This is a genomic window from Escherichia sp. WS1450 (genome assembly GCF_046487395.1).
Classification (GTDB): Bacteria; Pseudomonadota; Gammaproteobacteria; order Enterobacterales; family Enterobacteriaceae; genus Escherichia; species Escherichia coli.
On the sequence record NZ_JBJQJO010000002.1, the window covers coordinates 57,672 to 171,146 of the forward strand.

111 protein-coding genes, 5 tRNA genes, 3 pseudogenes and 2 CRISPR repeat arrays (2 of these 121 running past the window's edge) are annotated in these 113,475 nt (G+C 52.2%); of the genes and pseudogenes, 52 read left to right on the plus strand and 67 right to left on the minus strand.

Translation table 11 applies throughout. The annotated features are described in order from the left end of the window. From gabD to csiR, 4 genes are all read left to right on the plus strand, one after another. Positions 1-884 carry the 3' portion of an NADP-dependent succinate-semialdehyde dehydrogenase gene (gabD, locus tag ACJHYR_RS02525; protein WP_000772878.1) on the plus strand. Its footprint begins 565 nt before the window's first position, so the window shows 884 of its 1,449 coding nt (coding positions 566-1,449); its start codon lies beyond the left edge, outside the window; it ends in the stop codon at positions 882-884. A 13-nt stretch (positions 885-897) separates the two neighbouring features. Then, positions 898-2,178 carry a 4-aminobutyrate--2-oxoglutarate transaminase gene (gabT, locus tag ACJHYR_RS02530; RefSeq protein ID WP_001587337.1) on the plus strand — a complete coding sequence of 427 codons (1,281 nt, stop codon included), beginning with the start codon at positions 898-900 and terminating at the stop codon, positions 2,176-2,178. 263 nt (positions 2,179-2,441) lie between these two features. Then, positions 2,442-3,842 carry a GABA permease gene (gene gabP / locus ACJHYR_RS02535; protein WP_001295173.1) on the plus strand — a complete coding sequence of 467 codons (1,401 nt, stop codon included), beginning with the start codon at positions 2,442-2,444 and terminating at the stop codon, positions 3,840-3,842. A 20-nt stretch (positions 3,843-3,862) separates the two neighbouring features. Next, positions 3,863-4,525 carry a DNA-binding transcriptional regulator CsiR gene (csiR, locus tag ACJHYR_RS02540; RefSeq protein WP_072837439.1) on the plus strand — a complete coding sequence of 221 codons (663 nt, stop codon included), beginning with the start codon at positions 3,863-3,865 and terminating at the stop codon, positions 4,523-4,525. Here csiR and kbp read toward each other — a convergent pair whose 3' ends face one another. Both kbp and ACJHYR_RS02550 read right to left on the minus strand, forming a co-directional pair. Beyond that, positions 4,526-4,975, minus strand: coding sequence for a potassium binding protein Kbp (gene kbp / locus ACJHYR_RS02545; protein ID WP_000522413.1), 450 nt, complete (start codon positions 4,973-4,975; stop codon positions 4,526-4,528). It abuts the gene before it with no gap. An 83-nt stretch (positions 4,976-5,058) separates the two neighbouring features. Then, positions 5,059-5,217 carry a YqaE/Pmp3 family membrane protein gene (locus ACJHYR_RS02550; RefSeq protein ID WP_000508177.1) on the minus strand — a complete coding sequence of 53 codons (159 nt, stop codon included), beginning with the start codon at positions 5,215-5,217 and terminating at the stop codon, positions 5,059-5,061. A gap of 182 nt (positions 5,218-5,399) precedes the next feature. Here ACJHYR_RS02550 and ACJHYR_RS02555 point away from each other — a divergent pair, with 182 nt between their 5' ends. Then, positions 5,400-5,699, plus strand: coding sequence for an ArsR/SmtB family transcription factor (locus tag ACJHYR_RS02555; protein ID WP_000137280.1), 300 nt, complete (start codon positions 5,400-5,402; stop codon positions 5,697-5,699). A 9-nt stretch (positions 5,700-5,708) separates the two neighbouring features. Next, entirely contained in the window at positions 5,709-6,233 is a 525-nt protein-coding gene (ygaP, locus tag ACJHYR_RS02560) for a thiosulfate sulfurtransferase YgaP (protein WP_001551532.1), read from the plus strand. 46 nt (positions 6,234-6,279) lie between these two features. On the opposite strand, the gene stpA is transcribed toward ygaP, so the two are convergent. Further along, on the minus strand, positions 6,280-6,684 hold the full coding sequence (stpA, locus tag ACJHYR_RS02565) for a DNA-binding protein StpA (protein ID WP_000115383.1): 405 nt from the start codon (positions 6,682-6,684) through the stop codon (positions 6,280-6,282). A 667-nt stretch (positions 6,685-7,351) separates the two neighbouring features. Between stpA and alaE the strand changes: the two genes are divergently transcribed. Continuing rightward, the gene (gene alaE, locus ACJHYR_RS02570; protein ID WP_000492658.1) at positions 7,352-7,801 is read left to right on the plus strand and encodes an L-alanine exporter AlaE; all 450 of its coding nucleotides are present in this window, start codon (positions 7,352-7,354) and stop codon (positions 7,799-7,801) included. 36 nt (positions 7,802-7,837) lie between these two features. Here the strand turns inward: alaE and ACJHYR_RS02575 are convergent, their stop codons facing one another. Beyond that, a complete protein-coding gene (locus tag ACJHYR_RS02575) occupies positions 7,838-8,182 on the minus strand; it encodes a DUF2002 family protein (RefSeq protein ID WP_000281320.1) in 345 nt (114 codons plus the stop codon). Between the two features lie 151 nt (positions 8,183-8,333). Between ACJHYR_RS02575 and ACJHYR_RS02580 the strand changes: the two genes are divergently transcribed. From ACJHYR_RS02580 to emrB, 14 genes are all read left to right on the plus strand, one after another. Continuing rightward, complete coding sequence (locus tag ACJHYR_RS02580) at positions 8,334-8,663, plus strand: DUF883 domain-containing protein (RefSeq protein ID WP_001295174.1); 330 nt, start codon at positions 8,334-8,336, stop codon at positions 8,661-8,663. A 246-nt stretch (positions 8,664-8,909) separates the two neighbouring features. Next, the gene (gene nrdH / locus ACJHYR_RS02585; protein ID WP_059327686.1) at positions 8,910-9,155 is read left to right on the plus strand and encodes a glutaredoxin-like protein NrdH; all 246 of its coding nucleotides are present in this window, start codon (positions 8,910-8,912) and stop codon (positions 9,153-9,155) included. Continuing rightward, on the plus strand, positions 9,152-9,553 hold the full coding sequence (nrdI, locus tag ACJHYR_RS02590; protein WP_000080954.1) for a class Ib ribonucleoside-diphosphate reductase assembly flavoprotein NrdI: 402 nt from the start codon (positions 9,152-9,154) through the stop codon (positions 9,551-9,553). The genes nrdH and nrdI overlap by 4 nt, the downstream gene beginning before the upstream one ends. Next, positions 9,535-11,679: a class 1b ribonucleoside-diphosphate reductase subunit alpha gene (gene nrdE / locus ACJHYR_RS02595; RefSeq protein ID WP_059327685.1), complete on the plus strand. Its 2,145-nt coding sequence runs from the start codon at positions 9,535-9,537 to the stop codon at positions 11,677-11,679. Before nrdI ends, nrdE begins: the two co-directional genes overlap by 19 nt. Positions 11,680-11,688: 9 nt before the next feature. Beyond that, a complete protein-coding gene (gene nrdF, locus ACJHYR_RS02600) occupies positions 11,689-12,648 on the plus strand; it encodes a class 1b ribonucleoside-diphosphate reductase subunit beta (RefSeq protein WP_000777951.1) in 960 nt (319 codons plus the stop codon). 356 nt (positions 12,649-13,004) lie between these two features. Next, positions 13,005-14,207, plus strand: coding sequence for a glycine betaine/L-proline ABC transporter ATP-binding protein ProV (gene proV / locus ACJHYR_RS02605; protein ID WP_000985490.1), 1,203 nt, complete (start codon positions 13,005-13,007; stop codon positions 14,205-14,207). Further along, complete coding sequence (gene proW / locus ACJHYR_RS02610) at positions 14,200-15,264, plus strand: glycine betaine/L-proline ABC transporter permease ProW (RefSeq protein WP_000774978.1); 1,065 nt, start codon at positions 14,200-14,202, stop codon at positions 15,262-15,264. The genes proV and proW overlap by 8 nt, the downstream gene beginning before the upstream one ends. Before the next feature lie 57 nt (positions 15,265-15,321). Beyond that, complete coding sequence (proX, locus tag ACJHYR_RS02615) at positions 15,322-16,314, plus strand: glycine betaine/L-proline ABC transporter substrate-binding protein ProX (RefSeq protein ID WP_001216531.1); 993 nt, start codon at positions 15,322-15,324, stop codon at positions 16,312-16,314. Positions 16,315-16,766: 452 nt separating this feature from the next. Next, entirely contained in the window at positions 16,767-17,951 is a 1,185-nt protein-coding gene (locus ACJHYR_RS02620) for an MFS transporter (RefSeq protein ID WP_059327684.1), read from the plus strand. Between the two features lie 123 nt (positions 17,952-18,074). Then, the gene (gene ygaZ / locus ACJHYR_RS02625) at positions 18,075-18,812 is read left to right on the plus strand and encodes an L-valine exporter subunit YgaZ (RefSeq protein ID WP_000445658.1); all 738 of its coding nucleotides are present in this window, start codon (positions 18,075-18,077) and stop codon (positions 18,810-18,812) included. After that, positions 18,802-19,137 carry an L-valine transporter subunit YgaH gene (gene ygaH, locus ACJHYR_RS02630; RefSeq protein WP_000119745.1) on the plus strand — a complete coding sequence of 112 codons (336 nt, stop codon included), beginning with the start codon at positions 18,802-18,804 and terminating at the stop codon, positions 19,135-19,137. Before ygaZ ends, ygaH begins: the two co-directional genes overlap by 11 nt. A 90-nt stretch (positions 19,138-19,227) precedes the next feature. Continuing rightward, positions 19,228-19,758 carry a multidrug efflux transporter EmrAB transcriptional repressor EmrR gene (gene emrR, locus ACJHYR_RS02635; RefSeq protein WP_000378442.1) on the plus strand — a complete coding sequence of 177 codons (531 nt, stop codon included), beginning with the start codon at positions 19,228-19,230 and terminating at the stop codon, positions 19,756-19,758. Between the two features lie 126 nt (positions 19,759-19,884). Beyond that, the gene (emrA, locus tag ACJHYR_RS02640) at positions 19,885-21,057 is read left to right on the plus strand and encodes a multidrug efflux MFS transporter periplasmic adaptor subunit EmrA (protein ID WP_001295175.1); all 1,173 of its coding nucleotides are present in this window, start codon (positions 19,885-19,887) and stop codon (positions 21,055-21,057) included. A 16-nt stretch (positions 21,058-21,073) separates the two neighbouring features. Beyond that, complete coding sequence (emrB, locus tag ACJHYR_RS02645) at positions 21,074-22,612, plus strand: multidrug efflux MFS transporter permease subunit EmrB (protein WP_001295176.1); 1,539 nt, start codon at positions 21,074-21,076, stop codon at positions 22,610-22,612. Between the two features lie 63 nt (positions 22,613-22,675). Here the strand turns inward: emrB and luxS are convergent, their stop codons facing one another. From luxS to mltB, 15 genes and pseudogenes are all read right to left on the minus strand, one after another. Next, the gene (luxS, locus tag ACJHYR_RS02650; RefSeq protein ID WP_001130211.1) at positions 22,676-23,191 is read right to left on the minus strand and encodes an S-ribosylhomocysteine lyase; all 516 of its coding nucleotides are present in this window, start codon (positions 23,189-23,191) and stop codon (positions 22,676-22,678) included. Positions 23,192-23,340: 149 nt separating this feature from the next. Further along, positions 23,341-24,897, minus strand: a complete 1,557-nt coding sequence (gene gshA / locus ACJHYR_RS02655; RefSeq protein WP_001521120.1) for a glutamate--cysteine ligase — start codon at positions 24,895-24,897, stop codon at positions 23,341-23,343. A 72-nt stretch (positions 24,898-24,969) separates the two neighbouring features. Beyond that, positions 24,970-25,398 (minus strand): annotated as a pseudogene (locus tag ACJHYR_RS02660) (YqaA family protein). Then, a complete protein-coding gene (gene yqaB, locus ACJHYR_RS02665; protein ID WP_001521122.1) occupies positions 25,395-25,961 on the minus strand; it encodes a fructose-1-phosphate/6-phosphogluconate phosphatase in 567 nt (188 codons plus the stop codon). Before yqaB ends, ACJHYR_RS02660 begins: the two are co-directional and overlap by 4 nt. A gap of 280 nt (positions 25,962-26,241) precedes the next feature. Then, positions 26,242-26,318 (minus strand) — tRNA-Arg (locus ACJHYR_RS02670). 198 nt (positions 26,319-26,516) lie between these two features. Further along, a tRNA-Arg gene (locus ACJHYR_RS02675) sits at positions 26,517-26,593 on the minus strand. Between the two features lie 62 nt (positions 26,594-26,655). Beyond that, positions 26,656-26,732, minus strand: a tRNA-Arg gene (locus tag ACJHYR_RS02680). A 198-nt stretch (positions 26,733-26,930) separates the two neighbouring features. Continuing rightward, positions 26,931-27,007, minus strand: a tRNA-Arg gene (locus tag ACJHYR_RS02685). Positions 27,008-27,010: 3 nt separating this feature from the next. Then, positions 27,011-27,103, minus strand: a tRNA-Ser gene (locus ACJHYR_RS02690). Positions 27,104-27,418: 315 nt separating this feature from the next. Then, complete coding sequence (gene csrA / locus ACJHYR_RS02695; RefSeq protein ID WP_000906486.1) at positions 27,419-27,604, minus strand: carbon storage regulator CsrA; 186 nt, start codon at positions 27,602-27,604, stop codon at positions 27,419-27,421. Positions 27,605-27,838: 234 nt separating this feature from the next. Then, positions 27,839-30,469, minus strand: coding sequence for an alanine--tRNA ligase (gene alaS, locus ACJHYR_RS02700; RefSeq protein WP_000047199.1), 2,631 nt, complete (start codon positions 30,467-30,469; stop codon positions 27,839-27,841). 127 nt (positions 30,470-30,596) lie between these two features. After that, positions 30,597-31,097, minus strand: coding sequence for a recombination regulator RecX (gene recX / locus ACJHYR_RS02705; protein WP_000140506.1), 501 nt, complete (start codon positions 31,095-31,097; stop codon positions 30,597-30,599). A 68-nt stretch (positions 31,098-31,165) separates the two neighbouring features. Then, a complete protein-coding gene (gene recA / locus ACJHYR_RS02710; RefSeq protein WP_000963143.1) occupies positions 31,166-32,227 on the minus strand; it encodes a recombinase RecA in 1,062 nt (353 codons plus the stop codon). Positions 32,228-32,306: 79 nt separating this feature from the next. Beyond that, positions 32,307-32,804: a nicotinamide-nucleotide amidase gene (gene pncC, locus ACJHYR_RS02715; protein WP_000132231.1), complete on the minus strand. Its 498-nt coding sequence runs from the start codon at positions 32,802-32,804 to the stop codon at positions 32,307-32,309. 144 nt (positions 32,805-32,948) lie between these two features. Further along, positions 32,949-34,034 (minus strand): lytic murein transglycosylase B, encoded by a 1,086-nt coding sequence (gene mltB, locus ACJHYR_RS02720; RefSeq protein ID WP_000476837.1) that lies wholly within the window; start codon positions 34,032-34,034, stop codon positions 32,949-32,951. A gap of 255 nt (positions 34,035-34,289) precedes the next feature. Here mltB and srlA point away from each other — a divergent pair, with 255 nt between their 5' ends. The 7 genes from srlA (at position 34,290) to gutQ (ending at position 39,237) form a co-directional block, all read left to right on the plus strand. Then, positions 34,290-34,853 (plus strand): PTS glucitol/sorbitol transporter subunit IIC, encoded by a 564-nt coding sequence (srlA, locus tag ACJHYR_RS02725; protein ID WP_000573321.1) that lies wholly within the window; start codon positions 34,290-34,292, stop codon positions 34,851-34,853. Then, the gene (gene srlE / locus ACJHYR_RS02730) at positions 34,850-35,809 is read left to right on the plus strand and encodes a PTS glucitol/sorbitol transporter subunit IIB (RefSeq protein WP_000196934.1); all 960 of its coding nucleotides are present in this window, start codon (positions 34,850-34,852) and stop codon (positions 35,807-35,809) included. The genes srlA and srlE overlap by 4 nt, the downstream gene beginning before the upstream one ends. A gap of 10 nt (positions 35,810-35,819) precedes the next feature. Further along, positions 35,820-36,191: a PTS glucitol/sorbitol transporter subunit IIA gene (gene srlB, locus ACJHYR_RS02735; protein WP_000216201.1), complete on the plus strand. Its 372-nt coding sequence runs from the start codon at positions 35,820-35,822 to the stop codon at positions 36,189-36,191. Positions 36,192-36,194: 3 nt separating this feature from the next. After that, the gene (gene srlD, locus ACJHYR_RS02740) at positions 36,195-36,974 is read left to right on the plus strand and encodes a sorbitol-6-phosphate dehydrogenase (protein ID WP_001077342.1); all 780 of its coding nucleotides are present in this window, start codon (positions 36,195-36,197) and stop codon (positions 36,972-36,974) included. Between the two features lie 105 nt (positions 36,975-37,079). After that, positions 37,080-37,439, plus strand: coding sequence for a transcriptional regulator GutM (gene gutM, locus ACJHYR_RS02745; protein WP_000252917.1), 360 nt, complete (start codon positions 37,080-37,082; stop codon positions 37,437-37,439). A 66-nt stretch (positions 37,440-37,505) separates the two neighbouring features. After that, a complete protein-coding gene (gene srlR / locus ACJHYR_RS02750; RefSeq protein ID WP_000804552.1) occupies positions 37,506-38,279 on the plus strand; it encodes a glucitol operon DNA-binding transcriptional repressor SrlR in 774 nt (257 codons plus the stop codon). After that, positions 38,272-39,237, plus strand: coding sequence for an arabinose-5-phosphate isomerase GutQ (gutQ, locus tag ACJHYR_RS02755; RefSeq protein ID WP_072837438.1), 966 nt, complete (start codon positions 38,272-38,274; stop codon positions 39,235-39,237). Before srlR ends, gutQ begins: the two co-directional genes overlap by 8 nt. On the opposite strand, the gene norR is transcribed toward gutQ, so the two are convergent. Then, positions 39,234-40,748, minus strand: coding sequence for a nitric oxide reductase transcriptional regulator NorR (norR, locus tag ACJHYR_RS02760; protein WP_000010730.1), 1,515 nt, complete (start codon positions 40,746-40,748; stop codon positions 39,234-39,236). The two genes, gutQ and norR, sit on opposite strands and share 4 nt — an antisense overlap. A 186-nt stretch (positions 40,749-40,934) precedes the next feature. Between norR and norV the strand changes: the two genes are divergently transcribed. Then, positions 40,935-42,374 (plus strand): anaerobic nitric oxide reductase flavorubredoxin, encoded by a 1,440-nt coding sequence (gene norV, locus ACJHYR_RS02765; protein WP_000029622.1) that lies wholly within the window; start codon positions 40,935-40,937, stop codon positions 42,372-42,374. After that, positions 42,371-43,504 (plus strand): NADH:flavorubredoxin reductase NorW, encoded by a 1,134-nt coding sequence (norW, locus tag ACJHYR_RS02770; protein ID WP_059327681.1) that lies wholly within the window; start codon positions 42,371-42,373, stop codon positions 43,502-43,504. The genes norV and norW overlap by 4 nt, the downstream gene beginning before the upstream one ends. A gap of 77 nt (positions 43,505-43,581) precedes the next feature. Here norW and hypF read toward each other — a convergent pair whose 3' ends face one another. The 3 genes from hypF to ascG form a co-directional block, all read right to left on the minus strand. Next, positions 43,582-45,822: a carbamoyltransferase HypF gene (hypF, locus tag ACJHYR_RS02775; RefSeq protein WP_059327703.1), complete on the minus strand. Its 2,241-nt coding sequence runs from the start codon at positions 45,820-45,822 to the stop codon at positions 43,582-43,584. A 152-nt stretch (positions 45,823-45,974) separates the two neighbouring features. Then, positions 45,975-46,502: an electron transport protein HydN gene (gene hydN, locus ACJHYR_RS02780; RefSeq protein ID WP_001078777.1), complete on the minus strand. Its 528-nt coding sequence runs from the start codon at positions 46,500-46,502 to the stop codon at positions 45,975-45,977. 148 nt (positions 46,503-46,650) lie between these two features. After that, positions 46,651-47,661: a DNA-binding transcriptional regulator AscG gene (gene ascG / locus ACJHYR_RS02785; protein ID WP_059327680.1), complete on the minus strand. Its 1,011-nt coding sequence runs from the start codon at positions 47,659-47,661 to the stop codon at positions 46,651-46,653. A 259-nt stretch (positions 47,662-47,920) separates the two neighbouring features. Here ascG and ascF point away from each other — a divergent pair, with 259 nt between their 5' ends. Next, positions 47,921-49,375 (plus strand): PTS cellobiose/arbutin/salicin transporter subunit IIBC, encoded by a 1,455-nt coding sequence (ascF, locus tag ACJHYR_RS02790; RefSeq protein ID WP_059327679.1) that lies wholly within the window; start codon positions 47,921-47,923, stop codon positions 49,373-49,375. Positions 49,376-49,383: 8 nt separating this feature from the next. Then, the gene (gene ascB / locus ACJHYR_RS02795; RefSeq protein WP_000110329.1) at positions 49,384-50,808 is read left to right on the plus strand and encodes a 6-phospho-beta-glucosidase AscB; all 1,425 of its coding nucleotides are present in this window, start codon (positions 49,384-49,386) and stop codon (positions 50,806-50,808) included. A 157-nt stretch (positions 50,809-50,965) separates the two neighbouring features. On the opposite strand, the gene hycI is transcribed toward ascB, so the two are convergent. The 9 genes from hycI to hycA all read right to left on the minus strand — a co-directional run bounded on the left by hycI (position 50,966) and on the right by hycA (position 58,828). Then, positions 50,966-51,436, minus strand: a complete 471-nt coding sequence (gene hycI, locus ACJHYR_RS02800; protein WP_000132961.1) for a hydrogenase maturation peptidase HycI — start codon at positions 51,434-51,436, stop codon at positions 50,966-50,968. Continuing rightward, positions 51,429-51,839, minus strand: coding sequence for a formate hydrogenlyase assembly protein HycH (gene hycH, locus ACJHYR_RS02805; protein ID WP_001291922.1), 411 nt, complete (start codon positions 51,837-51,839; stop codon positions 51,429-51,431). Before hycH ends, hycI begins: the two co-directional genes overlap by 8 nt. After that, positions 51,836-52,603 (minus strand): formate hydrogenlyase subunit HycG, encoded by a 768-nt coding sequence (gene hycG, locus ACJHYR_RS02810; protein ID WP_000067399.1) that lies wholly within the window; start codon positions 52,601-52,603, stop codon positions 51,836-51,838. Before hycG ends, hycH begins: the two co-directional genes overlap by 4 nt. After that, positions 52,603-53,145 carry a formate hydrogenlyase subunit HycF gene (hycF, locus tag ACJHYR_RS02815; protein ID WP_000493782.1) on the minus strand — a complete coding sequence of 181 codons (543 nt, stop codon included), beginning with the start codon at positions 53,143-53,145 and terminating at the stop codon, positions 52,603-52,605. The genes hycG and hycF overlap by 1 nt, the downstream gene beginning before the upstream one ends. 9 nt (positions 53,146-53,154) lie before the next feature. Then, entirely contained in the window at positions 53,155-54,864 is a 1,710-nt protein-coding gene (hycE, locus tag ACJHYR_RS02820; RefSeq protein ID WP_001288122.1) for a formate hydrogenlyase subunit HycE, read from the minus strand. A 17-nt stretch (positions 54,865-54,881) separates the two neighbouring features. Then, the gene (gene hycD / locus ACJHYR_RS02825; RefSeq protein ID WP_000115226.1) at positions 54,882-55,805 is read right to left on the minus strand and encodes a formate hydrogenlyase subunit HycD; all 924 of its coding nucleotides are present in this window, start codon (positions 55,803-55,805) and stop codon (positions 54,882-54,884) included. 2 nt (positions 55,806-55,807) lie between these two features. Continuing rightward, entirely contained in the window at positions 55,808-57,634 is a 1,827-nt protein-coding gene (hycC, locus tag ACJHYR_RS02830; protein WP_001274370.1) for a formate hydrogenlyase subunit 3, read from the minus strand. Next, entirely contained in the window at positions 57,631-58,242 is a 612-nt protein-coding gene (gene hycB / locus ACJHYR_RS02835; RefSeq protein ID WP_001079186.1) for a formate hydrogenlyase subunit HycB, read from the minus strand. Before hycB ends, hycC begins: the two co-directional genes overlap by 4 nt. A 124-nt stretch (positions 58,243-58,366) precedes the next feature. Continuing rightward, positions 58,367-58,828, minus strand: a complete 462-nt coding sequence (hycA, locus tag ACJHYR_RS02840; protein ID WP_000158056.1) for a formate hydrogenlyase regulator HycA — start codon at positions 58,826-58,828, stop codon at positions 58,367-58,369. Between the two features lie 211 nt (positions 58,829-59,039). Between hycA and hypA the strand changes: the two genes are divergently transcribed. From hypA to ACJHYR_RS02875, 7 genes are all read left to right on the plus strand, one after another. Beyond that, positions 59,040-59,390, plus strand: a complete 351-nt coding sequence (hypA, locus tag ACJHYR_RS02845) for a hydrogenase maturation nickel metallochaperone HypA (protein ID WP_001299100.1) — start codon at positions 59,040-59,042, stop codon at positions 59,388-59,390. 3 nt (positions 59,391-59,393) lie between these two features. Beyond that, the gene (gene hypB, locus ACJHYR_RS02850; protein WP_059327678.1) at positions 59,394-60,266 is read left to right on the plus strand and encodes a hydrogenase nickel incorporation protein HypB; all 873 of its coding nucleotides are present in this window, start codon (positions 59,394-59,396) and stop codon (positions 60,264-60,266) included. Further along, positions 60,257-60,529: a hydrogenase 3 maturation protein HypC gene (gene hypC, locus ACJHYR_RS02855; protein WP_000334881.1), complete on the plus strand. Its 273-nt coding sequence runs from the start codon at positions 60,257-60,259 to the stop codon at positions 60,527-60,529. Before hypB ends, hypC begins: the two co-directional genes overlap by 10 nt. Beyond that, complete coding sequence (gene hypD, locus ACJHYR_RS02860; protein WP_001212973.1) at positions 60,529-61,650, plus strand: hydrogenase formation protein HypD; 1,122 nt, start codon at positions 60,529-60,531, stop codon at positions 61,648-61,650. Before hypC ends, hypD begins: the two co-directional genes overlap by 1 nt. After that, positions 61,647-62,657 (plus strand): hydrogenase maturation carbamoyl dehydratase HypE, encoded by a 1,011-nt coding sequence (gene hypE, locus ACJHYR_RS02865; protein ID WP_001059912.1) that lies wholly within the window; start codon positions 61,647-61,649, stop codon positions 62,655-62,657. Before hypD ends, hypE begins: the two co-directional genes overlap by 4 nt. 73 nt (positions 62,658-62,730) lie before the next feature. Then, positions 62,731-64,809 (plus strand): formate hydrogenlyase transcriptional activator FlhA, encoded by a 2,079-nt coding sequence (gene flhA / locus ACJHYR_RS02870; RefSeq protein ID WP_001301446.1) that lies wholly within the window; start codon positions 62,731-62,733, stop codon positions 64,807-64,809. Between the two features lie 44 nt (positions 64,810-64,853). Beyond that, positions 64,854-65,282, plus strand: coding sequence for a molybdopterin-binding protein (locus tag ACJHYR_RS02875; protein WP_072837437.1), 429 nt, complete (start codon positions 64,854-64,856; stop codon positions 65,280-65,282). Between the two features lie 38 nt (positions 65,283-65,320). Here ACJHYR_RS02875 and ACJHYR_RS02880 read toward each other — a convergent pair whose 3' ends face one another. Together ACJHYR_RS02880 and ACJHYR_RS02885 are read right to left on the minus strand one after the other, a co-directional pair. Next, the gene (locus tag ACJHYR_RS02880; protein ID WP_000015479.1) at positions 65,321-65,665 is read right to left on the minus strand and encodes a nitrous oxide-stimulated promoter family protein; all 345 of its coding nucleotides are present in this window, start codon (positions 65,663-65,665) and stop codon (positions 65,321-65,323) included. 76 nt (positions 65,666-65,741) lie between these two features. Further along, entirely contained in the window at positions 65,742-65,876 is a 135-nt protein-coding gene (locus ACJHYR_RS02885) for a hypothetical protein (protein ID WP_000611937.1), read from the minus strand. 75 nt (positions 65,877-65,951) lie between these two features. Between ACJHYR_RS02885 and mutS the strand changes: the two genes are divergently transcribed. The 3 genes from mutS to pphB all read left to right on the plus strand — a co-directional run bounded on the left by mutS (position 65,952) and on the right by pphB (position 70,162). Then, positions 65,952-68,513: a DNA mismatch repair protein MutS gene (gene mutS, locus ACJHYR_RS02890; RefSeq protein WP_001272891.1), complete on the plus strand. Its 2,562-nt coding sequence runs from the start codon at positions 65,952-65,954 to the stop codon at positions 68,511-68,513. A 104-nt stretch (positions 68,514-68,617) separates the two neighbouring features. Continuing rightward, positions 68,618-69,481 (plus strand): tetratricopeptide repeat protein, encoded by an 864-nt coding sequence (locus ACJHYR_RS02895; protein ID WP_001223107.1) that lies wholly within the window; start codon positions 68,618-68,620, stop codon positions 69,479-69,481. Between the two features lie 24 nt (positions 69,482-69,505). Next, entirely contained in the window at positions 69,506-70,162 is a 657-nt protein-coding gene (pphB, locus tag ACJHYR_RS02900) for a protein-serine/threonine phosphatase (protein WP_001139308.1), read from the plus strand. A 41-nt stretch (positions 70,163-70,203) separates the two neighbouring features. Here the strand turns inward: pphB and ACJHYR_RS02905 are convergent, their stop codons facing one another. The 3 genes from ACJHYR_RS02905 to ACJHYR_RS02915 are packed head-to-tail and all read right to left on the minus strand — an operon-like array spanning position 70,204 to position 72,471. Then, positions 70,204-70,440: a non-oxidative hydroxyarylic acid decarboxylases subunit D gene (locus ACJHYR_RS02905; RefSeq protein WP_000562983.1), complete on the minus strand. Its 237-nt coding sequence runs from the start codon at positions 70,438-70,440 to the stop codon at positions 70,204-70,206. Between the two features lie 10 nt (positions 70,441-70,450). Continuing rightward, entirely contained in the window at positions 70,451-71,878 is a 1,428-nt protein-coding gene (locus tag ACJHYR_RS02910) for a non-oxidative hydroxyarylic acid decarboxylases subunit C (RefSeq protein ID WP_000863186.1), read from the minus strand. After that, complete coding sequence (locus ACJHYR_RS02915) at positions 71,878-72,471, minus strand: non-oxidative hydroxyarylic acid decarboxylases subunit B (protein ID WP_001237176.1); 594 nt, start codon at positions 72,469-72,471, stop codon at positions 71,878-71,880. The genes ACJHYR_RS02910 and ACJHYR_RS02915 overlap by 1 nt, the downstream gene beginning before the upstream one ends. Positions 72,472-72,617: 146 nt before the next feature. On the opposite strand from ACJHYR_RS02915, the gene ACJHYR_RS02920 reads away from it, so the two are divergent. Continuing rightward, positions 72,618-73,025 (plus strand): MarR family winged helix-turn-helix transcriptional regulator, encoded by a 408-nt coding sequence (locus ACJHYR_RS02920; protein WP_001208065.1) that lies wholly within the window; start codon positions 72,618-72,620, stop codon positions 73,023-73,025. 120 nt (positions 73,026-73,145) lie between these two features. Here ACJHYR_RS02920 and rpoS read toward each other — a convergent pair whose 3' ends face one another. The 12 genes from rpoS to cysD all read right to left on the minus strand — a co-directional run bounded on the left by rpoS (position 73,146) and on the right by cysD (position 82,916). Beyond that, entirely contained in the window at positions 73,146-74,138 is a 993-nt protein-coding gene (gene rpoS, locus ACJHYR_RS02925) for an RNA polymerase sigma factor RpoS (protein WP_000081550.1), read from the minus strand. 62 nt (positions 74,139-74,200) lie between these two features. Further along, positions 74,201-75,340: a murein hydrolase activator NlpD gene (gene nlpD, locus ACJHYR_RS02930; protein ID WP_001272592.1), complete on the minus strand. Its 1,140-nt coding sequence runs from the start codon at positions 75,338-75,340 to the stop codon at positions 74,201-74,203. A gap of 139 nt (positions 75,341-75,479) precedes the next feature. Continuing rightward, a complete protein-coding gene (gene pcm, locus ACJHYR_RS02935) occupies positions 75,480-76,106 on the minus strand; it encodes a protein-L-isoaspartate O-methyltransferase (protein ID WP_000254708.1) in 627 nt (208 codons plus the stop codon). Beyond that, on the minus strand, positions 76,100-76,861 hold the full coding sequence (gene surE / locus ACJHYR_RS02940) for a 5'/3'-nucleotidase SurE (RefSeq protein WP_001305779.1): 762 nt from the start codon (positions 76,859-76,861) through the stop codon (positions 76,100-76,102). The genes pcm and surE overlap by 7 nt, the downstream gene beginning before the upstream one ends. After that, positions 76,842-77,891, minus strand: coding sequence for a tRNA pseudouridine(13) synthase TruD (truD, locus tag ACJHYR_RS02945; RefSeq protein WP_000568953.1), 1,050 nt, complete (start codon positions 77,889-77,891; stop codon positions 76,842-76,844). The genes surE and truD overlap by 20 nt, the downstream gene beginning before the upstream one ends. Further along, positions 77,888-78,367 (minus strand): 2-C-methyl-D-erythritol 2,4-cyclodiphosphate synthase, encoded by a 480-nt coding sequence (gene ispF / locus ACJHYR_RS02950; protein WP_001219242.1) that lies wholly within the window; start codon positions 78,365-78,367, stop codon positions 77,888-77,890. The genes truD and ispF overlap by 4 nt, the downstream gene beginning before the upstream one ends. After that, positions 78,367-79,077, minus strand: coding sequence for a 2-C-methyl-D-erythritol 4-phosphate cytidylyltransferase (gene ispD, locus ACJHYR_RS02955; protein WP_000246141.1), 711 nt, complete (start codon positions 79,075-79,077; stop codon positions 78,367-78,369). Before ispD ends, ispF begins: the two co-directional genes overlap by 1 nt. An 18-nt stretch (positions 79,078-79,095) precedes the next feature. After that, positions 79,096-79,407 (minus strand): cell division protein FtsB, encoded by a 312-nt coding sequence (gene ftsB / locus ACJHYR_RS02960; protein WP_000517476.1) that lies wholly within the window; start codon positions 79,405-79,407, stop codon positions 79,096-79,098. 193 nt (positions 79,408-79,600) lie between these two features. Next, the gene (locus tag ACJHYR_RS02965) at positions 79,601-79,924 is read right to left on the minus strand and encodes a DUF3561 family protein (protein WP_001246103.1); all 324 of its coding nucleotides are present in this window, start codon (positions 79,922-79,924) and stop codon (positions 79,601-79,603) included. 49 nt (positions 79,925-79,973) lie between these two features. Then, positions 79,974-80,579: an adenylyl-sulfate kinase gene (gene cysC, locus ACJHYR_RS02970; RefSeq protein ID WP_001173673.1), complete on the minus strand. Its 606-nt coding sequence runs from the start codon at positions 80,577-80,579 to the stop codon at positions 79,974-79,976. Further along, entirely contained in the window at positions 80,579-82,006 is a 1,428-nt protein-coding gene (gene cysN, locus ACJHYR_RS02975) for a sulfate adenylyltransferase subunit CysN (protein ID WP_001090392.1), read from the minus strand. The genes cysC and cysN overlap by 1 nt, the downstream gene beginning before the upstream one ends. Position 82,007: 1 nt before the next feature. Further along, positions 82,008-82,916 carry a sulfate adenylyltransferase subunit CysD gene (gene cysD, locus ACJHYR_RS02980; protein WP_000372392.1) on the minus strand — a complete coding sequence of 303 codons (909 nt, stop codon included), beginning with the start codon at positions 82,914-82,916 and terminating at the stop codon, positions 82,008-82,010. 251 nt (positions 82,917-83,167) lie between these two features. Between cysD and iap the strand changes: the two genes are divergently transcribed. Then, entirely contained in the window at positions 83,168-84,205 is a 1,038-nt protein-coding gene (gene iap, locus ACJHYR_RS02985) for an alkaline phosphatase isozyme conversion aminopeptidase (protein ID WP_000490448.1), read from the plus strand. 81 nt (positions 84,206-84,286) lie between these two features. Next, positions 84,287-85,352: direct repeats of the CRISPR family, unit length 29 nt; unit sequence CGGTTTATCCCCGCTGACGCGGGGAACAC. A gap of 96 nt (positions 85,353-85,448) precedes the next feature. On the opposite strand, the gene cas2e is transcribed toward iap, so the two are convergent. The 12 genes from cas2e to cysJ all read right to left on the minus strand — a co-directional run bounded on the left by cas2e (position 85,449) and on the right by cysJ (position 99,293). Continuing rightward, positions 85,449-85,742 carry a type I-E CRISPR-associated endoribonuclease Cas2e gene (cas2e, locus tag ACJHYR_RS02990; protein WP_000063172.1) on the minus strand — a complete coding sequence of 98 codons (294 nt, stop codon included), beginning with the start codon at positions 85,740-85,742 and terminating at the stop codon, positions 85,449-85,451. Next, the gene (gene cas1e / locus ACJHYR_RS02995; RefSeq protein ID WP_000144858.1) at positions 85,739-86,662 is read right to left on the minus strand and encodes a type I-E CRISPR-associated endonuclease Cas1e; all 924 of its coding nucleotides are present in this window, start codon (positions 86,660-86,662) and stop codon (positions 85,739-85,741) included. Before cas1e ends, cas2e begins: the two co-directional genes overlap by 4 nt. Then, positions 86,659-87,309, minus strand: coding sequence for a type I-E CRISPR-associated protein Cas6/Cse3/CasE (gene cas6e, locus ACJHYR_RS03000; protein ID WP_033870599.1), 651 nt, complete (start codon positions 87,307-87,309; stop codon positions 86,659-86,661). The genes cas1e and cas6e overlap by 4 nt, the downstream gene beginning before the upstream one ends. Beyond that, positions 87,291-88,037, minus strand: coding sequence for a type I-E CRISPR-associated protein Cas5/CasD (cas5e, locus tag ACJHYR_RS03005; protein ID WP_001521156.1), 747 nt, complete (start codon positions 88,035-88,037; stop codon positions 87,291-87,293). Before cas5e ends, cas6e begins: the two co-directional genes overlap by 19 nt. Positions 88,038-88,047: 10 nt before the next feature. Next, the gene (cas7e, locus tag ACJHYR_RS03010; RefSeq protein ID WP_000206445.1) at positions 88,048-89,103 is read right to left on the minus strand and encodes a type I-E CRISPR-associated protein Cas7/Cse4/CasC; all 1,056 of its coding nucleotides are present in this window, start codon (positions 89,101-89,103) and stop codon (positions 88,048-88,050) included. Positions 89,104-89,117: 14 nt separating this feature from the next. Next, a complete protein-coding gene (gene casB / locus ACJHYR_RS03015; protein ID WP_059327676.1) occupies positions 89,118-89,654 on the minus strand; it encodes a type I-E CRISPR-associated protein Cse2/CasB in 537 nt (178 codons plus the stop codon). After that, positions 89,651-91,213 (minus strand): type I-E CRISPR-associated protein Cse1/CasA, encoded by a 1,563-nt coding sequence (gene casA, locus ACJHYR_RS03020; protein WP_072837444.1) that lies wholly within the window; start codon positions 91,211-91,213, stop codon positions 89,651-89,653. The genes casB and casA overlap by 4 nt, the downstream gene beginning before the upstream one ends. A gap of 449 nt (positions 91,214-91,662) precedes the next feature. Next, the gene (locus tag ACJHYR_RS03025) at positions 91,663-94,362 is read right to left on the minus strand and encodes a CRISPR-associated helicase/endonuclease Cas3 (protein WP_059327675.1); all 2,700 of its coding nucleotides are present in this window, start codon (positions 94,360-94,362) and stop codon (positions 91,663-91,665) included. A gap of 194 nt (positions 94,363-94,556) precedes the next feature. After that, entirely contained in the window at positions 94,557-94,709 is a 153-nt protein-coding gene (locus ACJHYR_RS03030; protein ID WP_000956458.1) for a Hok/Gef family protein, read from the minus strand. 264 nt (positions 94,710-94,973) lie between these two features. Beyond that, entirely contained in the window at positions 94,974-95,708 is a 735-nt protein-coding gene (cysH, locus tag ACJHYR_RS03035; protein WP_059327674.1) for a phosphoadenosine phosphosulfate reductase, read from the minus strand. A 73-nt stretch (positions 95,709-95,781) separates the two neighbouring features. Continuing rightward, positions 95,782-97,494 (minus strand): assimilatory sulfite reductase (NADPH) hemoprotein subunit, encoded by a 1,713-nt coding sequence (gene cysI, locus ACJHYR_RS03040; protein WP_410233060.1) that lies wholly within the window; start codon positions 97,492-97,494, stop codon positions 95,782-95,784. Then, entirely contained in the window at positions 97,494-99,293 is a 1,800-nt protein-coding gene (gene cysJ, locus ACJHYR_RS03045) for an NADPH-dependent assimilatory sulfite reductase flavoprotein subunit (RefSeq protein WP_059327672.1), read from the minus strand. Before cysJ ends, cysI begins: the two co-directional genes overlap by 1 nt. Positions 99,294-99,611: 318 nt before the next feature. Here cysJ and queD point away from each other — a divergent pair, with 318 nt between their 5' ends. The 4 genes from queD to ACJHYR_RS03065 all read left to right on the plus strand — a co-directional run bounded on the left by queD (position 99,612) and on the right by ACJHYR_RS03065 (position 102,166). Next, a complete protein-coding gene (queD, locus tag ACJHYR_RS03050; protein WP_000108294.1) occupies positions 99,612-99,974 on the plus strand; it encodes a 6-carboxytetrahydropterin synthase QueD in 363 nt (120 codons plus the stop codon). Positions 99,975-100,051: 77 nt separating this feature from the next. Beyond that, entirely contained in the window at positions 100,052-101,323 is a 1,272-nt protein-coding gene (locus tag ACJHYR_RS03055; protein WP_001305786.1) for an FAD-dependent oxidoreductase, read from the plus strand. Further along, positions 101,314-101,574, plus strand: coding sequence for a ferredoxin family protein (locus ACJHYR_RS03060; protein WP_000109508.1), 261 nt, complete (start codon positions 101,314-101,316; stop codon positions 101,572-101,574). Before ACJHYR_RS03055 ends, ACJHYR_RS03060 begins: the two co-directional genes overlap by 10 nt. Before the next feature lie 16 nt (positions 101,575-101,590). Next, positions 101,591-102,166 carry a glycerol-3-phosphate responsive antiterminator gene (locus tag ACJHYR_RS03065; RefSeq protein WP_001130266.1) on the plus strand — a complete coding sequence of 192 codons (576 nt, stop codon included), beginning with the start codon at positions 101,591-101,593 and terminating at the stop codon, positions 102,164-102,166. A 146-nt stretch (positions 102,167-102,312) separates the two neighbouring features. Here the strand turns inward: ACJHYR_RS03065 and ACJHYR_RS03070 are convergent. The 5 genes and pseudogenes from ACJHYR_RS03070 to ACJHYR_RS03090 all read right to left on the minus strand — a co-directional run bounded on the left by ACJHYR_RS03070 (position 102,313) and on the right by ACJHYR_RS03090 (position 107,629). Beyond that, a pseudogene (locus ACJHYR_RS03070) lies at positions 102,313-103,135 on the minus strand (electron transfer flavoprotein subunit alpha/FixB family protein). Continuing rightward, positions 103,132-103,911: an electron transfer flavoprotein subunit beta/FixA family protein gene (locus ACJHYR_RS03075; protein ID WP_059327671.1), complete on the minus strand. Its 780-nt coding sequence runs from the start codon at positions 103,909-103,911 to the stop codon at positions 103,132-103,134. The pseudogene ACJHYR_RS03070 and the gene ACJHYR_RS03075 overlap by 4 nt, the downstream one beginning before the upstream one ends. After that, a complete protein-coding gene (locus tag ACJHYR_RS03080) occupies positions 103,889-105,298 on the minus strand; it encodes an MFS transporter (RefSeq protein ID WP_014639277.1) in 1,410 nt (469 codons plus the stop codon). The genes ACJHYR_RS03075 and ACJHYR_RS03080 overlap by 23 nt, the downstream gene beginning before the upstream one ends. A 21-nt stretch (positions 105,299-105,319) precedes the next feature. Then, a complete protein-coding gene (locus ACJHYR_RS03085) occupies positions 105,320-106,774 on the minus strand; it encodes an FAD-binding oxidoreductase (RefSeq protein ID WP_000059300.1) in 1,455 nt (484 codons plus the stop codon). A gap of 69 nt (positions 106,775-106,843) precedes the next feature. Further along, positions 106,844-107,629, minus strand: coding sequence for an SDR family oxidoreductase (locus ACJHYR_RS03090; protein WP_000021337.1), 786 nt, complete (start codon positions 107,627-107,629; stop codon positions 106,844-106,846). Between the two features lie 318 nt (positions 107,630-107,947). Between ACJHYR_RS03090 and ACJHYR_RS03095 the strand changes: the two genes are divergently transcribed. Beyond that, positions 107,948-109,225: an MFS transporter gene (locus tag ACJHYR_RS03095; protein WP_001164554.1), complete on the plus strand. Its 1,278-nt coding sequence runs from the start codon at positions 107,948-107,950 to the stop codon at positions 109,223-109,225. Positions 109,226-109,251: 26 nt separating this feature from the next. Further along, on the plus strand, positions 109,252-110,730 hold the full coding sequence (locus ACJHYR_RS03100; protein ID WP_000039725.1) for an FGGY-family carbohydrate kinase: 1,479 nt from the start codon (positions 109,252-109,254) through the stop codon (positions 110,728-110,730). 636 nt (positions 110,731-111,366) lie between these two features. Further along, positions 111,367-111,761: a CRISPR direct-repeat array (repeat unit 29 nt; unit sequence CGGTTTATCCCCGCTGGCGCGGGGAACTC). A 338-nt stretch (positions 111,762-112,099) separates the two neighbouring features. Here ACJHYR_RS03100 and queE read toward each other — a convergent pair. Next, positions 112,100-112,771, minus strand: coding sequence for a 7-carboxy-7-deazaguanine synthase QueE (gene queE / locus ACJHYR_RS03105; protein WP_001199974.1), 672 nt, complete (start codon positions 112,769-112,771; stop codon positions 112,100-112,102). Between the two features lie 138 nt (positions 112,772-112,909). Between queE and ACJHYR_RS03110 the strand changes: the two are divergent. Continuing rightward, a pseudogene (locus ACJHYR_RS03110) lies at positions 112,910-113,051 on the plus strand (hypothetical protein). 13 nt (positions 113,052-113,064) lie between these two features. Further along, positions 113,065-113,475, plus strand: the start of a protein-coding gene (locus ACJHYR_RS03115; RefSeq protein WP_001578882.1) for a TPM domain-containing protein. Its footprint extends 462 nt past the window's final position; only the first 411 of its 873 coding nucleotides appear in the window; the start codon lies at positions 113,065-113,067; its stop codon lies off the right edge, out of view.

Consider the following 113,475-nt stretch of genomic DNA (forward strand, 5'->3'; position numbering starts at 1 on the left):
CGCTGGCGCTGGCGGAGCTGGCGATTCGCGCAGGCGTTCCGGCTGGCGTATTTAACGTGGTCACCGGTTCGGCGGGCGCGGTCGGTAACGAACTGACCAGCAATCCGCTGGTGCGCAAGCTGTCGTTTACCGGCTCGACCGAAATTGGCCGCCAGTTAATGGAACAGTGCGCGAAAGACATCAAGAAAGTGTCGCTGGAGCTGGGCGGCAACGCGCCGTTTATCGTCTTTGACGATGCCGACCTCGACAAAGCCGTGGAAGGCGCACTGGCCTCGAAATTCCGCAACGCCGGGCAAACCTGCGTCTGCGCCAACCGTTTATACGTGCAGGACGGCGTGTATGACCGCTTTGCCGAAAAATTACAGCAGGCGGTGAGCAAACTGCACATCGGCGACGGGCTGGAGAATGGCGTCACCATCGGGCCGCTGATTGATGAAAAAGCGGTAGCAAAAGTGGAAGAGCATATTGCCGATGCACTGGAGAAAGGTGCGCGTGTGGTTTGCGGCGGTAAAGCGGATGAACGCGGCGGCAACTTCTTCCAGCCGACCATTCTGGTGGACGTTCCGGCCAACGCCAAAGTGTCGAAAGAAGAGACGTTCGGCCCCCTTGCCCCGCTATTCCGCTTTAAAGATGAAGCCGATGTGATTGCGCAGGCCAATGACACCGAGTTTGGCCTTGCCGCCTATTTCTACGCCCGTGATTTAAGCCGCGTCTTTCGCGTGGGCGAGGCGCTGGAGTACGGCATCGTCGGCATTAATACTGGCATTATTTCCAATGAAGTGGCCCCGTTCGGCGGCATTAAAGCCTCGGGTCTGGGTCGTGAAGGTTCGAAGTATGGCATCGAAGATTACTTAGAAATCAAATATATGTGCATCGGTCTTTAACTGGAGAACGCGAATGAGCAGCAATAAAGAGTTAATGCAGCGCCGTAGTCAGGCAGTTCCTCGTGGCGTTGGGCAAATTCACCCCATTTTCGCTGACCGCGCGGAAAACTGCCGGGTGTGGGACGTTGAAGGCCGTGAGTATCTTGATTTCGCGGGCGGCATTGCGGTGCTCAATACCGGGCACCTGCATCCGAAAGTGGTTGCGGCGGTGGAAGCGCAGTTGAAAAAGCTGTCGCACACCTGCTTCCAGGTGCTGGCTTACGAACCGTATCTGGAGCTGTGCGAGATTATGAATCAGAAGGTGCCGGGAGATTTCGCCAAAAAAACGCTGCTGGTAACGACCGGTTCTGAAGCGGTGGAGAACGCGGTGAAAATCGCCCGCGCCGCCACCAAACGCAGCGGGACCATCGCCTTTAGCGGTGCATATCACGGGCGTACGCACTACACGCTGGCGCTGACCGGCAAGGTAAATCCGTACTCTGCGGGTATGGGGCTGATGCCAGGCCATGTTTATCGCGCGCTTTATCCTTGCCCGCTGCACGGCATCAGTGAAGATGACGCTATCGCCAGCATCCACCGGATCTTTAAAAATGACGCCGCGCCGGAAGATATCGCAGCCATCGTGATTGAGCCCGTTCAGGGCGAAGGCGGTTTCTACGCCGCGACGCCAGCCTTTATGCAGCGTTTACGCGCTCTGTGTGACGAGCACGGGATCATGCTTATTGCCGATGAAGTGCAGAGCGGCGCGGGGCGTACCGGCACGCTGTTTGCGATGGAGCAGATGGGCGTGGCACCAGATCTCACCACCTTTGCGAAATCGATCGCGGGCGGTTTCCCGCTGGCGGGCGTCACCGGGCGCGCGGAAGTGATGGATGCCGTCGCTCCAGGCGGTCTGGGCGGCACCTATGCCGGTAACCCGATTGCCTGCGTAGCGGCGCTGGAAGTGTTAAAAGTGTTTGAGCAGGAAAATCTGCTGCAAAAAGCCAACGATCTGGGGCAGAAGTTGAAAGACGGATTGCTGGCGATAGCCGAAAAACACCCGGAGATCGGCGACGTACGCGGGCTGGGAGCGATGATCGCCATCGAGCTGTTTGAAGATGGCGATCACAGCAATCCGGACGCAAAACTCACCGCCGAGATCGTGGCGCGCGCCCGCGATAAGGGCCTGATTCTTCTCTCCTGCGGCCCGTATTACAACGTGCTGCGCATCCTTGTACCGCTCACCATTGAAGACGCTCAGATCCGTCAGGGTCTGGAGATCATCAGCCAGTGTTTTGATGAGGCGAAGCAGTAGCACCGCACCCATGCCGGAGGCGACGCTGCGCGTCTTGTCCGGCCCACGAAAATGTAGGTCGGATAAGGCGTTTACGCCGCATCCGACATTCGGCGCACCATGCCGGAGGCGACGCTTTGCGTCTTGTCCGGCCTACGAGAATCCAGGTCGGGTAAGGCGGAGCCGCTCTCCGGCAAAAAGAATCAATAACAATTAAACGCGTGACCCGACGCGGGAAATGTCGGGGCGCTCTCCCAAGTGACACACTTTCGAGAGGATTCAGGATGGGGCAATCATCGCAACCACATGAGTTAGGCGGCGGGCTGAAGTCACGCCACGTCACCATGTTGTCTATTGCCGGTGTTATCGGCGCAAGTCTGTTTGTCGGTTCCAGCGTCGCCATCGCCGAAGCGGGCCCGGCGGTATTACTGGCCTATTTGTTCGCCGGATTACTGGTGGTTATGATCATGCGGATGCTGGCGGAAATGGCGGTTGCCACGCCCGACACGGGTTCGTTTTCCACCTATGCCGATAAAGCTATTGGCCGTTGGGCGGGTTATACCATCGGCTGGCTGTACTGGTGGTTTTGGGTACTGGTTATCCCACTGGAAGCCAACATCGCCGCCATGATCCTGCACTCGTGGGTTCCAGGCATTCCCATCTGGTTATTTTCCCTCGTCATTACCCTCGCCTTAACTGGCAGTAATTTATTAAGCGTTAAAAACTACGGCGAATTTGAGTTCTGGCTGGCGCTGTGCAAAGTCATCGCTATCCTGGCCTTTATTTTCCTTGGTGCAGTCGCAATTAGCGGTTTTTACCCTTATGCCGAAGTGAGCGGGATCTCAAGATTGTGGGATAGCGGCGGCTTTATGCCCAACGGCTTCGGCGCGGTATTAAGCGCGATGTTGATCACCATGTTCTCGTTTATGGGCGCAGAAATTGTCACCATTGCCGCCGCGGAATCTGACACGCCGGAAAAACATATTGTCCGCGCCACCAACTCGGTTATCTGGCGTATTTCTATCTTCTATTTATGCTCTATTTTTGTCGTCGTGGCATTAATACCGTGGAATATGCCGGGGCTGAAAGCCGTTGGATCTTATCGCTCGGTTCTGGAGTTGCTCAATATTCCCCATGCGAAATTAATCATGGACTGCGTGATATTACTTTCCGTAACCAGTTGCCTGAACTCGGCGCTGTATACCGCTTCCAGAATGCTCTACTCCTTAAGCCGTCGCGGTGATGCTCCCGCGGTAATGGGTAAAATCAACCGCAGTAAAACCCCGTATGTGGCGGTATTACTCTCGACCGGAGCGGCATTTTTAACGGTGGTGGTGAATTATTACGCGCCTGCGAAAGTGTTTAAATTCCTGATCGACAGCTCCGGCGCTATCGCCCTGCTGGTTTATTTAGTCATCGCCGTTTCACAATTGCGGATGCGCAAAATTCTGCGAGCAGAAGGAAGCGAAATTCGCCTGCGGATGTGGCTTTATCCGTGGCTCACCTGGCTGGTAATCGGCTTTATTACCTTTGTGTTGGTAGTGATGCTATTCCGCCCGGCGCAACAGTTAGAAGTGATCTCCACCGGCTTATTAGCGATAGGGATTATCTGTACCGTGCCAATTATGGCTCGCTGGAAAAAGCTGGTATTGTGGCAAAAAACACCCGTTCATAATACGCGCTGATAATGATCAGGAGTCACACCATGACCATTACGTCTCTGGATGGCTATCGCTGGCTGAAGAACGATATTATTCGCGGTAATTTTCAACCGGATGAAAAATTACGGATGAGTTTGCTGACATCGCGTTATGCACTTGGCGTTGGGCCGTTACGGGAAGCTCTTTCGCAACTGGTGGCGGAACGGATGGTCACGGTGGTGAATCAAAAAGGGTATCGGGTGGCGTCTATGTCAGAGCAGGAGCTGCTCGATATTTTCGACGCCCGCGCCAATATGGAAGCGATGCTGGTCAGTCTGGCGATTGCCCGCGGTGGCGATGAATGGGAGGCAGACGTTCTCGCAAAAGCGCATCTGCTCAGTAAGCTGGAGGCCTGTGACGCCAGTGAGAAAATGCTTGATGAGTGGGATCTGCGTCATCAGGCGTTTCATACGGCAATTGTGGCGGGCTGTGGTTCTCACTATTTGCTGCAAATGCGTGAACGGTTGTTTGATCTGGCGGCGCGCTATCGATTTATCTGGCTGCGGCGAACAGTGCTTTCGGTGGAGATGCTGGAGGATAAACACGATCAGCACCAGACCCTGACTGCGGCGGTACTGGCGCGAGATACCGCGCGCGCCAGTGAGTTAATGCGCCAGCATTTACTGACGCCAATTCCCATTATCCAGCAGGCGATGGCTGGCAATTAACTACTCTTCAGGAATACGCAACACTTGCCCCGGGTAAATTTTATCCGGGCTTTTCAGCATCGGTTTATTCGCTTCGAAGATTTTATTGTACAGATTGGCGTTACCGTAGACCTGTTTAGAAATGGCGCTAAGAGTGTCGCCAGACTTAACGGTATAAAACTGGCTGGCAGCGGCTGGTGTCGCCGTTTTCACCTGATCATCGACACTGGCAATACCGGAAATATTCCCCACCGCAACAAGGATTTTCTCCTTCGCCTCCTGACTTAAGCCGTCACCCGTGACCGTCGCTTTGCCGTCGGCGATTTGAATGTTCACTTTATCGGCATCAGGTATACCGGTTTTGTTCAGATGCTCCTGCACCTTCTTCGCCTGATCGTCTTTATCGTGCTGACCTGTAACCGCGTCCCAGAGTTTTTCTCCGGCATCTTTCACAAAATTGAACAGACCCATAGCTACCTCATTCGTTAACGGAAACACTCAGAAAGTGTAGCAGAGGAACGCGGCGCGTTAACGCCGCGGGGGTGAACACAGGTTTAATCGCGGGTTTGCACCCAGAAAGCGTGAATCAAACCGGGGATATACCCAAGCAGTGTCAGCAGAATATTAATAATGAACGCCCAACCGAACCCTTTACCGAGCAGCACGCCGAGCGGCGGCAGAATGATGGTGATGACGATTCTCCAGAAACCCATATGTACTCCCTATAAGAAAATTACTCATTGTTTAAAAAGAGATTTTATCTCTTAAGCGTAGTAATTTTAGCGGAGCCTGCCAGTTTCAGCTTACGCTTTTACTCTCATTTACGCTGCTGATGCTGGCATATGTTATATTTTTAGTTTAGAGTTTACTTAATTTAGAAAATGCTTAAATAACTATGACTGAACTCGCGCAATTACAGGCCAGTGCCGAACAGGCAGCGGCCTTATTGAAAGCAATGAGCCACCCTAAACGGTTGCTGATTCTGTGCATGCTTAGCGGTTCTCCCGGCACCAGTGCGGGAGAGCTGACGCGCATTACCGGACTAAGTGCCTCTGCAACATCACAGCATCTCGCTCGTATGCGGGACGAAGGGCTTATCGACAGCCAACGGGATGCCCAACGCATTCTATATTCCATTAAAAATGAGGCGGTAAATGCCATTATCGCCACCCTGAAAAATGTCTATTGTCCGTAAGGAGTCACTATGGCTTTGACAACCATTTCGCCGCATGATGCACAAGAATTAATCGCACGCGGCGCAAAGTTAATCGATATTCGTGACGCTGATGAATATCTTCGTGAGCATATTCCTGAAGCAGATCTGGCTCCATTATCCGTGCTGGAACAGTCAGGTCTTCCGGCTAAATTACGTCACGAGCAAATTATATTCCACTGCCAGGCAGGTAAACGCACCAGTAATAACGCCGATAAATTAGCAGCGATTGCCGCCCCCGCAGAAATCTTTTTACTCGAAGATGGGATTGATGGCTGGAAAAAAGCAGGATTACCAGTAGCGGTAAATAAATCTCAACCCTTGCCGTTAATGCGCCAGGTGCAGATCGCTGCGGGTGGTTTAATATTAATCGGCGTTATACTCGGTTATACCGTAAATAGCGGTTTCTTCTTATTAAGCGGCTTTGTTGGTGCCGGGTTACTGTTTGCAGGAATTAGCGGTTTTTGTGGGATGGCAAGGTTGTTAGATAAGATGCCGTGGAACCAACGAGCTTGAGAAGCGACGCCGGACGCGCCATAGCGGCGGCATCCGGCCTCAGTAATTAGATCAGGAAATCGTCGAGAGATTTACCTTCTGCCAGCGCCTGAGCGATTGGCTTCGGTGTACGGCCCTGACCGGTCCAGGTTTTAGTTTCACCGTTAACATCGGTGAATTTATATTTCGCCGGACGCGGCTGGCGTTTTTTACCAGCGCGTGGGGCGGCCGCGGAGCTATTACCCAATAACTCTTCCGGGTTAATTCCGTCAGCTTTCATCAGCTCCAGCCAGGTGCTAATTTTTTCCTGGCGCTCTGCCAGTTCACGCTGCTGCTGTTCTTCTTCTTCACGTCTTTCTTTAGTGACAACCCTGAATTTTTCGAGCATTTCTTCAAGAACGTCAATGGAGAATTCGCGAGCCATCGCACGGAGGGTGCGAATGTTATTTAAACTTTGTAACATTACGGACATAATAAAGAAAACCTTTTAACGCCAAAACAAAAAAGTATTTCGTCGCGTAGTGTAAGCGATCACTTATTATATTTCCACAAAATTTAATCTATTTACAGTCCTGCGCGAGATTATTTCAGCTGTTATTTTCTGAAACTCTCAGAATAATTTCAAGATTATATATTAGCCATTTTGATGAGTAATTTCGGTTATTTGTGAGCAGAGCGGCGCTCTCTGCTCGCTAATTCCGCAAGCCTGACAAAACAAAAATGAATAAAAATGCAATTTAACCGAATAAATGGAAACACCCCTCACTGGTGCTTTCTGCTGTCAATGTACATTTTCTGGCATAAAAAATGCTGAAAATGACCCGGTCACGACATACACCGAATTCTCTACGCTTATAGCGTTACCTCACCCCCAAACCTTCATGAGTGATAATAAAGGTAAACACATATCCAATTGATTTAATTAAAAATAAATCATATCGGCATGTAAAAATCCACAATGTACAAAAAACGCGCTGTTACGGAATATTTTATCTACAAAAACAGATTAAATAAAAATTTTTAACTAATTGATTAGTCATAGCCAGCGATATACGCTATGCGAAAATGCAGATGACAATGAGATCCACTGCTTTCATCTCCATTAACATCCCATTACGCTTTTATTAAGGAGCATTAGCATGTTCTCACCGCAGTCACGCTTGCGTCATGCAGTTGCAGATACGTTCGCGATGGTTGTTTACTGTTCTGTCGTGAACATGTGTATTGAAGTTTTCCTCTCCGGAATGAGCTTCGAACAATCTTTTTATTCCAGATTGGTAGCGATTCCGGTGAACATCTTAATTGCATGGCCATACGGTATGTACCGCGATCTGTTTATGCGCGCAGCACGCAAAGTTAGCCCGTCGGGCTGGATAAAAAATCTGGCGGATATCATGGCTTATGTGACGTTCCAGTCACCGGTGTATGTGGCGATCTTGTTAGTGGTGGGCGCAGACTGGCATCAGATTATGGCGGCGGTCAGTTCAAACATCGTTGTTTCGATGTTGATGGGGGCGGTTTATGGCTACTTCCTCGATTATTGCCGCCGACTGTTTAAAGTCAGCCGTTACCAGCAGGTAAAAGCCTGACCCTTCTTTTCGCGACTGGCATCGCCAGTCGCGTCTTTAACTGGCTTCGCCAAATAAACCATTCAAATAACGTTCAAGCGCAACACGCGAACTAAAGCCATGCGGGATACCGTAATGCTCATGACGTTCACCCGCTAAATAGAGCGGAAATTGCTGGTAATGATCGCAAGTTTTAATATCGGAAGCGGGTTCAGCCAGTGTTGAACTGCGTTCTTTTAATGTTGGATGAATCACCAGGGCGGTACGTCCCATTCGCGCTTCGCGATTAACATAGACATAATTTTCCCCACGGCGGTAACCATACGCTTTCTGGGTTACCACATCGACAGTAAAACCGACTTTTTCAAGTACGCGCGCCACCTCGTCTGGTCGTAAATACATATTTGATCCTCGTTATTATCAACCGCGGGCCTACCTTACCTGATTGCGCATTCACAACGCTTTCAGAAAAGTCCATAAAGCCGCGATGAACCTCAGTTAAGAAAATTATGGTCTACACTGAAAATTACATCGAATTCTAATGGGGGATCATATGTTTAACCGACCGAACCGCAACGACGTTGATGATGGCGTGCAGGATATCCAGAATGATGTCAATCAATTAGCTGATAGCCTCGAATCTGTATTGAAGTCCTGGGGCAGCGACGCTAAAGGGGAAGCTGAAGCCGCACGCAGTAAAGCGCAGGCTCTACTGAAAGAAACCAGGGCGCGAATGCATGGTCGTACTCGCGTCCAGCAAGCCGCGCGCGATGCCGTTGGCTGCGCGGATTCTTTTGTTCGTGAAAGACCCTGGTGTAGCGTGGGTACAGCAGCTGCGGTAGGTATTTTTATCGGCGCACTGTTAAGCATGCGCAAATCGTAGTGCAACATGATAATAAATACGCGTCTTTAACCCCGAAGCCTGGCTTCGGGGTTTCTTTTTGCCTGGTGAATCACAAAAATCCCCCTACCCCGTCACGCTCATACCCAGGGTAATTTCGACCACTATTTGCTATATATTGTGTGGTTGAATCTTTTTTCAACTACATCTAGTATCTCTGTATCAACAGAGAGACAACCCGACGCGTATCATCGCGCCGTATCTTCATTTTAAACGGAAATACGAATCATGCGCATTACTATTTACACTCGTAACGATTGCGTTCAGTGCCACGCCACCAAACGGGCGATGGAAACCCGGGGCTTTGACTTTGAAATGATTAATGTCGATCGCGTTCCTGAAGCGGCGGAAGTGCTGCGTGCTCAGGGCTTTCGTCAGTTGCCGGTAGTGATTGCTGGCGATCTTAGCTGGTCTGGTTTCCGCCCGGACATGATCAACCGTCTGCATCCAGCACCACACGCGGCCAGTGCATGAGCCAGCTCGTCTACTTCTCCAGTAGCTCCGAAAATACGCAGCGTTTTATCGAACGTTTAGGACTGCCCGCGGTGCGCATCCCGCTCAATGAGCGGGAACGGATTCAGGTAGACGAGCCTTACATCCTGATCGTGCCCTCTTACGGCGGCGGCGGTACGGCTGGCGCAGTGCCACGACAGGTCATTCGCTTTTTAAACGACGAGCACAACCGGGTGTTGCTGCGCGGCGTTATTGCTTCGGGTAATCGCAACTTTGGTGAGGCGTATGGCCGCGCCGGAGATGTGATAGCCCGGAAATGCGGCGTGCCGTGGCTGTACCGCTTTGAACTCATGGGTACGCAAAGCGATATCGAAAACGTTCGTAAAGGAGTAACCGAATTTTGGCAACGACAACCGTAGAACGCCTGACGCAGGAAACGATGGATTATCACGCTCTGAATGCGATGCTTAACCTTTACGATAGCGCAGGTCGCATTCAGTTCGATAAAGACCGCCAGGCCGTTGACGCCTTTATTGCGACGCATGTGCGTCCGAACAGTGTGGCCTTCAGTAGCCAGCAGCAGCGCCTGAACTGGCTGGTTAACGAAGGTTACTATGATGAAAGTGTCCTTAATCGCTACTCTCGCGATTTTGTCATTACGCTGTTTGCCCACGCGCACGCCAGCGGGTTTCGTTTCCAGACATTCCTCGGAGCATGGAAGTTTTACACCAGCTATACGTTGAAGACATTCGACGGTAAGCGTTATCTGGAAGATTTTGCCGATCGCGTCACGATGGTGGCGCTGACGCTGGCACAAGGCGATGAAACACTGGCGGCGCAGCTCACTGATGAGATGCTGTCAGGACGCTTTCAGCCAGCCACGCCGACATTCCTCAACTGCGGTAAGCAGCAGCGCGGCGAACTGGTTTCCTGTTTTCTACTGCGTATTGAAGACAATATGGAGTCGATTGGCCGGGCGGTAAATTCCGCACTGCAACTGTCGAAACGCGGCGGCGGCGTGGCATTTTTGCTGTCGAATCTGCGGGAAGCGGGCGCGCCAATTAAACGTATTGAAAATCAATCTTCTGGCGTGATTCCGGTGATGAAAATGCTGGAAGACGCATTTTCCTATGCCAACCAGCTCGGCGCGCGTCAGGGTGCTGGCGCAGTCTATTTACATGCCCATCATCCCGATATTCTGCGTTTTCTCGATACGAAACGGGAAAATGCCGACGAGAAAATCCGCATTAAAACACTGTCGCTGGGCGTGGTGATCCCGGATATCACTTTCCATCTGGCAAAAGAGAATGCGCAGATGGCACTGTTTTCGCCTTATGACGTTGAGCGGGTTTATGGCAAGCCGTTTGCTGATATCGCCATCAGTGAACACTATGCCGAACTGGTTGCCAATGAACGCATCCGCAAAAAATACCTCAACGCCCGTGATTTCTTCCAGCGACTGGCAGAAATCCAGTTTGAGTCCGGCTATCCCTACATCATGTATGAAGACACGGTTAACCGTGCTAACCCTATCGCCGGGCGCATAAATATGAGCAATCTCTGCTCAGAAATTTTGCAGGTTAACAGCGCCTCAGAGTATGACGAGAATCTCGACTATGCCCGCACAGGCCATGATATTTCCTGCAATTTAGGTTCGTTGAATATTGCCCACACCATGGATTCCCCCGACTTTGCCCGCACGGTAGAGACTGCCGTGCGCGGTTTAACGGCGGTGTCAGATATGAGTCATATCCGCAGCGTGCCGTCCATCGAAGCCGGAAATGCCGCCTCACACGCCATCGGACTGGGGCAGATGAATTTACACGGCTATCTGGCGCGAGAAGGCATCGCTTATGGGTCGCCGGAAGCACTGGATTTCACCAATCTCTATTTCTATACCATCACCTGGCACGCACTGCGTACCTCGATGTTGCTGGCGCGCGAACGCGGTGAAACCTTCGCCGGGTTCAAACAGTCACGCTATGCCAGTGGTGAATATTTTAGCCAATATCTGCAAGGGAACTGGCAGCCGAAAACGGCGAAAGTTGGCGAACTGTTTACCCGTAGCGGTATTACGTTACCTACCCGTGAGATGTGGGCGCAGCTGCGCGACGACGTGATGCGCTACGGCATTTACAACCAGAATCTTCAGGCGGTGCCGCCAACCGGTTCTATCTCTTATATCAACCATGCTACGTCGAGTATTCATCCGATTGTGGCGAAAGTAGAGATACGCAAAGAGGGCAAAACAGGACGCGTTTACTACCCTGCCCCGTTTATGACTAACGAAAATCTGGCGCTGTATCAGGACGCTTACGAAATCGGCGCAGAAAAGATCATCGACACCTACGCGGAAGCGACTCGCCATGTCGATCAGGGGCTGTCGCTGACGCTGTTTTTCCCCGATACCGCCACCACTCGCGATATCAACAAAGCGCAGATTTACGCCTGGCGCAAGGGTATCAAAACGCTCTACTACATCCGCCTGCGTCAGATGGCGCTGGAAGGCACTGAAATTGAAGGCTGCGTCTCCTGTGCACTTTAAGGAATATCTATGAAACTCTCACGTATCAGCGCCATCAACTGGAACAAGATATCTGACGATAAAGATCTGGAGGTGTGGAATCGCCTGACCAGCAATTTCTGGCTACCAGAAAAGGTGCCGCTGTCGAACGATATTCCTGCATGGCAGACATTAAGTGTCGTAGAACAACAACTGACGATGCGCGTTTTTACTGGCCTGACGCTGCTCGACACGCTGCAAAATGTTATCGGCGCGCCTTCGCTGATGCCCGATGCGCTCACGCCTCATGAAGAGGCGGTATTATCGAATATCAGCTTTATGGAAGCGGTTCATGCCCGCTCTTACAGTTCGATTTTCTCGACGCTGTGCCAGACCAAAGATGTCGATGCCGCCTACGCCTGGAGTGAAGAAAACGCGCCGTTGCAGCGAAAAGCTCAGATTATTCAGCAACATTATCGCGGTGATAATCCGCTGAAAAAGAAAATCGCCAGTGTGTTTCTTGAATCTTTTTTGTTCTATTCCGGTTTCTGGCTACCGATGTATTTTTCCAGCCGCGGAAAGCTGACCAATACCGCAGACCTGATCCGTCTGATTATCCGCGATGAAGCAGTCCACGGTTACTACATCGGCTATAAATATCAGAAAAGCCAGGAAAAGATCTCCCAGGCACAACGTGAAGAGTTGAAGAGTTTCGCCTTCGATTTGTTGCTGGAACTTTATGACAACGAGTTGCAATACACCGATGAGCTGTACGCCGAAACCCCGTGGGCTGACGATGTGAAAGCGTTTCTCTGTTACAACGCCAATAAGGCGTTGATGAATCTGGGCTACGAACCGTTATTTCCCGCAGAAATGGCAGAAGTGAATCCGGCAATCCTCGCCGCGCTTTCGCCGAATGCCGATGAAAATCACGATTTCTTTTCCGGTTCAGGGTCTTCATATGTGATGGGAAAAGCGGTCGAAACAGAAGATGAAGACTGGAATTTCTGAGGGTGTTATTTTTCAAAAATATCACTACCCGCAGCAGGGAAATAATTCCCGCCAAATAGCTTTTTATCACGCAAATATTTTGTGGTGATCTACACTGACACTCTGTTGCATTATTCGCCTGAAACCACAATATTCAGGCGTTTTTTTGCTATCTTTGACAAAAAATATCAACTTTTCTCGATTTGCTCTCAGCCCTTATATCATGGGAAATTCCGGCGATTTGCTCACATCAATATTCATGCCACATTTGCCATCAGGGGTTGCCTCAGATTCTCAGTATGTTAGGGTAGAAAAAAGTGACTATTTCCATTGGGTAATGTATCGACATAAACAAATAACAGGAATCTTTCTATTGCATGGCAATTAAATTAGAAATTAAAAATCTTTATAAAATATTTGGTGAGCATCCACAGCGAGCTTTCAAATATATCGAACAAGGACTTTCAAAAGAACAAATTCTGGAAAAAACTGGGCTATCGCTTGGCGTAAAAGACGCCAGTCTGGCCATTGAAGAAGGCGAGATATTTGTCATCATGGGATTATCCGGTTCGGGTAAATCCACAATGGTACGCCTTCTCAATCGCCTGATTGAACCCACCCGCGGGCAAGTGCTGATTGATGGTGTGGATATTGCCAAAATATCCGACGCCGAACTCCGTGAGGTGCGCAGAAAAAAGATTGCGATGGTCTTCCAGTCCTTTGCCTTAATGCCGCATATGACCGTGCTGGACAATACTGCGTTCGGTATGGAATTGGCCGGAATTAATGCCGAAGAACGCCGGGAAAAAGCCCTTGATGCACTGCGTCAGGTCGGGCTGGAAAATTATGCCCACAGCTACCCGGATGAACTCTCTGGCGGGATGCGTCAACGTGTGGGATTAGCCCGCGCGTTAGCGATTAATCCGGATATATTATTAATGGACGAAGCCTTCTCAGCACTCGATCCATTAATTCGCACCGAGATGCAGGATGAGCTGGTAAAATTACAGGCGAAACATCAGCGCACCATTGTCTTTATTTCCCACGATCTCGATGAAGCTATGCGTATTGGTGACCGAATTGCCATTATGCAAAATGGTGAAGTGGTGCAGGTTGGTACACCGGATGAAATTCTTAATAATCCGGCGAATGATTATGTCCGTACCTTCTTCCGTGGCGTCGATATTAGCCAGGTGTTCAGTGCGAAAGATATTGCCCGTCGTACACCGAACGGCTTAATTCGTAAAACCCCCGGCTTCGGCCCGCGTTCGGCACTGAAATTATTGCAGGATGAAGATCGCGAATATGGCTACGTCATCGAACGCGGTAATAAGTTTGTCGGCGCTGTGTCTATCGATTCGCTTAAAGCCGCGTTAACGCAGCAGCAAGGTCTTGATGCGGCGCTGATTGATGCGCCGTTAGCGGTCGATGCACAAACGCCTCTTAGCGAGTTGCTCTCTCATGTCGGACAGGCACCCTGTGCGGTGCCCGTGGTCGACGAGGACCAACAGTATGTCGGCATCATTTCGAAAGGAATGCTGCTGCGCGCTTTAGATCGTGAGGGGGTAAATAATGGCTGATCAAAATAATCCGTGGGATACCACGCCAGCGGCGGACAGTGCTGCACAATCCGCAGACGCCTGGGGTACACCGGCGACTGCACCGACTGACGGCGGTGGCGCTGACTGGCTGACCAGTACGCCTGCGCCAAACGTCGAGCATTTTAACATTCTCGATCCGTTCCATAAGACACTGATCCCACTCGACAGTTGGGTCACTGAAGGGATCGACTGGGTCGTTACCCATTTCCGTCCCGTCTTCCAGGGCGTACGCGTTCCGGTCGATTACATCCTCAACGGTTTCCAGCAACTGCTGCTGGGTATGCCCGCGCCGGTGGCGATTATCGTTTTCGCTCTCATCGCCTGGCAGATTTCCGGGGTCGGAATGGGCGTGGCGACGCTGGTTTCGCTGATTGCCATCGGCGCAATCGGTGCCTGGTCGCAGGCCATGGTTACCCTGGCGCTGGTGTTAACCGCCCTGCTGTTCTGTATCGTCATCGGTTTGCCGTTGGGGATCTGGCTGGCGAGAAGTCCGCGAGCGGCGAAAATTATTCGTCCACTGCTTGATGCCATGCAGACCACGCCTGCGTTTGTTTATCTGGTACCAATCGTCATGCTGTTTGGTATCGGTAACGTGCCGGGCGTGGTGGTGACGATCATCTTTGCGCTGCCGCCGATTATCCGTCTGACGATTCTGGGAATTAACCAGGTTCCGGCGGATCTGATTGAAGCCTCGCGCTCATTCGGTGCCAGCCCGCGCCAGATGCTGTTCAAAGTTCAGTTACCGCTGGCGATGCCAACCATTATGGCGGGCGTTAACCAGACGCTTATGCTGGCCCTTTCTATGGTGGTCATCGCCTCGATGATTGCCGTCGGCGGGCTGGGTCAGATGGTACTTCGCGGTATCGGTCGTCTGGATATGGGGCTTGCCACCGTTGGCGGCGTCGGGATTGTGATCCTCGCCATTATCCTCGACCGCCTGACGCAGGCCGTTGGGCGCGACTCACGCAGTCGCGGCAACCGTCGCTGGTACACCACTGGCCCTGTCGGTCTGCTGACCCGCCCATTCATTAAGTAACTCTGCACTTGCCCGGTGACGCCGGGCATTATCACCCTGCCAAAAAAAGGAATAACAATGCGACATAGCGTACTTTTTGCGACAGCGTTTGCCACGCTTATCTCTACACAAACTTTTGCTGCCGACCTGCCGGGCAAAGGCATTACTGTTAATCCGGTTCAGAGCACCATCACCGAAGAAACTTTCCAGACGCTGCTGGTCAGCCGCGCGCTGGAGAAATTAGGTTATACCGTCAATAAACCCAGCGAAGTGGATTACAACGTTGGCTACACCTCGCTTGCTTCCGGCGATGCAACCTTCACCGCAGTGAACTGGACGCCACTGCATGACAACATGTACGAAGCTGCCGGTGGCGATAAGAAATTTTATCGTGAAGGAGTATTTGTTAACGGCGCGGCACAGGGTTACCTGATCGATAAGAAAACTGCCGACCAGTATAAAATTACCAACATCGCGCAACTTAAAGATCCGAAGATCGCCAAACTGTTCGATACCAACGGCGACGGTAAAGCGGATTTAACCGGCTGTAACCCAGGCTGGGGCTGCGAAGGTGCGATCAACCACCAGCTTGCCGCGTATGGACTGACCAATACCGTGACGCATAATCAGGGGAACTACGCAGCGATGATGGCTGACACCATCAGTCGTTACAAAGAGGGTAAGCCGGTGTTTTACTACACCTGGACGCCGTACTGGGTGAGTAACGAACTGAAACCGGGGAAAGATGTGGTCTGGTTGCAGGTGCCGTTCTCCGCACTGCCGGGCGATAAAAATGCCGATACCAAACTGCCGAATGGCGCGAATTACGGCTTCCCGGTCAGTACCATGCATATCGTTGCCAACAAAGCCTGGGCCGAGAAAAACCCGGCAGCAGCGAAACTGTTTGCCATTATGCAGTTACCAGTGGCAGATATTAACGCCCAGAACGCCATTATGCATGACGGCAAAGCCTCAGAAGGCGATATTCAGGGCCACGTTGATGGCTGGATCAAAGCCCACCAGCAGCAGTTCGATGGCTGGGTGAATGAGGCGCTGGCAGCGCAGAAGTAAATATTGATAACCGCGCAGATAATGCTCATGTGAGTAAAACAATTGCAGCGATGGTTTTAATCCGGCTGAAAATCGATGAGACGTTTTCTGAAGGCCGGGGCGACGCGCAGGGATGCGCGGCGAGGGCGCGTCTTACAGGGATGTTACCTCGCGCCCGTACCCGATAGCCGTAAGAAATAAGTCGAATGTACCGCGTAGCGGCGATTTTGTGCCAAAAGCCTGGGTCGCCAGGGTGGTGGCGACTGAGCCACCCTGGCACGTTCACCAGCAAAATAGTGACAAAGTAGCTATAGTCTGGAAGTGAACGTAACATTTGCCTTAGTGGCATATTTCACCTTCAAATACCCTCTCCCCATTACCCGCACATTTTAACAATCTATCTTTCGCCCCATATTCATCAACATCCGCTATTATTGATTTCCAGCTTAATCATCACCTGATGAACAAAAATAATGACTAAAACAAACCATGAGCTTAGCCCGGCGCTGATCGTGCTGATGTCTATCGCCACCGGTCTGGCGGTAGCCAGTAACTATTACGCCCAGCCATTACTCGACACCATCGCGCGTAACTTTTCCCTTTCCGCCAGTTCGGCGGGCTTTATTGTTACCGCCGCGCAGTTGGGCTATGCCGCAGGTCTGCTGTTTATTGTTCCCCTCGGTGATATGTTTGAACGCCGCCGCCTGATTGTCTCGATGACCTTACTGGCAGCGGGCGGTATGTTGATTACCGCCAGCAGTCAGTCACTGGCGATGATGATCCTCGGTACGGCATTAACCGGTTTATTCTCAGTCGTGGCACAAATTCTGGTTCCGCTGGCAGCGACGCTGGCTTCACCAGACAAACGCGGCAAAGTGGTCGGCACCATTATGAGCGGGCTGCTGTTGGGGATCTTGCTGGCACGAACCGTTGCCGGGTTGCTGGCAAACCTCGGCGGCTGGCGCACCGTCTTTTGGGTTGCCTCGGTGTTAATGGCACTGATGGCGCTGGCATTATGGCGTGGTCTGCCACAAATGAAATCAGAAACCCACCTCAACTACCCACAGTTGCTTGGTTCCGTTTTCAGCATGTTTATCAGCGATAAAATTCTGCGCACCCGCGCGTTGCTGGGCTGCCTGACCTTTGCCAACTTCAGCATTCTCTGGACCTCAATGGCCTTTTTGCTTGCCGCTCCACCTTTTAACTACAGCGATGGTGTAATTGGTCTGTTTGGACTTGCGGGAGCTGCCGGAGCGTTGGGTGCTCGTCCGGCGGGCGGTTTTGCCGATAAGGGTAAATCGCACCACACCACTACTTTCGGTCTGCTGCTGCTATTACTTTCATGGCTGGCGATCTGGTTTGGCCACACTTCCGTACTGGCCTTGATTATCGGCATCCTGGTGCTGGATCTCACCGTGCAGGGCGTGCATATCACTAACCAGACGGTAATTTATCGAATACATCCTGATGCGCGTAATCGCCTGACCGCAGGTTACATGACCAGCTACTTTATTGGCGGTGCCGCCGGTTCGCTAATTTCAGCCTCAGCCTGGCAACATGGCGGTTGGGCTGGCGTTTGTCTGGCTGGCGCGACGATTGCCCTGGTTAACTTACTGGTCTGGTGGCGAGGTTTTCATCGTCAGGAAGCCGCAAATTAAGCAATCAGCAACCGTTTTCGTGGCTTTACACTTATAAGGGTGTTAAGAAGCCCATCAGTCTGATAAGGTTAAGATATTCATTCAGTCTATTTATAATATTAACAATCGTTAAGCGTACACTCTATGGAAAGCCCTACTCCACAGCCTGCTCCTGGTTCGGCGACCTTCATGGAAGGATGCAAAGACAGTTTACCGATTGTTATTAGTTATATTCCGGTGGCCTTTGCGTTCGGTCTGAATGCGACCCGTCTGGGATTCTCTCCTCTCGAAAGCGTTTTTTTCTCCTGCATCATTTATGCAGGCGCGAGCCAGTTCGTCATTACCGCGATGCTGGCAGCCGGGAGTAGTTTGTGGGTTGCTGCACTGACCGTCATGGCAATGGATGTTCGCCATGTTTTGTATGGCCCGTCACTGCGTAGCCGTATTATTCAGCGTCTGCAAAAATCGAAAACCGCCCTGTGGGCATTTGGCCTGACGGATGAGGTTTTTGCCGCCGCAACCGCAAAACTGGTACGCAATAATCGCCGCTGGAGCGAGAACTGGATGATCGGCATTGCCTTCAGTTCATGGTCATCGTGGGTATTTGGTACGGTAATAGGGGCATTCTCCGGCAGCGGCTTGCTGCAAGGATATCCCGCCGTTGAAGCAGCATTAGGTTTTATGCTTCCGGCACTCTTTATGAGTTTCCTGCTCGCCTCTTTCCAGCGCAAACAATCTCTTTGCGTTACCGCAGCGTTAGTTGGTGCCCTTGCAGGCGTAACGCTATTTTCTATTCCCGTCGCCATTCTGGCAGGCATTGTCTGTGGCTGCCTCACTGCGTTAATCCAGGCATTCTGGCAAGGAGCGCCCGATGAGCTATGAGGTTCTGCTGCTTGGGTTACTGGTTGGCGCGGCGAATTATTGCTTCCGCTATTTGCCGCTGCGCCTGCGTGTGGGTAATGCCCGCCCAACCAAACGTGGCGCGATAGGCATATTGCTCGACACCATTGGCATCGCCTCGATATGCGCTCTGCTGGTTGTCTCTACCGCACCAGAAGTGATGCACGATACACGCCGTTTCGTGCCCACGCTGGTCGGCTTCGCGGTACTGGGTGCCAGTTTCTATAAAACACGCAGCATTATCATCCCAACACTGCTTAGTGCGCTGGCCTACGGGCTCGCCTGGAAAGTGATGGCGATTATATAACCCACAAGAATCATTTTTCTAAAACAATACATTTACTTTATTTGTCACTGTCGTTACTATATCGGCTGAAATTAATGAGGTCATACCCAAATGGATAGTTCGTTTACGCCCATTGAACAAATGCTAAAATTTCGCGCCAGCCGCCACGAAGATTTTCCTTATCAGGAGATCCTTCTGACTCGTCTTTGCATGCACATGCAAAGCAAGCTGCTGGAGAACCGCAATAAAATGCTGAAGGCTCAGGGGATTAACGAGACGTTGTTTATGGCGTTGATTACGCTGGAGTCTCAGGAAAACCACAGTATTCAGCCTTCTGAATTGAGTTGTGCTCTTGGATCATCCCGTACCAACGCGACGCGTATTGCCGATGAACTGGAAAAACGCGGTTGGATCGAACGTCGTGAAAGCGATAACGATCGCCGCTGCCTGCATCTGCAATTAACGGAAAAAGGTCACGAGTTTTTGCGCGAGGTTTTACCACCGCAGCATAACTGCCTGCATCAACTCTGGTCCGCGCTCAGCACAACAGAAAAAGATCAGCTCGAGCAAATCACCCGCAAATTGCTCTCCCGTCTCGACCAGATGGAACAAGACGGTGTGGTTCTCGAAGCGATGAGCTAACGCGTCATCTCGCTCAAAAATCCAGATTTATAAAAGAAAAAATGACTGGCCAGCATCGCAACATGCTGGCCTTTTTGGCAAGCAGGTCGGCTCAGCCGATGAGTTAAGAAGATCGTGGAGAACAATATGAGCGCAAATGCGGAGACTCAAACCCCGCAGCAACCGGTAAAGAAGAGCGGCAAACGTAAGCGTCTGCTCCTCCTTCTCACCTTGCTCTTTATAATTATTGCCGTAGCGATAGGGATTTATTGGTTTTTGGTACTGCGTCATTTCGAAGAAACCGATGACGCATACGTGGCAGGGAATCAGATTCAAATTATGTCTCAGGTGTCTGGCAGCGTGACGAAAGTCTGGGCCGATAACACCGACTTTGTAAAAGAAGGCGATGTGCTGGTCACCCTCGACCCGACAGATGCTCGCCAGGCGTTTGAAAAAGCCAAAACTGCACTGGCTTCCAGCGTTCGCCAAACCCACCAGCTGATGATTAACAGCAAACAGTTGCAGGCGAATATTGAGGTGCAAAAAATCGCACTCGCGAAAGCACAAAGCGACTACAACCGCCGTGTGCCGCTGGGCAATGCCAACCTGATTGGTCGCGAAGAGCTGCAACACGCCCGCGACGCCGTTACCAGTGCCCAGGCACAACTGGACGTCGCGATTCAACAATACAATGCCAATCAGGCGATGATTCTGGGGACTAAACTGGAAGATCAGCCTGCCGTGCAACAGGCTGCCACCGAAGTACGTAACGCCTGGCTGGCGCTGGAGCGTACTCGTATTGTCAGTCCGATGACCGGTTATGTCTCCCGCCGCGCGGTACAGCCTGGGGCACAAATTAGCCCAACGACGCCGCTGATGGCGGTCGTTCCAGCCACCAATATGTGGGTGGATGCCAACTTTAAAGAGACGCAGATTGCCAATATGCGCATCGGTCAGCCGGTCACCATCACCACCGATATTTACGGCGATGATGTGAAATACACCGGTAAAGTGGTTGGTCTGGATATGGGGACAGGTAGCGCGTTCTCACTGCTTCCGGCGCAAAATGCGACTGGTAACTGGATCAAAGTCGTTCAGCGTCTGCCTGTTCGTATTGAACTGGACCAGAAACAGCTCGAGCAATACCCGCTGCGTATCGGTTTGTCCACGCTGGTGAGCGTCAATACCACTAACCGTGACGGTCAGGTACTAGCAAATAAAGTACGTTCCACACCGGTAGCGGTAAGCACCGCGCGTGAAATCAGCCTGGCACCTGTCAATAAACTGATCGACGATATCGTAAAAGCTAACGCTGGCTAATCCAGAGGTGCGTGTGATGCAACAGCAAAAACCGCTGGAAGGCGCGCAACTGGTCATTATGACGATTGCGCTGTCACTGGCGACATTCATGCAGGTGCTGGACTCCACCATTGCTAACGTGGCGATCCCCACTATCGCCGGGAATCTGGGCTCATCGCTCAGCCAGGGAACGTGGGTAATCACTTCCTTCGGGGTAGCGAATGCCATCTCGATCCCGCTTACCGGCTGGCTGGCAAAGCGCGTCGGGGAAGTGAAACTGTTCCTCTGGTCAACCATCGCCTTTGCTATTGCGTCGTGGGCGTGTGGTGTCTCCAGCAGCCTGAATATGCTGATCTTCTTCCGCGTGATTCAGGGGATTGTCGCCGGACCGTTGATCCCGCTTTCGCAAAGTCTATTGCTGAATAACTACCCGCCAGCCAAACGCTCGATCGCGCTGGCGTTGTGGTCAATGACGGTGATTGTCGCGCCAATTTGCGGCCCGATCCTCGGCGGTTATATCAGCGATAATTACCACTGGGGCTGGATATTCTTCATCAACGTGCCAATTGGCGTGGCGGTGGTGTTGATGACACTGCAAACCCTGCGCGGACGCGAAACCCGCACCGAACGGCGGCGGATTGATGCCGTGGGGCTGGCACTGCTGGTTATTGGTATAGGCAGCCTGCAGATTATGCTCGACCGCGGTAAAGAGCTGGACTGGTTCTCATCACAGGAAATTATCATCCTTACCGTGGTGGCAGTGGTGGCTATCTGCTTCCTGATTGTCTGGGAGCTGACCGACGATAACCCGATAGTCGATCTGTCGTTGTTTAAGTCGCGCAACTTCACCATCGGCTGCTTGTGTATCAGCCTCGCGTATATGCTCTACTTCGGCGCGATTGTTCTGCTGCCGCAGTTGTTGCAGGAGGTCTACGGTTACACGGCAACGTGGGCAGGTCTAGCCTCTGCGCCGGTAGGAATTATTCCGGTGATCCTGTCGCCGATTATCGGCCGCTTCGCGCATAAACTGGATATGCGGCGGCTGGTAACCTTCAGCTTTATTATGTATGCCGTCTGCTTCTACTGGCGTGCCTATACCTTTGAACCAGGTATGGATTTTGGCGCGTCGGCCTGGCCGCAGTTTATCCAGGGTTTTGCGGTGGCCTGCTTCTTTATGCCGCTGACCACCATTACGCTGTCTGGTTTGCCACCGGAACGACTGGCGGCAGCATCGAGCCTCTCCAACTTTACGCGAACGCTGGCGGGGTCTATCGGCACGTCGATAACCACAACCATGTGGACCAACCGCGAGTCGATGCACCATGCGCAGTTGACTGAGTCGGTAAACCCGTTCAACCCGAATGCCCAGGCGATGTACAGTCAACTGGAAGGGCTTGGGATGACGCAACAGCAGGCATCAGGCTGGATTGCCCAGCAGATCACCAATCAGGGGCTGATTATTTCCGCCAATGAGATCTTCTGGATGTCAGCCGGGATATTCCTCGTCTTGCTGGGGCTGGTGTGGTTTGCTAAACCGCCATTTGGCGCAGGTGGCGGCGGAGGTGGTGCGCACTAAGTACAACTAAGCCAGTTCATTTGAACTGGCTTTTTTCAATTAATTGTGAAGATAGTTTACTGACTAGATGTGCAGTTCCTGCAACTTCTCTTTCGGCAGCGCCAGTTCTTCGTTGCTGTTGATGCGTACGTCACGTTCCAGAATGCTACGCGCAATATCCTGTGCTTCCTGCAACGAGTGCATCTGGTAAGTGCCACACTGGTAGACGTTCAGTTCCGGGATCTGATTCTGATCCTGCACTTTCAGCACGTCTTCCATTGCCGCTTTCCAGGCATCAGCGACACGCTGCTCATCTGGCGTACCAATCAGACTCATATAAAAACCGGTGCGGCAGCCCATTGGCGAGATATCGATAATCTCTACACCATTACCGTTAAGATGGTTACGCATAAAACCAGCAAACAGGTGCTCCAGGGTATGGATCCCTCTTTCTGGCATCACTTCTTTGTTCGGCACGCAGAAGCGCAGATCGAACACGGTGATTGCGTCGCCATGCGGGGTGTTCATTGTTTTCGCCACCCGAACTGCAGGCGCTTCCATCCGGGTATGATCGACTGTGAAGCTATCTAACAACGGCATTTAGCCACCTCCGGTAATTTTTTTAAAAATTTTCTGAACTCTTTCTTCCCAGGCGAGTCTGAGTATATGAAAGACGCGCATTTGTTATCATCATCCCTGAATTCAGAGATGAAATTTTGGCCACTCACGAGTGGCCTTTTTCTTTTCTGTCAGGCGTGTTTTTCCAGCCACACCGCAAACGGTTCGGTATCAGCGGCTTCCATTTCCTGCTGACGGCGTTCAGACGCCTCGCGCTCGGCTACAAAATCCTCTTCGCGCAGAATTTCCAACGGCTCTTCACGCAGCAGATTACGGTACGCTTCAGCAAACGCTTTGCCTGTTCCGCCAATACCAGTATCAATCATAGACCTTAAGATACGGGCAGAGAAAGTCAGATCGGGATTATCGAAGCAGGCGACCAGTTCATCACACACTTTCTGATACGCTTCGCCGCCGTTAATGCTATCCAGCGTTTGCGCAACGCGTTTCAGATCGCGGAACAGATCTTTACCCACCTGCGGTAACGGGAACTGCGCGGTTTCGCAGCCGATACCCAGCGTCAGGCCCGGTTTGCGACCTTCGAGGATCACCCGGTTCCAGTTAACGCGTGTACAGGCAAGTTCGCGACTGCTCATTTCCGGTGCATCAGCCAGCGCACACCAGACCATAAACAGGTCGAGGAATCGCACCTGCTGTTCATCTACACCAATCGGCGAGAATGGGTTGATGTCCAGCGAACGCACTTCAATATATTCAATGCCGCCACGTAACAGCGCATCAGAAGGCGACTCACCACTGCGGGTAACGCGTTTTGGACGAATCGGCGCGTACAGTTCGTTTTCAATCTGCAGCACATTGCTGTTGATTTGCAGCCGCTTACCGTCTTTCTCAATACCAATCTTCGCGTACTCTTCCGATGGCGTTTTGATTGCCTGTTTAAGGCCCGCTACGTACTCGTAAAGATCGTTGAAGGTAATACCAAGATTGCTTTGCGATTTGTTGGTATAGCCAAGATCGCTCAAACGAAGAGAGGTCGCATACGGCAGGTAATACATACCGCACTCGGTTTTCTCAAACGGCAGCGACGTTGGTTTTCCTTGCAGGAAAGAAGAACAAATCGCCGGAGACGCGCCAAACAGATAAGGAATGACCCAACCGAAACGATAGTAATTGCGGATAACGCGGAAATAGCCCGCAGAAATTTTCTCTTTGGCATCAGCGCCCGCGATATCACCACACTTCGCTTGCCAGAATGCCATTGGCAAAGAGAAATTGTAGTGCACGCCGGAAATGGTTTGCATCAGCGCGCCGTAGCGATTTTTCAGCCCTTCACGGTACAGCGTTTTAAAGCGTCCGGTGTTAGAAGTGCCGTACTGTGCCAGTTCGATGTCCTGACCTTCTGCGATGTAGCATGGCATACTTAACGGCCACATCCGCTCATCGCCCATATTGCGCGCCGTATAACGATGCAGATCGCGCATAAAGGTCAGCATATGTTCAATATCACCATCCACTGGTGTAATGAATTCCAGTAATGCTTCCGCAAAATCGGTAGTAATCCATTTGTGCGTCAGTGCGGAACCTAATGCTTCAGGATGACCTGTTGTTGCCAGTCTGCCATCAGCATTAACACGCAAAGTTTCGCGCTCCAGCCCACGCTGTATCCCCTTTAACGCCTGAGGATGTTTTTCCAGCCAGGCCAGCGCCTGTGATACGTCCGGGATCAAATTGACCTCCCGCCTGTCAAAATCGTTTTAATTAGCATAACTGTAATGGTGACCATATGTGCAGGCCTACAATTAGTGCCACCACATCATGCCCTGAACGGTCGCTGCTGCAACTGCAACATAGCGTAACGCTTTACCAAGGCACAAAAAAAAGATTACCGGCCCCCAGGAGATGCGCATCCATCCCGCTAACAGACACAGTAAATCGCCAACCACGGGCATCCAGCTTAATAATAGCGTGACTGCACCATAGCGTTTCAGCCAGCCGGTAGCTTTCTCTTACCAGCGCGATGTTTTACGCAATGGAAAGAAACGCCCAAGGATAACGTTAGTTAACCCTCCAAGGCTATTACCCATTGTTGCTGTTAAAACTAAAACCCAGGGATGACTGATCCCGGAAAGCAACATTGCCACCAGCACGACTTCGGAGTTGCCGGGTAATAGTGTAGCGCTGAGAAAACTACTGGCAAACAACGAGAAAAGCGATAACGCTTCACTCACAGCAAGCGAACATCCACAGCGTCCATGCCTGCTGCACGGGCCGCCAGAATACCGAAATCGGCATCTTCAAAGACCACACACTGTGTCGGTTGCACGCCCATACGCTGCGCGCACAACAAAAATGTGTCTGGCGCGGGTTTATGGTGTTTGACGTGATCAGCAGCGACGACGGCGTCAAAATAACGGCGTAATCCCAGGTGCGCCAGCAATGCCTCAGCGATGGCGCTTTCACTCCCCGTTCCTACAGCCATTGGGCGACGACCATGCCAGCTTTTCACCACTTCAACAAGAGGAAGCGGCTCGACACTATCCAGCAGCATACTTCTTACTGCTTCTGTTTTTTCACGCGCTAACGCATGCGGGTCGAGATCGGCCTGATTCAGCTCAATAATCGCCTGAGCAATACGCCAGGTGGGCGAGCCATTAAGCGCAATCATCGCCTGAACATCGTACTGAAGACCGTAGTGCCCTAATACTTCGCGCCACGCTTTACGGTGCGTAGGCTCGGTATCCAGGATGGTGCCATCCATATCAAAAATTAAACCTGCATAACGCTCGTACATGGTCTTCTCGCAAGTCGAAAAATATGACGCTACTTTAGCGTAATTGCTTGATTTTGTCGCTGATGGCGAAGGAGAAGAAAATTCAGGAAATGGATAAAGTAGTTATTTAGAAATGAGATATTTTTGAAGGAAATTTTTTGGAGATGATGGTGCATCCGGGAGGATGACTCACTGGCGTTCGCCCTTCGGGCCGTTGCTGGCGCAACGTTATCCTCCCTGGTGCCTGCGGTTAATACCGCTACCTCTTCGATACCTTCATTGCTGAAGATTACGGAGAATATGGTGCATCCGGGAGGATTCGAACCTCCGACCGCTCGGTTCGTAGCCGAGTACTCTATCCAGCTGAGCTACGGATGCATCGGGAAAACTTATTTTACTGCTGATATTGATATCGCTACTAAAGCCATATCAAGTAAGAGATGGTGCATCCGGGAGGATTACTCGCCTTGCGGCTCGCCCTTCGGGCCGTTGCTAAAGCAACGTTATCCTTCCTGGTGCCTGCGGTTAATTCCGCTACCTCTTCGATATCTTCATTGCTGAAGATTTCGGAGAATATGGTGCATCCGGGAGGATTCGAACCTCCGACCGCTCGGTTCGTAGCCGAGTACTCTATCCAGCTGAGCTACGGATGCATCGGGAAATTTATTTTACTGCTGATATTGATATCGCTACTAAAACCATATCAAGTAAGAGATGGTGCATCCGGGAGGATTCGAACCTCCGACCGCTCGGTTCGTAGCCGAGTACTCTATCCAGCTGAGCTACGGATGCATCGGGAAACTTACTTTACTGCAGATTTTTTGATACCGCTACTAAAGCCGTATCAAGTAAGAGATGGTGCATCCGGGAGGATTACTCGCCTTGCGGCTCGCCCTTCGGGCCGTTGCTAAAGCAACGTTATCCTCCCTGGTGCCTGCGGTTATTACCGCCACCTCTTCTATACCTTCATCGCTGAAAGTACGTAGAATATGGTGCATCCGGGAGGATTCGAACCTCCGACCGCTCGGTTCGTAGCCGAGTACTCTATCCAGCTGAGCTACGGATGCAAATGGCGGTGAGGCGGGGATTCGAACCCCGGATGCAGCTTTTGACCGCATACTCCCTTAGCAGGGGAGCGCCTTCAGCCTCTCGGCCACCTCACCACACGCCTCTTACGAGTGCTTCGAAGAACTTGTTTATCGCTCATCGTCGCTGCGTGGCGCACATATTACTTTCTGAGACTTATAAGTCAAACAATTTTTCCCACACTTTTATCGTTTGCACACTTCACGCTCAATTAGTCTGTAAAAACGTCAAAAAGAGTGTTTTATCAACAAAAAAACGGAGGTCTGTCAGATAGCAGTAATGCAAAAAAATGGAGACTTAAGTTGAATGAACGGGAGTAAAGCGAAAAGACAATGGAGTGAAGAAGAAATTTTGAGGGTGCGTCTCACCGATAAAGATGAGACGCGAAAAGATTAGTAACTGGACTGCTGGGATTTTTCAGCCTGGATACGCTGGTAGATCTCTTCACGGTGAACAGAAACTTCCTTCGGGGCATTTACGCCAATACGTACCTGGTTGCCCTTTACCCCTAAAACTGTCACGGTGACCTCATCCCCAATCATGAGGGTCTCACCAACTCGACGAGTCAGAATCAGCATTCTTTGCTCCTTGAAAGATTAAAAGAGTCGGGTCTCTCTGTATCCCGGCATTATCCATCATATAACGCCAAAAAGTAAGCAATGACAAACACATTACATGTAAGCAGTCATGGCATTACATTCTGTTAAACCTAAGTTTAGCCGATATACACAACTTCAACCTGACTTTATCGTTGTCGATAGCGTTAATGCGAATGCCGTGAAGCGAGTCCACGGCATTGCCTGACGCTTATATTATTGCAATTTCGCGCTGACCCAGCCTTTCACACTGGCTAACGCTGCAGGTAAGGCCGCAGCATCCGTACCACCGGCTTGCGCCATGTCAGGACGTCCACCACCCTTGCCGCCCACCTGCTGAGCGACCATACCAATCAGTTCCCCTGCTTTCACACGATCTGTGACGTCCTTAGATACGCCTGCAATCAGAGAAACCTTACCTTCGACTACCGTTGCCAGCACGATAATTGTCGACCCCAGCTGATTTTTTAAATCGTCAACCATGGTACGCAACATTTTCGGCTCAACACCGCTAAGCTCGCTAACCAACAGCTTAACACCATTAACATCAATTGCCTTACTGGAAAGATTTGCGCTCTCCTGTGCGGCAGCTTGTTCTTTAAGCTGTTGTAACTCTTTTTCCAGCTGACGCGTACGTTCCAGTACTGAGCGCACTTTATCAGCCAGATTATTGCTATCGCCTTTCAGCAGATGCGCGACTTCGCTTAAGCGATCGCTGTCTGCATGAACGGTGGCGATAGCGCCTTCTCCGGTTACCGCTTCGATACGACGAACGCCTGCAGCAGTACCCGATTCAGAGATGATGCGGAACAGACCAATATCACCGGTGCGGCTTGCGTGAGTACCGCCACACAGCTCGGTGGAGAAATCGCCCATGCTCAGCACGCGTACGCGCTCATCATACTTCTCGCCGAACAGCGCCATCGCACCTTTCGCTTTCGCCGCTTCGAGATCCATGATGTTGGTTTCGATCGGCAAGTTACGGCGAATCTGTGCGTTCACCAGGTCTTCGACCGCACGAATCTCTTCTGGTTTCATCGCTTCGTTGTGTGAGAAGTCGAAGCGCAGCACTTTGTCGTTAACCAGTGAACCTTTCTGCGATACATGAGTACCCAGAACCTGGCGCAGCGCAGCGTGCATCAGGTGCGTTGCGGAGTGATTCAGACGAATACGGGCGCGACGAGCTTCATCAACATCAGCCTGCACCGCGTCGCCCACTTTCAGAGAACCCGCAGCAAGTTTACCGATGTGACCAATCGCCTGGCCGTATTTCTGCGTATCTTCCACCGCAAAGGAGAAGTTAGTGCCTTTCAGTTCGCCTTTATCACCAACCTGACCGCCGGATTCCGCATAGAATGGCGTTTGATCCAGCACGACCACAGCTTCCTGGCCTGCATTGATGGCATCAACCGCTTTACCATCAACAAACAGCGCGGTCACTTTGCCGTTCAGTTCCAGATGGTCATAGCCTTTAAATTCAGATGCACTGTCAACACGGATCATTGCGTTGTAATCGGCACCAAAGCCGCTGGCTTCGCGCGCGCGACGACGCTGCTCTTCCATTGCTGCTTCGAAACCAGCTTCGTCAACTTTGATGTTGCGCTCACGACAAACATCAGCCGTCAGGTCAACCGGGAAGCCATAGGTGTCGTACAGACGGAAAGCCGTTTCACCATCCAGCGTATCACCAGAAAGTTTTGCCAGCTCTTCATCCAGCAGCGCCAGACCGCGCTCCAGAGTACGGGCAAACTGCTCTTCTTCAGTCTTCAGCACCTGCTCAACCTGCGCCTGCTGGCGTTTCAGGTCTTCACCCGCAGAGCCCATTACGTCGATCAGCGGACCAACCAGTTTGTAGAAGAAGGTTTCTTTCGCGCCCAGCATATTGCCGTGACGCACTGCGCGACGAATGATACGACGCAGTACATAACCACGGTTTTCATTGGACGGCATTACGCCATCCGCGATCAGGAACGCACAAGAACGAATGTGGTCAGCGATTACGCGCAGCGATTTATTGCTCAGATCGGTCGCGCCAGTGACTTTCGCTACCGCCTGGATCAGCGTGCGGAACAGGTCGATGTCATAGTTAGAGTTAACGTGTTGCAGCACCGCAGCAATACGCTCCAGACCCATACCGGTATCTACAGACGGCTTCGGCAGCGGTTCCATCGTGCCATCTGCCTGGCGGTTGAACTGCATGAAGACGATGTTCCAGATCTCAATGTAGCGATCGCCGTCTTCTTCCGGACTTCCCGGAGGGCCACCCCAAATGTGGTCGCCGTGATCGTAGAAGATTTCGGTGCACGGGCCGCACGGACCAGTGTCACCCATCTGCCAGAAGTTGTCAGATGCGTATGGCGCACCTTTGTTATCGCCGATGCGAATAATACGTTCGCGCGGGATCCCTACTTCTTTTTCCCAGATTTCGTAGGCTTCGTCGTCGCTTTCATAGACGGTAACCCACAGACGCTCTTTCGGCAGGGCAAACCATTTTTCGCTGGTCAGCAGTTCCCATGCAAACTGAATGGCATCGTGTTTGAAATAGTCGCCGAAGCTGAAGTTGCCCAGCATTTCGAAGAAGGTATGGTGACGCGCGGTGTAACCGACGTTTTCCAGGTCGTTGTGTTTACCACCCGCACGCACGCAGCGTTGGGAAGTGGTAGCGCGGGAATAATTACGCTTGTCGAGCCCAAGGAACACATCCTTGAACTGGTTCATCCCGGCGTTGGTAAACAACAAAGTTGGGTCGTTATGGGGTACCAGGGAGCTGCTGGCAACTACCTGATGTCCCTTACTATGGAAAAAGTCGAGAAACGCCTGACGGATCTCAGCGGTGCTCTTGCTCATAATTATCCTGAAATCAAGCTAACGAAATATCGCCACCAGCTCCAGCGTGTCTTAACCGCCGGGCTGGTAACTGAAAAGTGGGAATAAGATAAGTTTTCTTGACTGGGAAGTAAAATACCGTATGCGTTCAGTCGGCAAAATTTCGCCAAATATCCTGGATATCTTCCATCAGATAGCCACGATAGAGCAGAAAACGCTGGATCTTAACTTTTTCTGAAAAGACAGTTGGCAAAGGTTCGCCATATTTTCGCGTCGCCTGATCGCGCGCCAGTGCGCACCAGTCGATGTCACATTCACGCATCGCTTTTTCTGTCGCTTCGCGGGAAATACCTTTCTGATTCAGTTCCTGACGAATACGCGCAGGTCCATAACCTTTGCGGCTACGGCTGGCGATAAAGCGCGCCACAAATCGGCTGTCATCGAGATAGCCATGTTCATGGCACCAGGCAATAACGCGCTCGTAATCTTCTGCCGTGGCATCAATCTCTTCCGGGCCATTTTTGCCCATAATCGGTGCCGCGAGTTTACGTCGCAGTTCTTGCTCACTGTGATCGCGCACCGCCAGAATGCGTACCGCACGATCCAACAGGCGAGCATATGCCGGGCGACGGGACGTTGATTCTGTCATGGCATATCCTTACAACTTAAAAAAGCAAAAGGGCCGCAGATGCGACCCTTGTGTATCAAACAAGACGATTAAAAATCTTCGTTAGTTTCTGCTACGCCTTCGCTGTCATCTACAGAGAAATCCGGCGTTGAGTTCGGGTTGCTCAGCAGCAACTCACGTACTTTCTTCTCGATCTCTTTCGCGGTTTCCGGGTTATCTTTCAGCCAGGCAGTCGCATTCGCTTTACCCTGACCGATCTTCTCACCTTTGTAGCTGTACCACGCACCTGCTTTCTCGATCAGCTTCTCTTTCACGCCCAGATCAACCAGTTCGCCATAGAAGTTGATACCTTCGCCGTAGAGGATCTGGAATTCAGCCTGTTTAAACGGCGCAGCGATTTTGTTCTTCACCACTTTCACACGGGTTTCGCTACCCACCACGTTTTCGCCCTCTTTCACCGCGCCGATACGACGGATGTCGAGACGAACAGAGGCGTAGAATTTCAGCGCGTTACCACCGGTAGTGGTTTCCGGGTTACCGAACATCACACCAATTTTCATACGGATCTGGTTGATGAAGATCAGCAGCGTGTTGGACTGCTTCAGGTTACCCGCCAGCTTACGCATCGCCTGGCTCATCATACGTGCCGCAAGGCCCATGTGAGAGTCGCCGATTTCGCCTTCGATTTCCGCTTTCGGCGTCAGTGCCGCCACGGAGTCAACGACGATAACGTCTACTGCGCCAGAACGCGCCAGGGCGTCACAGATTTCCAGTGCCTGCTCGCCAGTGTCCGGCTGGGAGCACAGCAGGTTGTCGATATCGACGCCCAGTTTACGTGCATAGATTGGGTCCAGCGCGTGTTCAGCATCGATAAACGCACAGGTTTTACCTTCACGCTGCGCTGCGGCGATCACCTGCAACGTCAGCGTGGTTTTACCGGAAGATTCCGGTCCGTAGATTTCGACGATACGGCCCATCGGCAGACCACCTGCCCCAAGCGCGATATCCAGTGAAAGCGAACCGGTAGAGATGGTTTCCACATCCATGGAACGGTCTTCACCCAGGCGCATGATGGAGCCTTTACCAAATTGTTTCTCAATCTGGCCCAGTGCTGCCGCCAACGCTTTCTGTTTGTTTTCGTCGATAGCCATTTTTACTCCTGTCATGCCGGGTAATACCGGATAGTCAATATGTTCTGTTGAAGCAATTATACTGTATGCTCATACAGTATCAAGTGTTTTGTAGAAATTGTTGCCACAAGGTCTGCAATGCATACGCAGTAGCCTGACGACGTACCGCATCACGGTCACCGCTGAAGCATTCCCGCCGGGTAATGCCTTCACCACGGGCAGTGGCAAAAGCAAACCAGACGGTGCCGACAGGCTTCTCTTCACTGCCGCCATCCGGCCCGGCGATACCACTAATAGACACAGCATAATCAGCACGAGCCGCTTTCAGTGCGCCTATCGCCATTTCCACCACGACAGGCTCGCTCACCGCGCCATGCTGCGCCAGCGTCTCTTCACGTACGCCGATCATTTGCGCTTTGGCTTCGTTACTGTAGGTGACAAATCCGCGTTCAAACCAGGCGGAACTGCCGGCAATATCGGTAATCACTTTCGCTACCCAACCGCCGGTACAAGACTCAGCAGTTGTTACGGTTGCGCCACGGGCTTTCAGCGCCTGCCCAACCTGTTCGCTTAACTGCATCAGTTCACTGTCAGTCATCACAACCTCTGTCAGTCAAAAATTTATGCCGGACAAGATAGCACTTTCGTCAGGAAGATGGTGTTGGCGTTGCAATTTTACGAGGAGGATTCAGAAACAAGCTGATTAGCCAGAGGGAAGCTCACGCTCCCCTCTTGCAAATAGTTACTGCACGCGCGCCAGCGCCACGGCTTGTCCTAACTGCCAGACCGCCATTGCGTAATGGGTACTGTGGTTGTAACGGGTGATGGTGTAGAAGTTCGGCAGACCGTACCAGTACTGGTAACCGGTACCGACATCCAGACGCAGCAGGCTGGCTTGTTGATGGTTGCCCAGCGGCTGCTGTGGCGTTAAACCTGCCGCGGCAAGCTGCGAAATGCTGTACCTGGTTTTGAAGCCATTTGGCAAGCCTGGAGCCTGACCGTTTGCCATCACCGCAACCTGATCACCTTTCACCCAGCCGTGCGCTTTGAAATAGTTCGCCACGCTACCGATCGCATCAACCGGATCCCACAGGTTGATATGCCCGTCGCCGCTGAAATCTACCGCATATTGTTTGTAAGACGACGGCATAAACTGTCCGTAGCCCATCGCCCCGGCAAAGGAACCTTTCAGATTGAGCGGATCGTCCTGCTCATCGCGCGCCATCAGCAGGAAAGTTTCCAGCTCGCCAGAGAAATACTCCGCGCGGCGTGGGTAGTTAAATGACAGCGTTGCCAGCGCATCGAGGATACGGGTTTTCCCCATCACGCGCCCCCAGCGGGTTTCAACGCCGATAATCCCGACGATAATTTCCGGCGGTACACCATACACCTGCCACGCGCGATTCAACGCATCTTCATACTGATTCCAGAAAACCACACCGTTCTGCACGTTGTCCGGCGTAATAAATTTTTTGCGATAACGCAGCCATGCGCCGTTCGGACCTGATGGCGGTTTCACCGATGTGGTTGGTGCCTGGTTATCCATCAGCCGCAGTACCGAATCCAGACGTTTCGCCTGGGAGAGAATTTCCTGCAACTGCTGACGATCGAAACCGTGTTTGTTCACCATTTTGTCGATGAACTGCTGGGCATTCGGGTTATTAGCGAAATCGCCGCCCATCTGCATCACATTGTGCTGCGGCTCAAGCAGGAAGCCGCCAGACGGCGTTCCGGTGGTCGTTTCAGTCTCAGTAGGTTTTGGCTTGCTGCTACAGGCGGCAAGCAACACAAAAAGGGGAAGCAATGTTACATAACGACGCTTGAACATGAGGGGTCCATTTAACAGATTCAACCAGGGGCAAGTATGGTAAAGCATCACGCCCCGCACAAGGAAGCGGTAGTCACTGCCCGATACGGACTTTACATAACTCAACTCATTCTCCTCGCTATCCTTTTATTGAAACTTTCAAGTTAAAATATTTATCTTTCATTTTGCGATCAAAATAACACTTTTAAATCTTTCAATCTGATTAGATTAGGTTGCCGTTTGGTAATAAAACAATAAATCCTGAAGGAGAGAACAATGATAGAAACCATTACTCATGGTGCAGAGTGGTTTATCGGGCTGTTCCAAAAGGGCGGAGAGGTGTTTACCGGGATGGTGACCGGCATTCTTCCGCTGTTGATTAGCCTGCTGGTTATCATGAACGCACTGATTAATTTTATCGGTCAGCATCGTATTGAACGTTTTGCTCAACGTTGCGCCGGTAACCCTGTTTCCCGTTACCTGCTGTTACCGTGCATTGGCACGTTTGTCTTTTGCAATCCGATGACCTTAAGCCTGGGTCGCTTTATGCCGGAAAAGTACAAACCCAGCTACTACGCGGCCGCCTCTTATAGCTGCCACTCAATGAATGGCCTCTTCCCCCATATCAACCCAGGCGAACTGTTTGTTTATCTTGGCATTGCCAGCGGTCTGACAACACTGAACCTGCCACTTGGCCCACTGGCGGTGAGTTATCTGCTGGTTGGTCTTGTCACCAACTTCTTCCGCGGCTGGGTGACCGATCTGACCACCGCCATTTTTGAGAAAAAGATGGGCATTCAACTTGAACAAAAAGTTCATCTGGCAGGAGCAACATCATGACGCGTATTCGGATCGAAAAAGGAACGGGTGGCTGGGGCGGCCCGCTTGAGCTGGAAGCCACGCCGGGCAAAAAAATCGTCTATATCACCGCCGGTACCCGGCCTGCGATTGTTGACAAACTGGCACAGCTTACTGGCTGGCAAGCTATCGACGGATTTAAAGAAGGTGAACCCGCGGAGGCGGAAATTGGTGTCGCGGTAATCGACTGTGGCGGCACATTACGCTGCGGCATTTATCCGAAACGGCGTATTCCCACCATTAATATCCACTCGACGGGCAAGTCCGGTCCACTGGCGCAGTACATTGTAGAAGATATTTATGTCTCTGGCGTAAAAGAAGAAAACATCACTGTAGTGGGTGATGCGACACCACAACCCTCTTCCGTGGGCCGTGACTATGACACCAGCAAGAAAATCACCGAACAAAGCGATGGTTTACTGGCGAAGGTGGGAATGGGTATGGGTTCTGCCGTTGCCGTGTTGTTTCAATCTGGTCGTGACACCATCGACACTGTATTAAAAACCATTCTGCCGTTTATGGCGTTCGTCTCGGCGCTTATCGGCATCATTATGGCTTCCGGTCTTGGCGACTGGATTGCCCACGGTCTTGCTCCGCTGGCGAGCCATCCTCTGGGGCTGGTCATGCTGGCGCTCATCTGCTCCTTCCCGCTGCTTTCACCTTTCCTCGGCCCAGGCGCAGTTATCGCACAGGTTATCGGCGTATTGATTGGCGTGCAGATTGGTCTCGGCAATATTCCGCCGCATCTGGCTTTACCTGCACTGTTTGCCATCAACGCGCAGGCGGCCTGCGACTTCATCCCGGTCGGTTTGTCGCTGGCGGAAGCCCGTCAGGACACGGTTCGCGTCGGTGTCCCTTCTGTACTGGTGAGCCGCTTTTTAACCGGCGCGCCGACTGTACTGATCGCCTGGTTTGTCTCCGGTTTTATCTATCAATAGAGGCTGAAACATGACCGTTATTTATCAGACCACCATCACCCGTATTGGCGCGAGTGCCACTGACGCCCTCAGCGACCAGATGCTCATCACCTTTCGTGAAGGCGCGCCTGCGGATCTCGAAGAGTATTGCTTCATTCATTGCCACGGCGAGTTGAAAGGTGCACTCCATCCCGGTTTGCAATTTTCACTCGGGCAGCATCGCTATCCGGTGACCGCCGTTGGCAGCGTGGCGGAAGACAACCTTCGCGAACTGGGTCATGTCACCCTGCGCTTCGATGGTTTAAACGAAGCGGAATTCCCGGGCACTGTCCATGTGGCAGGCCCTGTACCCGACGATATCGCGCCGGGATCGGTTTTGAAGTTTGAATCTGTTAAGGAGTAAAAAATGAATCAGGTTGCCGTTGTCATCGGTGGTGGGCAAACCTTAGGCGCGTTCCTGTGCCACGGTCTGGCTGCCGAGGGGTATCGCGTCGCGGTTGTCGATATTCAGAGCGACAAAGCCGCAAATGTGGCACAAGAAATTAACGCCGAATATGGTGAAGGTATGGCGTATGGTTTTGGTGCTGACGCCACCAGCGAGCAAAGCGTTCTGGCGCTCTCTCGTGGGGTAGATGAAATCTTTGGTCGCGTGGATTTGCTGGTCTACAGCGCCGGAATTGCAAAAGCAGCCTTTATCAGCGACTTCCAGCTCGGCGATTTTGACCGTTCGCTACAAGTGAATCTGGTGGGTTATTTCCTGTGTGCCCGTGAATTTTCGCGTTTGATGATCCGCGACGGGATTCAGGGGCGCATTATTCAGATCAACTCGAAATCCGGCAAAGTGGGCAGCAAACACAACTCTGGTTATAGCGCCGCGAAATTTGGTGGCGTCGGGCTGACTCAATCACTGGCGCTGGATCTGGCGGAGTACGGCATTACGGTGCATTCACTGATGCTCGGTAATCTGCTGAAATCGCCGATGTTTCAGTCGCTATTGCCACAATATGCGACCAAGCTGGGTATCAAACCGGATCAAGTCGAGCAGTATTACATCGACAAAGTACCGCTCAAACGCGGCTGCGATTATCAGGATGTGCTGAATATGCTGCTGTTCTACGCCAGTCCTAAGGCGTCGTACTGCACCGGACAGTCGATCAATGTCACCGGCGGTCAGGTGATGTTCTGATTAACAGCGGAGATCCGTTAAGGATCTCCGCGAGACTAATAAAATGCCTGATGCGCTACGCTCATCAGGCATACAGGACTTCCGCCACTACATTAAGGAAAAGTTATGGTATCCGCACTCATCACCGTCGCCGTTATCGCCTGGTGTGCGCAACTGGCCTTAGGCGGTTGGCAAATTTCTCGTTTTAACCGTGCCTTCGACACACTATGCCAGCAAGGGCGGGTTGGCGTGGGCCGTTCCAGCGGGCGCTTTAAACCGCGGGTCGTGGTCGTCATCGCCCTGGACGATCAGCAACGCATCGTCGACACCTTGTTTATGAAAGGACTGACCGTCTTCGCCCGACCGCAAAAAATTCCCGCAATTACCGGTATGTATGCGGGTGATTTACAGCCCGATGTGATCTTTCCCCATGATCCACTATCACAGAATGCTCTATCATTGGCGCTTAAACTGAAACGTGGATAATTTCGTTGTGAATGTTACTTGCTTGCGAAGTTATCATTTTGAAACCTAAATCAGGTAATCACGCCCATGAAACCTCGTCAGCGTCAGGCCGCCATTCTGGAGTATCTGCAAAAGCAGGGTAAATGCTCGGTTGAAGAATTGGCGCAATACTTTGACACCACAGGCACAACCATTCGCAAAGATCTGGTCATTCTGGAACATGCCGGAACCGTCATTCGTACTTATGGCGGAGTGGTGTTGAATAAAGAGGAATCCGATCCGCCTATCGATCATAAAACACTCATCAACACCCACAAGAAAGAGCTGATTGCAGAAGCTGCCGTTAGTTTTATCCATGATGGCGATTCGATCATTCTTGATGCTGGCAGTACCGTTTTGCAGATGGTCCCCCTGCTCTCGCGCTTTAATAACATCACAGTGATGACCAACAGCCTGCATATCGTCAATGCGCTATCCGAACTGGATAACGAACAAACTATCCTGATGCCAGGCGGAACATTTCGTAAAAAATCGGCCTCATTTCACGGGCAACTGGCAGAGAATGCCTTCGAGCATTTCACCTTCGATAAATTGTTTATGGGCACCGACGGCATCGATCTCAATGCGGGCGTAACCACGTTCAACGAGGTTTATACCGTCAGTAAGGCAATGTGCAATGCCGCGCGCGAAGTGATTTTGATGGCAGACTCATCAAAGTTTGGCCGTAAAAGCCCCAACGTAGTTTGCAGTCTTGAAAGCGTCGATAAGCTAATTACCGACGCAGGTATCGATCCAGCGTTTCGTCAGGCGCTGGAAAAGAAAGGGATCGATGTGATCATAACCGGAGAGAGCAATGAGTGAAGCACTACTGAACGCGGGACGTCAGACTTTAATGCTGGAGTTGCAGGAAGCAAGCCGTTTACCGGAACGTCTGGGCGATGATTTTGTTCGCGCCGCCAATATCATCCTGCACTGCGAAGGCAAAGTGGTGGTTTCGGGAATTGGCAAATCGGGCCACATTGGTAAGAAAATCGCCGCAACGCTTGCCAGTACCGGCACACCGGCTTTTTTTGTCCATCCGGCAGAGGCACTGCACGGCGATCTGGGGATGATCGAAAGCCGCGATGTGATGCTGTTTATCTCTTACTCCGGTGGCGCGAAGGAACTGGATCTGATTATTCCGCGTCTGGAAGATAAATCTATCGCACTGCTGGCGATGACCGGCAAACCGACGTCACCGCTGGGCCTGGCGGCGAAAGCGGTGCTGGATATCTCCGTAGAACGCGAAGCCTGTCCGATGCACCTTGCGCCGACCTCCAGCACCGTGAATACCCTGATGATGGGTGACGCGCTGGCGATGGCGGTCATGCAGGCGCGCGGATTTAATGAAGAAGATTTTGCCCGCTCCCACCCTGCTGGAGCATTGGGTGCTCGCTTGCTGAATAAAGTGCATCATCTGATGCGCCGTGATGACGCTATCCCGCAGGTAGCGTTAACCGCCAGCGTGATGGATGCGATGCTGGAACTCAGCCGCACTGGTCTGGGGCTGGTGGTGGCATGTGACGCTCAACAACAGGTACAAGGCGTCTTTACCGACGGCGATTTACGTCGCTGGCTGGTTGGCGGCGGCGCACTCACCACGCCAGTTAATGAAGCGATGACGACAGGCGGCACCACATTACAGGCGCAAAGCCGTGCCATCGACGCCAAAGAGATCCTGATGAAGCGCAAAATCACTGCCGCACCGGTGGTGGATGAAAACGGCAAACTCACCGGCGCAATTAACTTGCAGGATTTCTATCAGGCCGGGATTATTTAATCCTTCAATCCCAGACGTTTCGCCAGCCGATGCAGGTTGGCGACGTCGGTTTCCAGCATCCGCGCACAGGCAGCCCAGTTGTGATGATTTTGTGCCAGTGCCTGACGAATAGTTTCACGCTGGAACGCTTCTGTCGCTTCACGCAGGTTTTGCTTAACAACGGGCACCGCCGCCGCTTCTGGCGGCGGCAACGTCACCTCAGGAAAAGCAAAATGTTGCGCCTCAAGAATCACTTCATCGCCGCTGCGAGTGGCTCTCGACAGTACTACCGCCCGATGAATAGCATGTTCCAGTTCGCGCACGTTTCCCGGAAAACTGTAGTGTTGCAGTAAATTTCGCGCCCCGGCACTTAATACCACGCGGGAGAGCCCCAGCCGCAAACGACACTGCTCGCAGAAATACCCCGCCAGCAGAATGACATCATCGCCCCGCTCACGCAGCGGCGGCACCGAAAGTGGAAACACGCTCAGGCGATGAAACAAATCGGCGCGGAATCGCCCTGCCAGCACCTCTTCGCGTAAATCGCGGTTAGTCGCCGCCAGCACGCGCACATCGACCCGCAAACTGCGGTCATCGCCAACGCGCTGAATATCGCCATACTGCAACACCCTCAGCAGCTTGGCCTGCAATGCCAACGACAACTCGCCGATCTCATCGAGAAACAGTGTGCCGTTATCCGCCATTTCAAACTTCCCGCTGCGGTTACTGATAGCACCAGTAAACGCCCCTTTCACATGCCCGAACAGTTCACTTTCCGCCACACTTTCCGGCAGTGCGGCACAGTTGAGATAGACCAGCGGATTCACCGCCCTTGGCGAGGCTTCATGAATCGCTTTCGCCACCAGCTCCTTACCGGTTCCCGTCTCACCGCTGATTAAGACGTTGAGATCGGACGCCGCCACAATCTCAATCTCTTTTTTTAATTGCGTCATACCTGGCGACAGACCGATCATCTGCGTCTGTTTCACCGCTTCAAACGGCGCGGCATCGCCCGGCAGCATATTCTGGCTTTCCAGTTGCTCAATCAGCAACGCATTGCTTAACGCTCCCGCCGCCAGCGCGGCAATCAGGCGTAACTCTTCGTCGCTGAAAACATCGAACTGATCGGGCTGCATCCCGTCGAGCGTCAATGCGCCGATCAAGTTTTGCCCGGCAAACAATGGCAGACCAACGCAGGCGTGAACCTTCAGACTCTCCTGCCCGGGAATCAAACCGTCATAAGGATCGGGCAATTCGCTGTCTGCGGGAAAGCGCACCACGTCCCCGGCGCGGGCAATCGCTTCCAGCCGTGGATGCCCTTCCAGCGCAAAGCGTCTACCGAGTACATCCTTTGCCAGCCCGTCGATGGCAAGCGGAATAAACTGCCGCGAGTCGTAACGCAGCAATGCAGACGCATCGCACTCCAGCACCTGACGCAGCGTGGTGATCAGGCGCTGAAAACGATCCTGATGACCAATCCCACGCTGCAATTCGATGGCGATATTCGCCAGCACATCAACGGAAAAACTCATCTTTGCCTCACTGTCAATTTGACTATAGATATTGTCATATCGACCATTTTATTGATAGTCATTTTGACTACTCATTAATGAGCATGAATTAATTTATACATAAAAATCAATTAGATAAAAAACTGGCACGCAATCTGCAATTAGCAAGACATCTTTTTAGAACACGCTGAATAAATTGAGGTTGCTATGTCTATTGTGGTGAAAAATAACATTCATTGGGTTGGTCAACGTGACTGGGAAGTGCGTGATTTTCACGGCACAGAATATAAAACGCTGCGCGGCAGCAGCTACAACAGCTACCTCATCCGCGAAGAAAAAAACGTGCTGATCGACACCGTCGACCATAAATTCAGCCGCGAATTTGTGCAGAACCTGCGTAATGAAATCGATCTGGCGGATATCGATTACATCGTGATTAACCATGCTGAAGAGGACCACGCCGGGGCGCTGACCGAACTGATGGCGCAAATTCCCGATACGCCGATCTACTGTACTGCTAACGCTATCGACTCGATAAATGGTCATCACCATCATCCGGAGTGGAATTTTAATGTGGTGAAAACTGGCGACACGCTGGATATCGGCAACGGCAAACAGCTCATTTTTGTCGAAACGCCAATGCTGCACTGGCCGGACAGCATGATGACTTACCTGACAGGCGACGCGGTGCTATTCAGTAACGATGCTTTCGGTCAGCACTACTGCGACGAGCATCTGTTCAACGATGAAGTGGATCAGACGGAGCTTTTCGAGCAGTGCCAGCGTTACTACGCCAATATCCTGACGCCGTTCAGCCGCCTGGTAACGCCGAAAATTACCGAGATCCTGGGCTTTAACTTACCAGTCGATATGATAGCGACCTCTCACGGCGTGGTATGGCGCGATAACCCGACGCAAATTGTCGAGCTGTACCTGAAATGGGCGGCGGATTATCAGGAAGACAGAATCACCATTTTCTACGACACCATGTCGAATAATACCCGCATGATGGCCGATGCTATCGCCCAGGGTATTGCGGAAACCGACCCACGCGTGGCGGTGAAAATTTTCAACGTCGCCCGAAGCGATAAAAACGAAATCCTGACCAATGTCTTCCGCTCAAAAGGCGTGCTGGTCGGCACTTCTACGATGAATAATGTGATGATGCCGAAAATCGCCGGGCTGGTGGAGGAGATGACTGGTTTACGCTTCCGTAACAAACGCGCCAGTGCTTTCGGCTCTCACGGCTGGAGCGGCGGTGCGGTGGATCGTCTTTCCACACGCCTGCAGGATGCAGGTTTCGAAATGTCGCTTAGCCTGAAAGCCAAATGGCGACCGGACCAGGACGCTCTGGAGCTATGCCGTGAACACGGTCGCGAAATCGCCCGTCAGTGGGCGCTCGCGCCGCTGCCGCAGAGCACGGTGAATACGGTAGTTAAAGAAGAAACCTCTGCCACCACGACGGCTGACCTCGGCCCACGGATGCAGTGCAGCGTCTGCCAGTGGATTTACGATCCGGCAAAAGGCGAGCCAATGCAGGACGTTGCGCCAGGAACGCCGTGGAGTGAAGTCCCGGATAACTTCCTGTGCCCGGAATGCTCTCTCGGCAAAGACGTCTTTGACGAACTGGCATCGGAGGCAAAATGAGCAACGGCATTGTGATCATTGGTTCGGGCTTCGCCGCCCGCCAACTGGTGAAAAATATTCGCAAACAGGACGCCAGTATTCCATTAACTCTGATTGCCGCCGACAGCATGGATGAGTACAACAAACCGGATCTCAGCCATGTTATCAGCCAGGGGCAACGTGCCGATGACCTTACCCGCCAGACGGCGGGTGAATTTGCCGAGCAGTTTAATCTGCACCTGTTTCCGCACACCTGGGTGACGGATATCGATGCCGAAGCCCATGTGGTGAAAAGCCAGAATAATCAGTGGCAATACGACAAGCTGGTGCTGGCAACTGGTGCCAGTGCCTTTGTCCCGCCAGTGCCTGGGCGTGAGTTAATGCTGACGTTAAATAGTCAGCAAGAGTATCGCGCCTGTGAAACGCAACTGCGGGATGCCCGACGCGTGTTGATTGTTGGCGGTGGCTTGATTGGTAGCGAACTGGCGATGGATTTTTGTCGTGCAGGCAAAGCGGTCACGCTAATCGACAACGCTGCCAGTATTCTGGCGTCGTTAATGCCACCGGAAGTAAGCAGCCGCTTGCAGCATCGGTTGACGGAGATGGGCGTTCATCTGCTGTTGAAATCTCAGTTGCAGGGGCTGGAAAAAACGGATTCTGGCATTCTGGCAACGCTGGACCGCCAGCGCAGCATCGAAGTGGATGCGGTAATTGCCGCCACCGGGCTGCGCCCGGAAACCGCCCTGGCACGACGCGCCGGGCTGACGATTAATCGCGGCGTTTGCGTCGATAGTTATCTGCAAACCAGTAATGCCGATATTTATGCGCTGGGCGATTGCGCGGAAATTAACGGTCAGGTATTGCCGTTCCTCCAGCCGATTCAACTTAGCGCGATGGTGCTGGCAAAAAATCTTCTCGGCAATAACACGCCGCTGAAACTCCCTGCGATGCTGGTGAAAATCAAAACGCCGGAATTACCTCTGCATCTGGCAGGCGAAACCCAGCGTCAGGATTTACGCTGGCAAATTAATACCGAACGCCAGGGAATGGTGGCGCGCGGTGTTGATGATGCCGACCAGCTTCGCGCCTTTGTGGTCAGTGAGGATCGGATGAAAGAGGCGTTTGGATTGTTGAAAACGTTGCCGATGTAGGCATGGTTTTCTCCCTCGCCCAAAGGGCGAGGGGACTGTCCGCGCTCTTTTTACGCTTAGTTACGCCACATCCACCACTATGCAGCATGCAGGATGCGCGCCGCAGCAATAACCCCCTGCCCCAGAGACAAGCCGCCATCACCCGCCGGTAAACTCTGTGGAAAGAGCAATGTGAAATCAGCGAGATAATGCGCCAGGCGTGTACGCAGCAATCGGTTATGAATAACCCCACCGCTAAATACCAGCGTAGTGATACCGCGCATCGTGGCCTGCTCACGCATCAACGCGGCAAAACCCTGCGCCAGCGCATCATGAAACGCCCACGCGCGTTGATTAACCGGTGCCTGCCAGTTCAGCCACTGCTGCCAGAAAGTGGCGAGATCCAGTTGATTGTCCACCAGCGGTATCGTCACCGGATGCGTCACTCCGTCACATGAGGCTGCGAGCGCCTCCAGAGCACAAGCCGCTTCACCTTCATAACTTAACGTGGCTGGCGCACAGCCCAGTCCCGCCGCCACAGCATCGAACAAACGCCCACACGATGAGGCCAGCGGCGCGTTAATTCCACGCTCAATGGCCCGCGCCAGCACGCTCCAGTTTTGCTGTTGCACACTTGCCGTTTCAGGGTAATTCTGCCACTCCGGCACAAAGCGCAGGCACTGCGCCAGCAGGTTACGCCACGGCTGCTTCGCCGCCAAATCGCCCCCCGGAAGCGCCACTACAGGCAAGCCGCCCAGGTGCTGGCATTCGCGATAGTTCACCCGCAGGCACTCGCCGCCCCACAAAGCGCCGTTCTCCCCCATACCGATACCGTCGAGCGTCAACGCAATGACATCACCGCCCTCCAGTGGCCAGTGATGTTCTGCCAGACACGCCGCCGCGTGGGCATGATGATGCAGCACCGTTTGCGTCGGCAGATTCATTTCGCGCGCCCACTGGCTGGAGACATAGCCCGGATGCGCGTCATGCACAACGTATTGCGGGGTAAAATCGTAGATGTTTTGCATCAGGCGTAACGCTTCGCGCCACTGCATCTGGATGCCATCGTCACTTAAATCGCCCAGATGCTGACTCAACACCGCTTGTTCACCGCGCACCAAGCAGAAGGTATTTTTCAGATCCGCGCCGAGACACAGCACAGGCGGAACATTTTTAAAGCCCGGAGGCAAAGCCAGCGCATCCGGCACATACCCCCGCGAACGGCGCAGCATTTCGCCGCTTTCGCGCACCACCGAATCATCCATCCGCTGCACGATGTCGCGGTTATGTAGCAAGAATCCGTCGGCAATGCCCTGCAAATCCGCCAGCGCCTGTTCGTTGCTGATAGCCGGTGGTTTACCGCTCAGGTTGCCGGAGGTCATCACCAGCGGACATTGCAGTTCCTGTAACAGCAAATGCTGAAGCGGATTCGCAGGCAACATCACCCCAACTTCGTTAAGGCCAGGGGCGATATCATCACAAAGCTCAGGAACGTATTTTTTATCCACCAGCACAATCGGCGCGGCGGGTGTGGTAAGCAACTGACGGGCAGCGTCTGGTAAACCTTCTGCCACTGGCAACATAACCGCCAGCGGTTTCGCCGGGCGATGTTTGCGCGCCCGCAGTGTCGCCACCGCGTTACTGTTACGCGCATCGCAGGCGAGATGAAATCCGCCAATCCCTTTGATGGCGACAATGTTGCCCATTTTTAACTGTGCGATAGCTGCCTGTAATGCCGCCTCTTGTTCTGCATGTTCACCATGACTTATCCATTCAAGATGTGGGCCACACTCCGGGCAGGCCACCGGCTGGGCGTGGAAGCGACGATCGAGCGGGTCGCGATATTCTTTGTCACAGGCCGGACACAGCGGAAACGCCGCCATCACGGTAAACGGGCGATCGTAAGGCATCGCGCGAATAATGGTGAAACGCGGGCCACAGTGGGTACAGTTGATAAACGGATAACGCCAGCGTCGTTCGCCTGGGGTATTCATTTCGGCAAGGCAAGCAGGACAAGTGGCGGCATCGGGAACAATTTGCGTATTCATGACGCCGCCTGTGCTCTGACGGATAGTGAACTCGGTGGGCAGTTGTGACCAGATAAACGGCTCACGCTCGACGCTATCAATACGCGCCAGCGGCGGGCAGTGCTGATGCAACTGCACAAGAAACGTTTCCGGATCTTCCAGCAGCCGGACTTCTACGCCATCGCCGTCATTACAGACATCGCCGTGAAGATTTAATTGCTGTGCCAGTTGCCAGACAAACGGACGAAAACCGACGCCCTGCACTTTGCCACGAATACGCAGTTGGACACCGCAAGATGTGTTTTTTGCCATTGAGTTATTCCCGCCATCATGAATTGCGTAACCCGCCCAGCCGGACACGAGCGCGTCGCATCCGGCAGTCACAGGTCGGCGATACTGCCCGCTTCGTATTCTACGAATATTTCCGGGAATTCCTTTGATGCCAGAACAGTTCAGTAAGATTTTTAGAACATCAGCGCCGTACGGCGACGTTTTTCTGCGCTCAGTTGTTCAAGTTTATTACGATCTACACAAATCAGCGCATGGGTCGGGCAAGCCGCCATACACGCCGGGCCGTCTTCACGGTGGTTACAGAGGTCGCATTTATTGGCTTCGGCTTTGTCAGCCCGTACATTCAGCCCCGCGCCGCTGTTGCGAATCACCGGACGTACCACCACTTCCATCGCGCCATACGGGCAAGCCACAACGCAGGTTTTGCAACCAATGCAACGTTCCTGCATCACATGAACAAACCCTTTATCACGGCTGATAGCACCATTCGGGCAGACGTTAGCGCACGGTGCATCTTCACACTGACGGCAGACGGTCGCCGTAGAAATGTTCACACCTTTAATGACATGGATTCGCGGTAAAAAAGTTTCCGGGGTCAGCGATGCACAGTCCTGATTCTCCTGATGAGAAACCACGCACGCCACTTCACAGGTACGGCAACCAATACATTTACTCGCGTCAGCAATGATGAAACGGTTCATCAAATTCTCCAGCAATGACAGTTAATGCGCCGATACATTCACAAATCATGCCAGTTTTTAATTTACTGTTATTTAAAGAAATTAAATTCTGCAATGCAGGAAAAACGATGTCATCGACACTAGTGACGATGACATGTGATGACAATGTTTATTGCGAAAGAGCAATGAGGGAGCCGCGGCGGATCAGTTTTCCGCTGAAGGTTTTCGGCGGTGAGAAATCCCCGCCATCGAGCATAAAAATCAGCCGTCCAATAATTTCCTGAATCATCTCAGTCACCGGAATTTTTACGCTGGAGAGCGCCGGAACGGTGTAGGGGGCAATTGCGATATCATCGAATCCGATAACTGACACCTGCTCTGGCACCGCTACGCCGCGCTCGTGCAACGCTTTCATCGCACCTATCGCCATATCGTCGTTACTGGCAACTAACGCGCTAAATTTAGCCCCACGTTCGAGCAACGTTTCTACCCCTTCGGCCCCGCTGGCGGGCGTCCATTTACCGTTAGCGATAAGTTTTTCATTGAGCGCAATACCATGCTGCGACAGCGCGTCTTTATACCCGGCAAGACGTTCAATGCTGGTGGGGGAATCCATCGAGCCGGTAAGGAAAGCAATCTCCTGATGCCCGGCGTTTATCAACTCTGCCACGGCGTTAAAGCTGGTCTGTTTATGATCGCACCAGACGCTATGGCTGCTGTTTTTGCGCAGGCGGCGATTAAGCACCATTATCGGCTGACTGTGTGCGTCAATGATGTCATCAATCTCATCCACACTTAAAAAACGCGGGTAAATCATAATGGCGTCGCAGCGCAAATCCAGCAGATACTGAATCGCCTGGCGCTCTTCTTCGGCGCTGTGTTTACCATCTGCCAATAGCAACTGCCGCCCTTTCTCTTCCGCCATTCGCGCGGCATGAAACAGTAATTCACTAAAATAAATGCCGTGGTAAAGTGTGTTGGTCACGACCAGCCCCAGCGTCTGAGTACTCTTCGCCGACAGATTGCGGGCCAGCAAATTTGGGCGATAACCGCTCTCTTCTACCGCCTGAAACACGCGATCTTTAGTCTCCTGGCTGACGTAGCCATTACCTGAAAGCACGCGGGAAACGGTCGCTTTTGAAACCCCGGCGCGCTTTGCCACTTCCAGCATCGTCGTCATTATTTTCATCCCTTTACACGCAATCAACGCAGTGTACTGCACCGTTTGCCGATTGTCCTTGCGCAATCGGCGGGAAAAATATTCAGGTGACCGGTTTCACAAATATAAAAAATGAACAATTAACTCTCTTGCTTATTTAGTGACAACTATTCATGATTTTGTGAAACCGGTTTCTTAATTCCGTTTCAGCATCGGCATTTTTCCGTCACGTCGACTGATAACAACTACATCTACCCTACTGATAACAGGATAAAATCCGATGGCCAAAAATTATGCGGCGCTGGCACGCTCGGTGATAGCGGCACTGGGCGGCGTTGATAACATCTCGGCAGTCACGCACTGTATGACGCGTTTGCGCTTTGTTATCAAAGATGACCAGCTTATCGACAGTCCGACGTTGAAAACCATCTCCGGCGTGCTCGGCGTGGTACGTAGTGACAACCAGTGTCAGGTGATTATCGGCAATACCGTTTCACAAGCCTTTCAGGAAGTCGTCAGCCTGCTGCCGGGAGATATGCAGCCCGCACAGCCCGTGGGTAAACCCAAACTTACGCTACGTCGCATTGGTGCGGGGATCCTCGATGCGCTGATCGGTACCATGTCACCGCTGTTCCCGGCGATTATCGGCGGATCGATGGTCAAACTGCTGGCGATGATCCTCGAGATGAGCGGCGTGCTGACAAAAGGATCGCCGACTTTAACCATTCTAAATGTGATTGGTGACGGTGCTTTCTTCTTCCTGCCGCTAATGGTCGCGGCATCTGCCGCCATCAAATTTAAAACCAATATGTCGCTGGCGATTGCCATCGCGGGTGTGCTGGTACATCCGAGTTTTATTGAATTAATGGCGAAAGCGGCCCAGGGTGAACATGTAGAATTTGCCCTGATCCCGGTCACCGCGGTGAAATACACCTACACGGTGATCCCGGCGCTGGTGATGACCTGGTGCCTGTCATATATCGAACGCTGGGTGGATCGCATTACACCGGCGGTGACTAAAAACTTCCTCAAGCCAATGCTGATTGTGTTGATTGCCGCACCGCTGGCAATTCTGCTGATTGGCCCGATTGGTATCTGGATCGGTAGCGCCATTTCGGCGCTGGTTTACACCATTCATGGTTATCTGGGCTGGCTTTCAGTCGCCATTATGGGCGCGCTGTGGCCTCTGCTGGTAATGACCGGGATGCACCGCGTCTTTACGCCAACCATCATTCAGACCATTGCCGAAACCGGCAAAGAAGGGATGGTCATGCCGTCAGAGATCGGCGCTAACCTGTCGCTGGGCGGTTCATCACTGGCGGTGGCGTGGAAAACGAAAAACCCGGAACTGCGCCAGACGGCGCTGGCTGCGGCGGCATCAGCCATTATGGCGGGGATTTCCGAACCGGCGTTATATGGCGTGGCGATCCGCCTGAAACGTCCGCTTATCGCCAGTCTTATCAGCGGTTTTATTTGCGGCGCGGTTGCCGGTATGGCGGGGCTTGCCAGCCACTCGGCAGCGCCGGGGCTATTTACCAGCGTGCAGTTCTTCGATCCGGCGAATCCAATGAGCATCGTCTGGGTGTTCGCGGTCATGGCGCTGGCGGTCGTGCTGTCGTTTATCCTCACACTGTTGCTCGGCTTTGAGGATATTCCTGTTGAGGAAGCGGCTGCCCAGGCGCGAAAGCATCAGAGCGTACAACCGACCATCGCCAAAGAAGTAAGTCTTAATTGAGGATGAAAATGTCAGTATTTCCAGAAGGTTTTTTATGGGGCGGCGCGCTTGCCGCCAACCAGTCTGAAGGTGCGTTCCGCGAAGGCGGCAAAGGACTGACCACGGTCGATATGATCCCGCACGGCGAGCATCGAATGGCGGTGAAACTGGGGCTGGAAAAACGTTTTCAGTTGCGCGATGACGAGTTTTATCCCAGCCATGAGGCGACGGATTTTTATCATCGTTATAAAGAAGATATCGCCCTGATGGCAGAGATGGGATTCAAAGTGTTCCGTACCTCAATTGCCTGGAGCCGCCTCTTCCCGCAGGGCGATGAACTGACGCCCAACCAGCAGGGCATTGCTTTTTACCGTTCTGTCTTTGAAGAGTGTAAAAAGTACGGTATCGAACCGCTGGTCACGTTGTGCCACTTCGATGTGCCGATGCATCTGGTCACCGAATATGGCTCCTGGCGTAACCGCAAGCTGGTGGAGTTTTTCAGCCGCTACGCCCGGACCTGCTTTGAAGCATTTGATGGCCTAGTGAAATACTGGCTCACCTTCAATGAAATCAACATTATGTTGCATAGCCCGTTCTCCGGCGCGGGTCTGGTGTTTGAAGAAGGCGAAAATCAGGATCAGGTGAAATATCAGGCTGCGCATCACCAACTGATTGCCAGTGCATTAGCCACCAAAATCGCCCATGAGGTTAACCCGCAAAATCAGGTGGGCTGTATGCTGGCTGGCGGTAACTTCTACCCTTACAGTTGCAAGCCGGAAGATGTCTGGGCGGCGCTGGAGAAAGACCGGGAAAACCTGTTTTTTATCGATGTGCAGGCGCGGGGCGCGTATCCGGCTTACTCTGCGCGCGTATTCCGCGAAAAAGGGGTAACCATAGATAAAGCGCCTGGCGATGATGAGATCCTGAAAAGCACCGTCGATTTTGTCTCCTTCAGCTATTACGCCTCGCGCTGCGCCTCGGCGGAGATGAACGCCAACAACAGCAGTGCGGCGAACGTGGTGAAATCGCTGCGTAACCCATATCTACAGGTAAGCGACTGGGGCTGGGGTATTGATCCACTCGGTCTGCGTATCACCATGAATATGATGTACGACCGTTATCAGAAGCCGCTGTTTCTGGTGGAAAACGGCCTCGGCGCAAAAGATGAATTTGCTGCCAATGGTGAGATTAACGACGACTATCGCATCAGCTATTTACGCGAACATATCCGCGCAATGGGCGAAGCGATTGCAGACGGCATTCCGCTGATGGGCTACACCACCTGGGGCTGTATTGATTTAGTTTCCGCCTCAACGGGTGAAATGAGCAAACGCTACGGTTTTGTCTACGTAGACCGTGACGACGCAGGCAACGGTACGCTGGCGCGCACGCGTAAGAAATCATTCTGGTGGTATAAAAAAGTGATTGCCAGTAACGGTGAAGATTTAGAGTAAGTAACAGTGCCGGATGCGGCGTGAACGCCTTATCCGGCCTACATGTCGCACGAACCAGGTAGGCCCGATAAGCGCAGCGCATCGGGCAATCTGGCGTTTGCTATCAGTTCTGATTCCCTCATCAAGAACATCCCTGTCCTGATTCCTTACTGAAAAACTACTCTTCTTCCACCGCTAACTGTGCGAAGCCGCCATTCCCTTCCCAGCCTTCCAGCCGTTGATAAACGGTTTCTACGGCGTCTTTAATCGGCTGGGTCATCGGGTAGTAAAAGCCGACGATATCCGGCTGGATGCCGAGGAAAATCACTTCGCCAATATCTTCTTTTAACTGGTCGATAAGGTAGTTCAGCGGCATGTTATGGGTAGTCATCATAAACATCTCGGCGATGTCATCCGGGTCGATGATGCGGATCTCGCCGGGGTTTAGCCCCATATCCGTGGCGTCGACAATCAGCAGTCGTGTCGGGCGCAGTTCGCGGATAGCGACAATGTCGTTTTCCGGTGCGCTACCGCCGTCAATCACCACCCAGTTACCTTTCGGCGCGGCGGCGCACTTTTCCGCCAGCAGCGGGCCTGCGCCATCATCGCCCATCATGCTATTGCCAACACAGAGTAAAACGTCAGTCACGCAATCTCCTCACCATCAAATAGATGGCGTTTTCCTGATGAATATCATGCAGCATACTTAACAGCATTGTACTCCATTCTTTCTGCTGCGAAGTTTGCGTTGCCCGGGCTTTATCGAATGCGTTGGCCAGCATCGGCACATGGTTAATGTCGATGACGATCTCACCATATTTCGGCACGCCTTCCATTTTGCGGCGGGCTTCGCTGCCCGCCTCCAGAGTGGCAATCCATGCCAGATATTCATCCCACGGGCAGGTGAGCGCCGCTTCCAGGCAATCGATAACCCCAAGGTGGTGACCAATCGCCAGGCTGTAATAGACCACCTGCTGCGCCTCGGCGGGCGTGGCATCGTTCTCATCAATAAATTTACGGCTCAGTTGACTGAACACCACCTTTTCACTCATCGGATACGCGCCTCTTCAACAACATGATTCAGATGGCTGACAATCTCGTTCAGACGCGGATCGTTTTCCGCTTCCAGCCAGCGTGCAACCTGCTCTTCGCCCTGCCCTAACTGTGTCAGGAAGTCATCGGCAATCTGGCGACCGTAACGGTAACCCGCCAGGCGGCGTGCTTCGCGATCTACTTTCACACGCAGCGGCTGCACCATATCGCCATGCAGGATCTCCGCCGGTTGTTCATCCTGCTCACCCGGCCCACGGGCGTGAATTTTCTGCTCCAGCAGGCCGAGCGCCATTGCAAAGCCGTATAGCGTAGCGGCAGGCGTTGGCGGGCAGCCCGGAATGTAGACATCCACCGGGACGATTTTATCCGTACCGCCCCACACGCAGTAGAGATCGTGGAAAATGCCACCGCTGTTACCGCAGGCACCGTAGGAGATACAGATTTTCGGGTCCGGCGCGGACTGCCACGCACGCAGCGCAGGGGATCGCATTGCACGGGTGACCGCGCCGGTAAACAGTAAAATATCCGCATGACGCGGTGAAGGAACGACTTTAATGCCGAAGCGTTCTGCATCGAACAGCGGCGACAAAGTGGCGAAAATTTCGATTTCGCAGCCGTTGCAGCCGCCGCAGTCCACGCGGTAAACGTAGGCAGAACGTTTGATTTTTTTCAGTAACGACGCCTTCATGCTGGCGATGGATTCATCCACCGTCATCGGGACCGGAATGCCGTTGGCGTCACGGGGGCCTAATAAATTGCTCATCAGATGGCCTCTTTCATATGGCGAGTCAGTTCAATACGGTCGGACGGCACCAGGCATTTCTGGCGCTTACATTCCGGGCAAGTCTCAAAGCTTTCGCGGTGGTTTTCCGCGCGACTGTCACCATTGTGCTTAAGCAGTGCAATGGCGTAGTCGATCTCTTTCTGGACGGCGAAAGGACGATTACAGATGCGGCAGTTACACAGCGCGAAACGGGACTGTTGCAGGAAGTCTTCTTTCTTCCACACCGCCAGTTCGTACTCTTGCGACAGTTTGATCGCCGCCGTCGGGCAGACTTCTTCGCAGCGTCCACAGAAGATGCAGCGTCCAAGATTGAACTCCCAGGCAAGCTCTCCTGTGGCGAGGTCGGTTTCAACCGTTAAGGCGTTTGACGGGCAGGCATTGACGCAGGCCGCGCAGCCGATGCACTGCTGCGGGTTCTGCTCTGGCTTACCACGGAAGTTTTTATCAACCGCAATCGGCTCCAGCGGATAAGACGAGGTCGCCGTGCCGGTTTTGATGACTTTTTTGATAAAGGTAAACATGGCGATTCCTTATTTCAGCGGCGAGTTTTTACGCTCAATGCTGTAACGCTCGAGTTCTTTGTACGGCACCACTTTGCTCTTCTTCTTACGTACATCGACCACGGTCATGCGGTCGGTACAGGAGTAGCAAGGGTCCAGGCTACCGATAATCAGCGGCGCATCGGAAACAGTGTTGCCACGCAGCATGTAGCGCAGGGTCGGCCAGTTCGCGTAGGTCGCGGCACGGCAGCGCCAGCGGTACAGCTTCTGGTTGTCGCCGGTCATGCTCCAGTGGATATCGTCGCCGCGCGGCGCTTCGGCAAAGCCCAGCGCAAAACGGTGCGGAATATAGGTAAAGCCTTCCACCATCAGCGGACCGCCCGGCAGGTTATCCAGACCGTAGTCGATCATGTTCAGCGCGGTATAGACTTCGTTGATACGAACTTTCAGACGGGAAATAACGTCGCAGCCCTGCTCGCTGTGGACTTCCATTGGCAGTAGGCCATAACCAACAAACGGGTGATCGGCACGGGTATCGCGGGCGTGACCGCTGGCGCGGACCATCGGGCCAACGTTACTGAAATCGCGGGCGATTTCCGGGTCCAGACGACCAATGCCGACAGTACGCTGTTCCATATTCGGTGTGCTCAGCAGCACATCCACCAGCTCCTGCACTTCACGACGCATCTGTTGCGCCAGCTGGCGGGTCTGGATCATGTCATCTTTCAGCAGATCGCGACGAATCCCGCCGATCAGGTTCAGGCCGTAGGTTTTACGCGCACCGGTGAGGATCTCTGCCATTTTCATGGAGGTTTCACGCACGCGGAAGAACTGCATAAAGCCGGAGTCGAAACCGGTAAAGTGACAGGCGAGGCCGAGGTTGAGCAGATGCGAGTGCAGGCGTTCTACCTCCAGCAGAATGGCGCGGATCATCTGCGCACGTTCTGGCACCTGAATACCCATCGCGTTTTCCACCGACGTGGTGTAGGCGGTGCTGTGAGCAAAGCCGCAGATCCCGCACACACGGTCAGAGAGGAAGGTCACTTCGTTGTAACCCATGCGGGTTTCCGCCAGTTTTTCCATGCCGCGATGGACATAGAACAGGCGGTAGTCGGCGTCGATAATGTTTTCGCCATCGACGAACAGACGGAAGTGGCCCGGTTCGTCAGAAGTGACGTGCAGCGGACCAATCGGCACGACGTTGTTTTTCTTGTCGCCCAGTTCGTTGATAAACTCGTAGGTTTCAGCATCGGTAGTCGGTGCCGGACGCTGACGATAATCCATGCTGTCTTTACGCAGCGGATAAAGTTCATCCGGCCAGTCATCCGGCAGCACCAGACGACGTTCATCCGGAAGCCCTACCGGAATCAAACCGTACATATCGCGCACTTCACGCTCGCCCCACACCGCCGCCGGAACGCGCGGCGTCACGGACGGATACTCCGGTTTGTTGGCGTCAACTTCAACGCGCACGGTTATCCAGCATTTGGTGCCCTTCTCCATCGACAGCACGTAGTAAACGGCGTAATGACCATTCAGTTTGCGTTCGTCGTTACCAAACAGCACCGACAGCCAGCCCCCCTGCTTGTAGTAGAGAAACTCCACCACTTCCGGCAGGTAGTTCACCTTCACGGTCACGGTCAGCTGATCTTTGGTCTGCCAGGCGTGGTCCAGCACGACGCCCGGAAATGCCTCATTCAGCGCGGCGAGATAATGTTGACCTAATTTTTCTTCAGACATGCTCAAACTCTCTTTAATCACGCCGCCAGCAAGGAGACGAACGCTAAAAATGCAAAGCCAAACCCAGCCCAGGTAATGCGCGGAGTAATATCAAGACGCAGACGGGCCATGCTGTTTTCGAACAGCGCGATAACCAGGACGCCAACCACCAGTTTGACGATGGCAATCACCAACGCCAGCAGCAGCCCACCGACGGTGAAGGTTTCCATTTGTCCCCACGGAATAAACACCCCGACGAACATCTGCAGCACCACCAACTGTTTCAGGCTGATACCCCATTTCATGACGCCAAAGCCGCTGCCGCTGTACTCAGAGAGCGGACCTTCCTGCAACTCCTGCTCGGCTTCCGCCAGGTCGAACGGCAGTTTGCCCATTTCGATAAAAGTGGCGAACGCACAGGCACAAAGCGCCAGCACCAGCGGGATGCTCTGGCTCAGCGGCCAGTGATAAACGGTGTCGGTGATGTTGCTGATGTTGGTGGAACCGGCAACCTGTGCGGCAACCCACAGACCAAGCAGCAACATCGGTTCGACCAGCACGCCAAGCATCGCTTCACGGCTCGCGCCGATAGCGGTAAACGGGCTACCGGTATCCAGACCAGAAATAGCAAAGAAGAAACGCGCGATGGCAAAGAGATACAGTAAAGTGATCAAATCGCCCAGCTGCGGCAGCGGAGAACCAACGGTCACCACCGGCAGCGCAGTAGCGATAGTCAGCATGACGCCCACCATCACATACGGCGTCAGGCGGAACACCCAGCCGGAGGCATCCGGGCCAACGCTCTGGCGACCCAGCAGTTTGATAATGTCGCGATACTCCTGCAACACGCCCGGCCCGCGACGGTTATGCAAGCGGGCACGCGCCACGCGGGTTATACCGGAGAGCAGCGGCGCAACGGCAAATAACACCAGCGCCTGAATTAACGGATATAAAACACTCATTCTCAGGCTCCTCGTGAAACAATAATCACCACCAGTACCGCCAGTTCAACCAGCGCCATCCGGCGGAACAGCAACGCACTCCCCTCGCACTGCCAGCCCGGCACCAGCGACACCGGATTCAGCCATTTGCGCAGTTTCAGCACTGGCGCAAACGCCTGTTTCACCGGCATGGCAAAACCGTGAGCAGTAATCACCATTGATTTTTCATGGTCGTAGCCGCACACCCAGGCCGCGCCGCGGGAACGCGACGGCAAACGATCGCCTTTGCAAATCGCCATAATGATGAATGGCAGCAGCGGGCAGGCAATCAGCAGCAACGTGATCATGGGTTGAGAAACGGTGGTGTTAGCAGGCTCCAGCGGCAGAGGTACAGCAGCAGAGAGCATCGGCAGCAGCCACGGCGCAGCAACACCGCCAATGACGCAGCAAATCGCCAGTGCCACCACGCTTACGCTCATCAGGAGCGGCGCACAGGTGGCGTTTTCGGCTTCTTTGGTACGCGGCGCGCCGAGGAACGTGACGCCATAGACTTTCGCCATACACATCACCGCCAGCGCACCGGTAATTGCCAGACCCACAGCGAGCAGCGGCCCCAGCAGACGGGCAACAAACGCGCCACTATTGCTCAGCTTGAAGAAGGATTGATAGATAACCCATTCCCCGGCAAACCCGTTCAGCGGCGGCAGCGCAGCCATTGCCATCAGCCCGACTAACATGGCGATGGAGATAACCGGCATTTTCTTGCCAATACCACCGAGTTTTTCGATATCGCGATGACCGGTACGGAACCAGACGCTCCCCGCCCCGAGGAACAGTACGCTTTTGAACAGGCTATGGTTAAGCAGATGGTACAGACCACCGACCAGGCCAAGAGCAATCAGCGCCGGTTGTTCGAGCGCGATACCCGTTACGCCAGCGCCCAGCCCCAGCAGGATAATGCCGATATTCTCCAGGGTGTGGTAAGCCAGCAGGCGCTGGATGTTGTGTTCCATCAACGCATACAGACCACCGACGAACGCGGTGATCATGCCGAGCACCAGCAGCGCGATCCCCCACCACAGCGGTGCATTACCGCCCAGCAGCGACAGGGTTAAAATGCCCAGCAGGCCAATTTTCATGACTACCGTAGAAAACAACGCGGCAGCTGGCGCAGAGGCGTTAGCATGTGCCTGCGGCACCCAGCCGTGCAGCGGAATAATCCCGGCCAGCAGGCCAAAGCCAATCACACCGAGCAGCCAGATATCGGAACCGAGCGGCAGCTGTTGCATACGCATATCCAGCAGGCGCAGATCCAGCGTGCCGTAACGCTGCCACAGCAGCCAGCAGGCAATCGCCAGCAGCAGAGTGCCAAGACGCCCCAGCGCAAACCACAGTTTGCCCTCTTTGCTGTTGCTGGTGAGGAACACCGCACACAGGGCCATGATTTCGGCCATTACCACGAACATGCCGAGGTTGCTGGCGATGACGGCACAGACGGCGGCAGCCATCAACATATTGATCTGCAAGCCGTTGCATTTCACCTGCGCGTGGCGATGCCAGTCAATGTTGTAGAGGCTGACAAACAGACCGCACAGGCCGAGCGTAATCAGCCAAATCGCGTTAAGCGGAGAGATTTGCACATCGTAGCTTACCAGCGACAGCGCACCGCTCACGCCAACCGCACCAGTCAGCACAGTGAAGCCCGCGGCTGCCGTATACAGGCTACCCACCGCGCCGCCAATTCCGGCTATCCAGCCACTCAGCGCCTTTTGAAAAGAAAAGAGAAATGCCAGAACAGCGGCGGCGGCAAACCACGCCACGCCACTATTGATCAGGGAAATTGCGCTCATTTAGCCTCTCCACTTTGAGCCTGCTGAAACAAGGTGAGATCGCCAAAGTCCGTGTTAAAAGTCAGCTCACGCTTACGTTTGCTGACGCGGGCGATATCGGTGTTATCCACCAGATGCAGGGCTTTAGTCGGGCACATCCGCACGCAGGCCGGACCTTGTTCATCAAAACTACAAAGGTCACATTTGACGGCGATCGCGCGAATACCTGGCACCCAGTCAAGCAATGTGCTGACACGCGCCGGAGCAGGCGGTGCCGGTGGCGCTTTCGGGGTATTGGCATTTGCCGGAATATCCAGCGGACGGCTGCCGGAAAATTCAATTGCGCCAAACGGGCAGGCGATGCCGCACAGTTTGCAGCTTACGCACAGACTTTCATTCAACTGCACGGCCCCATCAACGCGGGTGATGGCGTTAACCGGGCAGACCACCGCACAGGGCGCATCTTCACAGTGGTGACAGAGCTGCGGCGCAGATTCTTTTTCATTCAGCATCACTCTCAGGCGCGGCATTGATTGCAGGCCGTGCTGGCGATGCGTCTCTGAACAGGCGGCCTCACAAGTGTGGCAGCCGATACAGAGCGTGGAGTCAGCAATTACAAAACGATTCACCAGGCATTCCTCAGGTGATTGTCATTTTTGACGAAAACATGCCGATGAAATGTCATTTTCGACACTCATCGACACGCCCATCCCCAAACAGGCGTAACGCCTGCAAAACGGGCAAAGCCTCAGCTCATGCTGCCGGGCTTTGTCCCTTTACCAGTTGGCTTAAATTCACCGGCACATTGTTTTCAATGGCGGTATATAAGCTGTCGTAAACGCCAGCGATTTTTTCGAGATAGTGTTCCAGAACCTGTTCGCGATCGCGGATGTTGACCTTGCCATCAATCATGCCGTCAATGCTCAGTTGCGCCTGCGCAATCCGCTGTTTGTCTTCACCATCTTTTGTTTCGACGTAATACTCGATGGTGTGGCTGTTAAAGCCATCCGCCAGGGTGACGTAAATACGAAAATGTTCAAAAAGGACGAAACAGAGTTCTTTGTCCGGCGCGCAGCTCATGGCGTGATGCAGGCGCGCTTTCGATAACGTGATCCCCTGAACCAGCGAATTGCAGTAGATGTGCCACTGGTCCTGTAGGCGACGATGCCGCTGTGCGATGTAATCGGCTTTCTCGCTTATTTCCCAAATAGTCATTGTCAGGTTACCCGTTTAACAGAGATGTCAGCTTTAAGCATTTTCTGTGCCAACTTTTAATTTATTGTTATTAAAGCGATTTTTAAGCTAAAGATGAATTTCGTCGCCGTGTCGACGTGTCATTTCGACATCATCGACATTATTCACTGCAGGGATAATCAACACTGGCACAATTATTGCTTGTAGCTGGCAATAGTTAATGGGAGGCGATATGCACGAAATAACCCTCTGCCAACGGGCACTGGAATTGATCGAACAGCAGGCCGCAAAACACGGCGCAAAACGCGTAACTGGGGTCTGGCTCAAAATTGGCGCATTTTCTTGTGTCGAAACCAGCTCTCTTGCCTTTTGTTTTGATCTGGTTTGCCGCGGCAGCGTGGCGGAAGGTTGTAAACTGCACCTCGAAGAACAAGAGGCCGAATGCTGGTGTGAAACATGCCAACAGTATGTGACGCTACTGACCCAACGCGTCCGCCGCTGTCCACAGTGTCATGGTGACATGCTACAGATTGTGGCAGACGACGGTTTACAGATTCGGCGGATAGAAATAGACCAGGAGTGAGCGATGTGTACAACATGCGGTTGCGGTGAAGGCAACCTGTATATCGAGGGTGATGAACATAACCCTCATTCCGCGTTTCGTAGCGCGCCATTTGCCCCGGCGGCACGCCCGAAGATGAAAATCACCGGCATTAAAGCGCCTGAATTTACCCCCAGCCAGACTGAAGAAGGCGACCTGCATTACGGTCATGGCGAAGCGGGTACTCACGCGCCGGGCATGAGCCAGCGTCGGATGCTGGAAGTCGAAATTGACGTGCTGGACAAAAATAACCGTCTGGCTGAACGCAACCGCGCGCGCTTTGCTGCCCGCAAGCAACTGGTGCTCAACCTGGTTTCCAGCCCTGGTTCAGGTAAAACCACCCTGCTGACGGAAACTTTAATGCGCCTGAAAGACAGCGTTCCGTGCGCGGTTATTGAAGGCGATCAGCAAACCGTGAACGATGCCGCACGCATTCGCGCTACCGGCACACCAGCGATTCAGGTGAATACCGGTAAAGGCTGCCATCTTGACGCACAGATGATTGCCGACGCCGCACCGCGCCTGCCACTGGACGATAACGGTATTCTGTTTATCGAAAACGTCGGCAACCTCGTGTGCCCGGCCAGCTTCGATCTCGGTGAAAAACACAAAGTGGCGGTGCTTTCCGTTACCGAAGGTGAAGACAAACCGCTGAAATATCCGCATATGTTTGCCGCAGCTTCGCTGATGCTGCTCAACAAAGTTGACTTGCTGCCGTATCTCAACTTTGACGTTGAGAAGTGCATCGCCTGCGCCCGCGAAGTCAATCCAGAAATTGAAATCATCCTTATTTCCGCCTCCAGCGGCGAAGGGATGGACCAGTGGCTGAACTGGCTGGAGACACAGCGATGTGCATAGGCGTTCCCGGGCAGATCCGCACCATTGACGGCAACCAGGCGAAAGTCGACGTCTGCGGCATTCAGCGCGACGTCGATTTAACGTTAGTCGGCAGCTGCGATGAAAACGGTCAGCCACGCGTGGGCCAGTGGGTACTGGTTCACGTTGGCTTTGCCATGAGCGTAATTAATGAAGCCGAAGCGCGCGACACTCTCGACGCCTTACAAAACATGTTTGACGTTGAGCCGGATGTCGGTGCGCTGTTGTATGGCGAGGAAAAATAATGCGTTTTGTTGATGAATATCGCGCGCCGGAACAGGTGATGCAGTTAATTGAGCATCTGCGCGAACGTGCTTCACATCTCTCTTACACCGCCGAACGCCCTCTGCGGATTATGGAAGTGTGCGGTGGTCATACCCACGCCATTTTTAAATTCGGCCTCGACCAGTTGCTGCCGGAAAACGTTGAGTTTATCCACGGTCCCGGTTGCCCGGTGTGTGTACTGCCGATGGGTAGAATCGACACCTGCGTGGAGATTGCCAGCCATCCGGAAGTCATCTTCTGTACCTTTGGCGACGCCATGCGCGTGCCGGGGAAACAGGGATCGCTGTTGCAGGCAAAAGCACGCGGTGCCGATGTGCGCATCGTTTACTCGCCGATGGATGCGTTGAAACTGGCGCAGGAGAATCCAACCCGCAAAGTGGTGTTCTTCGGCTTAGGTTTTGAAACCACCATGCCGACGACGGCCATCACTCTGCAACAGGCGAAAGCGCGTGATGTGCAGAATTTTTACTTCTTCTGCCAGCATATTACGCTTATCCCGACGCTGCGCAGTTTGCTGGAAGAGCCGGATAACGGTATCGACGCGTTTCTTGCGCCCGGTCACGTTAGTATGGTTATCGGCACTGATGCCTATAATTTTATCGCCAGCGATTTTCATCGTCCGCTGGTGGTCGCTGGTTTCGAACCCCTTGATCTACTGCAAGGCGTGGTGATGCTGGTGGAGCAGAAAATAGCGGCCCACAGCAAGGTTGAGAATCAGTATCGTCGGGTGGTGCCGGATGCCGGTAACCTGCTGGCGCAACAGGCGATTGCCGATGTGTTCTGTGTCAACGGCGACAGCGAATGGCGCGGCTTAGGCGTGATTGAATCTTCTGGTGTACACCTGACGCCGGATTATCAACGATTCGATGCCGAAGCGCATTTCCGCCCGGCACCGCAGCAGGTCTGCGATGACCCGCGCGCACGTTGTGGCGAAGTATTAACGGGCAAATGTAAGCCGCATCAATGCCCGCTGTTTGGTAACACCTGTAATCCTCAAACCGCGTTTGGTGCGCTGATGGTTTCCTCCGAAGGAGCGTGCGCCGCGTGGTATCAGTATCGTCAGCAGGAGAGTGAAGCGTGAATAATATCCAACTCGCCCACGGTAGCGGCGGCCAGGCGATGCAGCAATTAATCAACAGCCTGTTTATGGAAGCCTTTGCCAACCCGTGGCTGGCAGAGCAGGAAGATCAGGCACGTCTTGATCTGGCGCAGCTGGTAGCGGAAGGCGACCGTCTGGCGTTCTCCACCGACAGTTACGTCATTGACCCGCTGTTCTTTCCTGGCGGTAATATCGGCAAGCTGGCGATTTGCGGCACCGCGAATGACGTTGCGGTCAGTGGCGCTATTCCGCGCTATCTCTCCTGTGGCTTTATCCTCGAAGAAGGATTGCCGATGGAGACACTGAAAGCCGTAGTGACCAGCATGGCAGAAACCGCCCGCGCGGCAGGCATTGCCATCGTCACTGGCGATACTAAAGTGGTGCAGCGCGGCGCGGCAGATAAACTGTTTATCAACACCGCTGGCATGGGCGCAATTCCGGCGAATATTCACTGGGGCGCACAGACGCTAACCGCAGGCGATGTATTGCTGGTTAGCGGTACACTCGGGGACCACGGGGCGACTATCCTTAACCTGCGTGAGCAACTGGGGCTGGACGGCGAACTAGTCAGCGACTGCGCGGTACTAACGCCGCTTATTCAGACGCTGCGTGACATTCCCGGCGTGAAAGCGCTGCGTGATGCCACCCGTGGTGGTGTGAACGCGGTAGTTCATGAGTTCGCGGCAGCCTGCGGTTGCGGTATTGAAATTTCAGAAGCGGCACTGCCGGTTAAACCTGCTGTGCGCGGCGTTTGCGAACTGCTGGGACTGGACGCCCTTAACTTTGCCAACGAAGGCAAACTGGTGATCGCCGTTGAACGCAACGCGGCAGAGCAAGTGCTGGCAGCGTTACATTCCCATCCACTGGGAAAAGACGCGGCGCTGATTGGTGAAGTGGTGGAACGTAAAGGTGTTCGTCTTGCCGGTCTGTATGGCGTGAAACGAACCCTCGATCTACCGCACGCCGAACCGCTTCCGCGTATATGCTAATAAAATTCTAAATCTCCTATAGTTAGTCAATGACCTTTTGCACCGCTTTGCGGTGCTTTCCTGGAAGAACAAAATGTCATATACACCGATGAGTGATCTCGGACAACAAGGGTTGTTCGACATCACTCGGACACTATTGCAGCAGCCCGATCTGGCCTCGCTGTGTGAGGCTCTTTCGCAACTGGTAAAGCGTTCTGCGCTCGCCGACAACGCGGCTATTGTGTTGTGGCAAGCGCAGACTCAACGTGCGTCTTATTACGCATCGCGTGAAAAAGACACCCCCATTAAATATGAAGACGAAACTGTTCTGGCACACGGTCCGGTACGCAGCATTTTGTCGCGCCCTGATACGCTGCATTGCAGTTACGAAGAATTTTGTGAAACCTGGCCGCAGCTGGCCGCAGGTGGGCTATACCCCAAATTTGGTCACTATTGCCTGATGCCACTGGCGGCGGAAGGGCATATTTTTGGTGGCTGTGAATTTATTCGTTATGACGATCGCCCCTGGAGCGAAAAAGAGTTCAATCGTCTGCAAACATTTACGCAGATCGTTTCTGTCGTCACCGAACAAATCCAGAGCCGCGTCGTCAATAATGTCGACTATGAGTTGTTATGCCGGGAGCGCGATAACTTCCGCATCCTGGTTGCCATTACCAACGCGGTGCTTTCCCGCCTGGATATGGACGAACTGGTCAGCGAAGTCGCCAAAGAAATCCATTACTACTTCGACATTGACGATATCAGCATCGTCTTACGCAGCCACCGTAAAAACAAACTCAACATCTACTCCACTCACTATCTTGATAAACAACATCCCGCCCACGAACAGAGCGAAGTCGATGAAGCCGGAACCCTCACCGAACGCGTGTTCAAAAGTAAAGAGATGCTGCTGATTAATCTCCACGAGCGGGATGATTTAGCCCCCTACGAACGCATGTTGTTCGACACCTGGGGCAACCAGATTCAAACCTTGTGCCTGTTACCGCTGATGTCTGGCGACACCATGCTGGGCGTGCTGAAACTGGCGCAATGCGAAGAGAAAGTGTTTACCACTACTAATCTGAATTTACTGCGCCAGATTGCCGAACGTGTGGCAATCGCTGTCGATAACGCCCTCGCCTATCAGGAAATCCATCGTCTGAAAGAACGGCTGGTTGATGAAAACCTCGCCCTGACCGAGCAGCTCAACAATGTTGATAGTGAATTTGGCGAGATTATTGGCCGCAGCGAAGCCATGTACAGCGTGCTTAAACAAGTTGAAATGGTGGCGCAAAGTGACAGTACCGTGCTGATCCTCGGTGAAACTGGCACGGGTAAAGAGCTGATTGCCCGCGCGATCCATAATCTCAGTGGGCGTAATAATCGCCGCATGGTCAAAATGAACTGCGCGGCGATGCCTGCCGGATTGCTGGAAAGCGATCTGTTTGGTCATGAGCGTGGGGCTTTTACCGGTGCCAGCGCCCAGCGCATTGGTCGTTTTGAACTGGCGGATAAAAGCTCTCTGTTCCTCGACGAAGTGGGCGATATGCCACTGGAGTTACAGCCGAAGTTGCTGCGTGTATTGCAGGAACAGGAGTTTGAACGCCTCGGCAGCAACAAAATCATTCAGACGGACGTGCGTCTAATCGCCGCGACTAACCGCGATCTGAAAAAAATGGTCGCCGACCGAGAGTTCCGTAGCGATCTCTATTACCGCCTGAACGTATTCCCGATCCACCTGCCGCCACTACGCGAGCGTCCGGAAGATATTCCGCTGCTGGCGAAAGCCTTTACCTTCAAAATTGCCCGTCGTCTGGGGCGCAATATCGACAGCATTCCTGCCGAGACGCTGCGCACCTTGAGCAACATGGAGTGGCCGGGTAACGTACGCGAACTGGAAAACGTCATTGAGCGCGCGGTATTGCTAACACGCGGCAACGTGCTGCAGCTGTCATTGCCAGATATTGCTTTACCGGAGCCTGAAACGCCGCCTGCCGCAACGGTTGTCGCTCAGGAGGGCGAAGATGAATATCAGTTGATTGTTCGCGTGCTGAAAGAAACTAACGGCGTGGTTGCCGGGCCTAAAGGCGCTGCGCAACGTCTGGGGCTGAAACGCACGACCCTGCTGTCACGGATGAAGCGACTGGGAATTGATAAATCGGCATTGATTTAACAGATGTGGTTATACTCGATCAACATTCAATGAAAGGAGGCAGTATGGCAGTTTCAGCAAGAAATCAATTAACCGGAACAGTTAGCGCAGTAGCAATGGGCGCTGTGAATGATGAAGTAGAACTGACGCTGGCAGGTGGTGCAAAGCTGGTGGCAATTGTGACTCACAGCAGCCAGCAAGCGCTGGGTCTGGCGAAAGGGAAAGAAGCGATTGCCCTGATTAAAGCCCCGTGGGTAACGCTGGCAACGGAAGACTGTGGACTGAAATTCTCTGCTCGCAACCAGTTTGCTGGCAGCGTGTCGACAATCACCGAAGGCGCAGTGAACGCCACTGTCCATATCAAAACGGATGCGGGTTTTGAAATTGTGGCAGTGGTAACAAATGAAAGTAAGGATGAAATGAAACTCACCACTGGCTCGCGCGTTATTGCATTGATCAAAGCATCAGCCATCCTGATTGCCACCAAAGCGTAAGCGCCTTATTTGCCGGAGAGTATGGCTCTCCGGCAGATTTATTTCTTTGGACGATATTTTTCTGGCAACTCCGGCACCGGACGCTTGTCATCGATGAGATGACGCACGGTTAAGATCGGATGACGCCACAGCATTCTCGGCCCGGCCCAACGCATAATCTGTTTCATCTCTTCACGCTTTGCAGGCTGGTAACAGTGCACCGGACACTGCTTACAGGCTGGTTTCTCTTCGCCGAACACACATTTATCCAGCCGCTTTTGCGCGTAGGCAAACAGCGCGTCGTAATGCTCCGGCTCCGCTGACGCCTGCGGGCATTTCGCTTGATAAAGATCGATCATTTTTTTAATCGTCAGTTTTTCACGAGAGATACGCTTGCCGGACATGCTGCCTCCATACTCTTAAGGTGTATTTATATTACAACTTAATTTGAAAGGGGACTATGGCTCTGAAGGAGGAGGTTTATTCAACCGACGCAATTTTGCGTACTTGCTTCATAAGCATCACGCAAAAGCTGCAAAACAGCATCTTTCCCGGAATCACCATCAAGAACTCGCCGTTCGCTTCTTCCCCTGAAATGATTAACTCCGGTATCATGTGCGCCTTATGTGATTACAACGAAAATAAAAACCATCACACCCCATTTAATATCAGGGAACCGGACATAACCCCATGAGTGCAATAGAAAATTTCGATGCCCATACGCCCATGATGCAGCAGTATCTCAAGCTGAAAGCCCAGCATCCCGAGATCCTGCTGTTTTACCGGATGGGTGATTTTTATGAACTGTTTTATGACGATGCAAAACGCGCGTCGCAGCTGCTGGATATTTCACTGACCAAACGCGGTGCTTCCGCGGGAGAGCCGATCCCGATGGCGGGGATCCCCTACCATGCGGTGGAAAACTACCTCGCCAAACTGGTGAATCAGGGCGAGTCCGTTGCCATCTGCGAACAAATTGGCGATCCGGCGACCAGCAAAGGTCCAGTTGAGCGCAAAGTTGTGCGTATCGTTACGCCAGGCACCATCAGCGATGAAGCCCTGTTACAAGAGCGCCAGGACAATCTGCTGGCGGCTATCTGGCAGGACAGTAAAGGTTTCGGCTACGCGACGCTGGATATCAGTTCCGGTCGTTTTCGCCTGAGCGAACCGGCTGACCGGGAAACGATGGCGGCAGAACTGCAACGCACTAATCCGGCGGAACTGCTATATGCAGAAGATTTTGCTGAGATGTCGCTGATTGAAGGTCGTCGCGGTCTGCGCCGTCGTCCGCTGTGGGAGTTTGAAATCGACACCGCGCGCCAGCAGTTGAATCTGCAATTTGGCACCCGCGATCTGGTCGGTTTTGGCGTCGAGAACGCGCCGCGCGGACTTTGTGCTGCCGGTTGTCTGTTGCAGTATGCGAAAGATACCCAACGTACGACTCTGCCGCATATTCGTTCTATCACTATGGAACGTGAGCAGGACAGCATCATTATGGATGCCGCGACGCGTCGTAACCTGGAAATTACCCAGAACCTGGCGGGCGGTGCGGAAAACACGCTGGCTTCAGTGCTCGACTGCACTGTAACGCCGATGGGTAGTCGTATGCTGAAACGCTGGCTGCATATGCCAGTGCGCGATACCCGCGTGTTGCTTGAGCGCCAGCAAACTATTGGCGCATTGCAGGATTTCACCGCCGAGCTACAGCCGGTGCTGCGTCAGGTCGGCGACCTGGAACGTATTCTGGCGCGTCTGGCTTTACGAACTGCTCGCCCACGCGATCTGGCCCGTATGCGTCACGCTTTCCAGCAACTGCCGGAGCTGCGTGCGCAGTTAGAAAATGTCGATAGCGCTCCGGTACAGGCGCTACGTGAAAAAATGGGCGAGTTTGCCGAGCTGCGCGATCTGCTGGAGCGGGCAATCATCGACACACCGCCAGTGCTGGTACGCGACGGTGGTGTTATCGCATCGGGCTATAACGAAGAGCTGGATGAGTGGCGCGCGCTGGCTGACGGCGCGACCGATTATCTGGAGCGTCTGGAAGTCCGCGAGCGTGAACGTACTGGCCTGGACACGCTGAAAGTCGGCTTTAACGCGGTTCATGGTTATTACATTCAGATCAGCCGTGGACAAAGCCATCTGGCACCCATCAACTACATGCGTCGCCAGACGCTGAAAAACGCCGAGCGCTACATCATTCCAGAGCTAAAAGAGTACGAAGATAAAGTTCTCACCTCAAAAGGCAAAGCACTGGCACTGGAAAAACAACTTTATGAAGAGCTGTTCGACCTGCTGTTGCCGCATCTGGAAGCGTTGCAACAGAGCGCGAGCGCGCTGGCGGAACTTGATGTGCTGGTTAACCTGGCGGAACGGGCCTATACCCTGAACTACACCTGCCCGACCTTCATTGATAAACCGGGTATTCGCATCACCGAAGGTCGCCATCCGGTGGTTGAACAGGTACTGAACGAGCCATTTATCGCCAACCCGCTGAACCTGTCGCCGCAGCGTCGCATGTTGATCATTACCGGTCCGAATATGGGCGGTAAAAGTACCTATATGCGCCAGACCGCACTGATTGCGCTGATGGCCTACATCGGCAGCTATGTACCGGCACAAAAAGTCGAGATTGGACCTATCGACCGTATCTTCACCCGCGTAGGGGCAGCGGATGATCTGGCATCCGGGCGTTCAACCTTTATGGTGGAGATGACCGAAACCGCCAATATTCTGCATAACGCCACCGAGTACAGTCTGGTGCTGATGGATGAGATTGGGCGCGGGACGTCCACTTACGATGGTCTGTCGCTGGCGTGGGCGTGCGCGGAAAATCTGGCGAATAAGATTAAAGCGTTGACGTTGTTTGCCACCCACTATTTCGAGCTGACCCAGTTACCGGAGAAAATGGAAGGCGTCGCCAACGTGCATCTCGATGCACTGGAGCACGGCGACACCATTGCCTTTATGCACAGCGTGCAGGATGGCGCGGCGAGCAAAAGCTACGGCCTGGCGGTTGCAGCTCTGGCGGGCGTGCCAAAAGAGGTTATTAAGCGCGCACGGCAAAAACTGCGTGAGCTGGAAAGCATTTCGCCGAACGCCGCCGCGACACAGGTCGATGGCACGCAGATGTCGCTGCTTTCAGTGCCGGAAGAAACCTCGCCCGCGGTGGAAGCGCTGGAAAATCTCGACCCGGATTCACTCACTCCGCGCCAGGCGCTGGAGTGGATTTATCGGTTGAAGAGTCTGGTATAATATTAATGAGCCCCGATTAAACTTCGGGGCTCATATATCTCTTATCCGATAGATAAAAAAGGAGTAAAATAAACACTATTAAGAACAAAACATTCAAGAAAAAAATGAGAATAACGATTGCATCAATAATTTTAATAATTAGCGCCACTGCAATAGGTGCCGAAGATACCCCTTCACATTTTGATATTCCCGAGCAAGTATTAAATAATATTACGAAGGAATCACGAAATAAACTGCAGGATATCATTGCCAAGGCTCAACATGGCGATAAAGCCTCACAAACGGTGATGGGACTCATATACCTGAATGGTCTATCTGAAAGTCCTTCAGTGAAGGATATAAACAAAGCATTTTATTGGCTCAACCTTGCAGCAAAGCAAAATTATGATGAAGCTGAATTTTACTTAGGACAGATTTATCATTACGGATATGATAATACGGGGCCTAACTATCGTATTGCGATATACTGGTATGAGAAAGCGGCAGAAAAAGGGAATGAACAAGCTCAAATAAACTGTGCGAATATTTATCAATTTGGCCCACAGGAATTCCAAAACATTAACAAAGCCAAGTATTGGCTTAAGAAAGCAGTACAGAAGGACAATCCTATTGCACATGCAAACTTAGGGATTATCGGAATTCAAGAGAATAAGTATGCTGAAGCTATCCCTCACTTAAAAATAGCGGCAGAAAAGGGTCAGCGACTCGGCCAATATAATTACGGGACACTTTTTTTTAATGGTCAGGGCGTTCCCAAAGATATACGACAGGCTAAATACTGGTTTGAGAAAGCTGCTACTCAAAACTTACCTATTGCACAAATTACTTTAGGACAAATTTATGCCTGGGGGCTTGATGGAAATGGCATAAATAAAGAAGAAGCGTTGCTCTGGTTAAATAAAGCCAAAGCCCAAGGTCAATTTACTGATAAACAGATCAACGCCATTATTTCAAAAAAAATAGACTAACTCCAAACCAAAATGCTCAAATCAATGCCATCTATTCGCTATCACAAAATAGAATCATTTAATTATCGCCATATATGGGCCGTTGGTGATATTCATGGCGATTATCAATTATTACAATCCCGCTTACACCAACTCTCTTTTTGCCCCGAAACTGACTTACTTATTTCCGTAGGCGATAATATTGATCGTGGGCCGGATAGTCTTAACGTGCTACGCCTGTTAAACCAGCCCTGGTTTACATCGGTTAAAGGCAACCACGAGGCAATGGCGCTTGATGCCTTCGCGACTGGCGATGGCAATATGTGGCTTGCCAGTGGCGGTGACTGGTTCTTTGAGTTAAATGATTCAGAACAAAAAGAAGCAATAGACCTGTTGCTTCGCTTTCATCATCTTCCGCATATTATAGAAATCACCAACGATATTATAAAATATGTTATCGTACATGCAGATTATCCGGGTGATGAATATCAGTTTGGCAAGGAAGTAGCGGAAAGAGAGGTACTCTGGCCTGTTGATCGCGTGCAGAAATCACTCAAAGGCGAGTTAAAAGAAATAAACGGTGCCGACTGTTTTATCTTCGGGCATATGATGTTTACAAATATCCAGACATTTGCCAATCAGGTTTATATTGATACCGGCTCGCCGGAAAGCGGGCGGTTATCGTTTTATAAAATAAAATGACAAGACCGGGTAAGGCAAAGCCTCTACCCGGCACTTTTTTATTAACGCTTATCTGCCACCAGCAGTGGCGGAATGCTCGGCACCATTGGCGCGTCATCAATATCTTTCTGCGTCATGCGGAACGCTTCGGGATAATGTTCGCGGCTGGTGCGGCGCAGCGGTTCGGTATCGCGCCAGGTATAGAGGCAATGCTGGCACTGGTAGACCGTCCAGACATCTTTTACCGGCGATTTCGCCATCACTTCAATCTGTTCATCAGCACAACGTGGACAAATCATCTTGTTCTCCTTATTGACGTGCGGCCAGCATAGCGGTCAGTTTTTCAGCCCAGGCTTTGGTTTCCGGTAAATCCACCACCGGCTGGCTGTAGTGACCACGGTTGTCCGGGGCGACAGGCGTGGTAGCGTCGATAATCAGCTTGTCGGTGATACCTGCCGGGCTTGAGCCGGGGTCGAGTTCCAGCACGGACATATTCGGCAACTGCACCAAATCCCCTGCAGGGTTCACTTTCGAAGAGAGCGCCCACATCACCTGCGGCAGGTTGAACGGATCAACGTCTTCATCGACCATAATCACCATCTTCACGTAGCCCAGACCGTGTGGCGTGGTCATCGCACGCAGGCCCACCGCGCGGGCAAAGCCACCGTAGCGTTTTTTGGTGGAGATAATCGCCAGCAGGCCGTGGGTGTACATAGCGTTCACCGCCTGCACTTCCGGGAACTCGGCTTTCAGTTGCTGATACAGCGGCACGCAGGTGGCAGGCCCCATCAGGTAGTCGATTTCGGTCCACGGCATACCAAGATAGAGCGATTCGAAAATCGGTTTGGTACGGTAAGAGACTTTATCGATACGCACCACGGTCATGTTACGCCCGCCGGAGTAGTGGCCGGTAAACTCACCGAACGGCCCTTCGATTTCGCGTTTACGGCTTTCGATGACCCCTTCGAGGATCACTTCTGAACCCCACGGCACATCAAAACCGGTCAATGGCGCGGTGGCGATCGGGTACGGGCTTTCACGCAGCGCGCCCGCCATTTCATACTCAGACTGATCGTATTTCAGCGGCGTGGCCCCCATCAGGGTGATGATCGGATCGTTACCGAGCGTGATGGCAATCGGCAGATCTTCACCGCGTTCTTCCGCTTTATGCAGATGCAGAGCGATATCGTGCATCGGCACCGGTTGCAGGCCGAGCTTACGTTTGCCCTTCACTTCCATGCGGTAGATGCCGACGTTCTGCTTGCCGAAGTTATCCGGGTCGAGCGGATCGCGGGAAACCACGCACGCTTTATCGAGATAGAAACCGCCATCACCGTCGTTTAAACGAAACAGCGGCAGAATATCGAACAGGTTGATCTCGTCGCCATCGACGGTGTTCTGCGCCCAGGCTGGATTGGCGCGGCGCTCCGGGGCAATGGGGAAGTTATCCCAGCGGCGGATAAACTCATCAATCTGTTTTTTAACCGGGGTGTTTGGCGGCAGGCCGAGGGAAATCGCGTGGTTCTGCCAGGAACCGATGGTATTCATCGCCACGCGGGCATCGATAAAGCCGCGAATATTGTCAAACCACAGCGCCGGTGCACCATCGCCGATACGTCCGGTGGCGTTGGCAGCGGCTGCCAGATCCGGTTCCGCGTTCACCTCTTCACTGATTTTCAGTAACTGGCCGTGGTCATCAAGCGCCTGTAAAAAGCTGCGTAAATCATCAAATGCCATTATTCATTCTCCTGAGAAAAATTCCGGGCCTGCGGCAATCCTTGCCAGCGCCTGGCGTGAGGATGTTCGAGGCCAAATTGATCCAGCACGCGGGCTACCACATGGTGGACAATGTCATCTACCGTTTCGGGATGGTTATAAAAGGCAGGCATCGGCGGCACCATCGCCACACCCATGCGCGAAAGTGCGAGCATATTTTCGAGATGGATTGTGCTAAGCGGCATTTCACGCGGCACCAGCACCAGTTTGCGGCCTTCTTTGAGCACGACGTCCGCCGCGCGCCCTACGAGACCATCGGCGTAACCAGCGCGGATACCGGCGAGCGTTTTCATACTGCATGGAATAACGATCATGCCGTCGGTACGAAAGGAGCCGGAAGAGATAGTCGCAGCCTGATCCGCCGGGTTATGGCTGAAGTCTGCGAGGGCGGCAACATCGCGAGCGCTGTAAGGCGTTTCCAGTTCAATGGTGGTTTTCGCCCACTTCGACATCACCAGATGAGTCTCGACATTCGGCATCTCCCGCAGCGCTTGCAGTAATGCCACCCCAAGAGGCGCACCGGTAGCCCCTGTCATCCCGACGATCAGTCTCATTGTTTATTCTCTTAATTGTTCGTATACGAACGTTATTATTAAAATACGCCTCTGTTTTCATCGCGGCAAGCACTGAAAAGTAACAACATCTTCTTCGTCACTGAAAAACCGCTATGATAGCGGCAGATAGTTTGCCCGGAGTTTACATGGCGTTACGAAATAAAGCGTTCCATCAGTTACGACAGCTTTTTCAGCAGCACACGGCTCGCTGGCAGCACGAGTTACCTGACCTCACCAAACCACAGTACGCGGTGATGCGCGCCATTGCTGATAAGCCTGGTATCGAACAGGTGGCACTGATAGAAGCAGCAGTCAGCACCAAAGCAACGCTGGCAGAAATGTTGGCAAGAATGGAAAATCGTGGCTTAGTCAGACGTGAACATGACGCCGCTGACAAGCGGCGACGCTTTGTCTGGCTGACTGCCGAAGGAGAAAAGGTACTTGCTGCGGCGATACCGATTGGTGACAGTGTGGATGCGGAATTTTTGGGGCGTTTGAGTGGAGAAGAGCAGGAGCTGTTTATGCAGCTGGTGCGCAAGATGATGAGCAAATAGGATGCTGATTGCCGGGTAGGACGCTGACGAGTCTTATCCAGGCGACAAAACACACCGACTTCCCAAACAAAAGAAAAAGGCCAGCCTCGCTTGAGACTGGCCTTTCTGACAGATGCTTACTTACTCGCGGAACAGCGCTTCGATATTCAGCCCCTGCGTTTGCAGGATTTCGCGCAAACGGCGCAGGCCTTCAACCTGAATCTGGCGAACACGTTCACGGGTGAGGCCAATTTCACGACCTACATCTTCCAGTGTTGCCGCTTCGTACCCCAGCAAACCGAATCGACGTGCCAGCACTTCACGCTGTTTGGCGTTCAGCTCGAACAGCCATTTGACGATGCTCTGCTTCATATCGTCATCTTGCGTGGTATCTTCCGGACCGTTCTCTTTTTCATCGGCCAGGATGTCCAGCAACGCTTTTTCGGAATCACCACCCAGCGGGGTGTCTACCGAGGTAATGCGCTCGTTAAGACGAAGCATACGGCTGACGTCATCAACTGGCTTATCCAGTTGCTCTGCGATCTCTTCCGCACTTGGTTCGTGGTCCAGTTTATGGGACAACTCGCGTGCGGTTCGCAGGTAAACGTTCAGCTCCTTTACGATGTGAATCGGCAAACGAATAGTACGGGTTTGGTTCATAATCGCCCGTTCGATCGTCTGGCGGATCCACCAGGTTGCGTATGTTGAGAAGCGGAAACCACGTTCCGGGTCAAACTTCTCTACCGCGCGGATCAGCCCCAGGTTGCCCTCTTCGATCAGGTCCAACAGCGCCAGACCACGATTGCCATAACGGCGGGCAATCTTCACGACCAGACGCAGGTTACTTTCAATCATCCGGCGACGTGAAGCGACATCTCCACGCAGTGCGCGACGCGCGAAATAAACTTCTTCTTCGGCCGTTAACAGTGGCGAATAACCAATCTCACCAAGGTAAAGCTGAGTCGCGTCCAACACACGCTGTGTGGCCCCTTGCGATAACAGCTCCTCTTCAGCCAAATCGTTATCACTGGGTTCCTCTTCAACTAAGGCTTTCTCGTCAAAAACCTCAACTCCGTTCTCATCAAATTCCGCGTCTTCATTTAAATCATGAACTTTCAGCGTATTCTGACTCATAAGGTGGCTCCTACCCGTGATCCCTTGACGGAACTAGCAAGCAAAAGCCTGGTTCCGCCGAATTATCGCTGCGGTAAATAACGCAGCGGGTTTACGGATTTCCCCTTGTAACGAATTTCAAAATGCAAGCGTGTTGAACTGGTTCCGGTGCTACCCATGGTTGCTATTTTTTGCCCCGCCTTCACTTCTTGTTGTTCCCGGACCAGCATTGTGTCGTTATGGGCGTAGGCACTCAGGTAATCATCATTATGTTTGATGATAATCAGATTACCGTAGCCGCGCAGCGCGTTACCGGCATAAACAACGCGGCCATCTGCGGTCGCGATAATTGCCTGTCCTTTGCTGCCTGCGATATCAATCCCCTTGTTGCCCCCCTCAGAAGCGCCAAAGGTTTCGATCACTTTGCCCTCAGTCGGCCAGCGCCAGGTGGAGATAGGCGTACTGGTTGATGTACTGCTGACAGTCGGCTCGGTTGTGCTTGCTGTTGGTACCGTTACAGGCGCTGTGACCGTGGTCGCAGTTGGCTTGTTGTTCGGCAACATTTTGTTAGCACTCTGTTCACCCGAAGACTCAGAATACGTAATTGTCGGTTGCGACGCAACAGCAACGGTGGAATTTTGTGCAGGCTTGATCACAACTCCTTGCTCTGCTGCGTCGGCCTGGGTAATGGCATTTCCGCCAGTGATTGGCGTACCGGAAGCATTACCCACCTGTAAGGTCTGACCGACGTTCAGCGCGTATGGTGCCTGAATATTGTTGCGCTGAGCAAGGTCACGGAAATCGTTGCCAGTAATCCAGGCGATATAGAAAAGTGTGTCGCCTTTTTTCACGGTATAGGTACTGCCGCTATAACTGCCTTTCGGAATGTTCCCATACTGACGGTTATAGACGATGCGTCCGTTTTCCATCTGTACCGGCTGCTGAGCTACTGGCTGTACTGGCTGGATTTGCGGTTGTTGAGTAGCCTGAATTTGTGGCTGCTGTACCGGCTGAATTTGCGGTTGCTGCGCTGTAGACGTCGTTCCCATTTTCGGCGGTGGCGTAATCAACATACCAGAATTGGTATTTGCAGGCGCATTGCCATTAACGGAGCTTACCGGTGCCGGTGGATTTGAAGTGTCAGAACAGCCTGCCAGCCATAGCGAAACCAGTGACAAAGCCGCAATGCGGCGAACGGTGAATTTTGGGCTTCCCGCGCTCATTTATCCCCCAGGAAAAATTGGTTAATAACCAGTGACATAATTACCGTGCAAGGCACCATACTGAACACTGGAAAAGATGTTCACGATACGCTGACCTGCGGCAAAATAACCAGGAAAAATCCAGGTATTTCCTCACGTTTTAAGCCAGCTCACCCTTCACTAAAGGGACAAAGCGCACGGCCTCCACGGTATCGATAATAAATTCGCCTCCCCGACGACGCACCCGTTTCAAATACTGGTGCTCCTCCCCTACGGGTAAGACGAGAATCCCGCCTTCGTCCAGCTGCGTCATTAGTGCAGTTGGAATTTCCGGCGGTGCCGCCGTAACAATGATAGCGTCAAACGGCGCACGTGCCTGCCAACCTTGCCATCCATCGCCATGACGGGTTGAAACATTATGTAAATCAAGATTTTTCAGGCGGCGACGCGCCTGCCACTGCAAACCTTTAATCCGTTCGACCGAGCAAACATGCTGGACAAGATGCGCCAGGATTGCCGTTTGATATCCCGAACCGGTGCCAATTTCCAGCACCCGCGACTGCGGCGTCAGCTCGAGTAATTCGGTCATTCGCGCCACCATATACGGCTGCGAAATTGTCTGCCCCTGACCTATCGGCAAGGCGATATTGTCCCAGGCTTTTTGTTCAAACGCTTCATCAACGAATTTTTCACGCGGCACGGCGGCAAGTGCATTCAGCACCTGCTCATCCTGAATACCTTGCGCACGTAATTGATCCAGAAGTGCTTGTACGCGTCTGCTTACCATTGCGTGCCAACTCCCACGCTGTTTAACCAGTCTGAAACCACATCTTGCGCGCTATGCGCAGTTAAATCCACATGCAGCGGCGTGATGGAGACATAGCCCTCATCTACCGCAGCAAAATCGGTCCCCGGACCGGCATCACATTTACCGCCCGGCGGGCCAATCCAGTACAGCGTATTGCCGCGCGGATCTTGCTGCGGGATCACCTTATCTGCCGGATGTCGTGTACCGCAGCGCGTCACGCGAATACCTTTGATTTGATCCAATGGTAAATCCGGAACGTTAATATTAAGAATACGTCCGGTGCGCAGCGGCTCTTTACACAGTGCGCGCAAAATTGAACAGGTTACCGCCGCGGCAGTGTCGTAATGTTTATGCCCGTCAAGCGAGACGGCCAGCGCCGGAAAACCTAAATGACGGCCTTCCATCGCGGCGGCTACCGTACCGGAATAAATAACATCATCCCCCAGATTCGGCCCGGCGTTAATGCCGGACACAACAATGTCCGGGCGCGGACGCATCAGAGCATTCACGCCAAGATAGACGCAATCGGTCGGGGTTCCCATTTGCACAGCAATATCACCATTTTCAAAGGTAAACGTGCGCAGGGAGGATTCCAGTGTCAGAGAATTTGAAGCGCCGCTGCGGTTACGATCGGGGGCGACCACCTGAACGTCAGCAAACTCACGCAAGGCTTTCGCCAGCGTTTGTATACCGGGTGCATGTACCCCGTCATCATTACTCAGCAATATGCGCATAATCACCTGTTGTGTTGATAAGTTCCCTGACAACGCTGGTTGCAAAACTACCCGCCGGAAGCCAGAAACGGATTTCTACGGTGACGTCATCCCACCAGTTCCAGCTTAATTGTTGCGGATACAGCAGCATCGCTCTGCGCGCGGCTTCAACTTTTTCGCGCACCAGTAAGGCTTGTAATTCAGTTTCTGCGGCGACAGCTGCTTGTTCGAATGCCAACGCTTCACGCTGAGTTCCCCATTCGCCACTGCCCGGCAATGCGGCGGTTATCATCAGCTCTTTATCGTTGACGCGACGCTGTAATTCCGCCAGTTCTTCGGTGGTTGCGACAAACCAGCTACCACGTCCGGCTAATTGTAGCGCATCGCCGTCAACAACTTGATTAACGTCTGCTTTTTTGAGGCGCTCAGCAACAATCTGATTAAACAACGCACTGCGGGCTGCCGACAACCAAAAACTCCGTTTATTGCGATCGCGCACCGGAGTATTGGTTTGCGCCCAGCGCAGCGCGCCCTGCAAGTTGCTACCGCCAATCCCGAAACGTTGGGCACCGAAGTAGTTCGGTACACCTTTTACGCAAATATCGATCAGACGTTGTTCAACGTCATCGCGATTGCTCACTTCGCGCAGAACCAGGGTAAAGGCGTTACCTTTCAGCGCCCCTAAACGCAGCTTGCGCTTGTGCCGCACATACTCCAGCACCTGGCAGCCTTCCAGTTGAAAGGCGCTCAGATCGGGCATTTCCTTGCCCGGCACGCGAGCACATAACCACTGTTCCGTTACAGCATGTTTGTCTTTTTGCCCAGCGAAGCTGACTTCACGGGCATGAATTTTCAGGAATTTCGCCAGTGCATCCGCCACAAAACGGGTATTGCAGCCGTTTTTGAGGATTCTAACCAGAATATGCTCACCTTCACCATCAGGCTCAAAGCCCAAATCTTCCACCACCACAAAGTCTTCCGGATTGGCTTTCAGCAACCCGGTGCCTTGCGGTTTACCGTGGAGGTAAGTGAGATTATCAAACTCAATCATTTTGTTGCCTTAATGAGTAGCGCCACCGCTTCACAGGCAATCCCTTCCCCACGTCCGGTAAATCCAAGTTTTTCCGTAGTAGTGGCTTTCACGTTAACATCATCCATATGGCAGCCGAGATCTTCGGCAATAAACACGCGCATTTGTGGTATGTGCGGCAACATCTTCGGTGCCTGAGCGATGATAGTGACATCGACGTTGCCCAGCGTATAACCCTTCGCCTGAATACGACGCCAGGCTTCGCGTAGCAGCTCGCGGCTGTCGGCACCTTTAAATGCCGGATCGGTATCCGGGAACAGCTTGCCGATATCCCCCAGCGCCGCCGCGCCAAGCAATGCATCGGTCAACGCATGGAGCGCCACGTCGCCATCAGAATGCGCCAGCAATCCTTTTTCGTAAGGAATGCGTACGCCACCAATGATAATTGGGCCTTCACCGCCAAAGGCGTGTACGTCAAAACCGTGTCCAATTCGCATTATGTATTCTCCTGATGGATGGTTCGGGTGAGGTAAAACTCGGCCAGTGCCAAATCTTCCGGGCGCGTGACTTTAATGTTATCCGCGCGGCCTTCGACCAACTGCGGATGAAATCCGCAATATTCCAGCGCCGAGGCTTCGTCGGTAATGGTAGCGCCTTCATTTAGAGCGCGCGTCAGGCAGTCATGTAACAGCTCACGAGGGAAAAATTGCGGCGTCAGCGCGTGCCATAAGCCGTTGCGATCAACGGTATGAGCAATAGCATTTTTGCCCGGTTCGGCACGTTTCATCGTATCGCGCACTGGTGCGGCGAGGATCCCCCCCGTGCGGCTGGTTTCGCTCAACGTCAACAATCGCGCGAGGTCATCCTGATGCAGACAAGGACGAGCGGCGTCATGCACCAATACCCACTGCGCGTCGCCAGCGGCTTTCAGACCTGCCAGCACCGAATCGGCACGCTCATCACCGCCATCTACAACGGTGATTTGCGGATGATTCGCCAGAGGAAGTTGTGCAAAACGGCTATCGCCAGGACTTATGGCAATGACGACACGTTTCACCCGGGGATGCGCCAGCAGCGCATGCACCGAGTGTTCAAGAATGGTTTGATTACCGATTGAGAGATATTGCTTAGGACATTCCGTTTGCATTCGACGGCCAAATCCGGCCGCCGGAACCACGGCGCAAACATCCAAATGAGTGGTTGCCATGTTAATTCCCGGGCTGATTTATCGATTGTTTTGCCCCGCAGACTGTGCGCGCTTCGACGCGTCAGGCACCAGACGATAAAAAGTTTCGCCCGGCCTGGTCATGCTGAGTTCATTACGCGCACGCTCTTCGAGCGCCTCCTGGCCGCCATTGAGATCGTCAATTTCGGCAAAAAGTTGATCGTTTCGCGCTTTAAGTTTCGCGTTTGTAGCTTGCTGTGCCGCCACATCATCATTGACGCGGGTATAGTCATGTATACCGTTCTTACCGAACCACAGCGAATACTGTAGCCAGACCAGAATAGCCAGCAACAGCAGCGTTAGTTTACCCATCCTGCCCCCTGAAAAACGGCATCATCATCCCATGCATCCGAAGACGACTCTACATCCTCTGTTGGGGATACCGCGACAACGCGGGCAAATGTACCACATTTGTCCATTGTTACGTATACCCAGGGCGTGCAGAACATAATCTCATTATTAGTTACGGTTTGAATTATGAACAGAGGAGACAAGAAAGTACAAATTAGCCCAGTAGCCACATAAACAGTGCGCCAAACATAATGCCTACTGTCATCAGGGTGAAAACAATACTGTAGCGTAGCTTTCCGTCCATCAATGAATGCAGCGCAATCCCCACCACTACTGCGACAGGCATCAGTGCCAGAAAGAAAGGCCAGGTGTAGATAAAGAAGAACAGCGTGTTAGAGCCATAAATCAACATCGGCATCGCCAGCGCAAATAACCAGGAGATAAAACCGACCACGGCACCAGGCAGTGACCATGTGGTTTCTTCATCCTCAGTAAGGCTGTCGTTATTTGTTAGTGTAATGTTATGGCTATTACGCATATTTGATCCTGTTACTTTGACGAACCGGGCATGGAAACCCGGTGGTGTCTCAGGATCTGATAATATCGTTCTGTCTCAACAGATCTAATAATTGCTGTACCAAATTTGTTACTAATTGTTCACCATTGAGATGAATTTCTGCCGATTCAGGCGCTTCGTAAACGGAATCTATTCCCGTAAAGTTGCGCAGTTCACCGGCACGCGCTTTCTTATATAAGCCTTTTGGATCGCGGGCTTCGCAAATCGCCAGCGGCGTATCGACAAATACTTCGATAAAGCGCCCTTCTCCTACGCGTTCACGAACCATCTGGCGTTCGGCGCGGTGTGGCGAGATGAATGCGGTCAGCACCACCAGTCCGGCTTCAACCATCAAATTCGCCACTTCACCGACGCGACGGATATTCTCTTTACGATCGGCATCGCTAAAACCGAGATCGCTGCATAATCCGTGGCGAACATTGTCGCCATCCAGCAGATACGTACTGACGCCGAGTTTATGTAACGCCTCCTCCAGCGCCCCGGCGACCGTTGATTTACCGGACCCGGAGAGGCCGGTAAACCACAGCACTACACCACGATGACCGTGGTGTAGCTCGCGTTGTTGTACAGTGACTGGATGGCTATGCCAGACGACGTTTTCGTCATGCAGCGCCATTATTTATCCCCCAGCAAATCGCGTGCGCCCCAGTGCGGAAAGTGGCGACGAACCAGGGCATTCAATTCCAGTTCAAATGCACTGAATTCAGATGGCGCAGCAGTTGCCTGGCTAACTGGCTCGTGCACCATACCGGCACCCACGGTCACATTGCTCAGGCGATCGATAAAAATCAGCCCACCGGTAACCGGATTTTGCTGATAACGATCTAACACCAGTGGCTCGTCAAAAGTGAGATCCACCAGGCCGATGCCGTTCAGCGGCAGGTTTTCAACTTCGCGTTGGGTAAGGTTATTAATATCAACCTGATAACGAATACCATCAACACGAGCACGCGTCTTCTTACCGGCAATTTTGATGTCATAACTCTGGCCCGCGGAAAGCGGCTGTTCCGCCATCCATACCACATCCACCGACGCGCTCTGCACAGCCGGTAACGCTTCGTCTGCCGCCAGCAGCAGATCGCCACGGCTGATATCGATCTCATCCGTCAGCACTAGGGTGATCGCTTCTCCGGCAAAGGCTTCTTCGCGATCGCCATCAAAAGTCACGATCCGCGCGACGTTTGATTCCACACCAGAGGGCAGCACTTTGACACGTTGCCCGACTTCCACTCGACCGGATGCCAGCGTTCCGGCGTAGCCACGAAAATCGAGATTCGGGCGATTAACGTACTGCACCGGGAAGCGCATTGGCTGGGCATCCACCACTCGCTGGATCTCCACGGTTTCCAGCACTTCGAGCAGTGTCGGACCGCTGTACCACGGCATACTTTCACTTTGCGAAGCCACGTTGTCGCCTTCCAGTGCAGAGAGCGGCACAAAGCGGATATCCAGATTACCCGGCAGCTGCCCGGCAAACGTCAGATAATCTTCGCGAATACGGGTGAACGTCTCTTCACTGTAACCCACCAGATCCATTTTGTTGATCGCCACGACCAGATGTTTGATCCCCAACAGTGTGGAGATAAAACTGTGACGACGGGTTTGATCGAGCACGCCTTTACGGGCATCGATCAGTAAGATCGCCAGTTCACATGTCGATGCGCCAGTCGCCATATTGCGAGTGTACTGCTCGTGCCCTGGGGTATCGGCGATAATAAATTTACGCTTCTCGGTAGAGAAATAACGGTAAGCCACGTCAATGGTGATGCCCTGTTCGCGCTCAGCTTGCAGGCCGTCCACCAGCAGAGCCAGATCCAGCTTTTCGCCCTGGGTGCCGTGACGCTTACTGTCGTTATGCAGCGATGAGAGCTGATCTTCGTAGATTTGGCGGGTATCGTGCAGCAGACGACCAATCAGGGTACTTTTTCCGTCATCGACGCTACCACAAGTCAGAAAACGCAGCAGGCTTTTATGTTGTTGCGCAATCATCCAGGCTTCGACGCCGCCTTCATTGGCGATTTGTTGTGCAAGTGCGGTGTTCATCTTAAAAATACCCCTGACGTTTTTTCAACTCCATGGATCCCGCCTGGTCGCGGTCAATCACGCGACCCTGACGTTCACTGGTGGTGGAAACCAGCATCTCTTCGATGATTTCCGGCAGTGTTTGTGCATTTGACTCCACCGCACCGGTCAGCGGCCAGCAGCCCAGCGTACGGAAACGCACCATCCGTTTTTTAATCACTTCTCCCGGTTGCAGGTCGATACGGTTGTCATCAATCATCATCAACATACCGTCGCGTTCCAGAACCGGTCGTTCCGCAGCGAGATACAGTGGAACAATGTCAATATTTTCCAGCCAGATGTATTGCCAGATATCCTGCTCGGTCCAGTTAGAGAGCGGGAAGACGCGGATGCTTTCGCCTTTGTTAATTTGCCCGTTGTAGTTGTGCCACAGCTCCGGGCGCTGATTTTTCGGATCCCAGCGATGGAAGCGGTCACGGAAAGAGTAGATTCGCTCTTTAGCGCGGGATTTCTCTTCGTCGCGGCGCGCACCACCGAAGGCGGCATCAAAACCGTATTTGTTCAGCGCCTGTTTCAGGCCTTCAGTTTTCATAATATCGGTATGTTTCGCGCTGCCATGAACGAATGGATTAATCCCCATCGCTACGCCTTCCGGGTTTTTATGCACCAGCAGCTCGCAGCCGTAGGCTTTAGCCGTACGATCGCGGAACTCATACATCTCGCGGAATTTCCAGCCGGTATCGACATGCAGCAACGGGAAAGGCAGCGTACCTGGATAAAACGCCTTGCGCGCCAGATGCAGCATGACGCTGGAATCTTTACCGATAGAGTAGAGCATCACCGGATTTGAGAATTCTGCCGCCACCTCGCGAATAATGTGGATGCTTTCCGCCTCCAGTTGCCGCAGGTGAGTAAGTCGTTTTTGATCCATAACCGTTCCTTTGCAATACCGCTATTTTCTTGCCATCAGATGTTTCGACTATAGGGAGCGCAGGAGAACGAATGAAATTACCAATTAGAATGAGTAGTTCCTTAACGGAATAACGATTTGGCAAAGCTAATATCAAAAAGTGCTTAAGGCACCGGATTTCGGGCGTTTAGGAAGATTTGAAATTGTTTTAGCGCATCGGCAGTTTCATACTATGGCGGTAAAAAAATTTGCATGGTATTTAAGGACTCACTATGTTTTCCGCATTGCGCCACCGTACCGCTGCCCTGGCGCTCGGCGTATGCTTTATTCTCCCCGTACACGCCTCGTCATCTAAACCTGGCGATTTTGCTAATACTCAGGCACGACATATTGCTACTTTCTTTCCGGGACGCATGACCGGAACTCCAGCAGAAATGTTATCTGCCGATTATATTCGCCAACAGTTTCAGCAAATGGGTTATCGCAGTGATATTCGGACATTTAATAGTCGGTATATTTATACCGCCCGCGATAATCGCAAGAGCTGGCATAACGTGACGGGAAGTACGGTGATTGCCGCTCATGAAGGCAAAGCGCCGCAGCAGATCATCATTATGGCGCATCTGGATACTTACGCCCCGCTGAGCGATGCTGACGCCGATGCCAATCTCGGCGGGCTGACGTTACAAGGAATGGATGATAACGCCGCAGGTTTAGGTGTCATGCTGGAATTGGCAGAACGCCTGAAAAATACGCCTACCGAGTATGGTATTCGATTTGTGGCGACCAGTGGTGAAGAGGAAGGGAAATTAGGTGCTGAGAATTTACTCAAGCGGATGAGTGACACCGAAAAGAAAAATACGCTGCTGGTGATTAATCTCGATAACTTAATTGTTGGCGATAAATTGTATTTCAACAGCGGCGTAAAAACCCCTGAAGCAGTAAGGAAATTAACGCGCGACAGGGCGCTGGCAATTGCGCGTAGTCATGGAATTGCCGCAACGACCAATCCGGGTTTGAATAAAAATTATCCGAAGGGTACTGGCTGTTGTAATGACGCCGAAGTTTTCGACAAAGCCGGTATTGCCGTACTTTCGGTAGAAGCAACAAATTGGAATCTTGGGAATAAGGATGGTTATCAGCAACGCGCAAAAACAGCTGCATTCCCTGCGGGAAATAGCTGGCATGACGTAAGACTGGATAATCAACAACATATTGATAAGGCACTTCCAGGAAGAATAGAACGTCGCTGCCGTGATGTTATGCGGATAATGCTACCGCTGGTGAAGGAGCTGGCGAAGGCGTCTTGATGGGTTTGAAAATGAGAGCTGGGAGTTCTACCGCAGGGGCGGGGAACTCCAAGTGATGTCCATCATCGCATCCAGTGCGTCCGGTTTATCCCCGCTGACGCGGGGAACACACATGAATGTCGGTTCAGACCGTGTTTTTACCCGGTTTATCCCCGCTGGCGCGGGGAACACTCGTCGGCGTCTTCACCCGTCGCATAACGCTGCGGTTTATCCCCGCTGGCGCGGGGAACACTGCCAGCGTGTCGGCGTGCGTTTCGCGCTGCCCGGTTTATCCCCGCTGACGCGGGGAACACGTTGCTGCTGCGTTCGATATTATTTTATACCCCGGCTTATCCCCGCTGACGCGGGGAACACTCGATCGATAGCTGCGCGATACCTGCGGGGATCGGTTTATCCCCGCTGACGCGGGGAACACCTGGCCCGTGCCTGTATTTTTTCGTCGTTACTCGGTTTATCCCCGCTGACGCGGGGAACACCGCGGCAATTATTCAGACCGCTGCACGGAATGCGGTTTATCCCCGCTGACGCGGGGAACACGGACTCGCCGCAGGTGAGGAAAACGCAATAACCGGTTTATCCCCGCTGACGCGGGGAACACGTTATTGCTGCCTCCGTCACCTGTCCGATCGGCGGTTTATCCCCGCTGACGCGGGGAACACAATTTCTTCAGCCAACTTTTTTCGGACCGTCACGGTTTATCCCCGCTGACGCGGGGAACACCGCCCGTTTGAACAAAAACGGGTATCTAACTGCGGTTTATCCCCGCTGACACGGGGAACACATAATTGATCGTGATTATCACGTTAGTGCCGCCGGTTTATCCCCGCTGACGCGGGGAACACCTGTTGGCAAGCCAGGATCTGAACAATACCGTCGGTTTATCCCCGCTGACGCGGGGAACACCAATTTGGCAATCGGGGCGACTATCTTTGGATCGGTTTATCCCCGCTGACGCGGGGAACACTTCTCGTTACTGGCGACCAGTCGAGGCGCTGGCGGTTTATCCCCGCTGACGCGGGGAACACGGCAGCTATCGAGGCAGTTATCGAGCGTCGCGCGGTTTATCCCCGCTGACGCGGGGAACACCAAAGGACACCGGGAGGCACCCGGCACCGCAGCGGTTTATCCCCGCTGACGCGGGGAACACACTAAGCATACATAACTGTTTTTAAAAAAATTTATTCCGCATCAACAATCTACCAACTAAATTAAAACATTTCCTTATTTTTAAAGAACAGATAACTTATTGATTATCAACAGGAAGAAAAGAAACCAAACGCACCCCATCCAAATCCACCGGAATACGTCTATTTTCACCCCAAGTCTGAAATTCAAAACCCGACTCGGTATTGGTCGCCCAGGCCATTACCACATTTCCGCAACCTGCCAGTTGAGAGATTTGCTGCCAGATCATCTCCCGAATACGTTTGGACGTATCTCCGACATAAACACCGGCACGCACTTCCAGGAGCCAGATCGCGAGCCGTCCACGTAAGCGCGGAGGGACATTTTCTGTAACAACGACGACCATACTCATCCGCCGCGTCCCCGGTGACCGCTATCGCCCAGCGTTTCAGGTTCAGGGATGGCAGGCGGTAACATATCCGGCGCGGGTTGTGGTGGTTCAATTTCACCTGCGGCAAGCACTTCCTCGATTAACGGAATTAATTTGCCCGTTAACTTACTGCTACGGAAAATATCACGACAGGCCAACCTGACTTCTTTATCTGGTTCTGCGGGTTGCCTCGCTGCTATTTCAAATGCCTTTGGCACAACCGAATCAAATTTAATGATATCGGCTATGTCATAAACAAATGAAAGCGGTTTGCCACTATGGATAAATCCAATAGCGGGCGCATATCCCGCGGCTAATACTGCCGCTTCAGAAATACCGTACAGACATGATGTGGCAGCACTGATGCAGCGATTCACAACATCGCCTTTTTCCCAGTCTTTAGGATCGTATTTGCGACCATTCCATTTCACACCATATTGTTTCGCCAGTAATGCATACGTCTGGCGAACGCGGGATCCCTCAATTCCACGTAGCTGCTCCACTGAACGGCGAGCTGGCGGTGGCTCACGAAAACGTAATTCATACATTTTGCGCACCACCTTCAGACGTAGATCTTCCGTTAAAGCCAGCTTTGCCTGGTAGAGTAACTTATCAGCACGCGCCCCACCGGGTTGTCCGGAAGAGTAGACGCGAACACCCGCTTCACCGACCCAGACCAGTAGCGTCCCCACCGTGGCGGCCAGATGCACCGCCGCGTGGGAAACTCTCGTTCCCGGTTCGAGCATAATGCAGGCGACCGATCCCACCGGAATGTGCGTGCGGATCCCGGTTTTGTCGATCAGCACGAAAGCGCCGTCCAGTACGTCGATTTGACCGTACTGGAGGAAGATCATAGAGGTGCGATCTTTTAACGGGATCGGACTCAGTGGTACAAACGTCACGCCTCTGCTCCGGGTTTGATCAGCATCAGACCACAGCCGAACGCGCGGCTTTTGCCATACCCCTGGCTCAGACGTTGCAGAAATAACCCAGGATCGGTGACCGTAAGCATCCCCGTATAATCCACGCTACTGAACTGGATCAGTTGCCGGGAGTTTTCCCGCCGCAGTTGCTGTTGTCGGTAGGCATCGACCGAGGTATCCAGTAGTGTAAAACCGCTTCTTTCCCCCTGCGCTGCCAGCCAGTCCAGCGCCGCCTGTTGTTGATGCAACCAGACATCACTTCCTTCCACCTGCCCCCTCACCTGCCGTTTCGCCTCCATCAGCAAATCGTGGCGTTTGCCCGCTTTACAAATTGTTGGATTCGCCCGCAGGTTGAAACAAAGGGATTGTCCGGTACGCAACTCTGGCGCAAATGGTCGGCATTCGATGGTGAAAATATCACTTTCCGCCGGGCGTTCCTGCGACAGGACAAAAAAGCGAAACGCCCCCTGGAGTTCTTCCCGACGATAAAGAAATTGCCTTTCTTTGCCGCCAGGAAAAAGATCCCACAGCCACTGATGCATTACATATTCACCGCGATCCACCAAATGCAGCAACTGCGCAGGCAAAAGCTGGCCGGTATGTAAGGTTATTCTTGAGAGGTACATGGTTCCTCCTTGCTGAGCCACGGCCCCTGATTGATGGTGCGTTCCCCAAACAGCCACTGCTGACGATTTAAAGGAACATCCCGGCGACGTAATATTTTGCTCGCGACCAGGCCGTCGTGTTCCCCTTCCCACCAGCATTCATCCTGAAGTTTCGGGAGTGAGACTTTCAGTTCGCGGAAACTATCCTGATACTGTTGGTATGCGTTACGTAAGACATCAGACGCGTTGCCTTCGAGCAGTAACGGCGCAAGTGGTAACGCCAGCGGATGACTTTTTCGCCCCAGATAAAGTGGAAAAACCGGATGACGTAAACCGTCCTGCAACTGTTCAAGCCTGTAAGGCGCATCGGGGGTTGTTGCCACCGCCACCATCCACCAGGCATCGGTGTAGTAGTCGCGCCGGGAGATAATCGCGCTCAGAAGATCAGGGGCGCTCAACTCTTCGCGACGGCTGAAATAACGCGCTTTACGCACCTCTTTTGGCATCTGGACCGTGTGATAATCCCGTGCCCAGCGCGGGTTACGGCTGGCGCAAACCACCAGTGAATAGTGGCGGTTAAACGCGTTTAATCGTTCGGTATCATCACGCCGAATCCCTACCCCGGCAGCCAGCAGCCCCAGCAATGCTGAGCGCGAAGGCAGTTCATGGGTATGACGCACTTCGCCGGGGGCATCGACGCCCCAGGATGCCATTGGCCCATGAAGCTGAAAAATCAAATATTGGCTCATTAGCCGCCCCTTACGCGCAGATAAAGTCCAGCACGTCCTTCATGCTTCCCTGTTTGTTCATCACGTCAAAGCTTGCGCATTCGGTCTTCTGTTCATAGACCGTATTCATATTTTCGCGAAGCGTTGTAATACGCTGCACCGCCACATCTAACTGCCGGGTGCCATTAATGGGTTCATAGAAAGCCGCCGCCAGAGAGCGTGGTTGTTCAGTGCCTTTTTCTGCCAGCGCCCAGGAGGCGTAGGCACGGCTGGCAAAGCTGTTCTGTTTGCCGGTTGGGGAGACTTTAAGTGCGGCTTCCGTAAAGGCGCGCAAGGTCTGATTAGCTAACGCTTCGTCACCGCCGAGGTTTTCGACCAGCAGATCTTTATCGATGCAGATATAGGTGTAGAACAGCGCAGAACCGAATCCGGTTTCACCAAGATGCCCGGCACCGGCATCTTCAGAAGCCTGGCGCAAATCATCAACGGCGGTGAAAAAATCATCTTCGACAATCGTTTCACTGACACCAAATGCATGCGCGACCTGGCAGGCGGCTTCAACATTAAATTCGGGTTTATTCGCCAGCATACGACCAAACATAGCGATATCTACCGCCATGCGATCTTTACGTAACAAAGCGAGATCTTCCTCTTTTGGCGCGCGCTTTTCTTCGGCCAGTTGATGGGCCAGCGCTTTTACGGCGTCAAATTCTGCCGGGCTGATATGGACTAGCTGTTCAGTTTCGGCGTTAGTGAGCGGATCTTTTGGTTTTTTGTCGTTTTTAGCTTTCCCAAGATAATCCGCAATTTTTGCCGCCCATTCGATGGCTTTTTTCTCTTCGATGCCTTTCTCAATCAGGATAGTTGCCGCCTCACGCGCAATACGCCCACTGCGAATACCAATATGGCCCGCCAGTGCCTGTTCAAAAAGTGCAGAAGTGCGCCACGCACGTTTCAGACTTTGTGAGGAAACGCGCAGACGCGTTGCTCCACCCAGTACCACAGTTTTTGGCGCACCGGTGTCATCACGGTTAAGGTTGGCAGCAGGGTAAGCGGTTAACAAATGAAGCTGAATAAATGTCGTCATGAGATAGTCCTTTATTAATTTTGTTCGTTATCGGCGTCGCCAGCCTGGTAATATTCCAGCGCCCAGCGGATACGGATAAATTCTGTTGGCCGCTGCTGGCGGCGGTGATGATTGAGCAGGTCGTCGCTCTCCTGGCACCAGCGGAAAATATCTTCTGCCAAAGAGATAAGATTGACGGAACCATTTAATAATTTGACCGCGCGACGTAACTGACGCAGTAAATCATCAGGCGTTTTTACTGCCGACAGGCGAGTAAAACGCCCCTCCGACATTACCGCCGCCAGCTGCGCGGCAAAAGGCTGCCGTTCATCAATAGCTTTAACATTGGCGCTAACTGCGGCGACCAGCGCCAGTGCGGTAAAACGCCACTCTTGTGCTTCAATTTTCCACAAAGTGTGGGTCTGCATCAGCAGAGAACGAACCCCTTCTGACAGACAAACATCATTAACCGTTGTGCTACGCCGCAGACTGGCACGATTGCCGCGTTTTTCCTGCAACTCTTCGTGCCATTTACGCAGCGTGGCTTTGTGCTCCTCTTTTACAATACTCATTCAGCAGCCTCCTGCTTTTTCTCCCTGGCGGCTTTAGCACTTTGCTTCTCCGCCGATGTTGTAAAATATTTCTTGCGCGCGGTCATGACGCGTTTCAAATCAACGGGCTCATAAGGATTAGTGAATACACGCTCGTCAAAATCCTGACGCGCGAATAACCAAATTTCCTTTTGCCATTTGCCGAGTAATTCATCCGCATCCTGACCTTCTTCAATTTGGCGCACTAACCTCAGGAAGCGATGCTGAGTTTTGTTCCAGAAGTCGATATCCACAAAACTGAAATCACCCCTTGCACCTTTTGGATCGGAGAACCATGCTTCTTTCAATGCACTCCGTAACAGACTCAGAATCCGTGAAGCCGTTTGCGCAGCCAGCCGCAGCTTCGGTATCTGACCTTCTTTTTTATTGAGCAACAGAGGGAAATGGTGTTCGTACCAACAGCGCGCTTTCATGTTGTCGAAATCATAGCCAAATCCCCACAGGCCCACTTTTGCCTGCTTGAGACTGCTGGCATTAAAGAGTTTCACCACCAGCGCGGGAAGTTCCGTATTGTTTTCTGATTTACCCGTTTCGATAAGGCCTAACCAGTCGCGCCAGATTAAACCGCCCGGTTGTGGTTTAACGGAGTAAAACTCGCCGCCCTCTTTAAGGGGTACACGGTAAGGCGTTAAGGGATGCTGCCACATGGCATAATTCGCACCATAATTTTTGGTCGTCATCAGGCTTAGCAGCGCGTCGCTCTGCTCACCGCAAATATCGCAGTTGCCGACTGTCGTGGTATTAAAATCAATACGAATACGCCGTGGCATTCCCCAGTACGCCTGGAGTTTATTAACCTGATCATCGGTTACCACCGCACCGGTCAGTTCGCTGGTACGCGTCGGGCCAAGCCAGGGGAAAACCAGATCGTCAAATTTTTTGGGTAGCGGTAAGTCGGCTTCATCCTGCGGCATCACGTTGAGCCACAGTTTGCGCCACAATGGCGTTTGTTGATTGCCCTGATATTCCTGTAATTCAATCAGAGTGGTCATCGGCCCACCGCCGCGTAAACCGGTGCGATAGCCTTTGCCGCCTGACGGTGCATTTAACTGTAGGGAGAACAGAGCTAACGCAGAACAATGTGGGCATACGTGTTCAGTCACGCCACGTTTAATAAAGTGGTCTTTATTAAACTTCGTTGTTTGAGCGCCGGGAATCTCAGGCAGTAGCGAAGCGACCTGAACTTTATCTCCCGTGAGCGCCTCGAAATCCTGCATAAATGAAGGGGAATCTGGGCCAAACTGGAAAGCATGTTCTAAAGATAGCAATGCTTCCCGTAGCTTTTCAGCTTCCAGTCCGTCTTCCCAGATATCATCCCAACGACGATGATCTTTTGGCGCGAAGCTGGTTTGTAGTAGCCCCAGCAAAAACTGCCAGGCCGCCCCCTGGAGATCTGCCCGCGGCGCAGCGATATCGACAACATTTTCATCCGCCAGATCGACTGGCGCCAGTTTGCCTGTCGTTCCGTCTTTATAACGAACGGGCAGCCACGGGGTTGTCAGAAGTGAAAACGAGTTCATACGCATCCTCTCGTAAAAAAGACCATCCCTGGTCGGTTGTCCATCACCATATTTTCAGATTTAGTTGGAGACTTAATCTGAGTCGGATAAAAGAAAAGACGTTGAATGTGATACGAAAATCGAACTTAGTTTGTCGTTTTGAAAGCAGACTTAGCACAAGTTGAAGCAAAAAAATCGACAACATCGTAGTCCTCTTCACCGCAGCTTTTCACCGGTCACGAAAATACGCCTTGTAACGGTGTGACTCAACTCCGGTTCCGGACATTGTTATAATTTTAGTTTCTCAATAACTCATAGAAATTACCCATCTATCATAATCACAATCGCATTGATAAAATAAAACCATTCCCTGATTCCAGGGATTAACCAAGTTAGTGAGATACTAAAATTGGTTCCCGTTCCCCGTGTCAACGGGGATAAGCCCTGGCGTCATCCGACGCCAGGGCATCTCAATCAACCTTGCCAATCAATCCTTCCGTAGCCGAATACCCACAACTTTCGTCATCGGTGACTAAAATCACGTTTGTCATCTCCGGATCTTGCCGCTGTTCAATGCACCACTGCCTGAACGCTTCCCCTTCCAGTAAAGAAAACTCATCGCGATGTTTTTTCCACCAGCTTCGACGCACTCTGACAACGCTCATTTCCCATGCGTGAGCACCGGTGGCATAAGGCTTCACCACACCGTCAATACAGGTAGCCAGCCACAGGGAAACAGATTCCTCAGCCAGACGTGTCGACAGCTTTTCCGGAAGGTAATCGTTGATATTGGCGGCATAGCCAGGCTTGAAGTTCAGGACAAACTTTTTAGCCATTGCGCGATCGCAGTAATATTTGCCCACTTGCTCCTGCTCGCTGCGGGCAAACCCTTCCGCCATTACCACGTCCTCACCGTAGACTGATTCAATCAGAAGCCGGGCTGAGTGTGGCATCTGAATAGCGCCTTGCTGACGCAGCACACGCTGCGTCAGCCAGATTCGCCCATGATCGGGGTAGACATATGCACTGTTACGCATGGCTCTGCCAAACCATTCATCACCCGGAGAGTCGTCCCAGACGGGGGCCAGAATCAGCAATTCAGGAGGAGAACGCTCGTCTTTTCCGTCACGCTTTAACTGACCATTAATATCGCGGATATGCCGCTGTAATCGCCCCGCTCGCTGGATCAGCAAATCAACAGGGGCCAGGTCGGAGATCATTTCGTCCAGGTCAATATCCACACTTTGTTCAATTACTTGTGTACAAACAATGACTTGTGATGATCTCTGTAAACTACAACTTTTACCGAAGCGTGCCAGCGTTTCCGTTTCAATTCGCTGGCGATCGCTAAAAGCAAAGCGGCTATGAAAAAGAGAAAGGCTGGAAGCAGGAATGACGCCGCGGGCAAGCAACTGACGATAAACCTTAATAGCGTCATCGACAGAATTCCGGATCCAGGCGATGCATTTCCCCTGACTTACTGCCGATTCGATACGCGCAATACATTCTTGTTCGCTATGAAGCCAACCCACGCTCACGCTACGCTCAACGTCTTTGCGCGTCGCTACCCGGTGTGAATGCACATCGGATTTCGTAACGTGCGTCAGCCAGGGGTAATCATCCTTTTCCAGGAACGGAGCTTCTTGCTGGCCCTCTGTACCACGCGCAAAGGCAGCAACGAGTTTGTCGCACTGCTGTTGAGATAACGTGGCAGAAAGCAAAATGACGCTGTTTCCGCCACGCGCCTGCCGCTCGATCAGCCCTTCAAGAATGCATGACATGTAAGCGTCACAGGCATGGATCTCATCAGCCAGCAGGATTTTGTTACTCAGTCCCAGAAGCCGCACATTATTATGTTTGAACGGCATCACCGCCATCATCGCCTGATCCAGCGTGCCGACGCCAATTTCAGCCAGTAGCGCCTTCTTGTTACTGTCGGCAAACCAGGCCGCACATCCCTGACTGAACGTTTGTTCATCCGGTTCTTCTGACCCGACTAAATCACCGGACCAGAGTGATTCATTAAAGCGGTCCATTAATGTTCGGGCACTGTGTGCCAGCACCAGGCTGGGGCGGGACTCTGGCGAATAGAAAGCAAGCCAGGTTTTGACCAGTCGATCGTACATGGCATTGGCCGTTGCCATTGTTGGCAGGCCAAAAAACAAACCCTGCGCTTTACCCGCAGCCATCAACCTGTGCGCCAGGATAAGCGCCGCTTCCGTTTTACCTGCGCCAGTCACATCTTCCAGAATAAATAACTGTGGCCCTGGCTGGCTGATATCCAGATCCAGCACCTTTTGCTGTAACGGTGTCGGGTGCTCAATAAAAGGAAACAGCGTATTAATTCCGGTGAAAGGCGCGACTTTTGCTTTTAGAGGAAAGACGGTTAAGGCGTTTTGAGCCTGAACTAAAGTTTTCTGCCAGTAACCTTTAATATCCATTGGGTGTGCGACGCGTGGAAAAAATCGCGTTGACGAACCCGTCCAGTCTGCGAGCACGACGGTTGCAGAGATATACCAGGAAAGGTGTTTTATAAGTTCAATGCCCTCATCATCATCCCAGAATGCGGGGATCTCTATGAGCGGAAACAGTGGTTTGATTTCAAGAAGAAAATCTCGCGCGGCAGCTTTGTCTTCAGGCAGAAAATTATCCAGTTCATCAATACGGTCAGGCGGGCGACCATGATGCCCGGTAGTTATGGGCATCCACATCGCTATTACACGTGTAAGTTTGCGGGGAGAGAGTGAAGAGGAAGGAAGTAACTCCTGACATTCACTTAAATAATGATGCCACAACCAGTAGCCCAGCGTTGAATGAGAGATTTTTTCGTAATTTTTTCTAGCACCTTCCGGAACCCTGAGTTTCGGGTGCAGGTAAAGTTGCTGAAATGAGCGGGCAAATTTACCAGTATCGTGCCAGCACAACAACCAGGCGAAAAATTGAGCCGCCTGTTCCTTGTCAGAAATCTCTAATTGACGAAAATAGTCAGCCAGTCCGAAGCAATTGCTTTTAACCATTAAATAGCCCATCGCGGCTACATCCAGCGAATGCCAGCAAAGAAGGTGATAGTCGTCGCCCCCGTCTTTCTCGCCGCGTCGGGTTTTTCCCCAGAAATCAAAAAAAGTCACAATATTTTTATCCTTCAGTAAACTTAAAGGATATTTACGCATATATTAAAAATTATCTGTGATATATATCGTTCAATAAAATATTTACATTATGAATAATCAAATAATTTTCATCAGTAATATATATAAATAATAAACATAGGCATAATATTCACATAAACAATATAAATTAAAAAAGGGTGCAGGAGACCAAACCATCACAATTCAATACGCGGGGTTTTACCCCCGCGTGGTGGCTACTTCTTCGATTCGTAAGCGAGAACTGCCTTAAACTCCATACCACGTTCTCTGATACTCAACTCACACAACGAGTCGCCTACCATCAGCGTGAATCCCAGTACTGTACAACACAGTACGATGATTGCCACAAGGGCATATTTTGTCAGCATGTCTTGCCTCCCTGCAAAGAAGAGACTAACATTCGAATTGCTTAGGTTCGAACGCTGGCCTCAGGTTGATAGAAATATCGCCTGGGGCTTTTGTCCATCTGGAACCTCGCGAATGCTTAACGCCAGACAGCCTCAAGCACCCAACGCCATTCTATACCTGATAATTCTTCCAGCGGCGTTCACGTTTAAAATCAGGAATGCTGCTCGCAAAATAAAAACGCCCCCATCATTTCTGACAGAGGCGTTTAATTTATCCGGCAATATTTACCCTTCGTGTAACCCACATTCTCTTTTTAAGCCAAAGAAACGCGTTTCTTCTTCCGCCATGCCGGGTTCCCATTTACGGGTTGTATGGGTATCACCGACCGATAAATATCCTTCATCCCATAATGGGTGATATTTCAGGCCATGTTTTTGCAGGTACTGATAAATAGTTCGGTTATCCCAGTCGATAATCGGCAGCACTTTAAATACGCCACGCTGAATTGCCAGCACCGGTAAATTGGCGCGGCTGCCGGATTGTTCACGGCGCAGGCCAGCAAACCAGGTTTGCGCATTCAGTTCTTTCAGCGCCCGGTTCATCGGTTCGACTTTGTTGATGTCATTGTACTTTTCAATGCCTTCAACGCCCTGCTCCCACAGTTTGCCGTAGCGCGCTTCCTGCCAGGCGGCGCTTTCGGTAGCGCGGTACACTTTCAGGTTGAGCTTGAGTTTGTCCGTTAACTCGTCAATAAAGCGGTAGGTTTCCGGGAACAAGTAACCCGTATCGGTGAGGATCACTGGAATATTCGGGCGAATATGATTCACCAGATGCAGGCTCACCGCCGCCTGAATGCCAAAGCTGGAAGAAAGCACATATTCACCGGGCAGATTATCCAGCGCCCAGGCAACGCGGCCTTCAGCGTCCAGTTTTTCCAGTTCGGCGTTAGTTTCCGCCAGCGCCAGAATGCGATCTACCTTCGGCAGTTCGTTCAGGGCGTTTAGATCGAGTTTGGACATAGATTCCTCACTGTTTGCCTTGCCTGATGCGACGCTCACGCGTCTTATCAGGCCTACAAGACCGGGCTGCTGGTTAATCCCACAAATCGCGCGCCGGATCGAGCACCGGGCGAATGATGCCCGCACGCACCGTAAAGTCGCCGAAGCCTTCACCCGCTTCGCGCTCTTTCGCCCAGCGCCCTATCAGTTCATCAAGCGACGCCAGGATTTCCGGCTCGGTGATGTTTTCTTTATACATCCGTGGGATACGTGTCCCAATGCGGTTGCCGCCAAGATGCAGGTTGTAGCGACCCGGCGCTTTCCCCACCAGACCCACTTCCGCCAGCATCGCGCGACCACAACCGTTCGGGCAGCCTGTTACACGCATCACGATATGCTCATCGCTGACACCATGTTTCGCCATTAAATTATCGATGTTGTCGATAAAAGACGGCAGGAAACGCTCGGCTTCGGCCATCGCCAGCGGGCAAGTCGGGAATGACACGCAGGCCATTGAGTTTTCACGCTGCGGCGTGACGGCATTCATTAACCCGCTCTCTTTGGCGATCTTCTCGATCTTCGCTTTCTCGCTTTCCGGCACACCGGCGATGATCAGATTCTGGTTCGCCGTAATGCGGAAATCACCTTTGTGGATCTTCGCGATCTCCAGCAGGCCAGTTTTCAGCGGACGCCCAGGATAATCAAGGATACGACCATTTTCGATAAACAGCGTCAGATGCCAGTTATCATCAATGCCCTTAACCCAGCCAATACGATCGCCGCGTCCGGTGAACTCATACGGGCGGATCGGTTCAAATTTGATCCCCGCGCGACGTTCAACTTCCGCTTTAAACGTCTCAACCCCTACGCGCTCCAGCGTGTATTTGGTTTTGGCATTTTTACGATCGGTTCGGTTACCCCAGTCACGCTGAGTTGTCACGACGGCTTCCGCCACCGCCAGCGTATGCTCCAGCGGCAGATAGCCAAACTCACTCGCCATGCGGGCGTAGGTTTTCTTGTTGCCGTGTTCGATAGAAAGCCCACCGCCCACCAACAGGTTAAAGCCCACCAGCTTGCCGTTTTCGGCGATTGCCACGAAGTTCATGTCGTTGGCATGCAGATCGATATCGTTCTGCGGCGGGATCACTACCGTGGTTTTGAATTTACGCGGCAAATAAGTCTGACCGAGGATCGGTTCTTCATCGGTGGTGGCGACTTTTTCCTGATCGAGCCAGATCTCCGCATACGCGCGGGTACGCGGCAGCAGATGTTCAGAGATTTTCTTCGCCCATTCATACGCTTTCGCGTGTAGCTGCGACTCGTAAGGGTTCGAGGTGCAGAGTACGTTACGGTTCATGTCGTTAGCAGTCGCCAGCGCATCAAGACCGACCGAGTGCAGCATCTGGTGCACCGGTTTGACGTTCTTTTTCAGAATGCCGTGGAACTGAAACGTCTGGCGGTTGGTCAGGCGAATGCTGCCATAGATGGTGTTTTCACCGGCAAATTTGTCTATCGCCTGCCACTGTTTGGTGGTGATCACGCCACCCGGCAGACGGCAGCGCAACAGCATCACGTGGCGCGGCTCCAGCTTCTGTTCAGCACGTTCGGCGCGGATGTCGCGGTCATCCTGCTGATACATGCCGTGGAAGCGGATCAGCAGGAAGTTGTCGCCCTTAAAGCCGCCGGTCAGACCGTCGTTTAAATCTTCCGCAATGGTGCCGCGCAGGTAGTTGCTTTCAAGCTTCATGCGCTCGGCGTCTGTCAGTTTTCCTTCGACCACTAAAGGCCCTGGATGTTTTTCGCTCATTAGTAGACATCTCGCTGATAACGGCGCTCTACGCGCAGCTCACTTAAAAATTCATCCGCCGCTTCGGTGTCCATGCCACCAAATTCGGCAATCACTTCCAGAAGTGCCTGCTCAACGTCTTTCGCCATGCGATTAGCGTCGCCGCAGACATAAATGTGGGCACCGTCATTGATCCAGCGCCACAGCTCCGCGCCCTGTTCGCGCAGTTTGTCTTGTACGTAAATTTTTTCTTTTTGATCGCGCGACCAGGCAAGATCGATACGCGTCAGCACGCCCTCTTTGACGTAGCGCTGCCATTCCACCTGGTAGAGGAAATCTTCCGTAAAGTGCGGGTTGCCAAAGAACAGCCAGTTTTTCCCCGGCGCTTCGTCGGCGGCGCGTTGCTGCATAAAGGCGCGGAACGGCGTGATGCCGGTGCCTGGGCCAATCATGATCACCGGGGTTTCCGGGTTAGCGGGCAGGCGGAAGTTGTCGTTATGTTCGATAAAGACGCGGACTTCACCCTCTTCTTCCACACGATCCGCGAGGAAGCTGGAGGCACCACCGGCACGGGCGCGGCCTTCCACGTCGTAACGCACCACACCAACGGTAACGTGCACTTCGTTCTCGACTTCCGCCTGCGAGGAGGCGATGGAATACAGGCGCGGGGTCAGCGGTCGCAACAGGTTAATCAGCGCTTCGGCATCCAGTTGCGCCGGAGAGAAACGCACCATGTCAACAATCGGCGTCGTCGCGGCGTAATGCTGTAACTTCGCTTTATCGCCCACCAGCGGCAGCAGCGTTTCGCTGCGGGTAAGCGTGGCGTAGTTCTCAACAATGTTGGCGGTGTTGACGGTGAGTTCAAAGTGCCACTGGAGCGCTTCGCTCAGGGTCAGCGTTTTGCCGTCAACGGTGACAGTTTCATCGCCTTTCAGCCACAGCAGTTCGACAAGTTCTTTCACCAGTGCCGGATCGTTCTGATACCAGATGCCCAGCGCGTCACCCGGCTGATAACGCAGGCCAGAGTCACCTAAGTCAATTTCGATATGGCGAACGTCTTTTTCAGAGTTACGCCCGGTAATTTTCTGGTTAACAGAGAGGCTCGCCACCAGCGGCGCGTCTTTGCTGTACGGGCTGGTGTGGATTTCATTTACCGCGCCAGTAGCGACGGATTGCGAAGGTGCCGCGACAGGCGCACGCGATTTAAGCGCATCAACCACGCGGGCGCGCCACTCGATGGCAGCAGCCTGGTATTCAACGTCGGCATCGACACGGTCGAGCAGGCGTTCACCGCCCAGTTCCGCCAGCTTGCTGTCAAAATCTTTCCCGGACTGGCAGAAAAATTCATAAGAGCTATCGCCGAGGCTAAACACGGCAAACGCGGTGTTTTCCAGCTTTGGCGCTTTTTTGGAGAACAGGAACTTATGCAGCGCGACGGCTTCTTCCGGCGGTTCCCCTTCCCCTTGCGTTGACGTCACCACGATGAGCAGTTTTTCGCTGGCGATTTGTTTGAATTTATAGTCGCCCGCGTTCACCAGCTTAACGTTCAGTTTTGCCGCTAATAAATCATCGCGTAATGCTTCAGCAACCCGGCGCGCATTGCCGGTTTGCGAAGCAGAGATAATAGTTATACCCGGCATTTCTGCGGCTGGCGCTGGCGTCGCTGCAAGCGCAGCAGGCTGCTGATTGAGCACGCCCCAGAAATAGCCAGAAACCCAGGCAAGCTGGGTGGGAGTTAAATCGGTCGTGGCCGCCTGAAGGCGTGCCAGTTGCTCCGGGTTCAACGGAAGCAACGCGGAAGGTGGGACCTGTGTCGTCATGCGTCGTTATGTTCCAGTAAGCAAAGCTGTTTCTGCGCCCTGTCAGCGCCCATAAAACAGAAGAGAAGGTAAGGTTAACGGGGTGAACGGTGTGGATTAAAGACGGGATAGCGATAACTAATAACCAAATCGACTAACCTGTTTTAGCAATAGTCTTTAACAACAAAATAGATTAACCAACCCAATGAAAAACAAATGAATTTAGCCAATCATTAAGATAAATTAGCGATTTTGCGCAACAAAGTCGTTTTAGATAATGCGAAAAAACAGCCTTTCCGGTACTCTACGGCGGTTTTATCGTCCTGTAGAGAAATTATGATGTCCACCACGTTATTTAAAGATTTCACCTTCGAAGCCGCTCACCGCTTACCACACGTCCCGGAAGGACATAAATGTGGTCGCCTGCACGGGCATTCCTTTATGGTGCGACTGGAAATCACCGGGGAAGTCGATCCGCATACGGGCTGGATTATCGATTTCGCTGAACTGAAAGCGGCGTTTAAGCCAACCTACGAGCGTCTCGATCACCATTATCTCAATGATATTCCAGGTCTGGAAAACCCAACCAGCGAAGTTTTAGCAAAATGGATTTGGGATCAAGTTAAACCGGTTGTGCCGCTGTTAAGTGCGGTGATGGTAAAAGAAACCTGTACTGCAGGCTGTATCTATCGCGGCGAATGATAAGAGTGTGTCGGCGGTCAATTTCCCTTAAGTAACGCCATGTTAGGGTGTTGTGTTCTGGATATCTGGGGCATGACATGGAAGACAACTGCGACATTATTATTATTGGTGCGGGTATAGCAGGCACCGCTTGCGCGTTACGCTGCACGCGGGCAGGTTTGTCCGTTCTGTTACTGGAACGCGCTGAAATCCCCGGCAGCAAAAATCTTTCCGGCGGGCGTTTATACACCCATGCGCTCGCGGAACTCCTCCCGCAATTTCATCTGACCGCGCCTCTTGAACGACGCATCACTCACGAAAGCCTTTCTCTGCTAACGCCGGATGGCGCAACGACGTTTTCCAGCTTACAGCCCGGCCGTGAATCCTGGAGTGTATTACGTGCACGGTTCGATCCGTGGCTGGTTGCCGAAGCCGAAAAAGAAGGTGTCGAATGCATCCCCGGTGCGACGGTGGATGCGCTGTATGAAGAAAACGGCAGGGTGTGTGGTGTCATTTGTGGTGACGATATTCTCCGCGCCCGTTATGTGGTGCTGGCAGAAGGTGCCAACAGCGTCCTGGCTGAACGTCACGGGTTAGTGACTCGTCCTGCTGGCGAAGCGATGGCGTTGGGGATCAAAGAAGTGCTGTCGCTGGAAACATCCGCTATTGAAGAACGTTTTCATCTGGAGAATAACGAAGGCGCAGCGTTGCTGTTCAGCGGCGGGATCTGTGATGACTTACCCGGCGGCGCATTTCTTTATACTAATCAACAAACGCTCTCGTTAGGGATTGTTTGCCCGCTCTCTTCCCTTACGCAAAGTCGTGTTCCGGCAAGCGAGCTGCTGGCTCGCTTTAAAACGCATCCGGCAGTGCGCCCGCTTATCAAAAACACGGAATCACTGGAGTATGGTGCGCATCTGGTGCCAGAAGGTGGCTTGCACAGTATGCCGGTGCAATACGCCGGTAACGGCTGGCTGCTGCTGGGCGATGCGTTGCGCAGTTGCGTCAATACCGGAATTTCCGTGCGCGGCATGGATATGGCGCTAACTGGCGCGCAGGCGGCGGCACAAACGCTGATAAGCGCCTGCCAGCACCGCGAGCCGCAAAATCTGTTTCCGCTTTATCATCACAACGTCGAGCGCAGCCTGCTATGGGATGTTCTACAACGTTATCAGCATGTTCCGGCGCTTTTGCAACGCCCTGGATGGTACCGTGCGTGGCCTGCGTTAATGCAGGATATTTCCCGCGATTTATGGGATCAGGGTGATAAACCTGTTCCACCGCTGCGCCAGTTATTCTGGCGTCATTTACGTCGTCACGGCCTGTGGCATCTGGCGGGCGATGTTGTCAGGAGTATTCGATGTCTGTAGCCCGTAATCTCTGGCGCGCTGCTGATGCGCCACATATTGTTCCGGCAGACTCCGTTGAGCGCCAGACGGCACAACAGTTGATTAACGCTTGTCCGGCTGGTCTTTTTTCGCTCACACCGGAGGGTGATTTGCACGTTGATTATCGTAATTGTCTGGAGTGCGGCACCTGCCGTTTGCTGTGCGATGAAAAAACGCTACAACAGTGGCACTATCCGCCTTCCGGATTCGGCATCACCTACCGCTTTGGATAAATAATAAGGATAATTTATGCCCCTCTTACACCTGCTCCGCCAGAATCCGGTGATTGCTGCCGTTAAAGATAATGCCAGCCTGCAACTGGCAATCGATTCTGAATGCCAGTTTATTTCCGTGTTGTACGGCAATATCTGCACCATCAGTAATATCGTTAAAAAGATTAAAAACGCCGGAAAATATGCCTTTATTCATGTTGATTTGCTGGAAGGCGCATCGAACAAAGAAGTGGTGATTCAGTTTCTGAAACTGGTGACCGAGGCGGACGGCATTATCAGCACGAAAGCATCGATGCTAAAAGCGGCAAGAGCGGAAGGTTTTTTCTGTATTCATCGCCTGTTTATTGTTGATTCGATTTCGTTTCACAACATTGATAAGCAAGTTGCGCAATCGAATCCGGATTGTATTGAGATCCTGCCAGGCTGTATGCCTAAAGTGCTAGGCTGGGTGACGGAGAAAATCCGCCAACCGCTGATTGCCGGCGGGCTGGTGTGCGATGAAGAAGATGCGCGTAATGCGATTAACGCGGGTGTTGTGGCGCTTTCCACCACGAATACCGGGGTCTGGACGTTAGCGAAAAAATTGCTTTGACGGGATACTCGTAACGAGTTGAATTTGTGTGATTTGTAGGCTGCACGCCACATCCGACATTCAGCGCCTGATGCGACGCTTGACGCGTCTTATCAGGCTTACAAGTCCCCAGCCCAGAACCGTAGGCAGGATCATCCGGCTGCACGTTATTGGCATTCTGCGTGAATGTTTGTCACCAGTGCCTCCAGCACCACTTTCCAGTCATCAACCACGCCAACATCTGCCTGTGAAAATACCGCTGCGCTGGCGTCATGATTAATCGCCACCACAAACTTGCTATTGCGTACGCCCGCCATTAACGCTGCTGCGCCGGAAGCGCCAACAACAATACACACCTCAGGTGCCAGCAGATGTCCGGAAATACCAATCACTTTTTCAGCATCAACGCCACCGTTCATCACTCGCGCCCGACTGTAGCCCACTTCGGCTCCCAGCTTTTCTGCCAGCATAGCGATTTCCTGGTTATCTGCCTCTCCGCCCTGCCCCACCACCAGCACCCGTCTGGCCTCAGCTAATGGGTCACGGGTAACATTTTTCAGATCCTCTGTGCTAACCAGCCAGTCGGGAAGCGCGCCGGGGACAATGTTCAGTTGCTGCATACCAGAGGGCAATGTGGCGTTTTTCACTGCTCCCGCCTGGCGGGCAAGGGAAAGGCATAGCGGGCGTTTTTCTGTTTGCAGCGTCGCCGTTAGCGCATTTCCCCAGTGGGATTTGCGCACGCTTACGGTTGAAATATCTAACGAAGTCACCTGGCAGATGCTTGCACCATGTAAACGCCAGGCCAGCCGGGTCGACAGTTCATCACCAAACGTTCCCGGCGGAAAGAGAACAACGTCCGCTGGCGTTCGCTGCCACTGTTCCACCAGCGCATCCAGCACCTGTTCCGCCACTACGGGCTGAGGTTCAATCTGCCAGCCAGCTCGCTATTGCGGCATTCTCCTGATTTATTGTCACAATTGCGATATTCATGGCTGCATCCTTTGGCGTAAATAGTCCTGCCATAGCTTTTGCGCTTTTTCTGCTACCGTTTGCCCATCAATCAGCGTCGCTCCGCGTTGTTGCTCTGCTCTTGCCAGTTGCAGACACTGCATCGCTGGCGATTCGGCAGCAACAGTTTTACGGATAATTGCTGCTTTCCCCGCCGCCATTCGCTGACGCATTCCCGGTACTGGCAAGGCCACTTCACCGCACTGACGCACGGCAATCACCGCAGGCAAGCGAACCCGGCAACAGCGCAGCCCATGTTCAGTACGCTGTTCGAGGGTGATAAACGGCGCGTCGAGAGTGAAACGCTCCACCTGGGTGAAGCAGGGCCAGCCCAGCATTTCCGCCAGCAAAAATGGCGTTTGCCCATTCTGCCCTTCGCTGCTTTGGCAGCCGGTAATTATCAGATCCAGCGGATTCTGACGCTGCCATTCGGCAATATGGCGAGCGACAAATTCCGGCGCAAAGCGCAGATCTGCCGCCGTCTCCAGTAATACAGCTTCCTCAACCCCAAGAGCCATGAGATAGCGCAGCCATTGCAACGCCCGTTCATCCCCCATGCTCAACGCGGTTAAAGACATCGACGTACCGTTTTTTCTCTGCGTCAACAGCAGCGCGGCGGCAGCCTGTTCATCAGCACCGAGTAAACTTCGCAGAAGCGAAACATCCGGCCCGCAGTTACCCTGAGCCGCCGCCTGCCACTCTTTTTCCGCCAGCATTCCGGCATCCGGTTCGGCTTTAAACGCTAACAGAATGTTCATTCGCACCTCCTACATTTCCCGCCGCCACCAGCGGGAGTGCTTTGGTTTCTGGTGCCCATAGCCAGGTCACAACAAACCCAATCAACAACACTGCCGCCAGAAGCAATAAGGTGGCCTGCATTCCCCACTGCGCCAGCACCCACGGCAGCAGGCCGGTACTTACCGCCGCGCCCAACCGGCTCATGGCGGTGGCAAAACCGACGCCCAGAGAGCGAATGTCGGTGGGGAAACTTTCCGCAGGCAAAATGCCCACCAGATTACTGACTGCCGAAATGGTGGTACTGAAGAGAACAAAAAGCAGCAGCGTTAATGAACTGCCGGAAGGCAAACAGGCCATCACAACCAGCGTTGCCGCCAGCAGCAAAAAACTGCCAAGTAAAAATTTGCGATGTGCCAGCAGGTGCGTCAGAACTAATCCCAGCAGCGCGCCCACAATTAACAACGCATTAAGCATCAGGCTGGCAGTCAGCGCATCTTCCAGTCCAATCGTCTGGGCGATAGTTGGCAGCCAGGTATAAATCACAAACCACGGGATCACGAGGCAGACAAAGAAGACGCTGTTAAACACCGTGCGCCGCCAGTAACGTGAAGAGAACAAAGTTTTGATATGTTTATGGGTCGCCGTTGCCACTTCATCGCCCAATAAAACATGGGGACCCAAATAGCGATGTACGATAGCGTGAGCTTCTGCAAAACGCCCCTGGCGCAGTAGCCAGCGCGGCGATTCTGGTGTTCCCCAACGTAACAGGGTAATCAGCAAGGCGGGCAGCGCCGCCGATGCCAGCAGCCAGCGCCAGGCCTCCGGGCTTTCGCTAATAAAGTGATGTCCGGCAATACTTGCCAGCACATAGCCCACCGTCCACACCACGCTGAATGCGCCCAGCAAAATACCGCGATGGCGGCGCGGAGAAAATTCAGCCAGCAAGGTGTGGCCTACTGAATAATCGCCTCCCAGTCCAATGCCTATCAAAATGCGCAGGCCAATCAGGTGCTCTGGCGTGGTGGCAAAAAATTGTAAAAACGAGGCGAGCGTAATCAGCACAAAGCTGAAGGTGAAGATTTTTTGTCGCCCGATATGGTCGGAGATCCACCCCAAAACCAGACTGCCAAGAAACAAACCCAGTAGCGCCGAGCCGCCGATCATTCCTGCCATAAACGGCGTCAGTTGCATGGCTGGCGTAAGCTGAATAATGGCGTACCCAATGACGCCGAGGACATAACCATCGGTCAGGTGTGCGCCGAAAGTGAGCGCAGCAATTCGGCAGTGAAAACTGTTAAGCGGTAAATCATCCATTCGCACCGGTGAAGTGTTCATCTTTACCCCTTCATTGTCCGGTAATAAGAACGGCTTCTCACCTGAGAAGCCGAAAAGGCAACGCCCCGTCACCACGGGACGCTGCCTGACACATTATTTTTCAATCGGATAGATAGTACCCGTGTTCATAATACCGTTAGGATCGAACTGCTTTTTCAGTCCTTCCAGCAACGCCCATGCGCTGCCGTGTTCCAGTTTGCTCCAGTGAACGCGATGTTTACCGATACCGTGGTGGTGCACCATCGAACCGCCGAGGCGAATGGTTTCTTCGCAGATGATTTTGTTGAGCGGATTGTGGTACTTGTCGATTTCCTCTTCCGGTTTGCAGTCTACAACGTTGTAGTCGTACACGAAGTACATGTTGGTGCCGTTCTGGTAGCTGTGAGAGGAGTGACCGCCCAGCATGGTGATGTCGTCGGCGTGTGGGAACTCGGTACGAATACGGTTGATGACGCTTTCGTAGATTTCGTGGATGCAGCTCCAGCAGCCGGACACTTCGGTGGTAAAGCCCATGTTGCCAGTTTTGAGGATCTGCACACGTTCGGCAGCCACTTTATCCGGCCCCCAGTTCAGGTTGTTAAACCAGGTTTCGATCAGTTTGCTGTCTACGCGCTGGCACTGCGGGTAGCGAGCAACAATTTCCGCAATCCCTTCGCCCGTCGCCTTCGCAATGCGTGGGTTACCTTCAGCCATAAAGATCAGCACGCATTTTCCGTCGGCAAAATGGGTGAAGTGTTGGGTGCCATCTTCAGCGTCATACAAACGAGCGATCGACGGACGATACCCTTCCACCATGATTTCACGCAGGATGTTGAAGCCGGTTTTCATGTCTTCCAGGATATAGCCGTAGAAGAGGTTGTTTTCCGGGGTGAACTTAAAGATTTTCACAGTTACTTCAGTGATATAGCACAATGCACCTTCGTTGCCGATGATGATGTGACGAATGTCCGGGCCAGCTGCGCGGCGTGGCACGTTTTTAATACGTGTGACGGTGCCATCAGCCAATACTGCTTCCAGACCAACGACCATATCTTCGATTGCGCCGTAGAGTGTGGAAAACTGCCCGATACTGCGGGTCGCCACCAGGCCGCCCATCTGCGCCAGCGGCTTTGACTGCGGAGAATGCCCCGTGGTGTAACCTTTTTCACGCAACGCGTTTTCCAGCACCTCCAGCGGAACGCCACATTGCGCCGTGGCCTGCATATTCTCAATATCAATATTAATGATTTGATTCATGGCGGAGCCGTCGAGCACCACCGAGTTTTCCACAACGGTTTCCAGCCCACCTTCGGTGGCGGAAGCACCGGTACGTGGCACACCGTTAATTTTGTGCGCATTCATAAAATTCAGCACACGGGAGACTTGTTCTGTGGAACCGAGTTTTACGACCGCTGCCGGAATCGGCAAAGTATAAATACCATGAATATCCGGAAATTTACGAAAACGGTCAATACTGTTTTTCTTTAATACTGTTTCATCGGTAATTACGCGATCTGCACCAACAATTTCCTTTAGCTGGTCGACAATCGCTGCGCGAGATAAAGACATAGTAATTCCTTCCTGATAATAAAAATGGAATAATCATTAATAAGAGAAAACAGAAACCACCGTTATGGATTAGCGCACTAAATAACCGCCATCAACCACTAATAAATGTCCGTTGACATAATTCGATGCCGGACTTGCGAGGAATACGGCTGCGCCCATTAAATCCTGAGTATCGCCCCAACGGTTTGCCGGAATATGTTCAAGAACGCGCTGGTTAGTTTCTGGATTACTACGGGTCGCCAGAGTGATATCGGTAGCGTAATATCCCGGGGCAATACCATTCACCTGAATATTATATTGACCTAATTCATCGCAATAGGCTTTGGTGAATCCGGCAAGAGCATGTTTAGTGGCAGAATAAGCAGGTGACCATTGTCCACCTAAGTAAGAGAACAATGAACAGATATTAATGATTTTACCGCTTTTCTGCGGGATCATAATTTTTGCAGCTTCATAGCTTAACTCGAATGCGGCGGTCAGGTTCACATCAATCATTGGATCCCAGTCGGCACGACCGAAGTCCAGCACCTTATTCAGCTTACAAATACCGGCATTGTTAACCAGAATATCGACGGTACCGAAACGTTCGCAACAGGCGGCGATTATCTTCTGCGGCGCGCCTTTTGCGGTGATATCCACCTGCATAAAATCAACTTCAACACCCTGTTTTTCAATCATTCCCTTTGTTTCGCCGTTATCTTTAACGAAGCTTGGAATAAAGATATTTGCACCAGCTTTGGCCAGCGCCATGGCAAATGCCTGGCCTAAACCGCTATTCCCGCCGGTAACAATTGCGGTTTTACCTTTCAGGGAGAAAAAATCCATTGAGAACGCATTGAGAGATTCGATTGACATAGTTAGCTCCAATTTCCGTAAGGCAAAAAAAAAGAAAGGTAACTTCCCCCGCGAGAGGGAAGTTACCTTTCTCATTATCTCTGGTAACTGGAGATAATTTTTATCATAAGGGCATAATCGCTAATGTGATCGTAATCACAGTGTTATATTCGAATTGTCAAATAATTTTAAAAAGCAGAAGCGTGATTACTCTCACACAACACCACTGCTTTCCATGTTATTTCTTATTGCAATTACTAGAGACCTGAGAAAAGTAATCCACCTGAAAGGGCGGCTTACTTTTCTCTTTTTTTTGTCTATTACAAATGGGAATACGATATGCAACACAACTCATATCGCCGTTGGATAACCCTCGCGATAATTAGTTTTAGCGGCGGCGTTAGTTTCGACCTGGCTTATTTACGTTATATTTATCAAATTCCCATGGCGAAATTTATGGGATTCAGCAATACCGAGATAGGTTTAATAATGAGTACCTTTGGTATTGCGGCTATTATTCTTTATGCCCCCAGCGGCGTTATTGCCGATAAATTTTCACACCGCAAAATGATTACTTCCGCGATGATCATTACCGGATTACTGGGTCTGTTAATGGCAACATATCCACCGCTGTGGGTAATGCTCTGTATTCAGGTCGCCTTTGCGATAACGACGATTTTAATGCTGTGGTCGGTGTCGATTAAAGCCGCCTCGTTGCTGGGCGATCATAGCGAGCAAGGGAAAATTATGGGCTGGATGGAAGGGCTGCGCGGCGTCGGTGTAATGTCGCTGGCGGTGTTTACCATGTGGGTCTTTTCTCGCTTTGCACCGGATGACAGCGCCAGCCTGAAAACGGTCATTATTATCTATAGTGTGGTTTACATTCTGCTGGGCATTTTGTGTTGGTTTTTTGTTAGCGATAACAACAACCTGCGCAATACCAATAACGAAGAAAAACAGTCATTCCAGCTTAGCGACATCCTGGCTGTTTTGCGCATCAGCACCACCTGGTATTGCAGCATGGTGATTTTTGGTGTCTTCACCATCTACGCCATTCTGAGTTACTCCACCAACTATCTGACCGAAATGTACGGCATGTCGCTGGTGGCGGCGAGCTACATGGGGATTGTGATCAACAAAATCTTCCGCGCACTGTGCGGCCCACTTGGTGGCATTATCACCACCTACAGCAAAGTGAAATCCCCTACCCGCGTGATCCAAATCCTTTCCGTACTCGGCTTGCTGGCGTTAACTGCCCTGCTCGTCACGAACTCTAACCCGCAATCGGTCGCGATGGGGATTGGCCTGATTTTACTGCTGGGATTCACCTGTTACGCCTCACGCGGGCTGTACTGGGCCTGCCCTGGCGAAGCGAGAACACCGTCTTACATTATGGGCACCACGGTAGGTATTTGTTCGGTGATTGGATTCCTGCCGGATGTCTTCGTTTACCCGATTATCGGCTACTGGCAAGACACCCTGCCCGCTGCAGAAGCCTACCGCAATATGTGGCTGATGGGCATGGCGGCGCTTGCCATGGTGATCGTCTTTACCTTTTTGCTGTTCCAAAAAATTCGTACTGCTGATAGCGCCCCTGCTATGGCTAGCAGCAAGTAAGTCCAGAAAATTACAGGAGAAAAATCATGTCGAAAAAATACATCATAGGGATTGATGGCGGAAGTCAGAGCACAAAAGTGGTGATGTATGATCTGGAAGGTAATGTGGTTTGCGAAGGCAAAGGCTTATTGCAGCCGATGCACACGCCAGATGCCGATACCGCAGAACATCCTGACGACGATTTATGGGCATCATTATGTTTTGCCGGTCACGATTTGATGAGTCAGTTTGCCGGGAATAAAGAAGATATTGTCGGTATTGGTCTGGGCTCCATCCGTTGCTGCCGTGCGTTATTGAAAGCCGATGGCACGCCAGCTGCGCCGTTGATTAGCTGGCAGGATGCACGCGTTACACGCCCTTACGAACATACGAATCCTGACGTGGCATATGTCACCTCTTTTTCAGGTTATCTGACGCATCGCTTAACCGGCGAGTTTAAAGACAATATCGCCAACTATTTTGGTCAGTGGCCGGTGGATTATAAGACCTGGGCATGGAGTGAAGATGCCGCAGTCATGGAGAAGTTTAATATCCCCCGTCATATGCTGTTTGATGTGCAAATGCCTGGCACCGTCCTCGGACATATCACACCACAAGCCGCACTGGCGACACATTTCCCGGCAGGACTGCCGGTTGTTTGTACCACCAGTGATAAACCGGTAGAAGCTCTGGGGGCCGGATTACTGGATAATGAAACTGCGGTAATTTCTCTTGGCACTTACATCGCATTGATGATGAACGGCAAAGCACTGCCGAAAGATCCGGTGGCGTACTGGCCAATTATGTCTTCTATTCCGCAAACATTGCTGTATGAAGGTTACGGTATCCGCAAAGGCATGTGGACAGTGAGCTGGCTGCGCGACATGTTAGGCGAGTCGTTAATTCAGGATGCCAAAGCACAGGATCTTTCACCGGAAGATTTACTCAACAAGAAAGCGTCTTGTGTGCCGCCTGGCTGTAATGGTCTGATGACGGTGCTGGACTGGCTGACCAATCCGTGGGAACCGTACAAACGCGGGATTATGATCGGCTTTGATTCCAGCATGGATTACGCATGGATATATCGTTCGATACTGGAAAGCGTGGCGCTGACGCTGAAGAACAATTACGACAATATGTGTAATGAAATGAATCACTTTGCAAAGCATGTGATCATTACTGGCGGCGGTTCGAACAGCGATCTGTTTATGCAGATTTTTGCCGACGTGTTCAACCTTCCGGCACGCCGTAACGCCATTAATGGTTGTGCAAGCCTGGGGGCAGCGATTAATACGGCGGTAGGTCTGGGGCTATACCCGGATTACGCAACGGCTGTCGACAAAATGGTTCGCGTGAAAGATATCTTTATGCCTGTTGAGAACAATGCCAAACGCTACGACGCGATGAATAAAGGCATTTTCAAGGAGTTAACCAAACATACTGATGTAATCCTGAAAAAATCGTATGAAGTGATGCATGGGGAATTGGGGAATGCGGATTCGATCCAGAGCTGGTCGAATGCGTAAGTGAGGAAGGCCGGGCGGGAAACTGCCCGGCCTGAACATACCTGAATGGTTATCCCCGCTGACGTGGGGAACATAAGTTCGACAACTTAAAAAATGATAACAAGTCCGGTTTATCCCCGCTGATGCAGGGAACATAATAAAAACTTTAACTAGTTCTGTTTATCCCTGTTGTTACAAGGAATATTAACTACACTCGATGTCCTTAGAATAAAAGACAACGCAAACCGTACTTTATCAATTTTCATTTAAAGTATGAACTGGATATCTTTATTCATAAGAACTATTCATCAACAGCGTATAGAGGCGGTTATGTAAAACCACTCATTAGCCTCAAAACAAAGACAAACTTCCAGATTTATTACTTAATCAATGAATAACAAGCTTAAAAAATACACTGTTATTCTAAAGAAAAAATTAACAGGCATTAATTAATATTAAAAAAATAATATATTAAAATTTCTTAACGGTTTAAGGATTATACAAATAACACTTTGATTAAATTTGATTTTTGTATCGATAATTGTGAACTTATCTGGCATGGGGAACTATTTTGAACATGAGGTGTTACGTGGATATGTTGCTTAATACGAGTACTGCTAATATAAAATCTTGAGAAAGAGATAACGGGTTATATGGTGGTTTATCCCCGCTGGCGCGGGGAACTCCGCCAGTGTGCCAGTTGCTACTGTTTCCCATACGGTTTATCCCCGCTGACGCGGGGAACTCATCAGTGATATCCAGCATTGCGGAGCTAAACGCGGTTTATCCCCGCTGGCGCGGGGAACTCTATAAGCTTGTTGGTGAAGACATTGATATGACCGGTTTATCCCCGCTGGCGCGGGGAACTCTTCCCCGGATTAATTATTTGAGACAGCAATGCCGGTTTATCCCCGCTGGCGCGGGGAACTCAGCCACAAAACGGCGTTTTTTCCCCGCCTGCACGGTTTATCCCCGCTGGCGCGGGGAACTCGAGGGGCAGCCGTTCGCGCTGCATGTTGATCACGGTTTATCCCCGCTGGCGCGGGGAACTCACTAAACATAACCTATTATTAATTATTGATTTTTTAAGTCAGTCACAATCTACCAACTTAACAGAAACACACAAACAACACATCCATTATGTTAAAGAGCACTTAATTCATTGATTGAAAAGCCAAATATTTAAAGTAATTCTATACCGGCTAAAATCCACCAAACTCCGACGTAATAATTTTCACTCCAACGAAAAATTAACGCCACAGAATTTGTAGAAAATGATAATGATTAGTCCAGGATGGGCAAAATGGAGGTTTTTTAGAGGCGACAAAGAATATAAATGAGTAGAAGTCTTTACAGGTTCCACCCATTTATAACGCTTATAAATGTTTAATCAGGCAATATTTAAATATTTATGTGTTTGCATCGACAAACGCCAGTTGCGCGCAATGCACGTATCGATACATAAACGAGTAGCATCTTCCTTTTGGCTAATCGGCTGCAGCGCAATGACTCGCGGTTTATCATCGGTCAGTGTTGCCAGTAGTTCATCCAGTGCTTCAATATCACGCACGCGTCCCACTGGATGCTTGATTTCGTTGGCTCGCTCCAGTGCCTGTGACAACACTTCATAGCCGCCGCGCATGTTCAGCTTTGGCGATACGGTAACCCAGGTATTCGGTGTGCAGCGTACTTCATGAGTACCACTGGTTTCGATCTGGCAGCTAAAACCGTTCTTTTCGAGCAGGTCAGTCAGTGGTAGCAAATCATGAATGCAAGGCTCACCACCCGTAATCACCACATGCCGCGCGGTGTATCCCTGGCGACCAATGACAGCCAGCAAGTCTTCACTGCTCGCCGCCCCCCACTTATCACTCTCTTTGGTCTTCGCCAGAATGCTGAAAAGGGAGACTTCCCGATCCTCAAGCTTTTCCCAGGTGTGTTTGGTGTCGCACCAGGCACAGCCAACCGGGCATCCCTGTAAACGAATAAAAATGGCGGGGACGCCGGTAAAGTAACCCTCACCTTGCAGGGTCTGGAACATCTCGTTAATCGGGTACTGCATAGCATTCTCTGTGAAGTGGATAATTGTTAATTATTGCAGATCCTGCCACAACAATCATGTCTTATTAACATTCTGTTACAGGCAGGTTTAAAGAAAAATGAGAAACAGATCGTTAATAATAAAAGGGAGTAACGTATTATGTCAGAAATAAATAAAGTAAAGGGATTTAATCATGTCAAAAACATTCACCAAAATTATACTTATTTTTTCTGTGTTCGTTTTTAATTATAACGAATCTCAAATTACCGATGCCGCCGTCAATTTATTTATCCAGCTTTAATGGGACATTTATAATGCGCTATTTCATACTAATATTCACATTCGTGTGTTCCTTTGTTGCAGCCCAACCAACTATTGTCCCATCATTACAGCAACAAGTTACGGATCTTACGAGTAGCTTAAACTCACAAGAAAAGAAAGAACTGACGTACAAGTTAGAATCTATTTTCAATAATACCCAAGTGCAAATTGCTGTATTAATTGTTCCCACAACCAAAGACGAGACAATTGAAAAATATGCTACACGGGTTTTTGACAATTGGCGTTTAGGAGATGCCAAACGTAATGATGGGATACTGATCATTGTTGCCTGGTCGGATCGTACTGTCCGCATCCAGGTAGGTTATGGGCTGGAAGAAAAGGTAACCGATGCTCTGGCTGGAGATATCATCCGTAGCAACATGATACCCGCATTTAAACAACAA

Excerpts from the sequence above, each read along its gene's own strand:
- gabT (WP_001587337.1), top strand. The coding sequence starts at position 898 with ATGAGCAGCAATAAAGAGTTAATGCAGCGCCGTAGTCAGGCAGTTCCT.
- gabP (WP_001295173.1), top strand. The coding sequence starts at position 2,442 with ATGGGGCAATCATCGCAACCACATGAGTTAGGCGGCGGGCTGAAGTCA.
- csiR (WP_072837439.1), top strand. The coding sequence starts at position 3,863 with ATGACCATTACGTCTCTGGATGGCTATCGCTGGCTGAAGAACGATATT.
- kbp (WP_000522413.1), bottom strand. The coding sequence starts at position 4,975 with ATGGGTCTGTTCAATTTTGTGAAAGATGCCGGAGAAAAACTCTGGGAC.
- ACJHYR_RS02550 (WP_000508177.1), bottom strand. The coding sequence starts at position 5,217 with ATGGGTTTCTGGAGAATCGTCATCACCATCATTCTGCCGCCGCTCGGC.
- ACJHYR_RS02555 (WP_000137280.1), top strand. The coding sequence starts at position 5,400 with ATGACTGAACTCGCGCAATTACAGGCCAGTGCCGAACAGGCAGCGGCC.
- ygaP (WP_001551532.1), top strand. The coding sequence starts at position 5,709 with ATGGCTTTGACAACCATTTCGCCGCATGATGCACAAGAATTAATCGCA.
- stpA (WP_000115383.1), bottom strand. The coding sequence starts at position 6,684 with ATGTCCGTAATGTTACAAAGTTTAAATAACATTCGCACCCTCCGTGCG.
- alaE (WP_000492658.1), top strand. The coding sequence starts at position 7,352 with ATGTTCTCACCGCAGTCACGCTTGCGTCATGCAGTTGCAGATACGTTC.
- ACJHYR_RS02575 (WP_000281320.1), bottom strand. The coding sequence starts at position 8,182 with ATGTATTTACGACCAGACGAGGTGGCGCGCGTACTTGAAAAAGTCGGT.
- ACJHYR_RS02580 (WP_001295174.1), top strand. The coding sequence starts at position 8,334 with ATGTTTAACCGACCGAACCGCAACGACGTTGATGATGGCGTGCAGGAT.
- nrdH (WP_059327686.1), top strand. The coding sequence starts at position 8,910 with ATGCGCATTACTATTTACACTCGTAACGATTGCGTTCAGTGCCACGCC.
- nrdI (WP_000080954.1), top strand. The coding sequence starts at position 9,152 with ATGAGCCAGCTCGTCTACTTCTCCAGTAGCTCCGAAAATACGCAGCGT.
- nrdF (WP_000777951.1), top strand. The coding sequence starts at position 11,689 with ATGAAACTCTCACGTATCAGCGCCATCAACTGGAACAAGATATCTGAC.
- proV (WP_000985490.1), top strand. The coding sequence starts at position 13,005 with ATGGCAATTAAATTAGAAATTAAAAATCTTTATAAAATATTTGGTGAG.
- proW (WP_000774978.1), top strand. The coding sequence starts at position 14,200 with ATGGCTGATCAAAATAATCCGTGGGATACCACGCCAGCGGCGGACAGT.
- proX (WP_001216531.1), top strand. The coding sequence starts at position 15,322 with ATGCGACATAGCGTACTTTTTGCGACAGCGTTTGCCACGCTTATCTCT.
- ACJHYR_RS02620 (WP_059327684.1), top strand. The coding sequence starts at position 16,767 with ATGACTAAAACAAACCATGAGCTTAGCCCGGCGCTGATCGTGCTGATG.
- ygaZ (WP_000445658.1), top strand. The coding sequence starts at position 18,075 with ATGGAAAGCCCTACTCCACAGCCTGCTCCTGGTTCGGCGACCTTCATG.
- ygaH (WP_000119745.1), top strand. The coding sequence starts at position 18,802 with ATGAGCTATGAGGTTCTGCTGCTTGGGTTACTGGTTGGCGCGGCGAAT.
- emrR (WP_000378442.1), top strand. The coding sequence starts at position 19,228 with ATGGATAGTTCGTTTACGCCCATTGAACAAATGCTAAAATTTCGCGCC.
- emrA (WP_001295175.1), top strand. The coding sequence starts at position 19,885 with ATGAGCGCAAATGCGGAGACTCAAACCCCGCAGCAACCGGTAAAGAAG.
- emrB (WP_001295176.1), top strand. The coding sequence starts at position 21,074 with ATGCAACAGCAAAAACCGCTGGAAGGCGCGCAACTGGTCATTATGACG.
- luxS (WP_001130211.1), bottom strand. The coding sequence starts at position 23,191 with ATGCCGTTGTTAGATAGCTTCACAGTCGATCATACCCGGATGGAAGCG.
- yqaB (WP_001521122.1), bottom strand. The coding sequence starts at position 25,961 with ATGTACGAGCGTTATGCAGGTTTAATTTTTGATATGGATGGCACCATC.
- csrA (WP_000906486.1), bottom strand. The coding sequence starts at position 27,604 with ATGCTGATTCTGACTCGTCGAGTTGGTGAGACCCTCATGATTGGGGAT.
- alaS (WP_000047199.1), bottom strand. The coding sequence starts at position 30,469 with ATGAGCAAGAGCACCGCTGAGATCCGTCAGGCGTTTCTCGACTTTTTC.
- recX (WP_000140506.1), bottom strand. The coding sequence starts at position 31,097 with ATGACAGAATCAACGTCCCGTCGCCCGGCATATGCTCGCCTGTTGGAT.
- recA (WP_000963143.1), bottom strand. The coding sequence starts at position 32,227 with ATGGCTATCGACGAAAACAAACAGAAAGCGTTGGCGGCAGCACTGGGC.
- pncC (WP_000132231.1), bottom strand. The coding sequence starts at position 32,804 with ATGACTGACAGTGAACTGATGCAGTTAAGCGAACAGGTTGGGCAGGCG.
- mltB (WP_000476837.1), bottom strand. The coding sequence starts at position 34,034 with ATGTTCAAGCGTCGTTATGTAACATTGCTTCCCCTTTTTGTGTTGCTT.
- srlA (WP_000573321.1), top strand. The coding sequence starts at position 34,290 with ATGATAGAAACCATTACTCATGGTGCAGAGTGGTTTATCGGGCTGTTC.
- srlE (WP_000196934.1), top strand. The coding sequence starts at position 34,850 with ATGACGCGTATTCGGATCGAAAAAGGAACGGGTGGCTGGGGCGGCCCG.
- srlB (WP_000216201.1), top strand. The coding sequence starts at position 35,820 with ATGACCGTTATTTATCAGACCACCATCACCCGTATTGGCGCGAGTGCC.
- srlD (WP_001077342.1), top strand. The coding sequence starts at position 36,195 with ATGAATCAGGTTGCCGTTGTCATCGGTGGTGGGCAAACCTTAGGCGCG.
- gutM (WP_000252917.1), top strand. The coding sequence starts at position 37,080 with ATGGTATCCGCACTCATCACCGTCGCCGTTATCGCCTGGTGTGCGCAA.
- srlR (WP_000804552.1), top strand. The coding sequence starts at position 37,506 with ATGAAACCTCGTCAGCGTCAGGCCGCCATTCTGGAGTATCTGCAAAAG.
- gutQ (WP_072837438.1), top strand. The coding sequence starts at position 38,272 with ATGAGTGAAGCACTACTGAACGCGGGACGTCAGACTTTAATGCTGGAG.
- norR (WP_000010730.1), bottom strand. The coding sequence starts at position 40,748 with ATGAGTTTTTCCGTTGATGTGCTGGCGAATATCGCCATCGAATTGCAG.
- norV (WP_000029622.1), top strand. The coding sequence starts at position 40,935 with ATGTCTATTGTGGTGAAAAATAACATTCATTGGGTTGGTCAACGTGAC.
- norW (WP_059327681.1), top strand. The coding sequence starts at position 42,371 with ATGAGCAACGGCATTGTGATCATTGGTTCGGGCTTCGCCGCCCGCCAA.
- hypF (WP_059327703.1), bottom strand. The coding sequence starts at position 45,822 with ATGGCAAAAAACACATCTTGCGGTGTCCAACTGCGTATTCGTGGCAAA.
- hydN (WP_001078777.1), bottom strand. The coding sequence starts at position 46,502 with ATGAACCGTTTCATCATTGCTGACGCGAGTAAATGTATTGGTTGCCGT.
- ascG (WP_059327680.1), bottom strand. The coding sequence starts at position 47,661 with ATGACGACGATGCTGGAAGTGGCAAAGCGCGCCGGGGTTTCAAAAGCG.
- ascF (WP_059327679.1), top strand. The coding sequence starts at position 47,921 with ATGGCCAAAAATTATGCGGCGCTGGCACGCTCGGTGATAGCGGCACTG.
- ascB (WP_000110329.1), top strand. The coding sequence starts at position 49,384 with ATGTCAGTATTTCCAGAAGGTTTTTTATGGGGCGGCGCGCTTGCCGCC.
- hycH (WP_001291922.1), bottom strand. The coding sequence starts at position 51,839 with ATGAGTGAAAAGGTGGTGTTCAGTCAACTGAGCCGTAAATTTATTGAT.
- hycG (WP_000067399.1), bottom strand. The coding sequence starts at position 52,603 with ATGAGCAATTTATTAGGCCCCCGTGACGCCAACGGCATTCCGGTCCCG.
- hycF (WP_000493782.1), bottom strand. The coding sequence starts at position 53,145 with ATGTTTACCTTTATCAAAAAAGTCATCAAAACCGGCACGGCGACCTCG.
- hycE (WP_001288122.1), bottom strand. The coding sequence starts at position 54,864 with ATGTCTGAAGAAAAATTAGGTCAACATTATCTCGCCGCGCTGAATGAG.
- hycD (WP_000115226.1), bottom strand. The coding sequence starts at position 55,805 with ATGAGTGTTTTATATCCGTTAATTCAGGCGCTGGTGTTATTTGCCGTT.
- hycC (WP_001274370.1), bottom strand. The coding sequence starts at position 57,634 with ATGAGCGCAATTTCCCTGATCAATAGTGGCGTGGCGTGGTTTGCCGCC.
- hycA (WP_000158056.1), bottom strand. The coding sequence starts at position 58,828 with ATGACTATTTGGGAAATAAGCGAGAAAGCCGATTACATCGCACAGCGG.
- hypA (WP_001299100.1), top strand. The coding sequence starts at position 59,040 with ATGCACGAAATAACCCTCTGCCAACGGGCACTGGAATTGATCGAACAG.
- hypB (WP_059327678.1), top strand. The coding sequence starts at position 59,394 with ATGTGTACAACATGCGGTTGCGGTGAAGGCAACCTGTATATCGAGGGT.
- hypC (WP_000334881.1), top strand. The coding sequence starts at position 60,257 with ATGTGCATAGGCGTTCCCGGGCAGATCCGCACCATTGACGGCAACCAG.
- hypD (WP_001212973.1), top strand. The coding sequence starts at position 60,529 with ATGCGTTTTGTTGATGAATATCGCGCGCCGGAACAGGTGATGCAGTTA.
- flhA (WP_001301446.1), top strand. The coding sequence starts at position 62,731 with ATGTCATATACACCGATGAGTGATCTCGGACAACAAGGGTTGTTCGAC.
- ACJHYR_RS02875 (WP_072837437.1), top strand. The coding sequence starts at position 64,854 with ATGGCAGTTTCAGCAAGAAATCAATTAACCGGAACAGTTAGCGCAGTA.
- ACJHYR_RS02880 (WP_000015479.1), bottom strand. The coding sequence starts at position 65,665 with ATGTCCGGCAAGCGTATCTCTCGTGAAAAACTGACGATTAAAAAAATG.
- ACJHYR_RS02885 (WP_000611937.1), bottom strand. The coding sequence starts at position 65,876 with ATGATACCGGAGTTAATCATTTCAGGGGAAGAAGCGAACGGCGAGTTC.
- mutS (WP_001272891.1), top strand. The coding sequence starts at position 65,952 with ATGAGTGCAATAGAAAATTTCGATGCCCATACGCCCATGATGCAGCAG.
- ACJHYR_RS02895 (WP_001223107.1), top strand. The coding sequence starts at position 68,618 with ATGAGAATAACGATTGCATCAATAATTTTAATAATTAGCGCCACTGCA.
- pphB (WP_001139308.1), top strand. The coding sequence starts at position 69,506 with ATGCCATCTATTCGCTATCACAAAATAGAATCATTTAATTATCGCCAT.
- ACJHYR_RS02905 (WP_000562983.1), bottom strand. The coding sequence starts at position 70,440 with ATGATTTGTCCACGTTGTGCTGATGAACAGATTGAAGTGATGGCGAAA.
- ACJHYR_RS02910 (WP_000863186.1), bottom strand. The coding sequence starts at position 71,878 with ATGGCATTTGATGATTTACGCAGCTTTTTACAGGCGCTTGATGACCAC.
- ACJHYR_RS02915 (WP_001237176.1), bottom strand. The coding sequence starts at position 72,471 with ATGAGACTGATCGTCGGGATGACAGGGGCTACCGGTGCGCCTCTTGGG.
- ACJHYR_RS02920 (WP_001208065.1), top strand. The coding sequence starts at position 72,618 with ATGGCGTTACGAAATAAAGCGTTCCATCAGTTACGACAGCTTTTTCAG.
- rpoS (WP_000081550.1), bottom strand. The coding sequence starts at position 74,138 with ATGAGTCAGAATACGCTGAAAGTTCATGATTTAAATGAAGACGCGGAA.
- nlpD (WP_001272592.1), bottom strand. The coding sequence starts at position 75,340 with ATGAGCGCGGGAAGCCCAAAATTCACCGTTCGCCGCATTGCGGCTTTG.
- pcm (WP_000254708.1), bottom strand. The coding sequence starts at position 76,106 with ATGGTAAGCAGACGCGTACAAGCACTTCTGGATCAATTACGTGCGCAA.
- surE (WP_001305779.1), bottom strand. The coding sequence starts at position 76,861 with ATGCGCATATTGCTGAGTAATGATGACGGGGTACATGCACCCGGTATA.
- truD (WP_000568953.1), bottom strand. The coding sequence starts at position 77,891 with ATGATTGAGTTTGATAATCTCACTTACCTCCACGGTAAACCGCAAGGC.
- ispF (WP_001219242.1), bottom strand. The coding sequence starts at position 78,367 with ATGCGAATTGGACACGGTTTTGACGTACACGCCTTTGGCGGTGAAGGC.
- ispD (WP_000246141.1), bottom strand. The coding sequence starts at position 79,077 with ATGGCAACCACTCATTTGGATGTTTGCGCCGTGGTTCCGGCGGCCGGA.
- ftsB (WP_000517476.1), bottom strand. The coding sequence starts at position 79,407 with ATGGGTAAACTAACGCTGCTGTTGCTGGCTATTCTGGTCTGGCTACAG.
- ACJHYR_RS02965 (WP_001246103.1), bottom strand. The coding sequence starts at position 79,924 with ATGCGTAATAGCCATAACATTACACTAACAAATAACGACAGCCTTACT.
- cysC (WP_001173673.1), bottom strand. The coding sequence starts at position 80,579 with ATGGCGCTGCATGACGAAAACGTCGTCTGGCATAGCCATCCAGTCACT.
- cysN (WP_001090392.1), bottom strand. The coding sequence starts at position 82,006 with ATGAACACCGCACTTGCACAACAAATCGCCAATGAAGGCGGCGTCGAA.
- cysD (WP_000372392.1), bottom strand. The coding sequence starts at position 82,916 with ATGGATCAAAAACGACTTACTCACCTGCGGCAACTGGAGGCGGAAAGC.
- iap (WP_000490448.1), top strand. The coding sequence starts at position 83,168 with ATGTTTTCCGCATTGCGCCACCGTACCGCTGCCCTGGCGCTCGGCGTA.
- cas2e (WP_000063172.1), bottom strand. The coding sequence starts at position 85,742 with ATGAGTATGGTCGTCGTTGTTACAGAAAATGTCCCTCCGCGCTTACGT.
- cas6e (WP_033870599.1), bottom strand. The coding sequence starts at position 87,309 with ATGTACCTCTCAAGAATAACCTTACATACCGGCCAGCTTTTGCCTGCG.
- cas5e (WP_001521156.1), bottom strand. The coding sequence starts at position 88,037 with ATGAGCCAATATTTGATTTTTCAGCTTCATGGGCCAATGGCATCCTGG.
- cas7e (WP_000206445.1), bottom strand. The coding sequence starts at position 89,103 with ATGACGACATTTATTCAGCTTCATTTGTTAACCGCTTACCCTGCTGCC.
- casB (WP_059327676.1), bottom strand. The coding sequence starts at position 89,654 with ATGAGTATTGTAAAAGAGGAGCACAAAGCCACGCTGCGTAAATGGCAC.
- casA (WP_072837444.1), bottom strand. The coding sequence starts at position 91,213 with ATGAACTCGTTTTCACTTCTGACAACCCCGTGGCTGCCCGTTCGTTAT.
- ACJHYR_RS03025 (WP_059327675.1), bottom strand. The coding sequence starts at position 94,362 with ATGCGTAAATATCCTTTAAGTTTACTGAAGGATAAAAATATTGTGACT.
- ACJHYR_RS03030 (WP_000956458.1), bottom strand. The coding sequence starts at position 94,709 with ATGCTGACAAAATATGCCCTTGTGGCAATCATCGTACTGTGTTGTACA.
- cysH (WP_059327674.1), bottom strand. The coding sequence starts at position 95,708 with ATGTCCAAACTCGATCTAAACGCCCTGAACGAACTGCCGAAGGTAGAT.
- cysI (WP_410233060.1), bottom strand. The coding sequence starts at position 97,494 with ATGAGCGAAAAACATCCAGGGCCTTTAGTGGTCGAAGGAAAACTGACA.
- cysJ (WP_059327672.1), bottom strand. The coding sequence starts at position 99,293 with ATGACGACACAGGTCCCACCTTCCGCGTTGCTTCCGTTGAACCCGGAG.
- queD (WP_000108294.1), top strand. The coding sequence starts at position 99,612 with ATGTCCACCACGTTATTTAAAGATTTCACCTTCGAAGCCGCTCACCGC.
- ACJHYR_RS03055 (WP_001305786.1), top strand. The coding sequence starts at position 100,052 with ATGGAAGACAACTGCGACATTATTATTATTGGTGCGGGTATAGCAGGC.
- ACJHYR_RS03060 (WP_000109508.1), top strand. The coding sequence starts at position 101,314 with ATGTCTGTAGCCCGTAATCTCTGGCGCGCTGCTGATGCGCCACATATT.
- ACJHYR_RS03065 (WP_001130266.1), top strand. The coding sequence starts at position 101,591 with ATGCCCCTCTTACACCTGCTCCGCCAGAATCCGGTGATTGCTGCCGTT.
- ACJHYR_RS03075 (WP_059327671.1), bottom strand. The coding sequence starts at position 103,911 with ATGAACATTCTGTTAGCGTTTAAAGCCGAACCGGATGCCGGAATGCTG.
- ACJHYR_RS03085 (WP_000059300.1), bottom strand. The coding sequence starts at position 106,774 with ATGTCTTTATCTCGCGCAGCGATTGTCGACCAGCTAAAGGAAATTGTT.
- ACJHYR_RS03090 (WP_000021337.1), bottom strand. The coding sequence starts at position 107,629 with ATGTCAATCGAATCTCTCAATGCGTTCTCAATGGATTTTTTCTCCCTG.
- ACJHYR_RS03095 (WP_001164554.1), top strand. The coding sequence starts at position 107,948 with ATGCAACACAACTCATATCGCCGTTGGATAACCCTCGCGATAATTAGT.
- ACJHYR_RS03100 (WP_000039725.1), top strand. The coding sequence starts at position 109,252 with ATGTCGAAAAAATACATCATAGGGATTGATGGCGGAAGTCAGAGCACA.
- queE (WP_001199974.1), bottom strand. The coding sequence starts at position 112,771 with ATGCAGTACCCGATTAACGAGATGTTCCAGACCCTGCAAGGTGAGGGT.